The 112,605-nt window shown below is 70.4% G+C and carries 109 protein-coding genes, 3 tRNA genes and 3 pseudogenes (1 of these 115 only partly in view); 69 read left to right on the top strand and 46 right to left on the bottom strand.

The window, feature by feature from the left end:
• The first annotated feature begins 556 nt into the window (after positions 1–556).
• The 5 genes from BJY18_RS20760 to BJY18_RS20740 all read left to right on the top strand — a co-directional run bounded on the left by BJY18_RS20760 (position 557) and on the right by BJY18_RS20740 (position 5,898).
• Entirely contained in the window at positions 557–760 is a 204-nt protein-coding gene (locus BJY18_RS20760) for a cold-shock protein (RefSeq protein WP_116046830.1), read from the top strand.
• A 101-nt stretch (positions 761–861) separates the two neighbouring features.
• On the top strand, positions 862–1,155 hold the full coding sequence (locus BJY18_RS20755) for a heavy-metal-associated domain-containing protein (RefSeq protein WP_184781538.1): 294 nt from the start codon (positions 862–864) through the stop codon (positions 1,153–1,155).
• Positions 1,156–2,388: 1,233 nt separating this feature from the next.
• Positions 2,389–3,414 (top strand): ATP-NAD kinase family protein, encoded by a 1,026-nt coding sequence (locus BJY18_RS20750; RefSeq protein ID WP_184781537.1) that lies wholly within the window; start codon positions 2,389–2,391, stop codon positions 3,412–3,414.
• Positions 3,415–3,541: 127 nt separating this feature from the next.
• Complete coding sequence (locus BJY18_RS20745; RefSeq protein ID WP_184781536.1) at positions 3,542–4,927, top strand: GlnX family signal transduction membrane protein; 1,386 nt, start codon at positions 3,542–3,544, stop codon at positions 4,925–4,927.
• A complete protein-coding gene (locus tag BJY18_RS20740) occupies positions 4,927–5,898 on the top strand; it encodes a glutamate ABC transporter substrate-binding protein (protein ID WP_184781535.1) in 972 nt (323 codons plus the stop codon). Before BJY18_RS20745 ends, BJY18_RS20740 begins: the two co-directional genes overlap by 1 nt.
• Positions 5,899–6,844: 946 nt before the next feature.
• Here the strand turns inward: BJY18_RS20740 and BJY18_RS20735 are convergent.
• Both BJY18_RS20735 and BJY18_RS20730 read right to left on the bottom strand, forming a co-directional pair.
• Entirely contained in the window at positions 6,845–7,006 is a 162-nt protein-coding gene (locus BJY18_RS20735) for a hypothetical protein (RefSeq protein WP_184781534.1), read from the bottom strand.
• A 27-nt stretch (positions 7,007–7,033) separates the two neighbouring features.
• A complete protein-coding gene (locus BJY18_RS20730; RefSeq protein ID WP_184781533.1) occupies positions 7,034–7,192 on the bottom strand; it encodes a hypothetical protein in 159 nt (52 codons plus the stop codon).
• A gap of 375 nt (positions 7,193–7,567) precedes the next feature.
• Here BJY18_RS20730 and BJY18_RS20725 point away from each other — a divergent pair, with 375 nt between their 5' ends.
• Entirely contained in the window at positions 7,568–9,901 is a 2,334-nt protein-coding gene (locus tag BJY18_RS20725) for a serine/threonine-protein kinase (protein ID WP_246460176.1), read from the top strand.
• An 81-nt stretch (positions 9,902–9,982) separates the two neighbouring features.
• Here BJY18_RS20725 and BJY18_RS20720 read toward each other — a convergent pair whose 3' ends face one another.
• Entirely contained in the window at positions 9,983–10,573 is a 591-nt protein-coding gene (locus BJY18_RS20720; protein WP_184781531.1) for a PaaI family thioesterase, read from the bottom strand.
• A 202-nt stretch (positions 10,574–10,775) separates the two neighbouring features.
• Between BJY18_RS20720 and BJY18_RS20715 the strand changes: the two genes are divergently transcribed.
• A complete protein-coding gene (locus BJY18_RS20715) occupies positions 10,776–12,131 on the top strand; it encodes an MFS transporter (protein ID WP_184781530.1) in 1,356 nt (451 codons plus the stop codon).
• A 429-nt stretch (positions 12,132–12,560) separates the two neighbouring features.
• Here BJY18_RS20715 and BJY18_RS20710 read toward each other — a convergent pair whose 3' ends face one another.
• From BJY18_RS20710 to BJY18_RS20695, 4 genes are all read right to left on the bottom strand, one after another.
• Entirely contained in the window at positions 12,561–13,025 is a 465-nt protein-coding gene (locus tag BJY18_RS20710) for a hypothetical protein (protein WP_184781529.1), read from the bottom strand.
• 4 nt (positions 13,026–13,029) lie between these two features.
• Positions 13,030–13,575 carry a SigE family RNA polymerase sigma factor gene (locus BJY18_RS20705; protein ID WP_184781528.1) on the bottom strand — a complete coding sequence of 182 codons (546 nt, stop codon included), beginning with the start codon at positions 13,573–13,575 and terminating at the stop codon, positions 13,030–13,032.
• 7 nt (positions 13,576–13,582) lie between these two features.
• A complete protein-coding gene (locus BJY18_RS20700; RefSeq protein WP_184781527.1) occupies positions 13,583–13,888 on the bottom strand; it encodes a hypothetical protein in 306 nt (101 codons plus the stop codon).
• 173 nt (positions 13,889–14,061) lie between these two features.
• A complete protein-coding gene (locus BJY18_RS20695) occupies positions 14,062–15,264 on the bottom strand; it encodes a L,D-transpeptidase (protein ID WP_312873906.1) in 1,203 nt (400 codons plus the stop codon).
• Between the two features lie 458 nt (positions 15,265–15,722).
• On the opposite strand from BJY18_RS20695, the gene BJY18_RS20690 reads away from it, so the two are divergent.
• Positions 15,723–15,926: a cold-shock protein gene (locus BJY18_RS20690; RefSeq protein ID WP_003097368.1), complete on the top strand. Its 204-nt coding sequence runs from the start codon at positions 15,723–15,725 to the stop codon at positions 15,924–15,926.
• A gap of 797 nt (positions 15,927–16,723) precedes the next feature.
• Here BJY18_RS20690 and BJY18_RS20685 read toward each other — a convergent pair.
• Positions 16,724–17,140 (bottom strand): hypothetical protein, encoded by a 417-nt coding sequence (locus BJY18_RS20685; RefSeq protein WP_184781525.1) that lies wholly within the window; start codon positions 17,138–17,140, stop codon positions 16,724–16,726.
• Between the two features lie 449 nt (positions 17,141–17,589).
• On the opposite strand from BJY18_RS20685, the gene BJY18_RS20680 reads away from it, so the two are divergent.
• The 9 genes from BJY18_RS20680 (at position 17,590) to BJY18_RS20640 (ending at position 23,664) form a co-directional block, all read left to right on the top strand.
• Complete coding sequence (locus tag BJY18_RS20680) at positions 17,590–17,838, top strand: hypothetical protein (protein ID WP_184781524.1); 249 nt, start codon at positions 17,590–17,592, stop codon at positions 17,836–17,838.
• Positions 17,839–18,178: 340 nt separating this feature from the next.
• Positions 18,179–18,251 (top strand) — tRNA-Glu (locus tag BJY18_RS20675).
• A gap of 15 nt (positions 18,252–18,266) precedes the next feature.
• A tRNA-Asp gene (locus BJY18_RS20670) sits at positions 18,267–18,340 on the top strand.
• Positions 18,341–18,371: 31 nt separating this feature from the next.
• A tRNA-Phe gene (locus BJY18_RS20665) sits at positions 18,372–18,445 on the top strand.
• A 120-nt stretch (positions 18,446–18,565) separates the two neighbouring features.
• A complete protein-coding gene (locus BJY18_RS20660; protein WP_184784745.1) occupies positions 18,566–19,117 on the top strand; it encodes a uridine kinase family protein in 552 nt (183 codons plus the stop codon).
• A 385-nt stretch (positions 19,118–19,502) separates the two neighbouring features.
• Complete coding sequence (locus tag BJY18_RS20655; RefSeq protein WP_184781523.1) at positions 19,503–20,843, top strand: NAD(P)/FAD-dependent oxidoreductase; 1,341 nt, start codon at positions 19,503–19,505, stop codon at positions 20,841–20,843.
• A 126-nt stretch (positions 20,844–20,969) separates the two neighbouring features.
• On the top strand, positions 20,970–21,854 hold the full coding sequence (locus tag BJY18_RS20650) for a CPBP family intramembrane glutamic endopeptidase (RefSeq protein ID WP_221457860.1): 885 nt from the start codon (positions 20,970–20,972) through the stop codon (positions 21,852–21,854).
• Positions 21,851–23,008, top strand: coding sequence for a sensor histidine kinase (locus tag BJY18_RS20645; protein WP_184781522.1), 1,158 nt, complete (start codon positions 21,851–21,853; stop codon positions 23,006–23,008). The genes BJY18_RS20650 and BJY18_RS20645 overlap by 4 nt, the downstream gene beginning before the upstream one ends.
• On the top strand, positions 23,005–23,664 hold the full coding sequence (locus tag BJY18_RS20640) for a response regulator (RefSeq protein ID WP_184781521.1): 660 nt from the start codon (positions 23,005–23,007) through the stop codon (positions 23,662–23,664). The genes BJY18_RS20645 and BJY18_RS20640 overlap by 4 nt, the downstream gene beginning before the upstream one ends.
• A gap of 9 nt (positions 23,665–23,673) precedes the next feature.
• Here BJY18_RS20640 and BJY18_RS20635 read toward each other — a convergent pair whose 3' ends face one another.
• From BJY18_RS20635 to BJY18_RS20615, 5 genes are all read right to left on the bottom strand, one after another.
• A complete protein-coding gene (locus tag BJY18_RS20635) occupies positions 23,674–24,888 on the bottom strand; it encodes a hypothetical protein (RefSeq protein WP_221457857.1) in 1,215 nt (404 codons plus the stop codon).
• A gap of 83 nt (positions 24,889–24,971) precedes the next feature.
• A complete protein-coding gene (locus tag BJY18_RS20630; RefSeq protein WP_184781520.1) occupies positions 24,972–26,453 on the bottom strand; it encodes an arabinofuranosidase catalytic domain-containing protein in 1,482 nt (493 codons plus the stop codon).
• Positions 26,454–26,478: 25 nt separating this feature from the next.
• Positions 26,479–28,047, bottom strand: coding sequence for a glycoside hydrolase family 76 protein (locus BJY18_RS20625; RefSeq protein ID WP_246458931.1), 1,569 nt, complete (start codon positions 28,045–28,047; stop codon positions 26,479–26,481).
• A gap of 379 nt (positions 28,048–28,426) precedes the next feature.
• A complete protein-coding gene (locus tag BJY18_RS20620; RefSeq protein WP_184781519.1) occupies positions 28,427–31,147 on the bottom strand; it encodes a sensor domain-containing protein in 2,721 nt (906 codons plus the stop codon).
• A gap of 148 nt (positions 31,148–31,295) precedes the next feature.
• On the bottom strand, positions 31,296–32,111 hold the full coding sequence (locus BJY18_RS20615; protein WP_246458930.1) for a rhomboid-like protein: 816 nt from the start codon (positions 32,109–32,111) through the stop codon (positions 31,296–31,298).
• Positions 32,112–32,282: 171 nt separating this feature from the next.
• On the opposite strand from BJY18_RS20615, the gene BJY18_RS20610 reads away from it, so the two are divergent.
• Positions 32,283–32,819 carry a hypothetical protein gene (locus tag BJY18_RS20610; protein WP_184781518.1) on the top strand — a complete coding sequence of 179 codons (537 nt, stop codon included), beginning with the start codon at positions 32,283–32,285 and terminating at the stop codon, positions 32,817–32,819.
• Between the two features lie 29 nt (positions 32,820–32,848).
• On the opposite strand, the gene BJY18_RS20605 is transcribed toward BJY18_RS20610, so the two are convergent.
• A complete protein-coding gene (locus BJY18_RS20605; protein ID WP_184781517.1) occupies positions 32,849–33,298 on the bottom strand; it encodes a pyridoxamine 5'-phosphate oxidase family protein in 450 nt (149 codons plus the stop codon).
• Between the two features lie 87 nt (positions 33,299–33,385).
• Here BJY18_RS20605 and BJY18_RS20600 point away from each other — a divergent pair, with 87 nt between their 5' ends.
• Positions 33,386–33,976, top strand: coding sequence for a TetR/AcrR family transcriptional regulator (locus BJY18_RS20600; protein ID WP_184781516.1), 591 nt, complete (start codon positions 33,386–33,388; stop codon positions 33,974–33,976).
• Here the strand turns inward: BJY18_RS20600 and BJY18_RS20595 are convergent.
• Positions 33,927–35,273 carry a nucleobase:cation symporter-2 family protein gene (locus tag BJY18_RS20595; RefSeq protein ID WP_184781515.1) on the bottom strand — a complete coding sequence of 449 codons (1,347 nt, stop codon included), beginning with the start codon at positions 35,271–35,273 and terminating at the stop codon, positions 33,927–33,929. The two genes, BJY18_RS20600 and BJY18_RS20595, sit on opposite strands and share 50 nt — an antisense overlap.
• A 53-nt stretch (positions 35,274–35,326) precedes the next feature.
• Here BJY18_RS20595 and BJY18_RS20590 point away from each other — a divergent pair, with 53 nt between their 5' ends.
• Positions 35,327–36,442, top strand: coding sequence for a 5-methyltetrahydropteroyltriglutamate--homocysteine S-methyltransferase (locus tag BJY18_RS20590; RefSeq protein ID WP_184781514.1), 1,116 nt, complete (start codon positions 35,327–35,329; stop codon positions 36,440–36,442).
• 71 nt (positions 36,443–36,513) lie between these two features.
• Here the strand turns inward: BJY18_RS20590 and BJY18_RS20585 are convergent, their stop codons facing one another.
• Positions 36,514–37,194 carry a TioE family transcriptional regulator gene (locus BJY18_RS20585; RefSeq protein ID WP_184781513.1) on the bottom strand — a complete coding sequence of 227 codons (681 nt, stop codon included), beginning with the start codon at positions 37,192–37,194 and terminating at the stop codon, positions 36,514–36,516.
• Positions 37,195–37,283: 89 nt separating this feature from the next.
• On the opposite strand from BJY18_RS20585, the gene BJY18_RS20580 reads away from it, so the two are divergent.
• The 4 genes and pseudogenes from BJY18_RS20580 to BJY18_RS20570 all read left to right on the top strand — a co-directional run bounded on the left by BJY18_RS20580 (position 37,284) and on the right by BJY18_RS20570 (position 39,946).
• Entirely contained in the window at positions 37,284–38,363 is a 1,080-nt protein-coding gene (locus BJY18_RS20580) for an erythromycin esterase family protein (RefSeq protein WP_184781512.1), read from the top strand.
• A 67-nt stretch (positions 38,364–38,430) separates the two neighbouring features.
• The gene (locus BJY18_RS20575) at positions 38,431–39,651 is read left to right on the top strand and encodes an NAD(P)/FAD-dependent oxidoreductase (protein ID WP_184781511.1); all 1,221 of its coding nucleotides are present in this window, start codon (positions 38,431–38,433) and stop codon (positions 39,649–39,651) included.
• Between the two features lie 15 nt (positions 39,652–39,666).
• Positions 39,667–39,792: pseudogene (locus tag BJY18_RS38075) on the top strand (Clp protease N-terminal domain-containing protein); the annotation flags it as partial.
• On the top strand, positions 39,737–39,946 hold the full coding sequence (locus tag BJY18_RS20570; RefSeq protein WP_376774700.1) for a Clp protease N-terminal domain-containing protein: 210 nt from the start codon (positions 39,737–39,739) through the stop codon (positions 39,944–39,946). The pseudogene BJY18_RS38075 and the gene BJY18_RS20570, both read left to right, overlap by 56 nt.
• A gap of 76 nt (positions 39,947–40,022) precedes the next feature.
• On the opposite strand, the gene gnd is transcribed toward BJY18_RS20570, so the two are convergent.
• Both gnd and BJY18_RS20560 read right to left on the bottom strand, forming a co-directional pair.
• Positions 40,023–41,459 (bottom strand): NADP-dependent phosphogluconate dehydrogenase, encoded by a 1,437-nt coding sequence (gene gnd, locus BJY18_RS20565; RefSeq protein WP_184781510.1) that lies wholly within the window; start codon positions 41,457–41,459, stop codon positions 40,023–40,025.
• A 90-nt stretch (positions 41,460–41,549) separates the two neighbouring features.
• The gene (locus BJY18_RS20560) at positions 41,550–42,467 is read right to left on the bottom strand and encodes an MBL fold metallo-hydrolase (RefSeq protein WP_184781509.1); all 918 of its coding nucleotides are present in this window, start codon (positions 42,465–42,467) and stop codon (positions 41,550–41,552) included.
• 321 nt (positions 42,468–42,788) lie between these two features.
• Between BJY18_RS20560 and BJY18_RS20555 the strand changes: the two genes are divergently transcribed.
• On the top strand, positions 42,789–43,643 hold the full coding sequence (locus BJY18_RS20555; RefSeq protein WP_184781508.1) for a helix-turn-helix domain-containing protein: 855 nt from the start codon (positions 42,789–42,791) through the stop codon (positions 43,641–43,643).
• Here BJY18_RS20555 and BJY18_RS20550 read toward each other — a convergent pair.
• Positions 43,603–44,727: a glycosyltransferase gene (locus tag BJY18_RS20550; protein WP_184781507.1), complete on the bottom strand. Its 1,125-nt coding sequence runs from the start codon at positions 44,725–44,727 to the stop codon at positions 43,603–43,605. The two genes, BJY18_RS20555 and BJY18_RS20550, sit on opposite strands and share 41 nt — an antisense overlap.
• Positions 44,728–44,866: 139 nt before the next feature.
• On the opposite strand from BJY18_RS20550, the gene BJY18_RS20545 reads away from it, so the two are divergent.
• A complete protein-coding gene (locus BJY18_RS20545) occupies positions 44,867–45,715 on the top strand; it encodes an SAM-dependent methyltransferase (protein ID WP_184781506.1) in 849 nt (282 codons plus the stop codon).
• Between the two features lie 99 nt (positions 45,716–45,814).
• Here the strand turns inward: BJY18_RS20545 and BJY18_RS20540 are convergent, their stop codons facing one another.
• The gene (locus BJY18_RS20540) at positions 45,815–46,048 is read right to left on the bottom strand and encodes a hypothetical protein (RefSeq protein ID WP_184781505.1); all 234 of its coding nucleotides are present in this window, start codon (positions 46,046–46,048) and stop codon (positions 45,815–45,817) included.
• Positions 46,049–46,550: 502 nt separating this feature from the next.
• On the opposite strand from BJY18_RS20540, the gene BJY18_RS20535 reads away from it, so the two are divergent.
• On the top strand, positions 46,551–46,820 hold the full coding sequence (locus tag BJY18_RS20535) for a DUF397 domain-containing protein (protein ID WP_184781504.1): 270 nt from the start codon (positions 46,551–46,553) through the stop codon (positions 46,818–46,820).
• Between the two features lie 114 nt (positions 46,821–46,934).
• Here BJY18_RS20535 and BJY18_RS20530 read toward each other — a convergent pair whose 3' ends face one another.
• The 3 genes from BJY18_RS20530 to BJY18_RS20520 are packed head-to-tail and all read right to left on the bottom strand — an operon-like array spanning position 46,935 to position 49,697.
• Complete coding sequence (locus BJY18_RS20530) at positions 46,935–47,780, bottom strand: oxygenase MpaB family protein (RefSeq protein WP_184781503.1); 846 nt, start codon at positions 47,778–47,780, stop codon at positions 46,935–46,937.
• A gap of 1 nt (position 47,781) precedes the next feature.
• A complete protein-coding gene (locus BJY18_RS20525) occupies positions 47,782–48,354 on the bottom strand; it encodes a TetR/AcrR family transcriptional regulator (protein WP_184781502.1) in 573 nt (190 codons plus the stop codon).
• A complete protein-coding gene (locus BJY18_RS20520) occupies positions 48,321–49,697 on the bottom strand; it encodes an amidase (RefSeq protein WP_184781501.1) in 1,377 nt (458 codons plus the stop codon). Before BJY18_RS20520 ends, BJY18_RS20525 begins: the two co-directional genes overlap by 34 nt.
• Before the next feature lie 99 nt (positions 49,698–49,796).
• Between BJY18_RS20520 and BJY18_RS20515 the strand changes: the two genes are divergently transcribed.
• Entirely contained in the window at positions 49,797–50,825 is a 1,029-nt protein-coding gene (locus BJY18_RS20515; RefSeq protein ID WP_184781500.1) for a D-cysteine desulfhydrase family protein, read from the top strand.
• On the opposite strand, the gene BJY18_RS20510 is transcribed toward BJY18_RS20515, so the two are convergent.
• Positions 50,803–51,486 (bottom strand): DUF998 domain-containing protein, encoded by a 684-nt coding sequence (locus BJY18_RS20510; RefSeq protein ID WP_184781499.1) that lies wholly within the window; start codon positions 51,484–51,486, stop codon positions 50,803–50,805. The two genes, BJY18_RS20515 and BJY18_RS20510, sit on opposite strands and share 23 nt — an antisense overlap.
• A 59-nt stretch (positions 51,487–51,545) precedes the next feature.
• Positions 51,546–52,307, bottom strand: a complete 762-nt coding sequence (locus tag BJY18_RS20505) for a protein phosphatase 2C domain-containing protein (protein ID WP_184781498.1) — start codon at positions 52,305–52,307, stop codon at positions 51,546–51,548.
• Between the two features lie 92 nt (positions 52,308–52,399).
• Between BJY18_RS20505 and BJY18_RS20500 the strand changes: the two genes are divergently transcribed.
• Both BJY18_RS20500 and BJY18_RS20495 read left to right on the top strand, forming a co-directional pair.
• Entirely contained in the window at positions 52,400–52,609 is a 210-nt protein-coding gene (locus BJY18_RS20500; RefSeq protein WP_184781497.1) for an RNA polymerase sigma factor sigma-70 region 4 domain-containing protein, read from the top strand.
• Positions 52,609–53,145, top strand: a complete 537-nt coding sequence (locus BJY18_RS20495; protein WP_184781496.1) for a Clp protease N-terminal domain-containing protein — start codon at positions 52,609–52,611, stop codon at positions 53,143–53,145. The genes BJY18_RS20500 and BJY18_RS20495 overlap by 1 nt, the downstream gene beginning before the upstream one ends.
• Here the strand turns inward: BJY18_RS20495 and yczE are convergent.
• On the bottom strand, positions 53,142–53,783 hold the full coding sequence (gene yczE / locus BJY18_RS20490; RefSeq protein WP_312873905.1) for a membrane protein YczE: 642 nt from the start codon (positions 53,781–53,783) through the stop codon (positions 53,142–53,144). The two genes, BJY18_RS20495 and yczE, sit on opposite strands and share 4 nt — an antisense overlap.
• Before the next feature lie 61 nt (positions 53,784–53,844).
• Here yczE and yczR point away from each other — a divergent pair, with 61 nt between their 5' ends.
• Positions 53,845–55,293 (top strand): MocR-like transcription factor YczR, encoded by a 1,449-nt coding sequence (gene yczR, locus BJY18_RS20485; protein ID WP_184781494.1) that lies wholly within the window; start codon positions 53,845–53,847, stop codon positions 55,291–55,293.
• 423 nt (positions 55,294–55,716) lie between these two features.
• Here yczR and BJY18_RS20480 read toward each other — a convergent pair whose 3' ends face one another.
• Together BJY18_RS20480 and BJY18_RS20475 are read right to left on the bottom strand one after the other, a co-directional pair.
• On the bottom strand, positions 55,717–57,285 hold the full coding sequence (locus tag BJY18_RS20480; protein WP_446680363.1) for a hypothetical protein: 1,569 nt from the start codon (positions 57,283–57,285) through the stop codon (positions 55,717–55,719).
• 364 nt (positions 57,286–57,649) lie between these two features.
• Positions 57,650–58,816 carry a pyridoxal phosphate-dependent aminotransferase gene (locus BJY18_RS20475; protein WP_184781492.1) on the bottom strand — a complete coding sequence of 389 codons (1,167 nt, stop codon included), beginning with the start codon at positions 58,814–58,816 and terminating at the stop codon, positions 57,650–57,652.
• 29 nt (positions 58,817–58,845) lie between these two features.
• Here BJY18_RS20475 and BJY18_RS20470 point away from each other — a divergent pair, with 29 nt between their 5' ends.
• Entirely contained in the window at positions 58,846–60,144 is a 1,299-nt protein-coding gene (locus BJY18_RS20470) for a DUF445 domain-containing protein (RefSeq protein WP_184781491.1), read from the top strand.
• A 779-nt stretch (positions 60,145–60,923) separates the two neighbouring features.
• Here the strand turns inward: BJY18_RS20470 and BJY18_RS20465 are convergent.
• A complete protein-coding gene (locus BJY18_RS20465; protein WP_184781490.1) occupies positions 60,924–61,391 on the bottom strand; it encodes a CGNR zinc finger domain-containing protein in 468 nt (155 codons plus the stop codon).
• Between the two features lie 89 nt (positions 61,392–61,480).
• On the opposite strand from BJY18_RS20465, the gene BJY18_RS20460 reads away from it, so the two are divergent.
• From BJY18_RS20460 to BJY18_RS20450, 3 genes are read left to right on the top strand one after another with little or no spacing between them, the layout of a single operon-like run.
• On the top strand, positions 61,481–61,849 hold the full coding sequence (locus BJY18_RS20460) for a VOC family protein (protein WP_184781489.1): 369 nt from the start codon (positions 61,481–61,483) through the stop codon (positions 61,847–61,849).
• A 33-nt stretch (positions 61,850–61,882) separates the two neighbouring features.
• Positions 61,883–62,356, top strand: coding sequence for a TFIIB-type zinc ribbon-containing protein (locus BJY18_RS20455; protein ID WP_184781488.1), 474 nt, complete (start codon positions 61,883–61,885; stop codon positions 62,354–62,356).
• Position 62,357: 1 nt separating this feature from the next.
• Positions 62,358–62,987 (top strand): AAA family ATPase, encoded by a 630-nt coding sequence (locus BJY18_RS20450; protein WP_184781487.1) that lies wholly within the window; start codon positions 62,358–62,360, stop codon positions 62,985–62,987.
• Between the two features lie 935 nt (positions 62,988–63,922).
• Here BJY18_RS20450 and BJY18_RS20445 read toward each other — a convergent pair.
• Positions 63,923–64,348: a MarR family winged helix-turn-helix transcriptional regulator gene (locus BJY18_RS20445; RefSeq protein ID WP_184781486.1), complete on the bottom strand. Its 426-nt coding sequence runs from the start codon at positions 64,346–64,348 to the stop codon at positions 63,923–63,925.
• 148 nt (positions 64,349–64,496) lie between these two features.
• On the bottom strand, positions 64,497–65,633 hold the full coding sequence (locus tag BJY18_RS20440) for a methyltransferase domain-containing protein (protein WP_184781485.1): 1,137 nt from the start codon (positions 65,631–65,633) through the stop codon (positions 64,497–64,499).
• Between the two features lie 142 nt (positions 65,634–65,775).
• Here BJY18_RS20440 and BJY18_RS20435 point away from each other — a divergent pair, with 142 nt between their 5' ends.
• The 6 genes from BJY18_RS20435 to BJY18_RS20410 all read left to right on the top strand — a co-directional run bounded on the left by BJY18_RS20435 (position 65,776) and on the right by BJY18_RS20410 (position 71,043).
• On the top strand, positions 65,776–66,183 hold the full coding sequence (locus BJY18_RS20435; RefSeq protein ID WP_184784740.1) for a helix-turn-helix domain-containing protein: 408 nt from the start codon (positions 65,776–65,778) through the stop codon (positions 66,181–66,183).
• Complete coding sequence (locus BJY18_RS20430) at positions 66,180–66,860, top strand: hypothetical protein (protein ID WP_184781484.1); 681 nt, start codon at positions 66,180–66,182, stop codon at positions 66,858–66,860. The genes BJY18_RS20435 and BJY18_RS20430 overlap by 4 nt, the downstream gene beginning before the upstream one ends.
• An 849-nt stretch (positions 66,861–67,709) precedes the next feature.
• Positions 67,710–68,003 (top strand): DUF2516 family protein, encoded by a 294-nt coding sequence (locus BJY18_RS20425; RefSeq protein ID WP_184781483.1) that lies wholly within the window; start codon positions 67,710–67,712, stop codon positions 68,001–68,003.
• 42 nt (positions 68,004–68,045) lie between these two features.
• The gene (locus tag BJY18_RS20420) at positions 68,046–68,591 is read left to right on the top strand and encodes a YbaK/EbsC family protein (protein ID WP_184781482.1); all 546 of its coding nucleotides are present in this window, start codon (positions 68,046–68,048) and stop codon (positions 68,589–68,591) included.
• On the top strand, positions 68,588–69,595 hold the full coding sequence (locus BJY18_RS20415; protein ID WP_184781481.1) for an ornithine cyclodeaminase family protein: 1,008 nt from the start codon (positions 68,588–68,590) through the stop codon (positions 69,593–69,595). The genes BJY18_RS20420 and BJY18_RS20415 overlap by 4 nt, the downstream gene beginning before the upstream one ends.
• Positions 69,592–71,043 (top strand): aromatic amino acid lyase, encoded by a 1,452-nt coding sequence (locus BJY18_RS20410; protein ID WP_184781480.1) that lies wholly within the window; start codon positions 69,592–69,594, stop codon positions 71,041–71,043. Before BJY18_RS20415 ends, BJY18_RS20410 begins: the two co-directional genes overlap by 4 nt.
• A 600-nt stretch (positions 71,044–71,643) precedes the next feature.
• On the opposite strand, the gene BJY18_RS20405 is transcribed toward BJY18_RS20410, so the two are convergent.
• A complete protein-coding gene (locus BJY18_RS20405; RefSeq protein WP_184781479.1) occupies positions 71,644–72,375 on the bottom strand; it encodes an ABC transporter permease in 732 nt (243 codons plus the stop codon).
• Positions 72,354–73,046, bottom strand: coding sequence for an ABC transporter permease (locus tag BJY18_RS20400; protein WP_184781478.1), 693 nt, complete (start codon positions 73,044–73,046; stop codon positions 72,354–72,356). Before BJY18_RS20400 ends, BJY18_RS20405 begins: the two co-directional genes overlap by 22 nt.
• Before the next feature lie 138 nt (positions 73,047–73,184).
• Here BJY18_RS20400 and BJY18_RS20395 point away from each other — a divergent pair, with 138 nt between their 5' ends.
• From BJY18_RS20395 to BJY18_RS20385, 3 genes are all read left to right on the top strand, one after another.
• On the top strand, positions 73,185–74,108 hold the full coding sequence (locus tag BJY18_RS20395; protein WP_184781477.1) for an ABC transporter substrate-binding protein: 924 nt from the start codon (positions 73,185–73,187) through the stop codon (positions 74,106–74,108).
• A gap of 104 nt (positions 74,109–74,212) precedes the next feature.
• Complete coding sequence (locus BJY18_RS20390) at positions 74,213–74,647, top strand: SRPBCC family protein (RefSeq protein WP_184781476.1); 435 nt, start codon at positions 74,213–74,215, stop codon at positions 74,645–74,647.
• A gap of 114 nt (positions 74,648–74,761) precedes the next feature.
• A complete protein-coding gene (locus tag BJY18_RS20385) occupies positions 74,762–75,772 on the top strand; it encodes an NADP-dependent oxidoreductase (protein WP_184781475.1) in 1,011 nt (336 codons plus the stop codon).
• Positions 75,773–75,779: 7 nt separating this feature from the next.
• Here the strand turns inward: BJY18_RS20385 and BJY18_RS20380 are convergent, their stop codons facing one another.
• Both BJY18_RS20380 and BJY18_RS20375 read right to left on the bottom strand, forming a co-directional pair.
• The gene (locus BJY18_RS20380) at positions 75,780–76,457 is read right to left on the bottom strand and encodes a haloacid dehalogenase type II (protein WP_184781474.1); all 678 of its coding nucleotides are present in this window, start codon (positions 76,455–76,457) and stop codon (positions 75,780–75,782) included.
• A 31-nt stretch (positions 76,458–76,488) separates the two neighbouring features.
• Positions 76,489–77,109, bottom strand: a complete 621-nt coding sequence (locus BJY18_RS20375; protein ID WP_184781473.1) for a TetR/AcrR family transcriptional regulator — start codon at positions 77,107–77,109, stop codon at positions 76,489–76,491.
• A 121-nt stretch (positions 77,110–77,230) separates the two neighbouring features.
• Here BJY18_RS20375 and BJY18_RS20370 point away from each other — a divergent pair, with 121 nt between their 5' ends.
• Positions 77,231–78,280, top strand: coding sequence for an NAD(P)-dependent alcohol dehydrogenase (locus tag BJY18_RS20370; RefSeq protein ID WP_184781472.1), 1,050 nt, complete (start codon positions 77,231–77,233; stop codon positions 78,278–78,280).
• 45 nt (positions 78,281–78,325) lie between these two features.
• Here BJY18_RS20370 and purU read toward each other — a convergent pair whose 3' ends face one another.
• The 5 genes and pseudogenes from purU to BJY18_RS20345 form a co-directional block, all read right to left on the bottom strand.
• On the bottom strand, positions 78,326–79,177 hold the full coding sequence (gene purU / locus BJY18_RS20365) for a formyltetrahydrofolate deformylase (protein ID WP_312874113.1): 852 nt from the start codon (positions 79,175–79,177) through the stop codon (positions 78,326–78,328).
• Positions 79,178–79,223: 46 nt separating this feature from the next.
• Positions 79,224–79,922 carry a maleylpyruvate isomerase N-terminal domain-containing protein gene (locus BJY18_RS20360; RefSeq protein ID WP_446680348.1) on the bottom strand — a complete coding sequence of 233 codons (699 nt, stop codon included), beginning with the start codon at positions 79,920–79,922 and terminating at the stop codon, positions 79,224–79,226.
• 142 nt (positions 79,923–80,064) lie between these two features.
• A pseudogene (locus BJY18_RS38245) lies at positions 80,065–80,427 on the bottom strand (DedA family protein); the annotation flags it as partial.
• A gap of 178 nt (positions 80,428–80,605) precedes the next feature.
• Positions 80,606–81,340, bottom strand: a complete 735-nt coding sequence (locus BJY18_RS20350; RefSeq protein WP_221459640.1) for a class I SAM-dependent methyltransferase — start codon at positions 81,338–81,340, stop codon at positions 80,606–80,608.
• 529 nt (positions 81,341–81,869) lie between these two features.
• Positions 81,870–82,451, bottom strand: a complete 582-nt coding sequence (locus BJY18_RS20345; protein ID WP_184781467.1) for a DUF2505 domain-containing protein — start codon at positions 82,449–82,451, stop codon at positions 81,870–81,872.
• Between the two features lie 127 nt (positions 82,452–82,578).
• On the opposite strand from BJY18_RS20345, the gene BJY18_RS20340 reads away from it, so the two are divergent.
• The 7 genes from BJY18_RS20340 to BJY18_RS20310 all read left to right on the top strand — a co-directional run bounded on the left by BJY18_RS20340 (position 82,579) and on the right by BJY18_RS20310 (position 89,909).
• Complete coding sequence (locus BJY18_RS20340) at positions 82,579–83,661, top strand: UDP-N-acetylmuramate dehydrogenase (RefSeq protein ID WP_246460161.1); 1,083 nt, start codon at positions 82,579–82,581, stop codon at positions 83,659–83,661.
• Between the two features lie 151 nt (positions 83,662–83,812).
• Complete coding sequence (locus tag BJY18_RS20335; RefSeq protein WP_184781465.1) at positions 83,813–84,991, top strand: L,D-transpeptidase; 1,179 nt, start codon at positions 83,813–83,815, stop codon at positions 84,989–84,991.
• 22 nt (positions 84,992–85,013) lie between these two features.
• Entirely contained in the window at positions 85,014–85,844 is an 831-nt protein-coding gene (locus tag BJY18_RS20330) for an alpha/beta fold hydrolase (RefSeq protein ID WP_184781464.1), read from the top strand.
• 5 nt (positions 85,845–85,849) lie between these two features.
• A complete protein-coding gene (mshA, locus tag BJY18_RS20325; protein ID WP_184781463.1) occupies positions 85,850–87,154 on the top strand; it encodes a D-inositol-3-phosphate glycosyltransferase in 1,305 nt (434 codons plus the stop codon).
• Positions 87,151–87,663, top strand: a complete 513-nt coding sequence (locus tag BJY18_RS20320) for a type III secretion system chaperone family protein (RefSeq protein ID WP_184781462.1) — start codon at positions 87,151–87,153, stop codon at positions 87,661–87,663. Before mshA ends, BJY18_RS20320 begins: the two co-directional genes overlap by 4 nt.
• A 66-nt stretch (positions 87,664–87,729) precedes the next feature.
• Entirely contained in the window at positions 87,730–88,701 is a 972-nt protein-coding gene (locus BJY18_RS20315) for a DUF4349 domain-containing protein (protein WP_184781461.1), read from the top strand.
• A 458-nt stretch (positions 88,702–89,159) separates the two neighbouring features.
• A complete protein-coding gene (locus BJY18_RS20310; protein ID WP_184781460.1) occupies positions 89,160–89,909 on the top strand; it encodes a phosphoglyceromutase in 750 nt (249 codons plus the stop codon).
• A gap of 80 nt (positions 89,910–89,989) precedes the next feature.
• On the opposite strand, the gene BJY18_RS20305 is transcribed toward BJY18_RS20310, so the two are convergent.
• Positions 89,990–90,901 carry a hypothetical protein gene (locus BJY18_RS20305; protein ID WP_312873902.1) on the bottom strand — a complete coding sequence of 304 codons (912 nt, stop codon included), beginning with the start codon at positions 90,899–90,901 and terminating at the stop codon, positions 89,990–89,992.
• Complete coding sequence (locus BJY18_RS20300) at positions 90,898–91,527, bottom strand: response regulator transcription factor (protein WP_184781459.1); 630 nt, start codon at positions 91,525–91,527, stop codon at positions 90,898–90,900. The genes BJY18_RS20305 and BJY18_RS20300 overlap by 4 nt, the downstream gene beginning before the upstream one ends.
• 100 nt (positions 91,528–91,627) lie before the next feature.
• Here BJY18_RS20300 and BJY18_RS20295 point away from each other — a divergent pair, with 100 nt between their 5' ends.
• The 13 genes from BJY18_RS20295 to BJY18_RS20235 all read left to right on the top strand — a co-directional run bounded on the left by BJY18_RS20295 (position 91,628) and on the right by BJY18_RS20235 (position 105,058).
• Entirely contained in the window at positions 91,628–92,494 is an 867-nt protein-coding gene (locus tag BJY18_RS20295; RefSeq protein ID WP_184781458.1) for an aldo/keto reductase, read from the top strand.
• A gap of 136 nt (positions 92,495–92,630) precedes the next feature.
• Positions 92,631–93,887: a sensor histidine kinase gene (locus BJY18_RS20290; protein ID WP_184781457.1), complete on the top strand. Its 1,257-nt coding sequence runs from the start codon at positions 92,631–92,633 to the stop codon at positions 93,885–93,887.
• A complete protein-coding gene (locus tag BJY18_RS20285) occupies positions 93,884–94,573 on the top strand; it encodes a response regulator (RefSeq protein WP_098511814.1) in 690 nt (229 codons plus the stop codon). Before BJY18_RS20290 ends, BJY18_RS20285 begins: the two co-directional genes overlap by 4 nt.
• A 141-nt stretch (positions 94,574–94,714) precedes the next feature.
• Positions 94,715–95,980 carry a heparan-alpha-glucosaminide N-acetyltransferase domain-containing protein gene (locus BJY18_RS20280; RefSeq protein WP_184781456.1) on the top strand — a complete coding sequence of 422 codons (1,266 nt, stop codon included), beginning with the start codon at positions 94,715–94,717 and terminating at the stop codon, positions 95,978–95,980.
• Between the two features lie 78 nt (positions 95,981–96,058).
• Positions 96,059–97,042: a Ppx/GppA family phosphatase gene (locus BJY18_RS20275; protein ID WP_184781455.1), complete on the top strand. Its 984-nt coding sequence runs from the start codon at positions 96,059–96,061 to the stop codon at positions 97,040–97,042.
• Between the two features lie 148 nt (positions 97,043–97,190).
• Entirely contained in the window at positions 97,191–99,149 is a 1,959-nt protein-coding gene (locus BJY18_RS36380) for a phage holin family protein (protein ID WP_221457849.1), read from the top strand.
• Between the two features lie 111 nt (positions 99,150–99,260).
• Entirely contained in the window at positions 99,261–100,067 is an 807-nt protein-coding gene (locus BJY18_RS20265; protein ID WP_184781454.1) for a sugar phosphate isomerase/epimerase family protein, read from the top strand.
• Between the two features lie 162 nt (positions 100,068–100,229).
• A complete protein-coding gene (locus BJY18_RS20260) occupies positions 100,230–101,063 on the top strand; it encodes a thioesterase family protein (protein ID WP_184784737.1) in 834 nt (277 codons plus the stop codon).
• A gap of 23 nt (positions 101,064–101,086) precedes the next feature.
• Positions 101,087–101,899, top strand: coding sequence for a pyrroline-5-carboxylate reductase (proC, locus tag BJY18_RS20255; RefSeq protein ID WP_184781453.1), 813 nt, complete (start codon positions 101,087–101,089; stop codon positions 101,897–101,899).
• A gap of 221 nt (positions 101,900–102,120) precedes the next feature.
• Positions 102,121–102,336 carry a helix-turn-helix domain-containing protein gene (locus tag BJY18_RS20250; RefSeq protein WP_184784736.1) on the top strand — a complete coding sequence of 72 codons (216 nt, stop codon included), beginning with the start codon at positions 102,121–102,123 and terminating at the stop codon, positions 102,334–102,336.
• A 176-nt stretch (positions 102,337–102,512) separates the two neighbouring features.
• Positions 102,513–102,614 carry a 30S ribosomal protein bS22 gene (locus tag BJY18_RS20245; RefSeq protein WP_007030867.1) on the top strand — a complete coding sequence of 34 codons (102 nt, stop codon included), beginning with the start codon at positions 102,513–102,515 and terminating at the stop codon, positions 102,612–102,614.
• Between the two features lie 288 nt (positions 102,615–102,902).
• On the top strand, positions 102,903–103,949 hold the full coding sequence (locus BJY18_RS20240) for an NAD-dependent epimerase/dehydratase family protein (protein WP_184781452.1): 1,047 nt from the start codon (positions 102,903–102,905) through the stop codon (positions 103,947–103,949).
• The gene (locus BJY18_RS20235; RefSeq protein ID WP_184781451.1) at positions 103,946–105,058 is read left to right on the top strand and encodes a lysophospholipid acyltransferase family protein; all 1,113 of its coding nucleotides are present in this window, start codon (positions 103,946–103,948) and stop codon (positions 105,056–105,058) included. Before BJY18_RS20240 ends, BJY18_RS20235 begins: the two co-directional genes overlap by 4 nt.
• Positions 105,059–105,063: 5 nt before the next feature.
• Here the strand turns inward: BJY18_RS20235 and BJY18_RS20230 are convergent, their stop codons facing one another.
• The gene (locus tag BJY18_RS20230; RefSeq protein ID WP_246458929.1) at positions 105,064–105,507 is read right to left on the bottom strand and encodes a TetR-like C-terminal domain-containing protein; all 444 of its coding nucleotides are present in this window, start codon (positions 105,505–105,507) and stop codon (positions 105,064–105,066) included.
• A 62-nt stretch (positions 105,508–105,569) separates the two neighbouring features.
• Between BJY18_RS20230 and BJY18_RS38240 the strand changes: the two are divergent.
• A pseudogene (locus BJY18_RS38240) lies at positions 105,570–105,740 on the top strand (RidA family protein); the annotation flags it as partial.
• A gap of 232 nt (positions 105,741–105,972) precedes the next feature.
• Here BJY18_RS38240 and BJY18_RS20220 read toward each other — a convergent pair.
• The 3 genes from BJY18_RS20220 to BJY18_RS20210 all read right to left on the bottom strand — a co-directional run bounded on the left by BJY18_RS20220 (position 105,973) and on the right by BJY18_RS20210 (position 108,948).
• The gene (locus BJY18_RS20220) at positions 105,973–106,875 is read right to left on the bottom strand and encodes an HAD family hydrolase (protein WP_184784734.1); all 903 of its coding nucleotides are present in this window, start codon (positions 106,873–106,875) and stop codon (positions 105,973–105,975) included.
• A gap of 112 nt (positions 106,876–106,987) precedes the next feature.
• Complete coding sequence (locus BJY18_RS20215) at positions 106,988–108,070, bottom strand: DUF5667 domain-containing protein (RefSeq protein WP_184781450.1); 1,083 nt, start codon at positions 108,068–108,070, stop codon at positions 106,988–106,990.
• Positions 108,071–108,246: 176 nt separating this feature from the next.
• Positions 108,247–108,948, bottom strand: coding sequence for a sigma-70 family RNA polymerase sigma factor (locus tag BJY18_RS20210; RefSeq protein WP_184781449.1), 702 nt, complete (start codon positions 108,946–108,948; stop codon positions 108,247–108,249).
• A 303-nt stretch (positions 108,949–109,251) separates the two neighbouring features.
• On the opposite strand from BJY18_RS20210, the gene BJY18_RS20205 reads away from it, so the two are divergent.
• From BJY18_RS20205 to BJY18_RS20195, 3 genes are all read left to right on the top strand, one after another.
• Entirely contained in the window at positions 109,252–110,754 is a 1,503-nt protein-coding gene (locus BJY18_RS20205; RefSeq protein ID WP_312873901.1) for an AMP-binding protein, read from the top strand.
• Positions 110,755–110,778: 24 nt separating this feature from the next.
• Positions 110,779–111,030: a glutaredoxin family protein gene (locus tag BJY18_RS20200; RefSeq protein WP_184781448.1), complete on the top strand. Its 252-nt coding sequence runs from the start codon at positions 110,779–110,781 to the stop codon at positions 111,028–111,030.
• Between the two features lie 159 nt (positions 111,031–111,189).
• Positions 111,190–112,605 carry the 5' portion of a molybdopterin-dependent oxidoreductase gene (locus BJY18_RS20195; protein WP_221459630.1) on the top strand. It continues 87 nt past the right edge of the window, so 1,416 of the gene's 1,503 nt are visible here — the first part of the coding sequence; its start codon is at positions 111,190–111,192; its stop codon lies off the right edge, out of view.

Below are 112,605 nucleotides of genomic sequence, written 5' to 3'. Positions count from 1 at the left end.
GGATTACTCGGCCGAGCTGACCGGGGCTGGGAGTGAGCTGATCGCGGCCTTGGCTGGGGCGGCCTGGTTGCTTGGTCGTCTCGGTGGTGTTCGGCGAGCATGGCGTCGCGGACGTGGGCCATCGCGGCATTCGGTCGCCGTGGTCGGGCCGGGACGGATTCGCGTCGAGCTGTCGCGTAGGGGTGAAGGGCGGGCGCTCGGTCACTGCTGTTGCAGGGGGTTCGGCGGGGCGTTTTCCGTGCCGTTGACACGATCGAGCGTTTCGAGGAGGCGGCGACTGGCCGTGCGCGCCGTGCGGCGTCAGGGGCCCCGGTGTTAAGGGTCACAGGGATGCGCGTGCCGGACCTGGACCCGAGCGGGTGAGTCGGGGTTGTCCGCTCGTCGCTGGTTGTGCTTTACTTTCGTTGGTCTTGATTTTTGTGTTCGTGTTGAGTCACGCTCGCAGAATCCAGCGGGCGTTGGGTCTCCTTCAGCATCGTAAGGTGCGCGTCGCCCGGGGATGGACCCGGGACGTCGATGTGGCTTCCCGCTTGGTGTTATGTATGGAGATTGTTAGATGACTCAGGGCACCGTGAAGTGGTTCAACTCCGAGAAGGGGTTCGGCTTCATCACTCCCGACAACGGTGGCGGCGACGTCTTCGTTCACTACAGCGAGATCCAGGGTAACGGTTTCCGTACCCTCGAGGAGAACGCTCGCGTGGAGTTCGAGATCGGCCAGGGTCAGAAGGGCCCGCAGGCCACGTCGGTCAGCGTTATCTGACCCACGTCCTTCGAACGAGGGCCGTCACCCGCATGCCGGGTGGCGGCCCTTTTCGTGCACGCCCCAGATCGAGTCCGAACCGGACTCGTAGGCTGCGCTTCATGATCGACAACGAGTACCTCGTCAGCGGAATGTCCTGCGGCCACTGCGCACAGTCGGTGACCGAGGAACTCACCGCGCTACCGGGTGTGGAAGCCGTCACTGTCGACGTGGAAACCGGAAAGGTGACCGTCCGCAGCACCGAGCCCGTGGCCGAATCATCGATCCGGGCCGCGGTGGACGAGGCCGGCTACACCTACGAGGGATTCACCGCCACGGTCCGCTCCCACACCATGGGACCGTCCACGACGGACAGTCCCGCAGCCGACTCACCGCGCCGCCCGAGTCACGCATAATCGCGACGATTCGCACCTGGCCGTGGCGAGTTGCACGCCGTCGCGACGCTCTGCGCATGATCGTGGCGAGTTGCACGTGATTGCGGCGAGTCGCACCTACCGTGGCGGGGCGTACGTGAACGTGACGATCTGCACGTGATCGCGGCGATCCGCACACGACCGTGGCGAGTCGCACGGCATTGCGGCGAGTCGTACAAATCCGCACCGCCCGAGTCACGCGTGATCGCGGCGATTCACATCTGACCGTGGTGGGTCGCGCATGATGGTGGTGGGTTGCACGTGGTGGCGGCGAGTCGCACCTGACCGTGACGAGTCACCAGTTGATTGCGACGGGCGCGCATGATCGCGGGTCGCGTCACGGTGGCGGTCGGGTGAGGTGGCGAGGGCATGCGCCGAAGCTGCGCAAGCGTCGCCGCAGACCAAGTCATGCGGCTTGCTCTCGCCGGTGACTTCGCCTCACATCCGGCGGCCGGGGGCTCCCGGGGGCCGGTATGCGGGCGGACTCGTACTCCCGGAGAGGCCGTGCAAAGTGCTCCGGCAGGCAGCGAGAGATCGAGGGCCCCTGCAGCAACGTCTCGGCCGTCCCCTTACCGGCCCTGGAAAGTCTCGGCCGTCCCGTCCTGGCTCTGGGGTCTCGGCGGTTTCCTTCTGGCTTGGGGAAGTCTCAGCTGTCCCGTCCGGAGTTTGCGGAGTCTCGGCGGTTTCCACTCCAGACACCGGGGGAGTCTCGGCCCTCCCGTCCTGAATTGGTCTCTCGTCGGTTCCCTTCCGACTCGGGGGAGCCTCGGCTGTCCCGTGCGGAGTCCCGGCCGTCCCCTCTCCAGACACTGGGGATTCTCAGCCCTCCCGTCCTGACTGTGAGGAGTCTGGGCCGTTCCCTCCGCCCCTGGAAGTCTCGCTGTTCCCTCCCGGCTCAGCGACGTCTCGACCGCCCACTTCCCGGCTCCGGGAAGCCGCAGCCCTCCCGCTCCGGCCGTGCGTGGCAACAGCCGTCACGAGCGGTTCCCAGCCGGACGGCGGGTCACGAGCCGGCGACGTCCGGCCGGTCGCCGCTTGGCGAGCCTCAGCCCGCGCTCGTCCGCTCTGCGGCTTCCAATCACGCGCGGACGCTCGCTGTGCTGGGCCATCCGGGCGAATCTTGCCGACTGCAACTCGCTGCAACCCTATCGCGCGGTGCCTGTTCGGGGTCTCCTGGAGCCGCAACAATCCCGGCGGGGCGAGGGAGACGTGGTCGTGGGCGAAGCCGTGGCGGGGATTGTCGCCAATCCGGCGTCGGGACAGGACATCCGGCGGCTGGTCGCGCGGGCCTCGGTATTCCCCACCGCGGAGAAGGCCAACATGGTGCAGCGGCTGCTGTCCGCGTTCGCCGTCGCGGGGGTGGGGCGGGTGCTCGTGTCCACCGACCGCGGTGGTGTCTCGGCGGCCGTCCGGCGGGCGCTCGGACAGGGGACCGGCCCGGTGCCGGGGGTGGAGTTCTGCGACCAGGACCCGCTGACCGGTTCGGCGCAGGACACGGTCAACGCAGTGCGCCGGATGGTCGACGCCGGCGCCTCGGTCATCGTCTGCCTCGGCGGGGACGGCACGGCGCGGGTCGCCGCCACCGCGTGTGGTGACGTGCCGTTGCTCGCCTTGTCGACCGGTACCGACAACGCGTTCCCGCACATGCGGGAGGCGACCGTCGCGGGACTCGCGGCAGGCTTCGTCGCGACCGGCGACGTTGACGTCGATCTGGTCACCCAGCGGGTCAGCGTGCTCGAAGTGGTCACGAAAAACCGGCGGGAGAACGCACTGGTCGACGTCGCCGTCACGGTGAGCAGGCACATCGGGGCGAAGGCGTTGTGGGAACCGGCCGCGCTGACGGAGCTGTACTGCACGTTCGCCGAACCGGACGGCATCGGCCTCTCCAGCATCGCCGGCCAGCTCTGCCCCAGCCCCCGTTCCAGCGCGGACGGTGTGGCGCTGCAGCTCGGCCCGGTCGCCGAATGTGCGCATGTCGTGCACGCGCCGATCGCGCCCGGCCTGGTGAGCCGGGTGGGGGTCCGCGGCTGGAGCGTGCTGCGGCCGGGCGTGCGCGTGGACCTCGCGGCAGCGGGCGGAGTGATCGCAGTCGACGGTGAGCGGGAGCTGGAGCTCAAGAACGGTGAAGGTGCGTACGTCGAGTTGAGGTCCGACGGGCCGTGGTGCGTCGACGTCCGCGCGGTGATGGCGGAAGCCGCCACCCAGGGACTGCTGCGCACTGCCGGCCGGAAGAGGGGATGACGGCAGCTGTCACCGCACGTGGATCGGCGGAGGAGAGATCACGTGCTGGTGACACCTTCCGGGTGTCGTTCGCCGCCCGATCCGCGACCGGATACCTTCTGCGGGTGGCGTACGGGGAGGAACGGGGATGACCAGCACTGCGACGCGGCCGGAAACGTCTGCGCCCGCACCGGAGGAACCGGAGGGACGCAGCGGTATCGCCGGGCTGCTGGAGCTGCCCGGCCAGGCGGTGCGCGCGGTGGTCAGATCCGCGGCGACCACGCCCGGACGGCTGTCGGTGATCGCCGTCGCGCTGGTGGTGCTTTCGCTCGTCGCGGGACTCGTCGGCGTGTTGTCCGTACAAGGCAAGGACAACACCGTCGAGGGCCTGGTGGACCACCGGGAGCCGATCGCCTCGTCGGCACAGCAGGTGTACCGCTCGCTCTCCGACGCGGACGCGACGGCGGCCAGCGCGTTCCTGTCCGTGGGCGCCGAGCCGCCCGCGCTGCGGAAGAAATACGAGCAGGACATCGCGGACGCCGGTTCCGCACTCGCGAAGGCCGGTTCGGACGTCGCCGACGTCGGCAACGCCGCCCAGCAGGTGGACATCCTGAACCAGAAGGTCCCGGTCTACACCGGGATCGTCGAGACGGCGCGGCAGAACAACCGGCAGGGTTTCCCGTCCGGTGCCTCCTACCTGCGCGAGGCGTCGCAGCTGATGCGCACGACGATCCTGCCCGCGGCGAGGTCCCTCTACGAGGCGCACACCACCAAGCTCTTCGACGAACAGGAAAGCAGCTCCGACGTGCCGTGGGCGGCGGTCGCGTTGATCGTGGTCCTGATCGGGGCGCTGGTGGCCGCGCAGCTGTACCTGACCCGGCGGACGAACCGGGTGCTGAACATCGGGCTGCTGGTGGCCACCGGATGCATCGTGCTGTCCCTGCTCTGGGGCACCGTGGCGCTGATCGTGCAGGGCAGCTTCGTGGCGAGCGGCCGCAGCGACGGCACCTCGCAGGTCGACGTGCTGGTGCGGGCCAGGATCGCCGCCCTGCAGGCCCGCGCCGACGAGACCCTCACCCTCGTCGCCCGCGGAGACGGCGCCACCTACGAACAGCAGTTCATCGGACTGGCCGAAAAGCTCGTCGGCGCGGACGGCAAGGGCGGTCTGCTCGGCGAGGCCGAGGACCTCGCCGTCGACACCCCCGGCCAGCAGAAGATCGAGGCGGCCGAAGTGGCTGCGCGCGAGTGGTCGCTGGCCCACCTTCAGGTGCGCAGGCTCGACGACGGCGGGCAGTACAAGGAGGCGGTGGACTTCGCCACGAGCGTGAGCCCGGACAGCGCCGCCGCGGCGTTCACCCGGCTGGACACGAACCTCCAAGCCGCGATCGACGTCTGCCGGCAGGAATTCCTCGATGACACGGAGTCGGGCGACCGGGCGCTCACCGCGCTCGCCCCCGGCGTCGGAGTGCTGGCCGTGCTCGCCGCGGGCGGCGTGACGGTCGGAGTGCGGGAGAGGCTGAGGGAGTACCGGTGATGCGGTCTCGGCACTTCGTCCGGGCAGCCGTACTGGCAGTCGTCGCGGTCTTCACCACGGCGTGCGGGGCGGCGGAGTGGCCCGTCGGCCCGAGCCCGGTGAGTGACGCGGCCTGGCCGAAGCCCGCGGGGGTCGGCGGACCCGACACCAGCGCCGGCGTGGACACCGACACCAGCTGCAACCCGTTGGCCAGCATTCGGCCCACGGCCGGGACGGCAGTGCCGGACGGTTCCACGATGGCGAAGATCAAGGCCCGCGGGAAGCTGATCGCCGGCGTGGACCAGACCACGTACCTGTTCGGGTTCCGCAATCCGAAGACCGGCAACATCGAGGGCTTCGACATCGACGTGGTCAACCACATCGCCGCGGCGTTGTTCGGCACCGCCGAGGGGCACGTGCAGTTCCGCGCGATCCCTTCGTCGCAGCGGGAGAAGGTGCTGGAGGACCACCAGGTGGACGTGGTGGTCCGCACCTACAGCATCACCTGCGCGCGGCGGGAGAACGTGCAGTTCTCCGCGGTGTACTACGTCGCGGGGCAGAAGATCCTGGTGCCGAAGACGTCGGACGCGCAGTCGCTGTCCGACCTGGCGGGCAAGCGGGTGTGCGCGGCGAAGAAGTCCACGTCGCTGACGAAGATCGCCACCGATCCGGCCAAGCCGGTCGCGGTGTCGGTGCCCAACTGGTCGGACTGCCTGGTGATGCTCCAGCAGAACCAGGTCGACGCGGTGTCCACCGACGACACCATCCTGGCGGGCATGGCCGCGCAGGACCCGCGCGTCAAGGTCGTCGGGGAGCAGCTGACCAAGGAGAACTACGGCGTCGGCGTCCCGAAGGACCAGGAAGACCTGGTGCAGTTCGTGAACGCGGTCATCGAGCAGATCCGCGGTGACGGCTCCTGGGCGGCGAGCTACGCCAAGTGGGTGGGGCAGCGGCTGGGGCCCGCGTCCCCGCCGGAACCGCAGTACCGGTGACGTCGGTGGCGGTGACGTCGGTACTGGTGAAGTTGGTACTGGTGAAGTTGGTAGCGGTGATGTCGGTAGCGGTGACAACAGCCGAGTGGCGACGGACAGGCCCCACTACGATCGACCGCGGACAGTGCCGCGGGGAGCTCGGGAGGTAGTTGTGTCGGAGGAGGCGCGCCGTCCTCGGCACGCAGCACCGGACCAGGGCGCGGACGGGTCGTCCGGCCCGGGGGAGCCCACACCGGGAGCGCGAGAGACCCCGGGGCCGGGTGCGTCGGCGGCCGGGCTGCCGGGCACGGGGGTTTCGGGCGGAAGTGCCGGTGCCGTAGCGGGCTCGGGTAGCGCGCCGGGCTCGGGGGGTGCTCCGGGCGCGGACTTGGGCTCCGGACGTGCACCGGACGCGGGCTCGGGCTCGGAGGGTGTGCCTGGCGGAGGTTCGGGACCTGTGTCGGGTTCGAGCGGTGCGTCGGGCTCGGACTCGGGTCCGGGAGGTGCGTCCGGCTCGGACTCGGGTTCGGGCGGTGCCCCGGACTCGGGTTTGCGAGGCGCGCCGGGCTCGGCTGGTGCTGCTGGTTCGTCGGGTGCGGGGCCGAACGCAGCGGGCTCGGGAGCGGGTTCGGCCGGATTCGGTTCGGGTGTGGGTTCTGATCCGGACTCGTCGTGGACGCCGCCTCCGCCGGTGCGGTGGGACACGCCGGAACCGTCGGTGTCCGGTCGTCTCGAGTCACGGTCCGCGGAGGGTTCGGCGGAAGGTTCGGACAATCCGGATGCCGAGACGCTGGTCAACGCACCCGTTCAGCGTCCGCAGCAGTCCGGACCGCCGCCGCAGGGGAGGCAGCCCGGGCGTTCCGCCGGGTGGACCCCCGGCCAGGGCACTCCTGCGGCCGGGACGCAACCGTCCCGTCCGGGTTCGCAGCCGGGCCGGCCGATGCCAGGGCAGCAGGTACCGGACGCATCACAGCACACCCGCGCGCCGGGTCAGCCCGTTTCGGGTGCCCAGGGACAGCAGGTCTCGAACGCGCCGGGCCAGACGCCCGCCGGAATCCAGCGGCCGGGTACCCAGGGACAGCCACACCCCGGTGCGCAGCCGCCGGGCCAGCAACGTCCCGGTACCCAAGGCCAGCAGTATCCGGGCCGACCGACGTCAGCCGCGCCCGGCCAGTACGGCCAGCGGGGCCAGCCCGGTCAGCAAAGTCAGCGGGGGCCGGGTCAGGCAGGTCAGCCCCAGCCCGGCCAGCAAGGCTCGGCCGGCCGAGCTCAGCAAGGTCAGCCCGGCCACCCCGGCACCCAAGGCCGGCAGCACCCGGGCGCCCCGGGGCAGCCAGTTCTGCCGGGACAGCCGCCGTCCCAGGGGCAGCCGCCGTCCCAGGGACAGCCGTCCCAGGGGCAGCCGTCCCAGGGGCAGCCGCCGTCCCAGGGGCAGCCGTATCCGCGTGGGGGGCAGGCGGCGTCGCAGGGGCAGTCGTACCCGCGGACGCCGAGCCGGCCGCAGCAGGGCGGGAGGGCCGAGGCGGCGGAGACGAGCGCGTCGCCCAGTCGTCCGGTTTCCGGGGCTGCCGGGCAGGGCGAGCCGGCCGTGCGGGGGGCGGAGGATCCCACCCGGCCGTCCGGTGATCTGGCTCCGGTGGTGCTGCCGCAGTCGCAGCAGCCGGTCGCGCCGGTGAACCCGGCGGCGCCGATGCCTACGAGTGTGCTCGCCAACCCCGCGCCCCCGACGCAGAGCATCATGCCGCCGGCGCCGCGGGCGGAGCCGTCGGAAGGAGCCGCGCTGCCCGATCCGGGTACCGACAGCGTCGTGTCCTCCGGTGGCAGCGAAGGGCACGGCACCGGCTCGAGCAGCACCGGCACCGGCAGCAGCAGCACCGGAACCGGTTCCGGGAGCACCGGCACCGGCAGCGGCTACCCCGGGACGTCGCGGCGCACCGGCTCGCGGCGTTCCCGTCGCGGACGGCTCGGCGCGGGGCTCATCGAGGTGCCGCCGGTGCCCTACCGCGACCCTTCGACCGCGGTCCTCGCCAACCCGGTGGTCTCCGAGGAGAAGCGGTTCTGCGGCAACTGCGGGGCGAAGGTCGGCCGTGGCAAGGACGGCACTCGCGGCGAACCCGAGGGCACCTGCGAGAAGTGCGGCACCCACTACTCGTTCGTTGCGAAGCTCAAGCCGAACGAGCTCGTCGGCGGCCAGTACGAGGTGCTCGGCGCGCTGGCCTACGGCGGGCTCGGCTGGATCTACCTCGCACAGGACCACAACGTCTCCGACCGCTGGGTCGTGCTCAAGGGCCTGATCGACACCGGGGACGCCACCGCGATGGCCGCCGCCGCCAACGAGCAGCGGTTCCTCGCCGAGGTCGAACACCCGAACATCGTCAAGATCCACAACTTCGTGCAGCATCCGGACGCGCACACCGGCAACTCCGTGGGCTACATCGTGATGGAGTACGTCGGCGGCCAGTCGCTGCGGCAGCTCGCGCTCGCCCACCACCGCGAGAGCAAGCGTCCGGAACCGTTGCCGATCGGTCAGGTCATCGCCTACGGCCTGGAGATCCTGCCCGCGCTCGGCTACCTGCACAGCCAGGGGCTGCTGTACTGCGACCTCAAGCCGGACAACGTGATCCAGACCCGTGAGCAACTCAAGCTGATCGATCTGGGTGCGGTACGGCGGATCGACGACTACGAGAGCCCGCTCTTCTTCACCAGCGGTTACAGCGCACCCGAACTGGCCAAGCAGGGTGCGTCGATCTCCTCGGATCTCTACACCGTCGGGCGCACGCTCGCCGTGCTGAGCTTCGAGTTCGCCGGCTACACCACGAAGTTCAAGAACTCGCTGCCCGGGCCGGACGCGGTGCCGCTGTTCGCGTTGTTCGGCTCGTACTACCGGTTCCTCAAACGCGCCACGCACGCCGACCCGGACCGGCGGTTCATCGCCGCCGACGAGATGTCCGACCAGCTCACCGGGGTGCTGCGCGAGATCATGGCGCTCGGCACCAACACCCCGCGCCCGGCCGCCTCGACGGTGTTCGGGCCGGAGAGTCGCACCTTCGGCGTGCACCTGGTGGTGCCCGAGCACGGTGAGAGCGTGCCGCTGCCGGACGCGGCCGAGGTGGTCTCCGGACTGCCGATTCCGCAGGTGGACACGGACGACCCCGCGGCGGGCGTGCTGGCCACCACCACCGCACTCGACCCGCGGGAGGCGATCGAGGCGCTGGCCGGCGCGCCCCGCGAATCGATCGAGGTGCGGTTGCGCATCGTGCGTGCCCGCATCGAGCTGGGTGAGTTCGTGGAGGCGCAACGGCAGCTGCAGGCCGCGCAGTACCTCGCGATCCGGCACGGCTTCCCGCACGACTGGCGCATCGACTGGTACCGCGGCCTGATCGAGCTGGCCGGCGGGCGGCCGCGGGTCGCGCACGTGGCGTTCGACGCGGTCTACGACGACCTCCCCGGCGAGATCGCGCCGAAGCTCGCGCTCGCGGTGAGCGCCGAGGGCGTCGGCGACTATTTCGGCGCCGCGCGGTTCTACGAGCTGGTGTGGCGCACCGACCGCACGTACGTGAGCGCGGCCTTCGGCCTGGCCCGGGTCTACCTGGCCCAAGGCGCGCGGGCGAGCGCCGTCGAAGTGCTGGAGGCCGTGCCCGCGACCTCCACGCACTACGTCGACGCACAGGTCGCCGCGATCAAGATCAAGACCCGCGTACAGGGCAGTGGCAGCGACCAGAGCCAGGTCACCGAAGGAGACCTGGCCGACGCCTCCGGCAGGCTCGAACGGCTCAACCTCGATGCCGAGCGGCACACCCGCCTGACGGCCGAGGTGCTCGAAGCGGCCTACGACTGGCTGCAGGCTCCCGGGCAGGCGAAGGCGTCGTCCACGAAGGTGCTCGGTTACGCGCTGGAGGAGCGCGACGTGCGGTTCGGACTGGAGCACTGCTACCGCACCCTGGCCCGGCTCGCGGGCACCGCGGCCGACCGGGTGGCGCTGGTCGACCGGGCGAACGCGATCCGCCCGCGCACGCTCACCTGACCTGCCGTCAGATCCGTCAAGGTCTCGTTCAGGGGGTTTGGTTGCCGGAATGAGACCTTGACGGTTTTCGTGCGTCGCGGGTCAGGGGTTGATCTCCCATTCGTCGCCGCGGGTGCGCTCGTTCTTGCGGTTGGCTTCGGCGAGCTTGTCCAGCGCCTGCGGATCGCCGTGCGTGCTGAAGTGCTCGAACCCGACCTGGACGAACAGGCCGCGAGCGGACACCGCGATCGGGCCGTCGGCGGCGTCGAGCCTGCCGTCGGCGCTCACGTAGATCTTGCGCCCGGCCGTGCCGTCGAGCCGGGCCTCGATGTAGAGCGTCGAGCCGACCGGTACCGGACGGCGGAAGTCGGTCTCGAGCTTGCCGGTCACCGCGGGCCGGCGCAGCAGGTTGCCCACCGCCGACCCGAGTGCCTCGTCGAACGCGCAGGCCAGCAGGCCGCCGTGGGCCAGCCCCGGGGCGCCCTGGTGGGCCGGGGTGACGGTGAACTTCGAGTGCACCGTGTTGCCTTCGCCGACCGTCGAGCGCAGGTGCAGGCCCGCCTCGACGTCGTCGCCGCAACCAAAGCACTCGTCGTAGTGCACGCCGAGGTCGGTGCCGGGCGCGGGTGCCTTCGGATGGGCGGCCGGCGGCTCGACGTCGACCGGCGGCCAGGGACCTGAAACACGACTCATGGCAGCGACGTTAACTCGGCCGAAGGATCCCAGGGCACCCGCCCTGACCTGCACGGGCCATTTTCTTCAGCGGACAGTAACCGGTGAATTCCGGACGGTAGAAGTTTTCCCGTTCGCTATGCCGATTAATCCCGGGAGGACAAGACTGGTCGAATGAGTCCGACCCGATCCATTGTCCGTGCACGAGGAGGTCGCCGAGGGGATGAGTGACGCAACGACGGGGAAACCCGAGGTCGATCCGAGAACCGTCAAGCGAGCCGTGATCGCGTCCGCGATGGGTAACGCCACCGAGTGGTACGACTACGGTGTTTTCACCTCCGGGGCGATCGCCGCGACCATCGGCAGCGTGTTCTTCCCCGGTGAGGGCAACGCGGTGCTGAAATCGCTGGCGTTGCTGGCCGTGGGCTTCATCGTGCGGCCGTTCGGCGGTGCGTTCTTCGGCCCGCTGGGGGACAAACTGGGCCGGCAGAAGGTCCTCGCGATCACCATTCTGCTGATGTCCGGCTGCACCTTCCTGGTCGGGGTGCTGCCGACCTACTCCGGCGGGTACAGCATGGGCATCGCGGCGCCGATCGCGGTTCTGCTGCTGCGCCTGATTCAGGGCTTCTCCACCGGTGGCGAGTACGGCGGCGCGGCGACCTTCATCGCCGAGTACGCCCCGACCAAGCGCCGGGGTTTCTTCGGCTCCTTCCTGGAGATGGGCACGCTGGCCGGCTACGTGCTGGGCAACGCGGTCGTGTTGATCGTGTCGCTGTCGCTTTCGACCGAGCAGTTCGACACATGGGGTTGGCGCATCCCGTTCTTCATCGCGCTGCCGATCGGTGCGATCGGGCTCTACCTGCGGTCGAAGCTCGAGGACACGCCGGAGTTCCGGCGGCTCGAGGCGGCGGGCGAGAAGGCACAGAAGGCGCCGTTGCGGGAGACCCTGCAGCGCAACTGGCGGATGATCCTGAACCTGATCGGGATCGTGCTGCTGGTCAACATCGCCGACTACATGCTGTTGACCACGATGCCGTCGTACTTCACCGACACACTGAAGATCGGCGACACCGAGTCCAGCCTGATCGTCATCGGGGTCGAGCTGGTGCAGTTCGCGCTGCTGATCCCGCTGGGTGCGCTGTCCGACCGGATCGGCCGGAAACCGCTGCTGCTCACCGCGGCCATCGGGTTCGTCGTGCTGAGCTGGCCGTCGATCAAGCTGATGCAGGCCGGCAGCCTGGTGTGGCTGATCGTCGGCTTCCTGCTGGTGGCGGTGCTGCTGGCGCTGATGCTGGCGGTGATCGGCTCGACGTTCCCGGCGATGTTCCCGACGCGCGTGCGCTACGGCTCGTTCGCCATCGGGTACAACGTGTCCACCTCGCTGTTCGGCGGTACCTGCGGGGTGATCGTCACGGCACTGGTGGACAGCACCGGCAACGCGGACTGGCCGGCGTACTACCTGATCGTGGCCGGGCTCATCGCGATCGTCCCGATCCTGCGGATCCCGGAGACGTCGAAGGTGCCGATCGAGCAGATCGACACCGCCGACACCGGCGGGAAGTTCGTCGCTGCCAAATGAGTACGACCTGAACGAGCACCGCCCCCGTCCACAGTGGACGGGGGCGGTGCTGTTTTCCGTGTTGCCTACCGGCAGGTCAGCGGGCTTCGGCTGCCTCGACCGGGCGAGGAGTGAAGCGCTTACGGGCCCAGGCAGCCAGGCCACCGGCAACCACGACGGCAACAACGGTTTCGATCATCAGTGCGACGAGCACCATGGTGCTTCCTCCTCAAGTTCTCGGGCCGGCCAGTACTGTGCCGGCTGAGCGACTGGTTTCGGCGACCCCATCGGCCACCACAGAGAACATCGCACCGAGAGCCCGGGATATTTCGTCGAAACCCCACATCGGACCGGTGACCTCGGCCACTCTTGGACGGTCGTGGGTTTCATCAGTCGTGCACCCTGGGTAAGGGAACGTTTTCGCAGGTCAGCGCCTTGGATGGCGGTTGGTCAGCCGGGTTCGGCCGTCGGCCGCGGACCGTCCGGCGTCGAGGACGGGCGTTGCCTGGTCAACGGCGGCTCGTAGGGCGGCGCCGGAGCCATGGTTCGCGAGGCCCGGGGTGGCGAGGACGAGCCGGAACGGCGGTCCCGAGACGGTGAGGTGGCGGGCCGGTCCGACGGCTCCGCCGTACCCGGCCGCTGGCTCGCCGGGCTCCGCGGCGGGCTGGAGGGAACGGTGGCGAGACCGGGTTTCGCGGGTTCGACCGGGGCCGGCGTGCCACCGTGGTTGCCGACCGCGAGACCGGCCACCACGAGCACCGCCGCCGTCGCCGCGGAGCTGGCCGCGACGGCCCAGCGCTTCCGCCGCCGCCGGACTGCCGCGCCGCGGGCGATCACGCCGGCCGCGTCGAGCCGCAGCGGGGGTCCGTCCGGTACCTGCGAGAGCAGGGCGCGGACGTCGTCGTCGGGATCCATCTCGTCACCTCCCTCCGTGGACTGGCAGGGTCGCGAAGTGCGGGCCCAGCCGGGTGCGCAAGGTCGCCAGGCCACGCGCGGCCTGGCTTTTCACGGTGCCGGTGCTGCAGCCGAGTGCCTCCGCCGTCTCCTCGACGGACAGGTCCTCGAAGTACCGCAGCACCAGCACGGCGCGTTGCCGCGGACCCAGCACGGCCAGTGCCTGCCGGATCAGCGGATCGGTCTCGTCCGCCGCGGGCGGGGCCGCGACGTCCGGCGGCAGGTCGGTGAGCCGCTCCCGCTTCCACCGGCTGCGCCGATTCTCCGCGAGAAAGGTGCGCAGCACCACCTTGCGGGCGTACGCGTCGAGCGCGTCGTGGCGCTCCAGCCGTGGCCACGCGAGATACAGCTTGAGCAGCGCAGCCTGCGTGAGGTCCTCGGCGCGGTGCCAGTCCCCGCACAGCAGGTAGGCAGTGGCCCGCAGACTGTGCGCGCGCTCGCCGAAGTACCGGGCGAACTCGCCGTCCCACGGCGAGCCCGGCCCGGACTTCGGACGGGAGCGGGAAACCACCTGGTGATCAGCCTCGGATGGCCGGGAGGTGCAGGTCGCCGGTCGGGCCCGCGGGCACCGCGGTCGGCACGCGGACCTTTCCGTTCGAGCGGGGCGCCTGCGGGCTTGCCGACGGGCGGGACCGGTCAGGCTCGGGCGCGCGGGTGGCCGACGGGCGCGGTGCGTCGGTCGGCGCCTGCGACGGTGCCTGCGGGGCCGACGGCGCCGGCCGCGGCTCCGACGGGGTGTCCGACGCGAAAGCGACCGCCCCACCGGTCGCGATTCCTCCGGCCAGCAGCAGGGCACCGAAGCCCACAGCGAAGCGAATGCGCACGACTTCCTCCTCGTTCACGAGCGCCGGCCCGGATCGGCGGCGCTTCCTCGTACTGGTCATGCGGCCGGCCGCGCGCCGGGTTGCATCGGATTTCCCGGAAACCGCGAACGGCCGGGAGCCACTGGGGTCTCCCGGCCGCCCGGTCCTGCCGATGCGCTCAGCTGCTCAGCTGCTCAGCTGCTCAGCGCGGAGAGCTTGCTCCACGCCGTCCAGTCGTAGGTCCAGTCGCTGTAGTCGCCGTCCTTGGAGCCCAGCTGCTGGGTGCTGCCGGAGATCTCCACCGGATCGCCGGGCAGCACGCTGTCGTAGTACTTCTTCGCGTTGGCGGGCGAGAGGTTCAGGCAGCCGTGCGAGATGTTTTTCTTGCCCTGCGCCCAGACCGAGCCGGCCAGGCCGTGGATGAACTCGCCGTTGTTCGAGATCCGCACTGCCCACGGCACGTTGACGTCGGTGTAGTTGTAGCGCGGGTTGCTCATCGAGTACGTGGAGTGCTTGGACATCACCACGTGCACCCCGCTGTGGGTGACCCGGCCGGGGTCGGAGTCGAGCCCGTAGCTGACCGGGAAGTCCATCACCTGCTTGCCGTCGCGGACGACCTGCATGGTGTGTTCCTTGGTGTTGCCCTTCACGATCTGCGACCGGCCGATGGTGAACTTCGCCGACACGTCGTGGCGGCCGTAGGTGCCGCCACCCATCGCGACGCCGTAGAGCTGCGCGTCCACCGTGACCTTGGTGCCCGGTTCGAAGTACTCCTTCGGCCGCCAGTGCACCGAGGTGTCGCCGTTGAGCCAGGCCCAGGAGCCCTCGGTCTCCGGTTCGGTCTTCACCGACAGCGCTCGCTCGACCGCGGCCTTGTCCTTGACCGCGCGCGGGAAGGTGAGCGAGATCGGCATCGCGATGCCGTAGGTCTGCCCGTCTCCGACGTTGAGGCTGCCGGCCATCTGCCGTTTCGGGTCGACGGTGGTGAAGGCCCCGTTGACCGGCACCTGCTTGCCGTCCTCGCCGGTCGCCTGGCCGGACCAGGTGTAGGTCTTGCCGTAGCCGAGGTCCTCGCTGGTGCTCCAGCTCTTCTTGTCCGCCGACGGCTGCCCCTGCACCTGCTTGCCGTCCGGATTGGTGAGCGTGACCGACGTCAGCGTGCCGTTCGTGACGGCCACCTTCGCCGGTTTGCCCGGCGCCACGTCCTCGGTGCCCGCGGCCGGGGTCAGCGTGAGACTGGCCGGTTTGGCGGCGGGCGCCTCGGACGTGGGCCCACCCCCTTCGGTTCCGCTGGCGCTGACGGTCGGCTCACTGCTGCACGCGCCGAGCGTGAGCGCCGCGACCACGCCCAGCACCGCAATCGCGCCCCGCCGGCGCGCGAAGTGTCGGAATGTCACCCTGATCCCCAATCTCCCCTGGAGTCCCCGACCATCCAGACGTCCGAAACCGCCGGCACGTTGACCGATCGGGTGGTGACCAGCATCACATTTGCTGGTACGCGCCTCACTGTTTCCGCCCATCCGGTCGCTCTCCGTGCGCAACGGGTTCACGCTGGACGCACGAGACCAGGCTAACCGGCAGGTCTGACAGCACAGCGTAGGCAGCGATACGACGTTCCGGTGACGTCCGCCCGATGGAACCGATCGCGTCGATCAACGGGGTTCAGATTTGGCGAGATCCCGGTAGGCTGCCCCCAGGCCGTCGTTTTGCGTGTTAGTGGCTTCACACTCGCGGAACTTCTGACGCGAGCCGTGGGGCCGTACAGCTCTTCGCTCGACTTCGTTGGAACCGCCCGGGACGGCCGGGGTGCCGCTTCGGGGGCATTCGAAGCGGATCTGTAACGAGGAGTACAGCGGTGGCGCAAGGCACTGTGAAGTGGTTCAACGCGGAGAAGGGCTTCGGCTTCATCGCGCAGGACGGCGGAGAAGGCGACGTTTTCGTGCACTACTCGGAGATCGAGGGTCGTGGTTTCCGCACCCTTGAAGAAAATCAGCGAGTGGAGTTCGAGGTCGGCCAGGGACAGAAGGGCCCGCAGGCCCAGAAGGTCCGCGCGATCTGAGACAGGCCCTGCGCGTTTTCTCAGGCCTGAGTGAAGGGCCCCGGCGATTCGTTCGCCGGGGCCTTTTCCTTGTCCGGGCGCGGTCCGGGCGCGAGCGCGGTGGGGGTGCACTGTCGCTGTCGGGTCGTGTCTTGGGCTGCGGTCGCATCGTGGCTGGCGGCCAGGGGGTGTGGCTTTGAGTCGTGGAGACGGTGTGGTTGCAGCGTCGCTGGTGGCGATGGGCGTGGCTTAGGGCGCGAGGTTGGCGTGGTGGCAGTGCTGCTGACGGCCGTGGAGTCGTGGGGGCGGCGTGGTGCGGTGTACTGGTGGCCTTGGGGTGTGACCGTGGAGTCGCGGGGCGATGTGGTTGCGGTGTCGCCGTGGGCGATGGGCGTGGTGTGGGTCGCGGGGTTGGCGTGGTCACGGTGTCGCTGGTGGCCTTGGGATGTGACCGTGGAGTCGCGGGGCGATGTGGTTGCGGTGTCGCCGTAGGCGAGGACGTGTCTTGGGGCGCGCGGACGACGCGGTCGCGCTTCTGTCGCTGGTTTCCGCGGCCGTGTCGGGACGCGAATCGGCGGCCGTGGTGCATGGCCGACCGTCGGAAGTCTCCGCCGGCTGCTGTCAGGTATCACTCCCGGTCACCTTTCGGTGAGGGCAGCCAGTGCCTCGTCACTCACATGAACCAGCCGCGGGGCCGCGCTACCGGCCGGCGGGCGAAGCCTGACCGCGGTGCGGCTCGGAAGAAGAGGTCCCGACCGCCCGGCACAAGAAAACCCCCGGCCGTCGGGGGAAGCCGGGGGTTTTCGTCTGGGGGTGGGTCAGCGGCCGACCGGCTGGTCGAACGCGTCCCGCGGGAAACGGTATTCGTCGGTGAGCGCGTCGGACTCGCGGCGGTCCTGCGCCGAGGCGGCCTGGCCCTCCCACGAGAGGCGCTCCAGCAGCCACTCCTGCGCGAGCGCCTGCGGCGACAGGTCACGCTCGTTCGCGAGGTCCTTGAGCTGCTGGCTGGCGATCAGGTTCAGGCGCAGCTGGTAGACCTGCGCGTCACCGAAGCGGCTGCCGGTGCCGGTGCTCTCCGGGTCGGAGTCCGGCGCGAGGGCGGCGAGGTAGCTGGTGAGCTCGTTGTCCTCGACGATCTCGTCTTCCACGGTCTTGGCGACGGTGCGGTGCCGTCCGGTCGAGACGGCCTTGAGGTTGGTACGGGTGCTCAGGCGGCTGAGGGAGGGAAGAGGCACGCAGACACGATAACGGTTCGGTCTCGGCAAACAAACCACTGTGAGCCACAACACACGATTTATCCGGCTCGTTGAGCCTATTCGATCACCTGAACAGCCCAGTTGATCATCGCATTCCACCACTGTGCGTCAAAGTTTCGCGGAAGCAACGATTGCGCGGGGCTGTGACACCACTCCGAAATGGAGAGACCCCCGCGCCAGGGGGAGGAACGCGGGGGTCGGAGGGGATCTCCACAGGCGCTGACCGGGGGTGTGTCAGCAACTCCGATTGTTGCACGAGTCGCGGGGTTCGGCGAGAGGAAGCGCGGACAAATCCGTTGTCCGGGGCGGCGGAGAAAGACGATCGAGGATGCGGAGAGTGTCCTCAGGTTCACTCTCCGGGGGGCTGCCGGTGCGGCTCGCCGCTGGTTAACCTCGCGCCCAGTTGTCGCAAATCCGGTGGAGGAGCCATGAGCGGATCGGTCGAAGTTCGTCAGTTCCTCCTGCGGTACGAAGGTGCCGACGGGGGAAGTACGGCGTTGTCCGGCGGAGTGCCGGCGCAACGAGGGTCATCGGACGGCCGCGTCTCCGACGACCAGGTCCGCCGCGCCCGCCTGGCGGTCGCGCACGGGGCGCTGGACGCCGAGGACTGCGCGCACCTGCTGGACATGCTGGGCCTGGCGCCGGACGACGACGGGCAGTCGCCGGTCCAGCGCTGACCGATGGCGCGGCGAGCGGCTGACTCCGGCTGGCTGCGGTGTGGCGGTACGCAGGGTGTCGCGTGGGCGCCACGTGCGGCGGTTTGCCGGGTGTCGCGTGGGCGTGACGCCTCGACGGTTCGTCGGGTGCTGCATGGGCGTGACGCCTCGACGGTCTCGCCTGGCGCCGCATCGGCGCGGTGCCTCGAAGGTCTCGCCTACGAGCGTCGTCGCAGGTCCGAGGCCTGTCGGTCGGTTAGCGAACCCCCAGTGCGCGAGGTGGAGGACGTGCCCTATGCTGGTAATCGCTCCCGGGGGAACCCTGAGAGCGCGGTCGGTCGGTTAGCCGAAATCCGGCCGAGCTCCCATCGTTCAGTGGCCTAGGACTCCGCCCTTTCAAGGCGGCAACGCGGGTTCGAATCCCGTTGGGAGTACGCAGTACCAAGTTTGGCCCTGTGGCGCAGTTGGTTAGCGCGTCGCCCTGTCACGGCGAAGGTCGCGGGTTCGAGTCCCGTCAGGGTCGCAAGATCGTTCGGCTGCAGGCCGGCGTTCCCGGCCAGGTAGCTCAGTTGGTACGAGCGTCCGCCTGAAAAGCGGAAGGTCGCCGGTTCGACCCCGGCCCTGGCCACCCACGAAGAAGCCGTCTTGACCCAGGTCAGGGCGGCTTTCTTGCGTCTGCTGGTGCTGATGGATCCGGCTGAGCTGGTCCGGGCGCCGTCGCTCGTCGCAGACTGGGCTCGTGGTGGTCATGGAAGAGGTGCTGGCGGAGGTCCGCCGCCGGCCCGCGGTGGGCGGGATCCGGCTGGTCGGGGTCGACGGGCCGTCGGGCTCGGGGAAGAGCACCTTCGCCAGGAGACTCGCCGCGGTGGCCGGTGCACCGGTGATCGAGGCGGACGACTTCCTGTCCTGGGGCGACTTCTCGGGATGGTGGACCCGGTTCGACCAGGAGGTCCTCGGCCCGCTGCTGAGTGGCCGGGACGCCCGCTACCGGGTGCGGGACTGGCAGCGCGACGAGTTCGGCTCATCGCTGCGACCCGAATGCAAGGTGGTGCGGTGGGCGCCGCTGACGATCCTGGACGGCGTCACGACGACCCGTCGGGCGATCAGTGACCGGCTGGCCTACCGGGTGTGGGTCGACGCTCCCCGCCGGCAACGGTTGATGCGCGGGCTGGCCAGGGACGGCGAGGACCACCGTGACCGATGGCTGCGCTGGCAGGACGAAGAGGACCGCTTCTTCGGCGACGACGCGACTCGCAGCCGGGCGGACCTCGTCATCGACACCACTGACCCGGCCGGTTGAGCCGTGCCTGGCCAGTCCGGTCGGTTGGGCCGCGTCCCGTCGGCCGCGCCAGTTGGCCTGCGCCTCGCCCGGTTGACCTGCGTCTCGCCAGGGTGAGCCGCGCTCCGCGGGTTGGGCCGCGTCCGGCCGGCCCCGGCGGTCGAGCCGAGCCACAACCGACCCGTCCGGCTGAGGCGCGTTCGTCGTCCCGCGGTGGTCCGGGAGCCCGACAGCGTCAGATGCCCGTACGGCTCCGGGCGTTCAGGCCAAAGGGGCAGGTCATCGACGGGTGTGGTGCGGAAGCGGGATTCCGGCGGGAGCCGTGGAGATGATGGGGGCACGGGGCCGGCTCGGCGAGGTCGGACGCTACGAGGCCGGCCGGGCGGTGACCATGCGTGGAGGCGGAATGACTGACGGGACGGCCGTCGTGATCGGGGCCAGTCTTGCCGGGCTGGTGGCGGCGCGGGCGTTGTCGGACACTTTCGCCGAGGTCGTCCTCGTGGACCGCGACGCGTTGCCGGCTCGGGTGGAGAACCGGCGTGGGGTTCCGCAGGGCAAGCACCTCCACGGGTTGCTCGCGCGCGGGTTGCAGTCGCTCGAAGAACTGTTCCCCGGCTTCGCCGACGAGATGGTGGCCGCCGGGGCGCTTCGCGGCGACCTCCAGTCCGATCTGCACTGGTACGTCGACGGATACCAGCTGAAGCCGGTTTCGTCCGGACTGATCGGGATCGCGTCGAGCCGGCCGTTGCTGGAGTCCACGGTGCGGGCACGAGTCGAGCGGCTGCCCGGCGTCAAGGTCCTCGACAACCACGACGTGCTCAGTCTTCTCACCGGTCAGCGGAAGGTGACCGGGGTCGTAATGCGTTCCCGAGTGGACGGTGCGGAGCCGGTCGAGGTGGAAGCCGACCTCGTGGTGGACGCGAGCGGCCGCGGCTCGCGCACGCCGATCTGGCTGGCGGAGATGGGATACGCGCCTCCCGAGGAAACCAAGATGGCCGTGGACACGACGTACGTCACGCGCGCCTACGAACCGAAACCCGGCCGCCCGTACGGAGTTCTGGGCGTCACCGTCGCGGCGTTCCCCGGCTCACCGCGCAGCGGTTTCCTGCTGAAGCAGGAGAACAACCGTTACGTGCTCACCACCGGCGGGGTGTACGGGCTCCGGCCGCCGACCGACGACGCAGGACTGCTCGAGTTCGCGAAAGCCTTGCCCACCCGCGCTTTCACCGAGTTCCTGAGCACCGCCACCCGGGTCGGTGAACCGGTGACCATGCGTTATCCGGCCAGTTCCCGCCGGTACTACGAGAAGCTCACCGAGTTCCCGGACGGTTACCTGGTGGTCGGCGACGCGGTGTGCAGCTTCAATCCTGTTTACGGGCAGGGAATGACGGTCGCCATGGCAGAAGGCGAGATCCTGCGGGACCTGCTGAAGGACGGGCGGCACGAGCTGGCCCGGCGATTCTTCGCCGAGGCCGCGAAGCTGGTCGAAACGGCCTGGTCGGTGTCCAGCGGCGGCGACCTGCGGTTCCCGGAATCGGGCACGAAACTGCCGCCGCAGGCACGGTTGCTCAACCACTACCTGCACCGGGTTTACCGCGTGGCGGCGGGCGATACCACGGTCGCCACCGCGTTCCTGCGGGTCATCAACCTGATCGACTCCCCGGACAAGATGCTGGCCCCGGCCGTGTTCCGACGCGTGTTCCGGCGCCTGCCCCGGGCTTCGCCGGCCGCCGATCGCCGGGCCTGACCCGCTGTTGTCCCCCGTGCGAGCTACGCGCAAGTGTCCGCTGCTTGGTGACGATTTCCGCCCGCCGGATCCGTAATTTCCAGTGCGGCAGCGGCGAACGGCCGCGGATCCGGCGAAGGAGGCCTGATGAAGTGGGGCAAGTGGGTCGTGCGGCTGGTCCTCCAGTTCGCGGCCGTCGCGGCGGTTTCGTTCCTGGGCAGCCAGGCAGCTGCCGCCACGCAGGACGGACCGGCGCTGATGCTCGTCGTGGGGTTGTTGACCGCGACGCTCGCAATTTTCGTCCACCGGCTGGTGGCGGCCCGGATGGAACGGCGCCCGGTCGACGAGCTGTCCGGCAGAGGAGCCGCACCGGGCCTGGCCTGGGGGACGCTGGGTGGTCTCGCGATCTTCGGACTGGTCATCCTCACCATCGCCGTTTTCGGCGGTTACCAGGTGCACGGATTCGGCACGATTCCTTCCGCGGTGGGGTTGCTCGGTGTCATGGCGGCCGCCGCGGCGACGGAAGAGCTGATGTTCCGCGGGGTGCTGTTCCGGATCGTCGAAGAACGCGCCGGTACCTGGTTCGCGCTGGTGGCGACCGGTCTGCTGTTCGGCATGGCGCACCTGTTCAACCCGGACGCGAGCCTGTGGGGTGCGATCGCCATCGCGATCGAGGCGGGCGGCATGCTCACCGCGGCCTACGTGGCCACCCGCACGCTGTGGGTGCCGATCGGCCTGCACTTCGGCTGGAATTTCGCGGCCGGCGGGATCTTCGGCACGGCTGTCTCCGGCAACGGCACCTCGCAGGGTTTGCTGAGCGCCACGATGTCCGGCCCGGACGTGCTCACCGGCGGCGCCTTCGGCCCGGAAGGCAGTGTGTACTCGGTGGTCTTCTGCGTGCTGGCGACGATCGCCTTTCTCCGGATGGCACATCGGCGCGGCAACCTGAAGCCCTTCCCACGCCGGGGCCCGGCCGTCCCCGACCAACGCGGCGCGGACGAAACCGCTGCCCTGACTAGACTTTCCCGATGATCGACCATCGGGAGGTGCTGCGAAGGTGGCGCGGGCTGGACGTCGTGGTCCGGGACCTCCCGCTCGGGCTGGCCATGCTGATCGCGACGTTCCTGCCGTTCTTCGACAGTCACGGCACACAGGTCGGCAGCCTTCCGCAGCGTCCGTACGACGTACTGGCCGGAATCGTGGTCGTGCTCGAATGCCTGCCGCTCGCGGTGCGCCGCCGGTGGCCGCAGATCGCCCTCCCGCTGGTCTGCGCCGGTTTTGCGATCGACCAGCTGCGCGGTTACCACACCCTGGCCGGTACCGCGCTGGCCATCATGCTGCTGAGTGCGGGGGCGCATCTGGAGTGGCGCCGCCGGCTCACCGGGATCCTGCTGACCGTGGTGTACGTGCCGTTCGCGATCGTGCTCTACCGGCTCGGAGCCGGTGGCGAGCCGGTGATCGAGTTCGTGACGTTCTACCTGGTGACGATCTTCGCGTGGGCACTCGGTTCGTGGCTGCGCTCCACCCGGGCGCTGGAGGCCGAACGGCGTCGCCGGGTCGCCGAGGACACCCGCACCGCCGAACGCAGCCGGATCGCCCGCGAACTGCACGACGTGGTGACCCACCACGTGACGGCGATGGTCGTGCAGACCGAGGCGGCACGGTATCTGACCGCCGCACCGGAACGGCTGGACCAGACGCTGGCCGCGGTCACCGACACCGGGCGGCGGGCCATCACGGATCTGCGGCATCTGCTCGAGCTGCTCAACCCCGACCACGGCACCGAGGTCCCCACCTCCTCGCCCGGTAAGCTCCGCACGCTCGTGGAGCAGACCCGTCAGGCCGGTCAGCCGGTGGAGTTCACTGAGGAGGGCACGCCGGCGGAATCGAGTGGCAGCGCCGATCTCGTGGCCTATCGGGTCGTGCAGGAAGCTTTGACGAACGCCCTCAAGTACGCGCACGGCAGCCGTACCGCGGTCGCGGTACGGCACTGCGAAAGGGAGATCACCGTGCAGATCAGCACGGACAGTTCCGGAACGCATGCCGCGTCCCCCGGCGGTAGCGGACGCGGTCTCACCGGACTGCGGGAACGGGTCACCGTGCTGGGCGGCGATTTCAGCGCGGGCCGGGCCGGTGGCGGCGGGTTCGTGGTGCGGGCGCGGATTCCGACCGGGAGCCGCGGGTGAACGCGCCGATCCGGGTGCTCGTCTGCGACGACCAGATGCTGATCCGCACCGGACTGGTCACGATCATCGACGCGCAGCCCGACCTCGAAGTGGTCGGCGAATGCGGGGACGGCCAGGCTGCCGTCGACCTGGCCGGACGGCTGCGGCCGGACGTCGTGGTGATGGACGTGCGCATGCCGGTCCTCGACGGCATCGGCGCCACCCGGCTGCTGGCCGGAGCGGACGTGGCGGAACCGGTCAAAGTCCTCGTGCTGACCACGTTCAACCTCGACGAGTACGTCTACGAGGCACTGCGCGCCGGCGCGAGCGCGTTTCTGCTCAAGGACGCGCCGCCTGCCCAGCTGCTGCACGGAATCCGCACCGTGGCGACCGGCGCGGCGCTGCTGGACCCGGAGGTCACGCGGCAGCTCGTGGGCCGGTACGCCGCGCGGATCCGTCCGGCCGAGGAAAACTCCGGCGAGCTCCCGATCACGCCGCGGGAACTGGAGGTGCTGCGGCTGATCGCCGACGGGCTGTCCAACAGCGAGATCGCCGGCACGCTCTCGATCAGCCAGGAGACGGTGAAGACGTTCGTCTCACGGATCCTGACCAAACTCGGCCTGCGCGACCGCGTGCAGGCCGTGGTCTACGCCTACCGCCACGGCCTGGTGACCTGAGCGCGAACCTCAGCCGCTGTAGCCGGCCTGGCCGACGGTGAACACGTTGCGGCTGCCGGTGCCCTCCTGCAGTGACCACAGCAGATCGGCCTTGGTCTCGTCCTCCCAGTACGAGATGCTTTCCCCGCTGCCGACCCACGGATAGGTCTTCGACCCGGTGGCCGGTGCCCAGTAGTAGAGCTGTTTCTGGCCGGAGGAGTTGAACCACCAGCGGCCGTTGTGCGAGGCGACGCCGTTGAGCTTGTACCAGGGAAGCCGCAGTGCCTGGCTGGCCGTGGTGTTCGCGGCGAAGGTGGTGGCGGACGGTGCGAACGGATAGCGGACCGCACGCGGCGCCCGGTTGGGGTATTTGTCGCAGCCGGACTGACAGGTGTACTCGTTCATCACGATCGACTTGGTCGCCCGGTCCAGCGAAATCGACGACCACACCAGGTCGGTGCCCGAGGTGGTCTTCGAGGCGATCGAGCCGACCTGCGGGAGCACGTAGGCGTAGTTGTGCGCGTAGTACGTGGTCGACGACTGCCGGCCGATCTGGCCCGCGTCCCCGCCGGTGTCGGTCTTGAGGATCTTGCGCAGGTCGAAGACCCGCATCCCGCGGCCGGTGTCGGCGACGTAGAGGTAGTCGCCGTACCAGGAGACACCCCCGGCGTGGATCGGGATGTCCTTGAAGTCGGGTTCGGAGGTGCTGCCGGTCGGCTCCACGAGCAGGATCTTGCGGTACTTGTTCGGGTAGGTGGCGTCCCAGTCGACCAGGGTGATCCGGCTGCGCTGCTGTTTGCCGGTGCAGGAACCCTTGGTGTACCAGCTGATGAGCACCAGCTGGTGGCCGTCGTAGTTGCCGCTGTTGGCCGTGCCCACGGCGTCGCGGCTCGTGGTGATGCCCTGCGGATAGCTCTTGCAGTCCCGGTTGTCCGCGTCGTCGAACTGGAAACCGCCGGTCAGGCCGGCCACGGAGAACGACGAGGGCAGCGCTCGCCGGGCGTGGTTCGCGGTGTCCATCACGGCGTGCACGGCCGCGGTGCCGAGCGTCGAGACGAGTGCCGAGTTCAGCGCGTCGAACTGGTGGTAGTCCGCGCTAAGGGTGTATTCGCCGGAGGGCAGGGTGGTGGGCCCGGCCGCCGCGGCGGCCGGCACTGCGGCGGCCGCCGGCACCGAGCCGGCGAACAGCAGGCCGGCGGCGAGAACCGACCCGGCGACGGTGATGGCACGACGATGCGACCGCATGAGAGCCCCCTAGCGTCCGGTCAACCTCCTCACGCTAGAGCCACCACGGGCCGCACCGCAACGTCGCCGGGCGGAACCAGGGGTCAGGAACCGGTGTGCAACTGGAATTTCTGGGCCGCCGCGCCGTTACAGTCCCAGATCCGCAGCACGGTGCCGTCGGCTGTTTCGCCGTTCGGGGAATCCAGGCACCGGCCGGAACGCGGGTTCAGCAGCGAGCCGTCGGCCTGCTGCTGCCACTCCTGGTTGCCGCCGCCGGTGCAGTCCCACAGCAGGACCTGCTTGCCGGCCTCGGTGCCGTTGTCGCTGATGTCGAGGCAGCGGCCGATCGTGGTCAGCGAACCGTTCGGCTGGTGCGTCCAGTACTGGTCCTCGGCGTAGGTCTGGCAGCCCCACAGCTGGACCGCGGACAGGTTCGCGCCGGTGTCGTCCCCGGCGACGTCGACGCATTTCCCACCCGGTCCCGTGATGGTCCCTTGTGGACCGTTGGGCACGTCGGTCTCGCCGTCGTACCCGATCGAGACGACGTTGTCCTGCACCGCATTCTCCGTGTCGTCGCTGGGGAAACCGGCGACCATCGCACCCTCGAAGAAGGTGCCGCGGTTCCAGTTGCTGTTGTCGCCGCCGATGCCGAGGATGATGCCGCCCTCCTGCTTCATCGGCCGGTAACCGTCGCGGCTCGGCAGCGCGCCGTCCCACCACGTGGTGAGGTCACCGGACTGCGCGTCACCGCCCTTGAGCGAGTACTTCGTCTGGCCGTCGTTGCGCAGCACCGCGGTGACGTAGGGGCTCTTGTTGCCGAGGTTCGCGGTGTTGGAACCGTTGTCGCCCTGGAACATCCCGTTCTCCAGATCGGCCTCGACCCACGGACCGGTGCCGGTGCACGGTTCGAAGTAGCAGGTCGTCGCGATGCTGACGGCGTCCATGTGCCCGTTGCCGTTGTCCGCGGAGTTGGTTTCGGCGTTGCCGTAGTCGAAGCAGCAGGCGCTGCCGACGTGGGTGCCGCTGGCCACCATGTAGGCACCTTCCGGCTGCCCGTTCACCGCGACGCCCTTCGCCGCGCCCACGTAGCGGTAGCCGACGCCGGGGGAGATCCAGATGCCGTACACCTTGTGACCGCCCGCGGTGACCGAGAGTTCGGAAGCGTCGGCGCCGCGGTCGGGGGTGTTGTTGGCGCTGCCGCCGGGGGCCGGCGTCAGATCGCTGTGGTTGGCGGTCTGGTCGTAGATTTTCGTGATCCGGCAGGTGGTCGCGGCGCAGAACGCGTCGTGGTCGGCCGCGTCGGCGTAACCGTCGGAGAGCTGCCCGACGTCGTGCGTGGTGCCGTCCGAGGCACGCGTGAGCTGGTACAGCGGCCCGTGATAGCCGGACGACAGGGCTCTCGTCGTGCTGTGTGCGGCCACGCACGGGGTGCCGCCGGAGCCGTAGATGTCACACGGCAGATTCGTCGCCGCCGAGGCGGTCGCTCCGCCACCGCCTACGAGCTGAACAGTGCTCAGCAGGACCACCGGGAGCACGGCTGCCAGCCGTTTTCCCGCGCGCGAGAGCCGTCTCCACCGGACCGTCATGTCGGTTTCCCTTCTCGTGGCCGGGTCAGTTCGTCGCGTTCATGAGGTCGAGCGCGGACTGCTGGCGGGCGGCATCGGACTGGTCGAACGGGCCCGCCCACAGCAGGCCGTACTGGTCGGCGGTGTTGCGGTCGTTCGCGTAGGCGGAATCAGCTTGCCGCTGCAGATACTCGGTGTAGGGATGATCCGACAGCGCGGCGTTGAGCGCGCCGAGGTCGCGGGCGTAGACGCCCTTGAACGACGGGCCGTCGTTGCCACCGCCGCCGGGGCTGTCGCCGGGGTCGTGCAGGATTCCGTCGCTGTTGAGGGACGTGCTCGTGGTGGACGCGTCGGCCAGCGTGCGGGCTGTGGTGAGCAGCGCGTCGTCCCCGGTCGCGCGATGGAGTTCGGCCAGCGCGGCCAGCGGCACGCCCTGGTTGTAGGTGTAGACCTGCCCACCGTTGTTGGTGCAGGTGTCGAGGTCGATACCGTCGTTGACGAGGTTCGAGTCGTTGATCATGCCGCTGTCGGTGAACCAGGACCAGCCGTCCCGAGCCCGCTCCAGATAGCCGGTGTCGCCGTCGATCCGGTTGTGCAGTGCGGCGTTGAGCTCGATGTAGAGCGAGTTCGCGATGGCGTTCTTGTAGGTCTTCTCGACGCTCCACCAGATCCCGCCGCCGCAGGTGGAATCCCAGTAGGAATGCAGGTAGTCGGCATCGATCCTGGCGGTGTCGAGGTACTTGCTGTCACCGGTGAGGTCGTAGGCGTCGATCCAGGCCAGGCCCCACCAGCCGGTGTCGTCGAGGTAGTCGTTGGTGAAGTCTCCGCGCTGTGCCTGGAGATTCAGCCGGTAGGTCTGGTCGATGGCGTAGCGGTAGCTGTCCATTCCGCTGACTCGCACGTTGTCGATGAGCGCGGTGAGCGCGTTCGCGGAATTCCACCAGCCGGTGGTGTCGAACAGGCCGGTCCCGCCGTTGTAGTACTCCATCAGCGCGGTCGCCGCGGCCGTGCTGCGGGTACCGGCGTTCCACGTGCTGCGGGCCCAGCCGGTGCAGCTGACCGAGGACGCGCCCTGGGGCAGGCCGCAGGCGCGCAACAGTCCGTAGCCGGCGTTGTTCCAGTCGTCGACGTTGTACATCAGCGTTCGCCAGTCCTGCTGACCGGACGGGGCGACGGTGTCACCGAGCTTGCTGCCCGAGGACCAGGTCCGGCCACCGTCGAAGGACCGGTCCAGCCAGACCTCGTCGCCGGCTCCGCCGTGGGTGATCGTGGCCCACCCCATGTCGTCGCCGTCAGCCATCCGCAGCTCCAGCTGCCGTCCGTCCGCCGCGTCGGCGGTGGCCACGAGCCGCGCGTCCGAGGCCTCGCCGGGATCTCGTGCGTCGCAGTACTTGTTGCAGATGTCCGCGGCTTTCTCCTTGCCTGCGGACGGCGTGGCGGTGGGCGCCGGGGTGGCCGTCGCGGGGATGTCCACGCCGGTGGCACCGGTGCCCGGATCGCCAAGCGGCCCGGCCGAGGTGGAGGCGGTGGCCGGACCCGCCGCCGCAAGTGTGGCGACCGCCAGCGCGACGGTCAGCATCACCGATGTGGATACCGTTCGGGGGAATGCTCGCATGCCGAGTCCTTGGAAGCGTTTTCCGGGCGCAGCGGAGCCGACGTCGACGGTTTCCGCCACGGGCAAGGGAGGAACGTGATAATGGTGCACAACCGAGCGATCCGATGTTAATTACCCTTGGTGGCGACGTCAACGCGTTCTGGCGTACTGCCAGGTTTCTGTCCTGTGGACAGGGCTTCTCGGGCAGGTTTCCCAGCCTGGCAGGGCAAGGTGAGCTCAGGTCATCCATGTGGCGGAATCGCGGGCTCGCGGTGCCTGAAAAATGCCGGAATCGAGCAGCGAACCGCGGAACGGAGTCGTTCCGGGAATCAGTTCCAGGAAGTCGAGCCCGCCGTACGCCTTCGTGCGGGTACTGAGCCCGCCGGGCCGTTCACCGCGTCTACCGGAACAGTTCCGCGGCCGCCGAAGGTCGTCCGAGGTGGTAGCCCTGGGCTTGGTCGCATTCGAGCTCCCGGAGGAGGATCAGTTCCTTCTCCGTTTCCACGCCCTCGGCCACCACCGTCAGGCCCACCGCGTGGGCCATGGCGATGATGCTCGCCACGATCGCGGCCGCGTCGTGGGAATCGGCTATTCCGGTGATGAACGAGCGGTCGATCTTCAGGGTATCCAGGGTCAGGGTGCGGAGCTGGGCCAGTGACGAGTATCCGGTGCCGAAATCGTCGATCGCCAGCAGGACGCCGAGGGACCGCAGGGCGGTCAGCACTTCCGCGGCGGCCGACGTGTCGCGCATCAGGGCGCTTTCGGTCACCTCCAGCGTCAGGGCGTTCGCCGGCAGACCGGTGGTCGCCAGCGCGTCCCGTACCGCCGGAACGAGGTGCGGGTCGTCCAGCTGCCGCACCGAAAGGTTCACCTTCAGGCTCAGGTCCAGTCCTCGTGCACTGCGCAGGGCGGCCAGTTCCCTGGTCGTGTCATTCAGGACGAACTTGCCCAGTACGTTGATCAGTTCGCTTTCCTCGGCGAGCGGGATGAACTCCGCCGGCGAGATCGGGCCGTGTTTCGGGTGCGTCCAGCGCAGCAAAGCCTCCACCGCGACCATGTCACCGGTGTGCAGGTCCACCACCGGCTGGTACGCCGGCCACAACTGTCCACTGTGGACGGCGTCGCGCAGGTCCTGTTCCATCCGCAGCCGGCGTTGCATCCGGGTGCGCAGTGCGACGTCGAAGAACTCGAACCGGCCCCGGCCGCGGGACTTCGCTTGGTACATCGCGACATCCGCGTCGCGCAGCACGTCCTCGGCGCTGCGTGGGTCGGCGTCGGCGACCAGCACGATGCCCATGCTCGCGTCCAGGTGCAGCGCCCTGCCGTGCACGTTCACCGGTTCGGCCAGGGCCGAACGCAGGTGCGCGGCGAACACGCGCGCCTGCTCGGCTTCGGTGGCCCCGGTGGTGACCACCACGAACTCGTCCCCGCCGAGGCGGCCGACCACGTCGCCGGGGCCGGTGACCCGGCGCAGCCGTTCTCCCGCGATACGCAGCACCTGGTCGCCGACCGGGTGGCCCAGCGAGTCGTTGATCAGCTTGAACTTGTCCAGGTCCAGGAACACCACGGTCACAGCGCCGCCGCGGGTGCGCCGTTCGAGCCGGTCCAGCACCAGCGTCCGGTTCGCCAGGCGGGTCAACGGATCGTGGGTCGCGTCGTGGGCGAGACGGGCGCTGATCGCGCGCCGCTCGGTGATGTCGGTGAAGGAGGTGACCACGGAGACGTTCCGCGGATCGTCGGGATCCAGCAGCCGCGACGTGAGCGTCACCCACACGTCGCGGCCGTCCGGGCGGCGCAGCCGGACCACCAGGCCGTTCTGGGGCACGCCGGTCCGCCGGGTGCGCACGGACGGCAGTTCGTCCGGCGGGATCCGCCTGCCGGATTCCTCGAACAGCACCAGCGTCGAGCACGCCGCGCCGATCAGGTCCGCCGCCGGTACGCCGAGGATGCGGCTGGCGGCCGGGTTCGCCGACTCGATCGAGCCGGTCGGTCCCATCACCAGCACGCCCTCGTCGAGCGCCGCGACCACCGTGCGGTAGTGCAGCTCGGCCCGCCGCCGCGCGGTGTCGTCGGTGCAGACGAGCACGTATCCGTCGCCGGTCCCGGTCGTGGAGACCCGTACGGACAGCAGCGCTCCGTCCCGCCGGTGGTGGGTCTGCGCGACGACGCCCCCGGCCCGCTGGATCGCCTCCGGGTCCAGGTCCACCCCCAGCACCTCGCGGATCCGCCGGCCGAGCGCCTCGGATTCCGGCCAGCCGTACACGCTTTCCGCGGCGGGATTCCAGCTCGTCACGATGTGCTCGGCGGTGACCGTGACGATGGCGTCGCTGACGTGCGTCACCAGCGCCGCCTGAGTGCGCACAGCGGCCGCCGCGGCCAGTTTCGTGGTGACGTCACGGATCACCACCTGGAACGACGGCGTGTCCTTGCCGGTGGTGCGCACGGACACCGTCTCGGCGGTGAACTTGCTGCCGTCGGCCCGCTTGAGCACGGCCTCGACCGGCGCCGGACCGATGTCGTCCACCAGCAGGCCCGCCGATTCCGCCGCCACGAACTCGGCGAACGGGTGGCTGACGACGTCCGCTGGTGACCGCGCGGCGAACAGGTCGAGCGCGGCGCGGTTGGCGTAGGTGATCACCCCGCCCTCGTGCACGCAGATCGCGTCCGGGCTCAGTTCCACCAGGACGCGGTAGCGGTCGGCCAGTTCGGTGAGTTCGGAGTGCCCCGGCAGGTCCTCGGACACCGCGGAGACGACGCCCAGCAAGCCGGTCGCACGGCCGTGGTCGCCGACCGTGCGGGCACGCAGCCGGATCCGCCTGCGTGCGCCGTCACCGGCGTCGTAGGGCTGTTCCAGCGCGAAGTCCCGGCCCGGCCGGGTGCGCGGGAGGTGCACGGTGAGTGGTCCGAGCAGTTCGGTGAGCCGTCCGCACAGTTCGTTGCCGCTCGCGCCGGGACGGCCGAGCACGGCATCCAGACCGGGCAGCCAGGTGAGCGTGGCCGGGCCGGCGCCGGTATGCAGGGCGAAGACGACGCCCTCGCCGTCGGCCGGATGCAGGCCGGCGAGCCATGCGGCGGAGCCGGCGTCCTCCGCCGGTTCGCCGGCTAGGGCGTCAGCCTCCATGTGCTTCCGGACCCCCTGTGTCGGCAGATGGCCCGTCGATTACACCACCGAGTGAAGCCCGTGTATACGTGTGCGCGCAGCTTCCTGGGGCCACTCGTCCGGACCAGGGCGTTCATCCAGCCGCGTCGGGCGTGCACACGCTCGGGCATCAGCTGTCGACCGGCACCCCGGGCCGGGCCGGTATCCGCAGCCGTGGTCCCCAGAACAGCAGGCCGAAGTGCACGGCGAAGGCGTGCCCGAGAGCGGTGACCACCGAATCGAGGCTGCCCGGAGTGTCCGCGACGTACACCCCGACCACGAACAACTCCAGCGTGACCAGGACGAGGACCCGTGCCCGTCCGCGCGCCAGGTACGCGAGCGCGCCCGCGGTGGTGAGGAAGCCGTAGCTGACGCCGATGTCCAGCCAGCGGCCCGCGGACGTGGGCAGGATCTCCGAATGGATCAGCGCCATCACCGGCAGTTCGGTGGCGAGGGTGGCGAGGACGTGGCCACTGAAGAAGACGAGCGCCGTACGCGTAGGACCGAACCGCCGTTCGAGCGGCGCGATGGCCAGGGCGAAGATCGCCGCGTAGACGATCCAGCCGCCGTCCTCGATCCAGATCGCACTGCTGACCAGCGAAGTGAGCGGACGGTGCGACAGATTGTGCGCGTCGGTGCTGGACAGCTGCAGCAGCTTCGCGGTGAGCACCGGATCGGCGAACCTCAGCACGAGCGTGGTGCCCAGCAGCAGGAGGAGGTAGCTGAAGGTGAAGGGCGTGGTCCGGGCGGAGGGCAGGTAACGCAGCCACGCGCGGCCGGTCCGCCCGAGCGAGGCGCCGTCCGGGCACACCAGCGAGCCGGACGCGCGGACCGTGCCCAGCAGGCCCTGCAGGACGTACCGAAACTGGACCCAGCCGGCGGCCCACTTTCGGGGGACGACGCGCTGCACCCAGGAGACGGCAGGGGCCGGTGGATGCAACGACATGGCTCCAGGATGACCGGGCATGCTGGGATTCTGACTAGGCCAAGCTGTGAAAACGCTGTGACAGCCGCCCGGTAGGGTGATGCACACTCAGTAGGCTTTGGTGGTTTTTCTCACCCATTCGGTGGTCAGATCCGGTAAGAAGGGACCACTCCTCGTGAAAGGTCCCCGCTGGTGAACGATGAGGTCCCGGTCGCCGACCTGCTGGTACGTGAGGGATGGGGCGAGCGGGTGCCACCACCGTCCCGGTCGCGCTGGCGGATGGTCGCCGTGATGCTCGCTGTGGTCGTCGGCTGCGGCGCCGCTGCCGTGCTCGTCTCGTTCGGGACCACCGCACACGACGAGGCGGTGCGCGTCACCGAGATGCGGGTGATCGAGATGCCCAATCGCACCGGCGGTGCGGGTGGGGTGGACGAAACCAACCCGGCCACCATCGAGAACAGCGAGAGCACCGTGCCGGCCGGCGGCCAGGAGACCACCGAGGACACCACCCCGCCGGCCCGCATCGCGATCGATCCGCTGAATCCCTCCGACGAGCAGAGCTCGACCGAGTCCCACCCGGCGACGTCGTCCGCGGAGAATCCGGACACCTCGTCGCCGCCGGGCACGACCTCCTCCGGGCCGTCCGGCACTGCTTCGCCGGACGACCCACCGTCCTCGAGTGCTCCCCAGCTCCCGCCGCCGTGCCTGCTCGGCATTCTCTTCTGCTGAGCTGCCCCGGCGGCTGAGGCGCTGCACCGTCACGACGGGCTGAGCGCCTCGGTGAGATCGCTGAAGTCGCCGGTGTTCCAGCGTTCCGGACGCATGGTGATCGCGACGTTGCCGGACTGCTGGTCGTAGGTCAGGCGGAGGTAGCCCTCCGCGATTTCGTCCGGAAGGTAGCGCTGCGCCATGGCCAGCCGATCGGCCTCGGTGACCGGGCGAGTGCCGGTCACCGAGCCCTCCACGGTCACGTACTGCATACCGCCGGGTGCCAGCACACACAGTGCGAACCGGCCGGCCTCCGCGATCAGCTTCGTCTTGCGCAGCTGCGGGGAAGTGAGCACGGTGACTTCGCCGCCGGGGGTGTAGCTGTGCCAGATCGGCGTGGTCAGCGGGGCGCGGCCAGGTTCGGCGGCCACGGTGAGCACGCTCACGTGCGCGGCAGCGAGCAGCGCTTCCCGTTCCGGTACGGGCATCCTGCGAACCATCGTCGACTCCTTAAGGCCATGGGATTTGCCTTAAGCCTACGCAGACTCCGAGCTTTAAGGCAACCAAAACTGCTTTAGGATGCGAAGATGGCCGAAGTGAGCGGCACCAGACCAGGCGGACGCAGCGCACGGGTGCGCGAAGCGGTGTACGACGCCGCGATCGACCTGTACGCCTCCGGGGAAACCGAAGCAGCGATCCCGCGCATCGCGGAGCGGGCGGGCGTGAACCCGACCAGTCTCTACCGCCGGTGGGGCACGTGCGCGAACCTCCTTCTCGAGGCCGCCGTCTCCCGGCTGCGGGCCACCACGCCGATGCCCGACACGGGATCGCTGCGCGGTGACGTCGAAGCGTGGGCAACCGGGGTCGAGCGTTCGCTGACCATGCCCGACTCGCAGGTGCTGCTGCCCGCGCTCGTCGCCGCGCGAAGCACCGATGCCAGTCCCGCCGAGCACCTCCTGGCCCGCCGCGCGGATCTCGAGCGGATGCTCGCCGTGGCCGCCGAACGCGGCGAGCCCACCCCCGTCGTCGAGGATCTGCTGGACTACGTCCTCGCGCCGCTGTACCTGCGGGCGCTGTTCCGGATGCCGATCGAGACGGGCCTCGGTGCCCGGCTGGCCGAGCGGCTGCTCACCGAGCGCGCAGCGGATCCTGGCCGCGGCGCCGGCCGAGATGGTTGAAGAGCAGGTTCAGCACGAAGGCCAGTACTGCCGCCACCGTGATCGGGCTGCCGCAGACCGTGCGCAACCACGCCGGGAAGTGCTGGAAGAAGATGGAGTTACCGGACGGGTCGAGCCCGAACGCGGGCAACAGCCCGACGCCGAGCGCGACCGCGACCACGAAGCCGTTGTGGTTGCCGGAAAAGTCCACCTTCGTCAGGTTCTGCACCCCGACCACGGCGACCATCGCGAACATCACCACGGCCACGCCACCCACCACCGGTTCCGGGATCGCGGCCAGGAAGGCGCCGATCTTCGGCACCAGCCCCATCACCACGAGCAGCCCGCCGGTCACCGCGACCACCCACCGGCTGCGCACGCCGGTCATCTGGACCAGCCCCACGTTCTGCGCGAACGCCGTGTCCGGGAAGGAGTTCATGAACCCGCCGGCGATCGCGGACAACCCGTCGGTGGCCAGTCCGCGGGCGAGGTCGGGACCGGTGGCCGGGCGGCCGGTGATCTCGCCGACCGCGATCAGGTCGGCGGTGGTCTCGGTGAACGAAACCAGCATCACCACGCACATCGACACCACCGCCGCGACCGGGAACGTCGGCGCGCCGAAGTGCAGTGGCGAGGCCAGCCCGAACCAGCTCGCGTCGCCGACCCCGGAGAACTGCGCCCGGCCCAGCGGAATGGCCACCAGCAAGCCCGCCACAAGGGCGAGCAGCGGCCCGATCTGGCCGAGGAACCCGTGCAGCAGCCGGGTGAACAGCACCATCAGCGCGACCACGCCGAAGGCCAGCCCGAGGTTCGCCGGATCGCCGTAGGACGCGTCGCCGGTGTCGTGCCCTGCGATCATCGCCGCACCCGGCCCGAGCAGGGAAACGCCGATGACCAGCAGCAGGGTGCCGGACACCAGCGGCGGGAAGAACCGGATCAGTGCCGCGAACGGTTTCGCGATGAGCAGCCCGAACACGCCGGAGGCGATCATCGCGCCGTAGACCGCGGTGATGCCGTACTGCGCTGCGATCAGGATCATCGGGTTGACCACGGTGAACGTGGCGCCGGCCACCACCGGAAGGCGGATCCCGAAGATCCGCCCGATGCCCACCGACTGCACCAGGGTGGCCAGCCCTGCCACGAACAGGTCCGCGTTGACCAGCAGGGCGACCGACGCGTCGTCCAGATGCAGTGCGCTGCCCACGATCAGGGGCACGGCGATGCAGCCGGTGTACATGATCGCCATGTGCTGCAGTCCGAGCAGCAGCAGGCGGCCCGCGGGCAGGCCACGGTCGACCGGATGCGGCGAGTTCGTCATGAGCGGCCCTTTCGATCCTGCCGAGACGCTGGTTGGGTGTGACGATGCCAGGTATGAATCCGCCGTTTCGAGCCGATCACGTCGGAAGCCTGCTGCGGCCACCGGTGCTGCGCGAGGCCCGGCGACGGTACGCCGCCGGGGAAGTCAGCGCCGAGCAGCTGCGGGCAGTCGAGGACGACGCGATCCGCGACGTCGTGAAGATGCAGGCGAAGGCGGGCCTGTCCTCGGCCACCGACGGTGAGTTCCGACGGTCGTCGTGGCACATGGACTTCATCTACGCACTCGGTGGCGTCTCCCGCGGGGACGAGCGGCTGCACGTCACGTTCCACAACGCGGACGGCGACGTCGAATTCAGCCCGTCGACGCTGCGGGTGGACGGCAAGGTCCGGCTCGAGCAGCCGATCTTCGCCGAGCACTTCGAGTTCCTGAAGGCGCACACCGGGCCCGGGATCACGCCGAAGCTCACCATCCCGTCGCCGAGCATGGTCTACTACCGCGGCGGCCGGGCGGCGGTGAGCGAGACCGTGTACCCGGACCTGGAGGAGTTCTTCGCCGATCTCGCCACGGCGTACGCGGCCCAGCTGCGGGCGATGGGCGAGCACGGCTGCACCTACCTCCAGCTGGACGACACCAGCCTCGCCTACCTCAACGACCCGAAGCAGCGCGAGATGGTCGCGAAGATGGGCAGCGACCCGGACACCATGCACCTGCGCAACATCGCGCAGATCAACGCCGCGCTGGCCGGAAAACCCGAGGGCATGGCGGTGACCACGCACCTGTGCCGCGGCAACTTCCGTTCGTCGTGGGTGGCCGAAGGCGGCTACGATTTCGTCGCCGAAGCGCTGTTCACCGAGCTCGGCGTGGACGGGTTCTTCCTGGAGTTCGACGACGAGCGCTCGGGTGGGTTCGCCCCGCTTCGGTTCGTGCCGAAGGGCAAACGGGTGGTGCTGGGCCTGGTCACCACGAAGCGGCCCGAGCTGGAGGATCCGGACGCGCTGGTGCGCCGGATCGAGGAAGCCGCCCAGTACGTCGACATCGACCAGCTGTGCCTTTCGCCGCAGTGCGGATTCTCCTCGACCGAGGAGGGCAACGACCTGAGCACCGACGACCAGCTCCGGAAGCTGGAGCTGATCGTGTCGACGGCCGAGCGGGTGTGGGGCCGCCCGTAACCACCTGCGGCGTCACGGGTCGGTGAAGCCCCGGTGAGGGGCACCAGTGGCGGTACTGTCAGCAGGCCCGCTCAGGGCGGGTCGGCGAGGTAACACGCCAGCTGAGCGGCTCCGTCCAGCATCGCGTGGGCCCGTGCGGTGAGCCGGGATCGCCAGCCGCGCAAGGCTTCTTCCAGGGGTGCGACGCCGCCGGCGTGGCGGACCTGATCGAGCACTGCCGCGATCCGGCTGAGCGGGTAGCCACCGCGGCGCAGTTGGTGGGCGAGACGGGCGTCGCGCACCGCGATCGGTGGGTAGCGACGGTGCCCGGCGCGATCCCGTTCCGGACGCAGGATTCCGGCGGCCTCCCATTTGCGCAGCGTGGCCGGATGCACCGACAGCTGGTGCGCGAGCGCGCCGATCGAGGGCACGCTCTGGCGTACGGCTGGTTCTTGCGTGAGGTTCCGCAGCGCGTGTTCGACGTCGGTCAGAGTGCCGCGGTCGCGTAGCAGCTCGGCGTGGCCCTCGTCGATCAGCTGGAATGCGGTGTCTGCCGAGCGCTCGTTGACCGCGCGCAGCATCGCTGCCGCGCGGGCATGGCCGAAGCCGGGGCGCAGCGTGAGGAAGGCGCGCAACGCTTGCGCGTGGCGTTCGGTGTAGGTCCGGTAGCCCTGCGGTCCACGCTCGGCGGGCGGGAGGATGCCGTCCTCCTCGTAGTTGCGGACAGCTTGGGTCGACAGGCCGTGCTCGCGAGCGAGGTCCTTCGGACGCATGTCACCTCCGGTTTGAGGGTTCTCGCGCTATTCAACCAGGTGAGTATCGGGAAAGCGCCAACCGAAAGTTCAACGATACGGTCAAAGCAATGAAGACCTTCGAGACCTTCCTCGCCCGCCGCTGCCCGACACTGCTCGGGCTGGGGGAACCCACTCACTGGACCGAAGCTTTTCCGTTGTTCCGCAACGAGGTTTTCCGGTATCTCGTCCGCGAGCACGGCTATCGATCGATCGCGCTGGAAACCGACTGCCTGGCTGGGCGGCTGGTCGACCGCTACGTGACCACCGGTGCGGGGGACCTCGACCAGGTGCTGGCCACCGGGTTCAGCCACGGCTTCGGCGCTTTCCCGTCGAACCGCGCGCTGGTCGAGTGGCTGCGCGACCACAACACCGGACGCGCGCCCGAAGACCAGGTGCGTTTCCACGGGTTCGACGCCCCGCTGGAGATGGCGAGCGCACCCAGCCCACGCGCCGTGCTCACCGAACTGCACGGCTTCCTGTCCGCACACCTCGACGACGTGCCCTACGACGTCGCGACCATCGAGCGCTTGGCCGGCGAGGACGCGGGCTGGGCCGACGAGGCGGCGATGTGGGACGGCAGGAAGTCGCAAGGCGACCGCCCGGCAGCTCGTGAGCTGCGGTTGATCGCCGACGACCTGGCCGGCCAGTGCGAACGGGCCCGGCCGGGCTTGCCCGAGGGTGGTGAGCTGCTCGCCCGTACCGCGGTCGGCCTCTGCCGTTACCACGCGCTGATGACCGACACGTCGCCGGAACGCATGGGCCGGCTCGGCGCGCAGCGCGACGTGATGATGGCGGAAAACCTCCTCGCGCTGCCGCACACGTTCGTCTCCGCCCACAACCAGCACCTGCAGCGGCGTGCGATCTCGATGATGGGCGGGCAGTGGTGCAGCGCGGGCGCGCAGGTCGCGCATCGGCTTGGCGACCGCTATGTGTTCATTGCCACCGACTTCGGCTCGTCCGATGCGGTAGGCGAGCCGGCTTCGGGGACGCTGCAGGCGCACCTCGCCGCGACGGTGCAGGACCGTGAACTGGTCGAAACCGCCGGAATCGATCCGGATCTGCCCGCCCGGACCGGCGACGGACGCGCGTACCTTCCGTTCGACGCAGTCGGTGCGGCGGACGCGATCGCGTTTCTGCAGCGGGTGTGACGGCTGCGCCTCGACGATCTTGGCCGAGGTGTGCTCAGATGGTCCGGAGATGTCAGGAGGAGCAGGTATGAGCACCGAAACCGTTCTCGTCGTCGGCGCCGGGCAGAGCGGTTTCCAGACCGCGGCGTCGTTGCGGGACAAGGGATTCACCGGTCAGGTGGTCCTGATCGGCGACGAGCCGGGGGTGCCGTACCAGCGGCCGCCGCTGTCCAAGGCCTACCTCGAGGGCACGGCCGGGGACGAGCAGTTGCGCCTGCGGCCGGAGGACTTCTTCGCGGAGAAGGACATCCGGCTCGTGCCCGGCCGGGTCGCCGCGGTCGACCGTGCCGCCGCCCGGGTGCGGCTGGAGGACGGCACCGAGCTGGCCTACGACCACCTGGTGCTCGCCACCGGCGCCCGCAACCGCACGCTTCCGGTGCCCGGCGCCGACCTCGAGGGTGTGCTGATGCTGCGTACCCGCGACGACGCCGACCGGCTGCGGGAGTCGCTGGAAGCCGCGAAGGACGTCGTGGTGATCGGCGGCGGGTTCATCGGGCTCGAGTTCGCCGCGCACGCCGGGCGCCCGGTCACCGTGGTGGAGGCGCAGGATCGGTTGCTCGCGCGGGTCGCGTCGCCGGAGATTTCGGAGTTCTTCGCCGGGCACCACCGGGAGGCCGGGCACACGGTGCTGCTCGGCACCGGTGTGACCGCGCTGCACGGCGAGGGACGCGTGGAGTCGGTCGAGCTGTCCGACGGCCGTCGCCTGCCCGCGGATCTCGTCGTGGTCGCGGTCGGCGTCCTGCCGGAGACGACGCTGGCCGAGCAGGCCGGCCTCGACGTGGCCAACGGTGTGGTGGTGGACGAGCACCTGCGCACCGGGGATCCGCGGATCTTCGCGATCGGCGACTGCGCCAGCTTCCCGTGCGTGCAGGCCGGCTCGGTGACGCGGCTGGAATCGGTGCAGAACGCGGTGGACCAGGCCCGTTCGGTGGCCGCGGCGATCACCGGCGCACCGGCGCCGTACGACAGCCTGCCCTGGTTCTGGACCGACCAGACCGGCGCGAAGCTGCAGATCGCGGGCATCCTCGCGGCGGCGGACCGGACCGTGGTGACCGGCGACCGTGAAGCGGGCAAGTTCTCCGTGCTGTCGTTCCGCGACGACGTGCTGATCGCGGTGGAGTCGGTCAACCGCCCGCCCGACCACATCGCCGCGCGTCGCCTGTTCACCGCGGAACCGCACCCGGCCTACGCCGACCTGGCAGCCGATTCCTTCGATCTCAAGGCACACCTCAAGTCCCGCGCTGCCTGACCGACGCGGGCGTACCTCGGCCGGCATCTCGGGGAGTTCGCCGACCACCTGGTCGGCCATTTCGTGGACCAGGCGCGGCGGTCCGGTGCCTCGTGGACCGACATCGGCGCCGACATGGGTGTTTCTGCGCCTCGGGCACAACTACATCGGGACTGAACACCTCCTGCTGGCCCTGCTGGAGCAGGGCGAGGGTGGTGGTTACGAGGTACTGAGCGAGCTGGGCATCACGAAGGAACCGGCCGAAGCCAAGATCAACGAAGCTCTCGCGGAAATCCTCGCCACCCGCGCGCCGTGACCGGCGAAGCCGTGAACGCCCCCTTCAGGAAGTCAGATTCCTGAGGGAGGCCTTCACGGCAACGGTCGTGGGACGGTCAGGCGTCGACCTCGGAGCGGTCCTCAGCAGCCCACAGCGTGTGGAACGAGCCTTCCCGGTCGACGCGGCGGTAGGTGTGCGCGCCGAAGAAGTCGCGCTGGCCCTGGACCAGCGCGGCCGGCAGGCGGTCGGCACGCAGGCCGTCGTAGTAGGCCAGCGCGGTGGAGAAGCCGGGCGTCGGAATGCCGAGCCGCACCGCGGTCGAGATGACCGAGCGCCACGAGTCCTGCGCGTCCTCCACCGCCTTGCGGAACCCGCCGGACGTGAGCAGCGTCGGCAGGGCCGGTTCCTCGGCGTAGGCGGAGGTGATGTCGTTGAGGAACTTCGCGCGGATGATGCAGCCGCCGCGCCAGATCGCGGCGACCCGGCCCAGGTCGATGTCCCAGCCGTACTCCGCGGCACCGGCCTGGATCTGGTTGAAGCCCTGCGCGTAGGCGACCACCTTCGACGCGTACAGCGCCTGCTCCACGTCGTCGGCGAACGTCTCCAGCGCCGCCCCGCTCAACGGCGCCCGCGACGGACCGCCAAGCCCGCGCGCGGCCTCCCGCAGCGGCTTCGAACCGGACAGCGAACGCGCGAACACCGCCTCCGCGATCCCGCTGATCGGCACGCCGAGGTCCAGCCCGATCTGCACGGTCCAGCGGCCGGTGCCCTTCTGCTCCGCGGCGTCCTCCACCACGTCGACGAACGGGCTGCCGGACGCGTCCACGTGCTTGAGCACCTCGGAGGTGATCTCGATCAGGTAGGAGTCGAGCCGCCCGGTGTTCCACGTCCGGAACACGTCGGCGATCTCGGCGGGCGCGTACCCCGCGGCGCCGCGCAACAGGTCGAACGACTCGGCGATCAGCTGCATGTCCGCGTACTCGATGCCGTTGTGGACCATCTTCACGAAGTGGCCCGCGCCGTCCGCGCCGATGTGCGTGCAGCACGGCTCGCCGTCGACCTTCGCCGAGATGTCCTCGAACAGCGGCCCGAGCGACTGGTAGGACTCCTTCGACCCGCCCGGCATGATGCTCGGGCCGTGCAGCGCGCCTTCCTCGCCACCGGAAACGCCGCTGCCGACGAAGTGCAGACCGCGCTCCCGCAGCGCCTTCTCGCGCCGGCGCGTGTCCGCGAAGTGCGCGTTGCCCGCGTCGATGATGACGTCGCCCTGCTCGAGCAGCGGTGCGAACTCCTCGATGACCGCGTCGGTGGGCCCGCCCGCCTTGACCATGATCACGATCTGCCGCGGCCGCTCGAGCGCGTCGACGAACTCCCGCGCGGAGTACGCCGGGATGAACTCGCCCTCGTCGCCGAACTCCTCGACGAGCTTGCGGGTCCGCTCCTCGGAGCGGTTGTGCAGGGCCACCGTGTGCCCGTGCCGGGCCAGGTTGCGCGCCAGGTTGCGGCCCATGACCGCGAGGCCGGTGACCCCGATGCTCGCCTTCTTGCTCATCCGAACCCTTTCCGAAGTCTCTGCCGGAGTCCGAGCGTAGTCCGGTTCGCCCGCGCGGGAGAGTCCCGCGTGAGGGTCCTCTGTGGTGGGTCAGGAGAAGCAGCGGATCGGGCCGCCGTTGTAGGCGAGCATGTCCGTCAGCGCGTCGACCAGGTCGATTTCCGCGCCCCAGCCCGCTCCGTCGAGTTCGGCGTAGGCACGGTGCAGGTTGCCGGCGAGCCGTTCCTGTTCGCTCAGCTCGGCGAACCGGCCGAGGTCGGTGTCCTTCGCCTGCTCCAGCGGGGACCGGCCGGCCGCCTTTCCGCTTTCCGCGGCCCGCTGGACGAACTCCAGGTAGGCGTCCACGGTGTCCACCACCGAAAGGTCGCAGGCCGGACCGTGGCCGGGCAGGATCAGGACCGGGTCGAGTTCCCTGATCACGTCGAGCGCGGCACGCCAGCCGGCCACCGAGCCCATCAGCGCGAACGGGCTGCCGCCGTTGAACAGCAGGTCGCCGGCGTAGAGCACGCGCTGCTCGGGCAGCCAGGCGAGCACGTCGTTCGTGGTGTGCGCGGCGTGGCCGGGGTGGATCAGGTCGATCCGCGTCCGCCCGGCGTAGACGGTGAGCCATTCGTCGAAGACGACCTCGGGCACACGCAGCTCGAGGTCGCCCCAGTCGTTGCCGACGAGCACGCCGTCGTACCGCTGGATTCCGTCGGCCAGCATCGCCGCGCGCGTCTTGCGGTGGCCGACCACCGTGGCGCCGGTGACGAGGTAGTTGCCGTTGGTGTGGTCGGAGTGGTGGTGCGTGTTGACCAGCGTGCTGACCGGCCCGCTGGTGTCCTCGACGGCGGTGAGCAGCGCCCGGGTGCGCCGTTCGGTGGCGCAGGTGTCGATCAGGACGGAGTGCCCGCCCGCGTCGACGAACCCGCAGTTGTTGATGAACCAGGAGCCGTCCGGCTGCACGTAGCCGAAGACGTCCTCGGCCAGCCGCTCGACGCGGGCCGCGCCGGGGGAGCGATCGATCACGGGGCCACTATGCCCGACCCGGCGGCCTCCGGCCGGATCGACGACCTACCGGGCCACCGGCATTGCCCGGAAGTACCGGACCACCCGTCCGTGGTGGTCCGCCCGGTGCCCCGTCCGGCGCAGCGGCCGTGTCCGGTAAGCCGGAAGTTGGCTGCTCCGGGCGGGTGAAGAACCGGGTGACTGGCGTTCTCGGGCATTTCCTGGGACGCTGCGCGATGTCATCATCGAACCCCGTTGGGTGAAGTACTAACCTGGGTGATTCGAACGTTCGCGTGCCGGTGGACGACCACCGGCAGTAGTGGTCCGGGAGAGCTAGGGGAGATGGCGAGCACCGTCACCTCACGCCGCAAGCAGCTCGGGAACGAGCTGCGGCACGCCCGTACCGCCGCGAGGATGACACAGCAGCAGGTCGCCGAGGTCCTCGGCTGCACCCAGGGCAAGGTCAACAAGATCGAGTCCGGTGCGGTGGGAGTCAAGCTCGGAGATGTGCGGACCATGCTGAACGCGTTCGGGATCAACGGGGAAGAAGCCGACACGCTGATGAACCTCGCCCGGGCCGCGGCCGGGCAGCGGGGGCACTGGTCGGGGTACCGGTCGGTGGTGCCGCACTGGTTCCGCACGTTCACCGACCTCGAACCGGCGGCCGCGGAGATCATGACGTGGCACGGCGAGCGCATCCCGGGACCACTGCAGTCCGAGCACTACATGCTCAAGCAGTTCACCGAGGCGGGCGCCACCGACGTCACGTCGCTGGTGCGCAACCGGCTCGACCGCAAGGCCGTGTTCGACCAGCAGCAGCCGCCGTACTACCGGTTCATCATCAGCGAGGGCGCGCTGCGCCGGGCGCCGGGCGGGTACGCGCCGGCGGTGATGCTGGACCAGGTCGAGCACCTGCTGGCGCTGGACCGGCATCCCCGGGTGTACGTGCACGTGCTGCCGTTCGGCGCGAAGCTGGCCGCGGTGCCCAACGACTTCACCATCATGCGGTTCCCCGACCGCACCCGCGACTTCGTCTACATCGAGCATTCCGCGGGCGGGCTGTACCTCGACGACGTCAAGGACTTCAACATCTTCGTCGACTCATGGGACCGGCTGCGCGGCGCGGCGCTGGAGCGCGGCGAGACGCGGCAGTTCCTCAAGGAGCTGGCCGAAAGCTACCGCGCCCAGATGCAGTGACGAGCGCTTCCAGCAGTGGCGCGGTCTCCTCGGCGCCGGGCTGCGCGTTGATCTCCTCGCGGACGCGCTGAGCGGCTTCGCGCCAGACCGGATCGGTCAGCAGGTCCTCGGCGGCCTCGTGGATTTCCTCCGGTGTCGCGGTTTCCGGGTCGAGCACGCGGGCAGTGCCGAGTTCGACGCCCCGGCTCGCGTTGCCCGGCTGGTCGGCGCCCATCGGGAGCAGCAGTGACGGCAGCCCGTGCGTGAGCGTGCCGAGCACACCGCCGGAACCGCCGTGGGAAACCACGAGATCCGTGTGCGGCAGGAGATCGGCCTGCCGCACGAACCGTTCCACGCGGACGTTCGCCGGCTGCGGCCCGAACTGGGCGGGATCCAGCTGGGTGCCGACGGTCGCGGTCACGTCGGCGGCCAGCCGGCCAAGCCCGGCTAGCGCACGCTCGATGAGGTCGCCGGATTCCAGGTTGAAGTTCGTGCCGAGGGTGAAGTAGACGCCGGGCCGCTGCGCCCGCGGCCGGGGCGGAATCGGTTCCGCGGCCCGGAAGGTGAAGGCGGTGCCCGGCGCGCGATAGGTGGGCGGGAAAGGCGAAAGCACGAGGCCCGGATCCGGTTCAGGGTCGTCCGGCAAACCGTGCCCGGCTCGTGCCTCGCGCAGTGGTTCGGTGATGCTTTCCTTGCGTAGCAGCGTTTCCGACGCAAGCACGAGCACCGTCGCACACGGCAGGCCCAGCTTTTCAGCGACGAGCGCGGCGGCGAAGTCGACCTCGTCACGGACCACGACGTCGGGGCGCCACTTTCGGCACAGGTCCAGCAGAACGGGAACGCGTTCCGGGACGGCCCGGCGGATGAACAGTTCCCGGATCTCCCAGTCGTCGCGTGCGGGATCGACCGGTGGCATCGGCAGGCGGACCGCGGCCGGCTCGGCGGCCGCACCGGTCGGGAACACCCGGAAGCCCGCCTGCTCGACGGCTTGGACAGCACGTCCCGCGACTGCCACCTGGTGTCCGCGAGCGGCGAGAGCACGCGCGACGGGCACCATCGGGTCGAAGTGCCCACGGCCGCCGACGAAGGAGAAGAGGAAGCGCATTCGGAGCAACGTAGTACGTCCTCCGCGGTGCGGCGCCGTGGTTTTCCGGTCGCTCGGAGTCGTCCGGAGGGGGCGGGCGCGACGCGACGGCGGTGATGGGCACACTGGTAGCCGCACGAGCGGCCGGAAGGGACAGCTGATGACGCACGCACCGGACCCGGATGCCCCCGAGGGCGTCGACCTCGAACGCCCGAACGCGGCGCGGATCTACGACTGGTTCCTCGGCGGCACCGCCAACTGGGCCATCGACCGCCAGTTCGGTGAGCAGGCGGTCCAGACCTTTCCGATGATCAAGACCATCGCGAAGGCCGGCCGCGAGTTCCTCGGCCGGGGCGTGCGGTATATGACCGAACAAGGCATCGACCAGTTCCTCGACATCGGTTCCGGTGTGCCGACAGTGGGCAACGTGCACCAGATCGCCACCACGGTGAACCCGAATGCCCGTTGTGTCTATGTCGACAACGAACCGGTCGCGGTCGCGCACTCGCAGATCCTGCTGGAACGCGAGGGCGTCGCCGACCGGCACGCGGTGCTGCAGGGCGATCTGCGCAATCCGAGCGACATCTGGAACCGGGCGCTGGAAACCGGCGCACTGGACCCGAAGCGCCCGATCGGGCTGATCATGGTCGGGGTGCTGTACTTCATCGGCCGGGACGAGCCGGCCGCGGAGATCGTGCAGAAGTACCTGTCGCTGCTGCCGTCCGGCTCGTACTTCCTGTCCTCCCACCTCACCATCGACGGCGTGGAAACCCCCGACGGCGAGCTGCGCGAGCGGATCCACGAGCAGTACAAGCGATCGAGCACCCCGTTCCACTACCGCACGCGCGCCGAGTTCGGCGAGTTCTTCACCGGCCTGGAGCTGGTGGACCCCGGCATCGTCTGGGTCCCGGACTGGCACCCGGAGGCGGGCGACTCCCGCAACGGCGACCGGATGGCGGGCAACCCGTCGTTCAGCGGCGGAATCTGCGGCCTCGGCCGGAAACCCTGACCCGAGCCGCCGGCCACCCCTCGTCTCGGACCGACCCTCGCGGAACCCGAAAAGCGCCCCCGGTGCATCCGGGGGCGCTGGTGGTCCTCAGGTGCCGGACTAGCCCAGGCCGTGCAGCAGCTGGACGCTGGTCTCCAGCGGCCGGGCTGCCCGCACCAGGTCGGGCTGGCGTGGTGCCGGGACGTCGAAATCGGTGTCCAGTGGCTGCGTGGTGCGCAACGGGGCTTGGATCAGGCTGAAACCGAAGCGGTCGCGCAATTGGTGATTGATCCCACGCCGGCCACGGGTGTGTTCGTCCTCACGCCGGAAGAACGTGGTGAGCCGGACAGCCATGGGAGCACACCCCCAGTTCGGAGAGCGGGGATCGGGGCCGGTCGGCTCCGATCGGATCGGGAGTACGCGCCCGGCCTGTTCCGCCGAGCGGTACGGCACCTCCCGCGGGACTTCCTTCCCGCGGTGACGGTGTCCGCGGCACCCGGATCCACGACCTGGGCAAAGCCGCGCCTCCGCCGCGGCCCGCCGGCCGCACCCGAAGGTGCCCGGTGCGGGTTTCGCGTCTTCGCACTGCCCTGCCCGAGGTCGCCCGTGATCCACTCACCCGGACCGGCTGCCCGGGTCGGTACCGTCCGAGGATGGTCTGAATGTCGTAAGCCATTCACCCACCGTCGGCGCCCCGATCGCTGCGATTAATCCTACTACTGGAATAATCTTCGTGTCGAGATCGGGTCGAGTTGATCACCCGCTTGGCCCTGCGGTGTGGTCCGTAGTGACGCAAAGAAGCCGGGAACGTGCGCCTCGCCGCACGTCCTGCTGAAGGCTCGGAGGTGTGCGACCCATGGCGGATTATCCGTCCTCCCCGGATTACGACCCGAACACGGCGGAGTCGCTGTTCGAGGGCGCAGCCTGGGAGAAGTCGTTCGCCAGCGAGCCCAACGGCGGCAACTGCGTCGAGGTCAACCTGGCCCGTGCCGGCCTGGTGGGCGTGCGCGACACGAAGCTCGGCGCGAGCCCGGTCCTGGTGTTCGACCGCGGCGAGTGGACGGCGTTCCTGGCCGCGGTGAAAGCCGGCCAGTTCGACCTGCCCCCGAGTTCCGGAGGCGACTGATCCACCCGTCCATCGTCCCCTTGGTGAGGGATTGACGAAGTAACGCCTGATCGGGTGGTGCGTACCGCAGGCGGTCGCACTGGGTGAACAGCCGCCGGATGCGTTGCCACGGCCTCAGGGCAGGAAGCGGTACGCCCGGGGATGGGCGCGCAGCCACACGTTCAGTTTCCCGACCCAGCGCATGTGCGCGGTACGCAACGGCGGCGGGACGAGCGTGCCGAGCAGCCGGACCATCCGGCGCGTCCGGGCGAACCGCCGTTCGTCCGCGGCAGTCCACTCCAAGCCCAGCCGGGTACGGAGCTCGGCAGGCACTGTCGCCCGGATCAGGAACATCTGCGCACGGGCGTGCGCCTTCCGGATCGGCCGCCACCACGCGTCCGGTAGCCGTGGGGAAGGTTTTCCCACGGTGGCGATGGTGTCGAACAAGGTGCGGATGGTCTCGTTGGGTCCGAACGACGAGATCGTCTCCCGGTAGTACTGCTCGAATTCCGGCCAGCTCGCCGGTAGGTCACGCTCGCGGACGCCGAGCAGGCGGCCGACGTCGCACATCTGCGCGTAGTACTCGTCCAGCTCCGACGGGGACAGCGGACGGCCGAAGAACCGTTGTGCATCAACCGGAGCCATGACGAGCGTGGCGTGCACCCAGGCGTAAGCGCCGGGGTTCAGCGCGCTGTAACGACGGCCGTCGGCGAAGCCGGTGAACGTGCGGTGCAGCTCTCGCAAGCGGTCCGCCTCGAACCGCGCGCCCTCCGCCCCGCCGTACACGTAGATCGACAGCGACGCGCCGGTCCGCATCAGCCGGGTCCACGGGTCTTCGGTGTAGCCCGAGTGATCGCGCACCCCGGCCGCGACGACGGGGTGCGCGACCTGCAGCACCAGCACCTGCCCGGCGAGCAGCAGATCGCGGAAGTCGCCGAAGTAACGCCAGGCCGCGGTGCCGCGGACGACCGGGGGTGCCACGTCAGTCCCGGTGCAGCAGCATCATCAGCGGTTCGGCGGCCGGCACGTCCGCGCCGGTGGCCAGCCGGCGCAGCTGCAGCCCGGCGATCAACGCGACCACCGGAGCGGCCAGCCGCGCGGGATCCGGCAGGCCGAGCGCACCCAGGATCGTCGTCGCCAGCTCGTCGTAGGCGGCGAAACACCTTCGCGACGCCTCGCGCAGCCCCGGATCCCGTGCGGCCTGCAGGTACAGCTCGTGCGGCGCCAGCTCGTCGGTGCCGAACGGCAGCTGCTCGATCACCTGCTCCACCACGGTCGCGGCCTGCTCCAGGCTGAGGTCGTCGGCCCGGTACCCGTCGACGATCGTGGCCAGCTTGGCCGTTTCCTCCTCGGCGAACAGAAGCATGGCTTCCCGCAGCAACTCGGTCTGGCTGGGGAAGTGGTAGGTGAGCGTGCCGAGCGAGACACCGGCGGCGGCCACGATCCGCCGGTTGGTGAGTCCGCCGACGCCCTGCTCGCCGACCACCCGCAGGGTCGCGCGCAGGATCGCGTCGCGCGTGTTCACCACGCCCGCGCGGGCTGGCGTTCCGGCCACCGCTGTACCTCTTCCAGTTGCGCGGCAACGGAAATCAGCCGCTCCTCGGCGTGTGACGGGCCGAGCAGCTGGACCCCGAGCGGCAACCCGTCCGCGGTCTGCCCGGCCGGCACGTTCACGCCCGGCCAGCCCAGCACGTTCCAGGGCCAAGCGTAGGGGCAGGCCGCGATCATCGTCTGGTCGGTCTGCCAGCCGGAAAGCCCGTCGAAGCTGCCCACCGCGGGTGGTGGAGTCGCGGTGGTCGGCGTCAGCAGCACGTCGACGTCGCCGAACACCGCGCCGATACGGCGGCGCAGCACCGGTTCCAGCGCCCGCGCGAGTTTCAGTGCCGGCCCGGCGAGCAGGCCGCCGTGGTGGGCGTTGGCCCGGGTGCGCGGGTCGAGCGCGGCCCGCTCGGGCACCCGCCGCGTCCAGTCGCGCACGCCGGTGAGCGAGCGGGGGAGAAAGGTCAGGCCGATCAGTCCGTAGCCCGGCTCGACCGGCACGATCTCGTGACCCAGCCCGGCGAGGTGTTCGGCAGTGCTGCGCAACGCCGACTCGACCACCGGATCGAGCTGGGTTTTCGTTGCGGTGAAGGGAATTCGTGTGGACAGGCCGATGCGCAACCGGCCGGGTTCCCTCCTGGCGGCGGACCGGAACGCGGTGCCGGTGCCCGCGGTGACGTCCAGCAGCGTGGCCGCGTCGGCCACCGTGCGGGCCAGCGGGCCGAGCACGGTGAGGCCGTGGAACAGTTCGCCGCCGGTCGGGATCCGCCCACGTTGCGTCTTGATGCCGACCAGCCCGGTCCACGCCGCGGGAATGCGCACCGAACCGGCGCCGTCCGAGCCGAGCGCGGCGGCCACGATCCCGGCCGCGACCGCGGCGGCCGAACCGCCCGACGAACCACCCGGCGTGTACGCCGGCTGCCACGGATTCCGCGTCGCGCCGAACGCCGGACCCTCGGTGTAGGGCCACTGGCCCAGCTCCGGCGTGTTGGTCTTGCCGATCAGCACGGCGCCGGCCTGCTTCAGCCGTGCGACCGCCGGCGCGTCGGTCGTCGCGGCCGGGAACTCTCCCGGGCAGCCGAACGCGGTGGGCAGGCCGGCGAGGTCGATGTCGTCCTTGATCGCGACCGGGATGCCCAGCAACGGCGCCCGGTCGCCACGGTCGCGGCGCCGGTCGGCCTCGGCCGCCTCGGCGAGTGCCTCCTCGTCGCGCAACCGGCGGAACGCGTTCAGCACCGGCTGGCTGGCGTGTGCCCGGGCGAGCGCGGTCTCGGTGAGCCGTACGGCCGTGACCGCGCCCGCGTCGAGCGCGGCGGCCTGCTCGGCGAAGGTGGCGAAGTCCGTCGTTGCGGAAGTCATCGGCAGCTCCCGTTCTCCCGTTCGTTCGAACGAACGTATCACGGTGCCGCTCCGCCGGTTACCGTGTGCTCACCACGCCAGCCGTTGCCCGGAGGATCGATGACGTTCGAGTTCGACCGCTTTCCCGCTCTCGACTCCTTCCCCCGGGCCGGGCTCGGGCACGGGCCGACCCCGCTCGTCCCGGCGCCACGGCTGGGCGAAGCGCTCGGCCTGCCGCACCTGATGCTCAAGCGCGACGACGTGCACCCGCTCGGTGCCGGCGGCAACAAACTGCGCAAACTCGACTTCCACCTGGGAGCCGCGCTCGCCTCCGGAGCCGACACGGTGATCACCTTCGGCGCCCTCCAGACCAATCACGGCCGGCAGACGGCCGCGGCCTGTGCCCGGCTGGGGTTGCGGTGCGAACTGGTGCTCACCGCGAGGGTGCCGCGTTCCGGCGCGGCCTACGAGGAGTCCGGCAACATCCCGCTCGACCTGCTCTTCGGCGCCCGCGTCCACACCTGCGCCGACGAGAGCGAGACCGCATCGACGTACGAAGCGCTTGTCGAGGAGGCAGCCGCGGAAGGGCGCAAAGTCGTCACGATCCCGGTCGGTGGGTCCGACCCACTCGGCGTTCTCGGCTACGTCTCGGCCACCCACGAACTCGCTGTGCAGCTGTCCCACCTGGGTGTGGAGCGCGCGCGGATCGTCGGCCCGCACGCCAGCGGCGCGACCGCGGCGGGTCTCGCGCTCGGCTCGGCCGTGCTCGGCTCGCTCGACGTGGACATCGCCTGCGTGAGCCATCCGCTCGACGAGGCCGAGGAGAACCTTGCCGAACTGGTCACCGGGGCGGCGCAGCTGCTGGGCATCGACCCACCCACGCTGGAGCACGTGTGGATGAACGACAGCACGATCGGCGAGGGCTACGGGATTCCGGCGGCCGAGACGTGGGGTGCGCTGCGGTTGTTCGGCCGGACCGAAGGTGTGGTGCTGGATCCGGTCTACACCGGCAAGGTCGCCGCGGCACTCGTGGAATGGGCCGCGGAGGGCCGGTTCTCGCCCGAGGAGACCGTGGTGTTCGTGCACACCGGCGGTCTCCCCGGGCTGTACGGCTACGCGCCCGAGTTCACAGCCGCGATGCGGGAGTGACGGCGAGCTCGGCCCGTGCCGATTCGGTACGCACCGCGACCCGGACCAGCACCAGCAGCAGCGCGACGTCGGTGAGGAGCGTGAGCCGCTGGGTGAGCCCGACCGGCAGCACCTGGGTGAGCAGGTGGAACGGGGCGATCCCCGCCTCGTCCAGCCGGACGAACAGGAAGCTCAGGCCGAACGACGCCACGGCCGTGAGCCCGTACCGCAGCCAGCGCACCACGAACGCGCGTTCCGCCGTGCCACGCAACGGATCCAGCATGGCGATCGCAGCTCCCGGCAGGCTCATGAATGCGATCAGGCACGAGTACAGGTGGATCTCGCCGCTCACCGGGTCGGGACTTTCCGGGTAGCTGGCCGGAAACACCGCGGCGGTGGCCAGGCCGAGTGCCCACAGCGTGAGCAGCAGTTTCGTCGTGCGGGTCGTCGGCACGCCGGCCGCGGCCAGCGCGCCGAGCACCGCGATCGAGCCGACCGAGAGGGAGAGCACGCTGGCGCCGAGCATCCCCTCGCCGTGGTCGGTGATCGTGTAACTGGACAGCGTGTCGTAGAGCGGATCGTGTGAGCTGACGACGTGCAGCACGGTGATCGTGAACAGGGACCAGGCGATCGCCGCGAACGCGGCCAGCCGCCAGGCCCGTACCCCCAGCAAGTTCCCCATGGGTCCATCGTTGCCGGTCCGCGCTCCGGCGTGATCAGGGAAAACCCTGAACTGGACCCCTATTCGAACTCGGCGAGCACGAGCACCTGGTCGTCGTGCCGTTTCGCGCGGGGCCAGCGCACGCAACCGGCGTCCTGGACCTCTGCCTCGCGCACCGCGTCCAGCACGGCGTCGGGACCGGCGTTCCGGGCGCGGCGCAGCACTTCCGGCCAGTCGAAGAGCCGGTACTCGTCCACGCCGATCGAGACGCCGTCGGTGGCGATCAGCACCGCGTCGACGTCCGCGCGCGGCCACACCCGGCGCACCGCCTTGTACGCGGCCGCGGGTTCGGCTTCGGCGACCCAGAACCCGCCCTCGGCATTGCGGCGGCGACGGACGTCGGCACCGGTCTGCAGCAGGCCGTCGTCGCGGAGCGACAGCAACCGGTCGTCGGAAACGGCATCGGTACCGAACCGGCCGAACCCGACGACCGGGCTGTCGGCCAGTACCAGAGCCTCCACTTCGGACTCGTCCCAGCGCAGCATCGACACCGTGCTCGACGGGGAACGACCGGGCACCAGCCGGTGCTCCCGCGCGACCGAGCTGATCGCGTCCGCCAGCGCGACGCCGAGATCCTCCCGCGGCCGGGCACGCAGCTCGTCGGCGAGCTGCCGTACGAGCAGCCCCGCGTACCAGCCACCGGAGGGCAACTCGGGACTCGGCGAGGTCGCGCCGTCCAGCACGAGCACGGCGCGCTCGAGCACCACGACGTAGTCCTCGCTCGGCCGCGGCCGGCCATCCGCACCGACCCCGGCCCGCTCGGCGATCGAGATCTCGGCCATTCGCCGACTCTAACCCGCTGTGGCGCGCGAAAGCGGACCATCGATGTCAATTGAGGTTGACACGGCGAGTGTGTCAACCTAGATTGACACTCATGACAGAAGCGACGGACCTGGCCGCCCGCGCCGGTGACCGTGATCCGCGAGTCGGGTTGCGGGCGGTGGCGGCGCTGCGGCGGCTGCTGGAGCAGTTGGAGGACGTGCAGGTGCGCAGTGCGCGGATGCACGGCTGGTCTTGGCAGGAGATCGCGGCCGAGCTGGGAGTCAGCCGGCAGGCCGTGCACAAGAAGCACGGGAGGCACTGATGTTCGAACGATTCACCCGGGACGCGCGGATGGCCGTGGTGGAGGCGCAGGAGGCAGCTCAGGAGGCCGGTGCCCGCGAGATCTCCGCGCAGGCGGTGTTCGCCGGTCTCGTCCGGGTGCGCGACGGCAGCGCACTGCGGTTGCTGGTGGAACTGGGCGTGTCCAAGGAGGACGTCGACGCCGAGCTCCACCGGGTCGCCCGCCGCGGCGGGATCAGCGACTCGGACGCCGAAGCGCTCACCGAGCTGGGGATCGACGTGGACCAGATCGTCCAGTGCGTCGAGCAGGCCCACGGCCCGGGCGCGCTCGCCGGCCCCCGGCGGCGCTCACGGCGCAGTCACCTGCGCTTCACCGACGACGCGAAGCGGGCGTTGGAATCGAGTGTGCTCGAGGCCGTGGAGCTCGGCGGCAAGGATCTGGGACAGGAACACCTGCTGCTCGCGTTGGTCCGGCAGCGTGGACCGGTCGCGGATTTCCTGGCCACCCGTGGGGTCGACTACGCCGCGCTGCGCCGCGCCATCACGCAGGCGGGCTAATGCTGTTGCTGTTCCTGCGCCCCGGCCCGCCAAGTGACCAGCGGCAGCAGCACCTGGGTGAGCGGGCCGATGGTGAGCGCGTAGAGCACGGTGCCGAGGCCGGCGGTGCCGCCGAGCAGCCAGCCCACGGCGAGCACGGTGACCTCGATCCCGGTGCGCACCAGCCGGACCGACCAGCCGGTGCGCGCCGTGAGCCCGGTCATCAGGCCGTCACGGGGACCCGGGCCGAGCCGGGTGCCGACGTAGACCGCGGTCGCCACCGCGTTCAGCACGACGCCGCCGACCAGCAGCACGATCTGCCACGCGAGCACGTGCTGGTCCGGCAGGACGGCGCGGATCGCGTCGACGGTCACCGCGATCACCACGACGTTCGCGACGGTGCCGATGCCGGGCCGTTGCCGTAGCGGAATCCACAGCAGCAGCACGAACACCGACGCGATCGCGGTGACCGTGCCGAAGCTCAGGCCGGTGATCTTGGTCAGGCCCTCGTGCAGTACGTCCCACGGGTCCAGTCCCAGGTGTGCGCGGGTGAGCATGGCCATGCTGGCGCCGTAGAGCGCGAGGCCGCCGAACAGTTGCGCGCCTCGGCGCACCGGGGCCCGGCGAAGGGGAAGCGGACTCAGATCGATGACTGCCACTTCTCCACTATTGGTCATCATTGGCCTGGTAAACCATGGCCAATACTGGATAATTGGCCTGATGGACTCGCAGATGCCTCTCGGCGGCCGGATTTCAGGCGCGAGATTGGCCACCTTGCTGGGGGAGTGGCGGCGTCGCGGTTCCCGCCACGGTGCCGCCGACCTCGCCGCCGCGGTCGAGCTGCACGTGCTCGACGGTCAGCTTCCGATCGGCACGAGGCTGCCCGCGGAGCGGGAGCTGGGCGACGCGCTCGGCGTCAGCCGCACGCTGATCGGCGCCGCGCTGGATCGGTTGCGCGACAGCGGTCTCGTCGCCAGCCGTCGCGGTGCCGGGTCCTGGGTGGCCGGAGCCGGACACCGGGAAGCGGAGCCGCCCGCTCGCACCGACCTGCTCGATCTGGCCCGGGCGGCGCCACCCGCGCTGCCCGAGCTGATGGCCGCCGTCGACGCCGCACGGCGCGCGCTGGTCGAGTACGCCGGCGGCAACGGCTACTTCACCGGCGGCCTGCCGCGGCTGCGGGAACGGATCGCCGAGCGCTACGCGGCGCGGGGCCTGCCGACCACGCCGGACCAGATCATGGTGACGTCCGGGGCGTACTCCGCGTTCGTGCTGTGCCTGCGCATGTTGACCGGGCCGGGGGACCGGGTGCTGCTCGAGCAGCCGACGTATCCGAACGCGATCGACGCCGTGCGGGCCTCGCACGCGCTGCCCGTGCCGGTGGCCCTCGACCCGCTCCGCGGCTGGGATCCGGCCGGGATCGAGGCCGCGCTCCGCCAGGCCGCGCCGCGGTTCGGCTACCTCGTCGTGGATTTCCAGAACCCGACCGGACTGCGCCTGGACGCGGCGGGCCGGGAGCGGCTCGGCGGGCTGCTGGCCCGGTCGCGCACCCCGGTGGTGGTCGACGAGTCGCTGGTGGAACTCGACTACGAGGGCGATCCGGTGGAGGGGCCACCACCGTTGGCCGCGTTCGGCGGGGACACGGTGCTCAGCGTCGGATCCGCGGCCAAATCGCAGTGGGGTGGCCTGCGGCTGGGCTGGATCCGCGCGTCGAGTGATCTGCTGGACCGATTGCTGTCCCCGCGGTTCGCCGTCGACCTCGGGGCGCCGGTGTTCGACCAGCTGGTGCTGGCCGAGCTGCTGGAACCGGACGGGTACGCCGCGCTCGCCCGGCGGCGGGTCCAGCTGCGCGAACAGCGGGACACACTCATGACAGCCCTGCGCACCCACTGTCCTGAGTGGACGTTCGAGGTGCCGGCCGGCGGACTGTCGCTGTGGTGCCGGCTGCCCGAGCCGATGAGTACCCGGCTGGCGGTGTCGGCGGCGAACCACGGCGTTCAGCTGGCGCCCGGTTCACGCTTCGGTGTGCACGGCGGCCTGGAGCGGTGGCTCCGGCTGCCGTTCGGACTGCCGCGGGAGCAGCTGCCGGAGGCAGTGCGGCGGGTCGCCGCGGCCGCGGCTTCGGTGCGGGGCTGCGCCGACGTGCCCGCGGTGCACGTGCCGGTGACGTAGAACAGCCGGTGCACCGGAGGAGCCCTGCCACTCCAGGGAGGGTGGCGGTCTCGCGTCCGGCGCACCGGCTGTTCGTCCGCTCTCGGTGGAGCGGACGCCGCGGCGGGTTCCCGGCACAGCCCCTCGAAGTGCCGGGAATCGCCGACGGCTCAGGCGAGCTTCGGTTGGCGCAGGTTCCCGCTCGGCGCGGTGAGCGGAAACCTCCGGAGCACGCCTGCGTGGGGTCCCGGCACCGCGGGGGCAGCGCGGTGCCGGGACCGGGACCCGAACCGGCCGGGCGCGGTCGGCCGGTCGGGAAGCACAGTGGTCACAGACATGGATCAGCCCCTGGGAGGTTCGTGCTGGGGGCGAGCCGGACGCGTCGAGGCCGCGAAGTTGATCTTGGTTTGGGCGTGGCTCTCCCCGGAGGACCGGTCTGTGCGGTCAGTCCGGGGAGGTGGTGGGCAGGGCGGCGTCCCTGCCGGCGCCCGCGACCTCGTGGTCGCGGCTGACGCCGATGAGCTTCAGCTGGGTGACGGTGTCGCCGTCCGCCGCGACGGCGAACGGAAGCCGGGCCCCACCGGACCCGTCGTGGCCCGGGCTGGAAGCCGCGGCCGGCGCACTGGGCGCGCTCGGCGTCGCGGGCAACCCGCCGCCGCTGCCACTGCCCCCACCGGCGACATGGGCGCGATCGGTCCCGGAATGCTTCTCCGGGACGGCCTGGTCCGTGCCGCCGGCCTCGGCGGTCTTCGAGGTTTTCCGGATCGGCACCACTGTGACCGTCTTGACGGCTTTGGCCGCCTGCTTCTGCGCAGGAGCCGAGCCGGTGTGCGGCACGCTCGCGGGCTGGGTGACCGGCAGCGGCGCGGTCACCACGACGCTCCCGCTGCCCGACCCACCGTCGAGCACCGGCCCGACGACGTCCCCGATGGGCAGCAACGGCGCCGTCACCCCGTCCGCACCGGTTCTGATCCCGGTCACGCCGTCGACGGTGGTGAACGTGCTGGTGAACAGGTCGTCGAGGGTCGCGTCGAGGTTGGCGCTGAGGGTTCCGCCGAGCACGCTGTCCAGCAAGCCCTGCCGCCGCTCGGCCGCGGTTTCACCGCCCGCCGCCGTGAGCCCGGCGATGGAGTGGTCAGCGATCGCGGCACCAGCAGTGGACTGCCCCGCGGACGGCGAGGTGCCGGCACCGGATCCGTCGTTCACGGGGGAAGTGGAGGGTGGCCCACCTGTCGTCGTGGGCGCGATGCCGGACGGGTTGCCGATTGCGGTCGGGTCGGTTGTCGTTTCGCTGCTGGAGCTGCTGGACGGATTGCCGGAGGCGCCGGACGGGTTGCCGATTGCGGTCGAATAGGTTGGCGTTTCGCTGCCGGTGCTGCCGGTGCTGCCGGTGCTGCCGGTGCTGCCGGTGCTGCCGGTGCTGCCGGTGCTGCCGTGCCCGCTCGCCGTCGCCGCGCTGGTCGGCTTGCTGCCTGCTGTGGTGTGCACCGTGGTCGTGCCGGATGACGTGGTGTGCCCACGTATCGCGTTCGGCCCGGCTTTCCCCGCGTCAGCGCTGTGGGCGCTGTGGGCAGAGCTGTCCCCCGAAGCTCTGTGCCCGGCACCTCGATGCCCGGCCGCGGAACGGTGTGCGGGGGAGTGCTCCGCCTTGTCGCCATCGGACGGAGAAGACCAGGTCAGCGTCCCCGACGTATCGGGTATCGCGTGTTTGTTCCCCTGTTCGCCGGCCTGGTGCGCGGCGGCCGCGGGGTGGTCGTCCGATCCGGACGGGCGCTCGTCCGCCGAGGCGTTCGGCTGGGACAGCGCCGCGCCGAGCAGCCAGCCGGCCACCGCGAGCCCGCCGGCCAGCGCGATCCGCGCGGCCGGGCGAGCGATCGGCGCGGCCCATGGCCGGGGCCGGCGTCCGTGCATCGGGGCGGGTTCGGTGTCGGTGCCTCGGGGCCGGGAGCCGGCGATCGTCCCGAGTGGACCGCCGGGCAGGGCGAGAGGTGCGACGTCGTGCATGGCTGCCATGCCGCTCACGCCACCACCACCGTCCGCGCCTGAAGCTCATGCGCCCCACCGCACGAGTCTGATCTTGCTGGGGTTCTCTTCCGGCCAGGTCGCAGGTCCCCCGGGGCTGCCCTCTTTCTAGCACCGGTGGCGAGTGTTTCATCTCTCCCGCGCACGATCCACCCCGTTAGGCGGAACGTCGCCACCGCACCCTCGCTCCGGACGGCCGATGTTGATCACTGAGCGTGGTCCCGACGGCTCGGTCTACGGCCATCCGGGGCCCGATTCGCGGCCGTCATCCGGTCGTTGACCTGATGTTTGCGGGCTGAACCACTCTGGGTACGACGCCGCCGCGGGTCCGTCGCCGGGTATCGGGCGGTAATGATCAGACCAGTTTCCGCAGTCGCTCGACGGCCTCGTCAATGACTTCATTCCGTTTGCAGAACGCGAACCGCAAGAGGTGTTTCCACTCATCCGGGTGATCTGTGAAGACGTTCACCGGAACGGCGACGACGCCGACGCGTTCCGGCAGTGCCCAGGCCAGTTCCGCGGCGTCGGAGAAACCGAGCGGGCGTACGTCGGCGGTCACGAAATAAGTACCGAAGCTCGGACGTACGGCGAATCCCGCATCGGCGAGCCCAGCGGACAGTCGATCCCGCTTCTCCTGCAAGCTCGTACGGAGGTCCTCGACCCAATCCAGCTCGTTCTCCAGCGCGTAAGCGACGGCTGGTTGCAACGGCCCGCCGGAAACGAACGTGATGAATTGTTTCGCCGCCTTCACGGCTGCGACCAGTTCCGCGCTCGAGCAGACCCAGCCGATTTTCCAGCCGGTGCAGTTGAACGTCTTGCCCGCGCTGGAAATGGCCACGGTCCGTTCCCGCATCCCGGGCAGCGAGGCGAGCGGCACGTGCTCGCCGCCGTCGAAGACGAGGTGCTCGTAGACCTCGTCGGTGACCGCGACCAGATCGTGTTCGACGCACAGGCGCGCGACCTCGGAGAGTTGCGCGCGGGAGAACACCGTGCCGGTGGGATTGTGGGGTGAGTTCAGCAACACTGCCCGCGTGCGTGGCGTGATCGCGGCGCGGAACGCGTCGAGGTCGAGTTCGAGCCGGCCGTCGCCGGCCTCGGTCAGGCCGATGACGCGTCGCTGCGCGCCGGCCATCGCGACGGCCGCGGCGTACGAGTCGTAGTACGGCTCGACCACGATGACCTCGTCGCCGGCCTCGGTGAGCGCGAGCAGGGTGGCCGTGATGGCCTCGGTCGCCCCGGCTGTGACCAGGACCTCGGTGTCCGGATCGTAGTCGGTGCCGTATCGCTGCCGGTGCCGCGCGATCGCGGCGCGCAGCTCCGGGCGGCCTGGACCCGGCGGATACTGGTTGTCGCCGCCGAACAGGGAGTTCTTCGCCGTTTCGAGCATGCCGGCCGGGCCGTCGGTGTCCGGGAAGCCCTGGCCGAGGTTCACCGCGTCGTGCCGTACGGCGAGCGCCGTCATCTCGGCGAAGACGGTCGCGGTGAACGGGCGGAGGCGGGGGACGAGAGCTGGTTCACGCACGAAGATGCATCCTCACGGACAATGGTGCGGTGGAGCAACTCACCCCGCAGAAGGTCACGCCCGCCGATCCGCCCGGCGGAGCGGAGGCAGAGGCAGGCAAACGGCGTGCGCTGCGCAAGATGAAGCTGGTCGCGCTGGGCTTCCTCGCCGGCGCAACGGTGCTCTTCCTGCTCGCGAGCTGGGCGGAGTCGGCGGGCTGGCCGAGCTGGGTCGGCTACGTGCGCGCGGCCGCCGAAGCGGGCATGGTCGGCGCGCTCGCGGACTGGTTCGCGGTCACTGCGCTGTTCCGGCATCCGCTCGGCCTGCGCATCCCGCACACCGCGATCATCCCGAACAAGAAGGATCAGCTCGGCAGCAGTCTCGGCGACTTCGTCGGCTCGAACTTCCTCTCCGAGGACGTCATCCGCGACAAACTGCGCCGGATCGGCATCGCGCGCCGGCTCGGCGGCTGGCTGGCGCAGCCGGACAACGCCGAACGGGTCACCTCGGAACTGGCCACGGTGGTGCGCGGCGCGGTCACCGTGCTGCGGGACGAGGACGTGCAGGCGATCATGGAACAGGCCGTGGTCAAGCGCGTGATCGACCGGCCGTGGGGGCCGCCGCTGGGCAAGATCCTCGCGGGGGTCTTCGAGGACGGGGCGCACCACAAGCTCGTCGACCTGATGTGCGATCGCGCCTACGAATGGGTCCGGGACAACCACCAGACGATGCTGCGCGTGGTCTCCGACCGCGCCCCGAGCTGGTCGCCGAAGTTCGTCGACGAGATGCTCGCGGACCGGGTGTACGGCGAGGTGCTGACGTTCGCGTGGGCGGTGAAGACCGACGTCAACCACCCGATGCGGCTGGCGCTGGACAAGTTCCTCGGCGAGTTCGCCCAGGACCTGCAGACCGATCCGCAGACCATGGAGCGGGCCGAGCAGGTCAAGGGCCAGATCGTGCACCACGCGGAGGTGCAGAAGCTGATCGGTTCCGCGTGGGCCACGGCCAAGGAAATGCTGCTGAACGCCGCCGAGGACCCGTCGAGCGAACTGCGCGTCCGCGTCCGGACGAGCCTGCGCTCCCTCGGCGAACGCCTGACGTCGGACGAGACGCTCACCGCGAAGGTCGACGGCTGGGTGGAAGGCGCGGCGGCCTACCTGGTGGCCAACTACTCCAGCGAGATCACCACGATCATCTCCGACACCGTCGAACGCTGGGACGCCGAGGAAACCTCCCGCAAGATCGAACTCCAGGTAGGCAGGGACCTGCAGTTCATCCGCATCAACGGCACGGTGGTCGGCGCACTGGCCGGCCTGGTCATCTACGCGGTGGCGCAGCTGCTGTTCTGAGCCGGTGAGTCGGTGAGTCGGTGGCTAGTGGGCTGGTGAGCCGGTGGCTAGTGGGCTGGTGAGCTGGCGGGAGGCGACGCAGGCACTGGGTCGGTGAGCCGATGAGGGCGACGCAGGCCCTGGGCTCGGTGGGCAACAAGCTCCGCTGACCCTTTGTCCCGCAACGGCTCCTCCCCGGATTCACCCGGGGAGGAGCCGTTGCGTCTCTGGTGGGGTTGCGTTTCTGGTGGGCATGCGTCGGTTGCAGTGAGCCAGTGAGTCGCTTGTCAGGAGCCAGGAGCCAGGAGCCAGGAGCCAGGAGCCAGGAGCCGGTTGCCGCAGGCCGCACGCCGCAAGTCATGAGTCGGTTGCCGCACGCCGCACGCCGCACCGCACCCCCGCACACCGCACCGCACCCCCGCACACCGCACCGCACCCCGCAAGTCATGAGTCGGTTGCCGCGAGCCGCAAGTCATGAGTCGGTTGCCGTGGCGCGGGGCCGGACGGTGGGCGGACGGACACGTCGCCGTACACGGGGCTCCGTCGGCGCTCACCACCCATACGCTTCCGGTGCTTCCAGCGAAGCCGTAGCGAGTACGCAGGGCGGCCGATCGTGTGCGATCCGCTTCAATACCACACTTGCCGGCCAGCTAGACCAGTTGTCCACAGGAAGCTGAGTTATCCCCGGGGTTATCCACAGGAATTCACGGTGATGGCCTAATCGGTATCCACAAGTTGTGGGCATCCAGTGCCGGTGCACATGCATATGTAGGGCCTGTGGGCAGGTTGTCCACAGGGACTCAGTTGTGCACAGAGGCCGTGCGGGCGCGCCAGGAGCGTGCTTTTTCGCGGTTGCCGCACACGCGCATCGAGCACCAGGTGCGGGAGCGGTTGCGGGATTCGTCGTAGAAGGCCCAGAGGCAGTCGTCGGCGGGGCAGATCTTGAGACGAACCCAGTCGCCGCGGACGGTGAGCCGGGTGGCCGCGGCCAGGACCGCCGTGACCGCGTCAGGGGTGATCAGGGCCGGGCCGCTGTCGGTCAGCGAAAAACGAAGCGGCACGTCGAGGGGGCGGACGGTCAGCCGCGGATCTCCGAGCGCCGCGCGGAGGCTGTCTCGCGCGGCGCGGGCCTCCGCGACATCGTTCGGCGCCACTTCGCGGTCCTCGGACCAGCGGCGCCAGCCTTCGGGATCGTCCAGCAGATCGGCGCCCCGCTCGAGGTCGACGGTGTTGAGGAAGGCGACCACCAGGCAAGCATCGGTGTGCACCGGACCAGTGTACGGGCGAAAAACCTCGCGACCTGGACCGCTAACCTCTATTGCCCGTTCACAGGTTACTAGTCGAAAGGTGAGCGGGCATGAGTGTGATCCCGACGTTCGGCGGCGTGGCGGTCGACTGTCCCGACCCGGTGGCCCTCGCGGGCTTCTACCGGACGGTCCTTGATTGGGACGAACCCAAGGTCGCCGAGGACGGTCAGTGGGTCACTCTGGTGAATCCCCGCGGCGGAGCCCGCTTGGAATTCCAGCGTGTGCCGGACTATCGAGCGCCGAAGTGGCCGTCGCCGGACGAGCCGCAGCAGGCCCACCTGGACTTGGACGTCACCGACCTGGAGGCGGCTCACCAGCGTGTTCTCGAACTGGGCGCGACTTTGCTGGACGACTCGCCGAGGTCGTTCCGCGTCTATGCCGATCCGGTGGGCCACCCGTTCTGTCTGTGTGCCTGCTGACGGGAAGCGGCACGTCCGCGTAGCCTGTGTTGCGTGATTTGTCCGAAGTGTCAGAACATGATGCGTACGGTCGACAAGACCGGTATCCACATCGAGCAGTGCGAGGGCTGCCGCGGGATTTTCCTGGACCGTGGCGAGCTGGAGCAGATCGTCGGCGCCGAGAACTCGTTCTACGGGCACCAGCCGCAGCCCTACGCTCCGCCGGCCGCGCACTCCGGCCGCCCCGATTCGCCGCGTCCGTACCGAGACGGTGGCGGCCATGGTGATTCGCCGCGGCCCTACCCCGGTGGCGGCCACGGTGACCTGCCGCGCCCGTACCCGGGCGGTGGCTATAGCGACTCGCCACGCCCGTACCGCGGGGGCCATCCGGACTCGCCGCGGCCGTATCGCGGTGGCGGATTCGCGGATTCCCCGCGTCCTTACGGCGGCCACCGTGGCTATTCGGATTCCCCGCGCGCTTACGGCGGGCGCCGTAAGCGCAGTTTCCTCGAGAACCTCTTCGACTGAGTTGTCCACAGGTGGATTACCGGCCGCGCTCGATCTTCGGGTGTGCCCGGCTTGTGGAGACCGAGCCCGTTGTCCACAGGTCGACGGGGCGACACTGCGCTGTGGATTGTGCGGCCACCGATGGCCGTTTCGCCGGCTGCCACTGTTCGCGCTGACCGGACCGAGCGCGGCGGGAAAGTCCACGGTCGGCCCGCGGCTGGCGGAGCGGCTGGCCGGGGACGCCCTGGTGCTGGAGCAGGACGTCCTGTGGACAGGTGCGTTGCAGGAGGATGTGCCGGGCCATCCGGCGTTCCGCGCCACGTGGTTGCGAATGGCGGCGATGCTGCATCAGAACGGCAGTCCGGTCGTGTTGTGCGGGACGGTGGCGCCGCAGGAGCTGGAACCCCTGCCGGAACGGGTCTTCTTCGCGGATGTGCACTACCTCGCGCTGGTGGCCGACAACGAAACCCTCCGCGCGCGCCTGCGTGCCCGCCCGGCTTGGCGCGAATGGGACGAACCCCGCATCGACGAAATGCTGGAGTTCAACCTGTGGATACGCGGTCAGGTCGACTCCATCGACACGACCGAGGCGCCAGTGAGTGACGTCGTGACGGCTGTGGAGAAGTGGGTCAGGTCGAACCTACCGACCTGACCGGCTGCTCCTCCCGTCATTCCGCCGCCTGCTGCAGGGGTGCCCGCCGCCTGCTGCAGGGGTGCCCGGTGGCTACTGCCGGGATGTCCGGCGCCTGCTGCTGGGATGCCCGGCGGATGCTGCTGGGATGACCGGCGCCTGTTGTCGGGATGACCGGCGACCAGGGAACTCTGCAATTCACGCTGCCCGGGACCTAGCTTGGCTGAGGGTTTTCCGGCCGGAGTCTGCAGAACCGCGCCATTGCAGACCGCGCGATTGCCGAACGCGTCGTCTACCGGCGTGCTGCCGTCCGCCTCAGTCGGGGAAGGGATAGCCACGGAAGGGCCGGCCTGTGGGGCCCGATCGCCCGCTCTGCCGTCGCCCGCGTTCCGCCGTCGCCGCGTTTTCGGCCTTGCAAGCCAGCACCAGCGCCTCGGTAGACCTACGGAGCGGTAAACAGCGGCGTCTCGGTGGGCCGCACCTACAAAGCGCAGCAGCGGCTCGGTTCGCCGCACCTACGAAGATGGATCGGCCCACGAGGTGCGATAACGCCCCGCCTGACGTCGGTACGCGCCTGGTGAGGGGTGGGAGGCCTGACACTGCCGGTCAAGTCGCCGGAACGTCCGCGCTTGGAACGTCCGCGCTTCGAACGTCCGCGTCGCGTCTCCGTCCTTGTTCCGGTCCTCGATGCGGCACTTCCAGTCCGGCACGTCGGCGTCAGCCGGCTCGTCGGGCACACGACGCTGCGACCGTCCTCGCGTTGCGACGGCTTGCCACGCGCGCAACCGTTGCCGCCGGTATGTCCGGACCGGCGCAGGGTCGCGACGTGGAAGCTTAGGCCGCAGACGTTCCTGATCGTCCCGCTGTGACCGCTGCGGCCGTTGAGGCTGCAAACGATTCCCGGGTGTTTCGCACGAGCATTCGCCGTGCAAGCCGTGTATTTCGGGTGTGGGCGGCTACAAGCCTGAGCCCAATCGCTCCAGCAAGGGGGCTGCCGCGGTCAGTGCCTTGAGTTCCGCGGAGGTGAACTGTTCGTCCAAGACCTGAGCCAATTGCGCGGTCCGGGCGTTTCGCTTGTGGCGCAGCATTTCCTGGCCGGCGGCGGAAACGGTCAGTACTGCTCGGCGGCCGTCGTTCGGGTCGGGGTGGCGTTCGACCAGACCGCGGTCTTCCAGGCTGTTCACGGTGGTGCCCATGGCCTGTGCGGTGATCTGTTCGGCCCGGGCGAGTTCGGCTGCGGTCGTCGGGCCCGTGCGGTTCAGCCGGGACAGTGCGGCGCGTTCCGGCAGCGAGAGCTCGCCGGGGGCGGGCAGCAGACGCAGCCGGCGTGAGAGCAGCGAGAGGCCGTCGTACAGCGAGGCGGCCAGGTCGTCCAGATCCATGGTTGAAGCCTAGAGCGCCGACGCCGGCAACTCGACCTTGCCAGCGCGACTGGCCGGCGACAGCGGTGAGCCCTTCTCGACAGCCCGTGCGGTCCGGGATCGATTCCGGACCGGCTGCGATCGCCGGCGTCGCTGCGCGCGGGACCGTCTACAGTGGCCAGTTCTCCGCGCTGTCCGGGGAGTCGAGCCAGAAGGTCTGTTCGGCACTGTTCACGGTGAGGCCGAAGCGGGAGCGTTCCGGCTTGCCCAGTGCTTCCCAGCGCAGGTAGGCACGTTCGGCCAGGCCCCAGAGCGCGCGTGGGCCGCCTTGCGCTACCTCCAGGCCGGAGTCGACGCGGCGAGTGCGTGCCCAGGAACCGTCCGGGTGGACGAGCGCGAAGGCGTGCTCCGCGACGTCGGGGACCCGCATCGGCTGAACGCCGGGTAGTTCCAGGGACGCGAAGAACTCGAAGTGCAGCGGCGGTTTCACGAACAACGACACCGGCAGCCGGGTCGGGCGCCATTCCGTGGGCTCCGGCAGTTCCGCGGGGACGGGCAGACGGTGCGCGCGTAACGGCATGAAACGGCCGTCGCGAGCCAGGACGCGCCCTTCCGCGGTTGTGCCGGGGCCGACGGTGAGCCGGACCAGGCCGCCACCCAGTGGCCGGTTGAGCGTGGTCACGATGTATCCCCCGGGGACCGTCTGTTCCAGCCACGCCAACGGAACAGTGGATACGGCCGCGGTGCACAGGATGCGGTCGAAAACGATTCCGGCGGGAAATCCGAGCGCGCCGTCGCCCACCGCGCAGGACGGCGCGTACCCGCACGTGGCGAGACGTTCTTGTGCAGCGGCGAGCAGGTCCGCGTCGATGTCCACTGTGGATACTTGGCCCGAACCGCACCGATGGCTGAGCAGTCCGGCGTTGTAACCGGTCCCGGTGCCGACCTCCAGTACGCGATCGCCGTCGTGCACGAGTAGTTCCTCGAGCATGATCGCCATGATCGCGGGCATGCTCGACGAACTGGTGGGCGTCCCGGAAACGGTTCCGGACGCGCGGGCGTGCTCCCAGCGCGACGGAGTGTCGTCGAGCTGGGTGACGAGGACGTCGCCGGAGTAGACCCGCTCCAGCCAGCCCGGATCGGCGCGATCGACCGCGGCCCAGGAGCCGTCGGCGGGTACGAAGAACCGGGGCAGGAAGACGTGCCGGGGCACGGTGCGGAAGGCGTCGATCCAGCGTTCGTCGTGCAGCACGTCCTCCTCGACGAGCTGCCGGGCGAGGCGTCGGCGAAGCCGTTGCACAGCCATGACGTCCACCGTAACCCGGGTGAGCGGTAACACACCCGATGGTTGCAAGCAGACTGCTTGCAACAGCTAGCACTCCCGCGTACCGTCGGAATGGTCGTGAGGAGGTGACCGGATGACAGAACCCAGTGGAGCGCACCGTCCGATGGAGAAGGTCGCGGACATCGCCTCCGACATCGGCGAGTACATCCGCCAGCAGCGCAGTTCGGCGAAGATCTCGTTGCGCCAGCTGTCGAAGCTCGCCGGAGTGTCCAATCCGTACCTGAGCCAGATCGAGCGCGGGGTCCGCAAGCCGAGCGCGGAGATCCTGCAGCAGATCGCGAAGGGCCTGCGGATTTCGGCCGAGGCGCTCTACGTGCAGGCAGGCATTCTCGACCTGCCGACGGGCGGCCCGGTCGGCGACGCCATCCGCGCCGACACCGAGCTGACCGAACGGCAGAAGCAGGTCCTGCTCGACGTCTACGAGTCCTTCCGGCGCGAGAACGCCGCCGCCGGGGAAACCCCTGCCAGCGCACCGAAAACCACCCGAGACACCACCGAGGAGTCGGTATGACCACCCCCAAGACCACCGAGGACGTCCGCAAGGTCGTCAACACCGCGCTCGACCAGGTCCGCACGCCGCTGCTGGCCGCGCTCGGCGCCGGCAACCTGGCCAGCCAGGCCGTGACGGACGCGGTTTCGAAGGCACGCGCCAACGTCACCACCGCCCGCAAGGGCATCGAGGAGCTGCCTACCGAGGTCGAGAGCCTCCGCGGGAAGCTCGACCCGGCCGAGCTGCGCAAGGCCATCGACGAGTACACCGAGGCGGCGCTGAAGCTGTACAACAAGCTGGCCGAGTCCGGTGAGCAGGCCTGGGACAAGATCGCCGCGCAGCCGCAGGTGAAGAAGGCCCTTGACCAGCTGGAAGATGCCCTCACCACCGCGCAGGATCGCGTGGACGGCTTGGCAGGCGACACCCGCGAGCGCGTCGACGGCGTCCTGGCGAAGGTCACCAAGCGCACCCGCTCGGTCGGCGAGAAGACCGCCCGCAAGGTGACCGAGGTCGCCGGCGAGACCGCGGACGCGGTGGAGGAACTGGGCGACGACCTCGCCCACGAGACCCGCTCGGTGACCCGCAAGACCGCCAACCGCACCGCGCCGAAGACCACGTCGACGACCCGTCGCGCCACCGGCGCCACGGGCACCACCGCGAACGCGAAGAAGCCGGCCGCGCCGAAGACCGAGAAGTAGAACCGCGGGAAGAGTCCGACGGGACTCTGCCGGCCGGGTGGCTCGCCCCTGTACCAGGGGAGAGCTGCCCGGCCGGTTTTCGTGCTCTGTGGGGCCTGGTTCGTTGCCGGGTCCGGAGGATGCTCGTGTTCCGGCGACGTTGCCTGGGCGGCTTGGGTCTGTTCTGGCGTGGCTCGGGTCTTGTCTCTGGGGACGGTCCTCGGCCGGCTTCGTGCGTTCGAGGGTGCTCGTGTTCCGGCGACGCTGTCTGGGCGGCTTGGGTCTGTTCGGGGTAGCTCGGTTCTGTTTCAGGCGACGGCTCCTCGACCGGCTTTTGTGCGTTCGGGGGTTGGCGTCGTTGTTGTGCTCGGGCCTTGCTCGCGGTCCAGCGGAGTTGCTTGGCCGGTTCGTCTGTTCAGCGGCTGGCTCGGTCGTGTTCCGAGGGGATTCGTCCGGGGGCTTTCGTGCTTCGAAGCCGCGCTTGTTTCTCAGCTCGGGCATCACTCGGCGGCCTGGCCGGTTTCCGTCTGTACGGGGACGGGCTCGGTTCTGTCCGGAGGAAATGCCTGCTCGGCCGGCTTTCGGGCGGTCTGGAATCGGTTCCGCGACCCAGCTCCGGTCGCGGGACTGGGACCGGAGCTGGGGACGGCTGGAGCCAAGGTCGGACAGTGGCGGTCTCCGACGAAGTCGACTGGCGGTGTGGCGGACTCGTAGCCGAGCGGGTGTCCGTTTGCGATGGCGGGGTCGTCGCCGTCGCGAGGCACGGTGGGTGGCTCGGTGACGAGCGTCACGTGATGGCCAGGTCGGGTGGGATCGATTCCGGGAAGGCGGCCGTCCGGAGGTGTGGGCGGTTTGCCGTAAGCTGGAATCGTGCAGGTTGCCGACTGGATCCTCAGGGTCATCCACTGGGGCAGCGCCTTGGTCGGGCTCTTCGCCTTCGTTCACGCGCTGCTGCAGCGGTCCGACGCGTATTCGGCGGCCGACCGGAAGACCAAGCCGATCTGGATGTTGATCACCGGTGGCGCGACCCTCGCGATGGTGCTGTTCGACATCCGTGACCTGGGGCTGATCTTCTGGGTTCCGGCGATGGCGGCGACGCTGGTGTACCTCGTCGACGTGCGGCCGCGGCTGATCGAAGTGCAGCGCGGGCGTCGTAACTGGTGACCGCGCGGCCGTCGTGCCGGCGCGCGGTTTAGATTCGCTGGGGTGACCACCTGGACCATCGCCGGGAGCCTCACGGTCGTTCCCGCGCCCACACGTACTGACCTGCTCGCCGAACCCGTCGCGAAGGCGCTTGCCGCGCTGGCTGCGCCGGACGAGGTCGGCGTCGCCGAAATCGATCCCGATCTGGCGGACACGGCCGAGTTCTGCGAGACCTACGGCTCGCCGCTGTCCGCTTCCGCCAACTGCGTCATCGTCGCCGGCAAGCGGGCCGGCGAGGTTCGCTTTGCCGCGGCGCTCGTGCTCGCCACGACCAGGGCGGACGTCAACGGCGTGATCAAACGCCGTCTCGACGTGCGCAAAGCCTCGTTCGCGCCGATGGACGAGGCGGTGTCGCTCACCGGTATGGAGTACGGCGGCATCACCCCGGTCGGGCTGCCGGGAGAGTGGCCGATCCTGGTCGACCAGGCCGTGGCCGAGCAGCCAGAACTCGTCATCGGCAGCGGAATCCGGGGCAGCAAACTGCTGATCTCCGGCACCGCGCTCGCCGGGCTGCCGAACGCCGAGGTGATCGAGGGTCTCGCCCGGTGACGGGCGTCTGGCTTCGGTACCTCACCGGCGCCGATATCGATTCCATCGGCATCACCCGCGCGGACATCGTCGGCGCGGTCGAGGACGTGCTCGCCGATCACGGCAACGGCGCGGTCGTCTTCGAGCCGCGCACCCACCTCGTGCCGGACAACGGCGGCAAGGGCCACTTCAACATCCTTCGCGGGCACCTGTCGGCCAAACGCGTCAGCGGCGTGAAGGTGGTGGGCGACTTCGTCGCCAACTTCGAGCGTGGCCTGCCCAGCGAGATGGCGTTGATCCTGCTGCTCGACCCCGACACCGGCATGCCACGGGCGATCGTGGACGGCACGATGATCACCGAGGCACGCACCGGTGCGGTCACCGCCGTCGGGGCGAAGTACCTCGCCCGGCCGGATGCCAAGGTGCTCGGCCACGTCGGTGCCCGCGGCACCGCCTGGTGGAACGTCGTACTGCTGGACTCGCTCTTCGACTTCGACGAGATCCGGGTGACGAGCAAACGGCCCGAATCGCGGGAGGAGTTCGGCCGCCGGCTGTCCGAGGAGCTCGGCAAGCCGGTGCGAGTCCGCCCGGACGTGGCTTCGACCCTCGACGGCGCGGACATCCTGGTGGAGGCGTCTCGGCTGACCGATCCGGAACCGTTGGTGCGTAAGGATCTTCTTCGCCCAGGGAGCCTTCTTGTGCCGTACGGCACGATCAGCGCGCTCGAACTGGACCTGCTCGATGCGGTGGACAAGGTCGTGGTGGACAACTGGCGGGAATCGCAGTCGGGCAATCCGCGCTTCGGTGCCTTGCGTCCGCAGCTGAACGCCGGACTGCTCACCGAGGAGCGAGTGCACGCCGAAATCGGTTCCGTGGTCGCCGGCCACCAGCCGGGACGGGAGAACGACGACGAACGGATCCTGTTCTGGCACCGCGGACTGTCCACAACGGACGTCGCGGTCGCGGACATGATCCTGCGCCGTGCCGAAGAGGCCGACGTCGGCACGATGCTGCCGTACCGATGATCATCCGGGAACCGGCGGACGTCCTCGTGGCCGGCTCCGCGGAACCTCTGGAGCTGGGTCCGGAACTGCTGGCCGAGCTGCGTGCGACACGAGCGGCGATGTTGGCTGGAATCGATTCCGGCGACGCGGCCGTCTACGGCGTGAACACCGGGATGGGGCGGCTCGCCGGGGTGCGGCTGACTGCCCTACAGCAGGAAGCCCACCAGCGAAATCTCCTGGTCGGCCGCGCGGTCGGAGGGCCGCCGTGGCTTTCGCCGGAGCTGGCGCGGGCATTGCTGCTGATGCGGTTGCGCGGGTTCGTGCGTGGTGACGCGGCGGTCAGCGCTGAGCTGACCGGCTTCCTCGTCGACCGGCTCAACGACCGGTTCCTGCCCGCCGTCCCACGGGACGGTCTCGGTAGTGCCGGGGAGATCATCCCGTTGGCGCATGCGTTCCAGACGTTCCTCGGAATCGGTTTCGTCCTGGAGAACGGCGAGCGGGTGTCGGCAGCAGACGCGCTGGAGCGGCGCGGGGTCGAGCCGTTCGTGCTCGGTCCGAAGGAGGGCGCGAGCCTCATCCAGGGGTCGCCGCTGGCGGAGGCTTACGCGTGGTTGTGTGCCCGGCAGGTCCGGCGGCTGGTCGAGGCGCAGACCGTGTGCGCGGCGCTGGTGATCGACCTCCTTGGTGCACCGCAGGAGATTTATCGCTATCCGGTGGCCGGCGAGTACGCCCGCCGGGTACTCGCGGAGGTCGGCCGGCTGGTCGAAGGCGCGGCGGTGCGGGCGGATGTCGTCCAGGCACCGATTTCCGTGCGGGTCGCGCCGCGGGTGGTCGGGTTCCTCGATCAGGTGCGTGCGGATCTGGAGGCGACGCTGCGGGAGTCGTGGGAAACCCCGGCGGACTCGCCGTCGTTCCTGGACGGCCGCTTCGTGCCGACGACCGGGTACCACGCGGCGGAACTCGGCCTGCGGATGGACGCGGTGAAGGCGGCGTTGGTACACGTCGCGGAGGTTGCCGTGCAGCGCATGCACCGGTTGCTCGACCCGCAGTTCAGCGGGTTGCCACCGCAGCTGTCGGCGGATCCGGGGCCGCAGGCGGGGTTGACGCCGCTGCACAAACGCGCGGTCGGCGAACTGCATGCGATGCGCCGGTCGGCCGCGCCGGCGACGCTGGGTTCGCTGGACACTTCGGCAGGGCAGGAGGATGTGCAAGCGTTTGCGTGGGCGGCCGGCGCGGAGCTGGAGGACGCGGTGAGGCATCTGTTCGCGATCACGGCTTGTGAACTGATCGCCATCCGGCAGGCGCGGTATCTGGTGCCGGAACCTCACCGGGCGGCGCCGGGTTTGCGCGCAGCGCACGCCTGGCTCGCGGAGACGGTGGAACCGATTCCGGTGGACCGGCCGCTCGGGGTGGACGTGGAACGGGTGGCCGAGGCTTGCCGAGACGGGTCGTTGCCGCGGCCGGGCTGACTGCCGGTACGGGCTCGGGTCCGGTTGGCAGCGGTGGGACGGATCGCGCGCGACCGGGTGGGCTGCGGTGGACGGTTGCGCGGTGGAGGTGGGGGTTGGGCCGTGTGGGGACGCCGAGCACGGCGGAGGCTGGCGTGGGTGCGGTGAGGCGATGCCGGGCGCGGTGAGGGCGTGCGCGGTGAGGGAGGTGCCGTGTGTGGGCGCAGGGCGCGGCGGGGGCGTGCGCTGTGGATGTGGGAGTGGGCGTCGTGTGGCGCCGCCGGGCGCGGTGGAGGCGCCGTGTTGAGACGGGCCAGGTGGTCATTCGGACGTGCTGTGGTGGCGGGCCTCAGTGGGGCAAGCGGCGGTGTTGAGGGGCTGCGCTGGGGCTCCAAACCGCTGTGGCACAGCCCCGGCGACGCGTCGCGGTGGGCGTAGACATGGCTGATGGGTCAGCATGAGCGCGATTGCGGCGGTGACGGGCGGCGGTAGGCGGTATCGGTGGCCGGAAGCGCAACAAAGAGTGGCGAAGCGAAGCAGCCGCCGTGACAACGAGCCGGAAGGCGAGACACCCGCAACCAAGAGCCGCGACAAAAGCGCGTCAAAGCAACAGCCAACGGCTCACGAAGCGCGTCGTAGCTGTTGGAGGGCCAGTCCTCGTGGGGTGGCCAGCTTTGTCAGCAGCGAGAACAGTCCTTCGCACACCAGCGCGAGGACCACGACTGCGATGCCGCCGCCGAAGATTTCGCCGTAGCCTCTTGCTCCTTCGGCGAAGCCGTCGACTATGTAGCGGCCCAGGCCGCCTCCGTCGTTGACTATCGCGCCGATCGCGACTGTGGCCACCAGTTGCAGGAACGCCACCCTCGCGCCTGCCACGATCACCGGGGACGACAGGGGCAGCTCCAAGCGGAACATGATCTGCCGTTCACGGTAGCCCGTCCCCCGTGCCGCGTCGACGACTTCCTGGTCGAGCTGGACCACGCCGGCGTAGGTGTTGGTGAACAGCGGCGGCAGGGCCAGCCCGACCAGCGCCAGCAGCAGCGGCCAGAAATCCGTGTCCACTTCCCAGCGGCTGGCCAGGAACCAGAACAGGATGATCAACCCGAAACTCGGGATCGCGCGGCCGATGTTCACCGCGCTGCTCGCCAGGAACGCGCCGCGGCGGTAGTGCGCGAGCCACAGGGCGGGCGGAATCGTCAGCAACGCCGCGATCACCAGCGCCAGCGCGGAAAACCACAGGTGCTGCACGGTCCGGTACGGAATGCCCGCCGGATCCGTCCAGCTCCACCGGTCCGGATCGGCCAGCCACTGGCCCAGTTGCGTGAAGACGTTCACCGCACCCTCCGCGCCCACGGGGCCAGCGCCCGTTCACTCAGCCACAGCAGCAGGTCGACGACCACCGCCAGCACCACCGACAGCACGATGCCGACGATGATCGGGCTCGGGTTCGGCGTCGTGGTCTGGATTCCGGCCCGGATGAAGTACCCGAGACCACCCATGCCGAGCAACGACGTGACGGTCACCAGGCCGATGGTGGTCACCGCGGCCACCCGGAGGCCGGCGATCACCACCGGCAACGCGAGCGGGAGCTCCACCTGCCACAACAGCCGCCGCCGGGTGAAGCCCATGCCGACCGCGGCTTCGCGCACCTCGATCGGCACCTGCTGCACGCCGGTGACGATGTTGCGGATCAGGATCAGCAGGGTGTAGGTGCCCAACGGAATCACCGCCGTGGTGAAGGACAGCCCGAAGAACGGCACCAGCAGCGCGAACGCTCCCAGGCTCGGAATCACGTACAGCGCACCGGCGGTACCCAGTACGAGCGGGTAGAACCAGCGGAACCGCAGGCAGAGCGTGGCCAGCGCGAGTGACACCACCAGTCCGGCACCGAGTGCGGTGGCGGTGAGCGCAATGTGTTCACCGAGCCGCTCGACGATGGCGTCGGCGTTGCGTTCGACCCATCGCCATTCGAAGATCGGCCGGCTGCTCTGCGTGAGCAGCGGGGTCACCGAGGACGCGTGCACTGGGTGAGGCTACCCCGTTCGGGCGCCGAAGTTCCGTGGATTGAGATCAAGTGACGTTGATTCCCGGTATGTGGTTTCTGTCGTGGCGCACAGTTAGGGTCAGTCCCTCTACTGGGTGAAATGAGGAGTGTGGGGCCCGTGCGGTGGACCCAAAGCATCCGAGTGGCCGCGCTCGCGGCGGTGGCCGTCGTCGGCCTGACCGCCTGCGGCGGTGGTGGGAGCGGTGACCAGCCGGCCGCGCCGAGCAAGGGCGGTGCACCGATCGTCGTGGCCTCGTTCAACTTCACCGACAGCCAGATCCTCGCCGAGATCTACGCGGGCGCGCTGGAGGCGAAGGGCTATCCGGTCGCCCGCAAGCTCAACCTCGGCTCGCGGGAGCTGATCTACCCGTCGCTCAAGTCCGGTGAGCTGCAGTTCCTTCCTGAGTACCAGGGCGCGGCGATCACCACCGGCTTCGGCAAGGACACCGTCAAGGACGCCAAGGGCGAACACGAGCAGCTGGCCAAGCTGTTCGAAGCCGACGGCATCGGGCTGCTCGACTACGCCGCGGCGGAGAACAAGAACACCTACGTGGTGAAGGCCGATCTCGCCAAGGAGAAGGGCATCAGCACGATCAGCGACCTGAAGAAGCTCGACAAGGTCGTCATGGCCGGTCCGCCGGAGTGCGAGAAGCGGCTGCCGTGCTTCCAGGGCTTCAAGGACGTGTACCACCTGGCCAACGCCACGTTTCAGACCGTGCAGGAGGCCGGCCCGCGCGTGCAGCAGCTCGACTCCGGATCGGTCACCGTGATCCCCGTCGATTCGGTCAGCCCGCTGGTCGGCGACCCGAAGTACGTGGCGCTCAAGGACGATCTCGCCATCGTGCCGACCGAGAACGTGGTGCCCGCGGTGACTCGGAAGGTGCTCGACCAGCGTGGTGCGGACTTCGCGAAGGTGGTCAACGCCGTCAGCGCGAAGCTCACCACGGACGCCATGCGCGAGCTGAACGCCCGCGTGGATTCCGATGGCGAGCAGGCCGGCGACGTGGCCGGGGACTGGCTGTCGCAGCAGGGTCTCGGCTGAGCACACCGCAGGGTGAAAACGGGCCGTCCGGGGTTCTCCCGGGCGGCCCTCGTCCGCTCGTGTGTGCAAGGGTGGTCGTGGCGGAAACCGAAGAGAGGGACGAGATGGCAAAGGTCACGGCCACCGTGGAGCGCACGATCGACGCGCCGGTGGAGAGGGTGCGTGAGCTGGTCGCGGACTACTCCGAGACCCGGCCGAAGCTGCTCACCGAGCACTACCGCGACTACGAGGTCACCGAGGGCGGTGTCGGGGCCGGCACGAAGGCGAGCTGGAAACTGCAGGCCACCTCGAAGCGGGTGCGTGACGTGGCGGCCACGGTCACCGAGCCGGCGCCGGGCACCTTCGTGGAGACCGACGCGAACTCCAGCATGGTCACCACCTGGACGGTCGCCGAGTCCGGTGCCGGTTCCCGCGTGCGCATCCAGACCAGCTGGGACGGCGCCGGCGGCATCGGCGGCTTCTTCGAGAAGACCTTCGCCCCTGGCGGCCTGAAGCGAATTCACGACGGCGTGCTCGGCAAGCTCGCGGAGATCGTGTAGCGCCTGCCACACCGTCCGGGGCGGGGGAATGTGCACCCCGGCATCGCCGTTGCGCCGAGTGATACGGGGCGTACGCCCCGGTTCGAGTTCAGTCTCAGGAAACGGAGTCCGCCGGTGAACGCACCGACCCAGGCGACCGAGATCCGGCTCGCCGCCCGCCCGCACGGCGCCCCGACGCAGGAGAACTTCGACATCGTCGACATCGAGGTGCCCTCGCCCGGTCCGGGGCAGCTGCTGGTGCGCAACGTCGTGATGAGCGTGGACCCGGCGATGCGCGGCCGGATGAACGACGTGAAGTCCTACACGCCGCCGTTCGTGGTGGGCGAGGCGATGCTCGGCGGCGCGGTCGGCGAAGTACTGGAATCCACTGTGGACGGATTCGAGCCGGGCGACCACGTGCTGCACCAGCTCGGCTGGCGTACGCACGCGATTGTCGACGCGGAGCGCGTGGCCAAAGTGGACGGTTCGGCAGCGCCGCTTTCGACCTACCTCGGCGTGCTCGGGATGCCGGGGCTCACCGCGTATTCCGGTCTCCTGGAGAGCGCGGAGTTCAAGCCGGGCGACACGGTGTTCGTTTCCGGCGCGGCCGGTGCGGTCGGTTCGCTGGTGGGACAGTTGGCGCGGCTCAAGGGTGCCAAGCGAGTGATCGGCAGCGCCGGTTCGGCGGAGAAGGTGCGCTACCTGACCGAAACCCTCGGCTTCGACGCGGCCTTCAACTACAAGGACGGTCCGGTCGCCGAGCAGCTGGCCGCCGCCGCGCCCGAGGGCATCGACGTGTACTTCGACAACGTCGGCGGGGAGCACCTGGAGGCCGCCATCGCATCGATCAACCTGCACGGCCGGATCGCGGTGTGCGGGATGATCTCGCAGTACAACGCCACCGAGCCGAATCCGGCGCCGCGCAACCTGATGCAGCTCGTCGCGAAGCGGATCACCATGCGCGGCATGCTCGTGCTCGACCACTGGCACCTGCGCGAGCAGTTCCTGTCGGAGGTGGCCCCGCTCGTGGCCTCCGGCGAGATCAAGTACTCGGAAACGTTCGTGGACGGCATCCGCAACGCTCCGCAGGCGTTCCTGGGCCTGCTCAACGGCGCCAACACCGGCAAGATGCTGGTGCGGCTCTGAGTGGTTCCTACTTCGGGCCGGAGCGGTGACTGACGTCGATCGCCCGCGCCAGTTCGGGCACGCTCGCCGCGGTGTAGGTGGCTGCGGGCGCGCCCGGCAGCGGCCGCACGCCGGGCCGGACGAGCAGCGCCGTGCGTAATCCGGCGGCCTGCGCGCCCGCGATGTCCCAGCCGTGCGCGGCGACCATCACGGCTTGGCCGGGTTCGACCCCGTAGGCGCGCAGTACCTGCCGGTACGGTTCGGGCGCGGGCTTGAGCCGGCTCACCTGCTGTGCGGAGAAGATCCGCTCCAGTTTCGTGGCAAGGCCGGCGTTCTGCAGATGCGTTTCGCCGGTGGCCAGCGGCGAATTGGTCAGCGCGACGAGCTGGTGGCCGTCCTGGCGCAGCAGGTCGAGGCCTTCGGCCGCGTCCGGGTGCGCGGGCGTGGCGGCGAGCCCCTCGCGGAGACGGGAGAGGTCGCGATCGGTCAGTTCGTGGCCGTACTGTGCGCAGACGTCGGCCGCGGCCTGTGCGGTGATCTCGCCGAAGTCGCGGTAGCCGCCGGTCGCGGTGACCGCGAGCACGGTGTGGATGGAGAGCGCGAACCATTCCCGGCGAGCGGTGGGCGAACCGGTCAGCTCGGTGAACAGCGGATCGAGGGTGGTCAGGTCGAGCAGGGTCTCGTTGACGTCGAACACGCAGAGCACGGTGCCTCCTTGCGCTGGGCTCCCGGTGATCTCACCACGGATCGGCCGGTGCGGTCGACGGGTTCCCCGCCTGATAGGCCTCGATCACGATGCGCGCGGCCCGGCGTGACTTCGCGGCGACCTGTTCCGGCGGGTACCCGAGCCGCCGGTTGACGCCGTTGAGGTAGAGCTCGCCGTACCCGAAAGCCTGGGTGTTGAGCTGTTCCATCAGCTCGAGCGCGGTCGCCGGATCGTGGGTGATGTCGATGCAGCGCATCAGGAACGCGTCGACCAGGTCTCGGCGGGCCTCGTGCAATTCGGTGTACTTCGGGTCGCCGAGGCCCTCGGCGTAGATCACCTGCAGGCCGATGCGGGTGTCGATCAGGAACCGGGTGTGCACCGCGGCGATCGTGGCGCCTCGCGCCACCGGATCCGTTTCCGCGGCCACCGCTTCCTCGATGTCGTCTCGCAACCGGCAGGCGGCCGTGGTGGCCACCGCGGCGAGCAGTGCCGTGCGGTCGGGAAAGTGCCGGTACGGCGCGGCGGAGGACACCTTCGCCCGGCGGGCGGCCTCCGCGACCGAGAACGCGGCGATGCCGCACTCGGCGATCAGGTCCAGCGAGACGCGCACCAGTTCGGCTCGCAGGTCGCGATGGTGGTACTTGCCCGGCATGTCGCAGCTCACACCCGATCTCGGTCGCGCAAATGTAAGACCCCTCTTACGATAGACGATGTAAGAGGGTTCTTACATCCATTCGGTCCCCGGGCTTCCCGGGACTCTCGAGGAGGGTTTCATGACCACGACCACGTCCGCCATCGCCGCCGCGGCTCCGGGCGCCCAACTTGCCCCGACGACCATCGAGCGCCGTGACCTGCGGCCGGACGACGTGCTCATCGACATCGCCTACGCCGGCATCTGCCACAGCGACCTCCACCAGGTCAAGGAGGACTGGGGGTCGTCGATCTTCCCGATGGTGCCAGGGCACGAGATCGCCGGGGTCGTCGCCGCGGTCGGCTCGTCGGTCACGAAGTACCAGGTCGGCGACCGGGTCGGCGTCGGCTGCATGGTCGATTCCTGCGGTGAGTGCGAGTACTGCCGGGCCGGCACGGAGCAGTTCTGCGTCAAGGGCAACGTGCAGACGTACAACGGGGTCGGCTTCGACGGCGAGAACACCTACGGCGGATACAGCCGCCAGGTGGTGGTGAAGGACGCCTTCGTGTGCAGGATTCCGGAGGGCATCGGGCTCGATGTCGCCGCTCCGCTGCTGTGCGCGGGCATCACCACCTACTCGCCGCTGCGCCAGTGGGGTGCCGGGCCGGGTAAGAAGGTCGCGGTGGTCGGTCTCGGCGGGCTCGGGCACATGGCGGTCAAGCTGGCGGTCGCGATGGGCGCCGAGGTCACCGTGCTCAGCCAGAGCCTGAAGAAGCAGGAGGACGGCTTCAAGCTCGGCGCGAAGGACTACTACGCGACCGGCGACGAGTCGACCTTCGAGGTGCTGGCCGGCCGGTTCGACGTCATCCTCAACACCGTGTCGGCGAAGCTGCCGATCGACGCTTACCTCGGCATGCTGCGTGTCGGCGGTGCGATGGTGAACGTCGGCGCGCCCGCGGAATCGTTGGAGTACAACGCCTTCTCGCTGCTGGGCGGCAACAAGATGCTGGCCGGTTCGATGATCGGCGGCATCGCGCAGACGCAGGAGATGCTCGACTTCTGCGCGGAACACGGCGTGGGCGCGGAGATCGAGACGATCACCGCGGACCAGGTCAACACCGCGTACGAGCGGGTGGAAAACAGCGACGTGCGCTACCGCTTCGTGATCGACGCTTCGACGATCGGCGCCTGATCCACCCTCGTGAGTGGCGAGTCCAGGCTCGCCACTCACGAGGTGTCAGAAGACCACGGTTCGGTTGCCGTGCACCAGAACCCGGCCTTCGAGGTGCCAGCGCAGGCCACGCGCGAGGGTGACCTTCTCGATGTCGCGGCCCTTGCGGACCAGGTCGTCGACCGAATCGCCGTGCCCCACGCGGATCACGTCCTGCTCCACGATCGGGCCTGCGTCGAGGTCCGCGGTCACGTAGTGGCAGGTGGCGCCGATCAGTTTGACGCCGCGCGTGTGCGCCTGGTGGTACGGCTTCGCGCCGGCGAACGAGGGCAGGAAGCTGTGGTGGATGTTCAGCGCGCGCCCGGCCCATGCCTCGCACAGCCCGGGCGGCAGCACCTGCATGAAGCGCGCCAGCACGATCGCCTGCGGATCGTGCGCGTCGACCAGCTTGCGGACCTCGGCGAACGCGTCCGCCTTGCCGGCCGGATCGCCGGCGGGGAACGGTACGTGGTGGAACGGGATGCCGTGGGCGCGGGTGATGTCCGCGAGCGAGGTGTGGTTGCCGACCACCGCCGCGATGTCCACGTCCAGCTCCCCCGAGGCGACCCGGCCCAGCAGGTCGTAGAGGCAGTGGCCGGCCTTCGAGACGAGTACGACCGCCCGCGGGCGCTGCCCGGTGTCGAACACCTGCCAGTTCGACTCCGCCGAGAGCGTGCGGGCCACCACGCCGAACCGCTCGCGCAGCTCGGCGACGTCGAACGGCAGTGAATCGGCCAGTACGACCTGGCGGGTGAAGAACCAGCCGGAATCCGGGTCGGTGTGGTAGGCGGCCTCGACGATCATCCCGCCGTGCTCGGCGAGGAAACCCGAGATGCGCGCGATGATCCCGGTGCGGTCGGGGCAGCCGAAGGTGAGCACGTAACGCTGGGGGTCTGGCACGCGTCCATTCTCCGTTACCGGCTGGTCAGGGCGCCGCGAGGGGGTCGAGGAGGGTGTCATCGCCGACGATGCCGGCGGCGTGCGGGCGTCCCCAGAGGGCGCGGTAGACGTCGTCGGCAGGGCCGGTCAGGGTGACGTCCGGGGTGCCTGGGGTGCTCTCGTCCAGCTGCGGCCCCTGCCCACGGCGCAGGACGACGGTCCAGCCGCGGTCGCCGGCGCGGACCTCGACGACTCCGTCGCGTTCGGGGGACGGGGCCCGGCGGGGCGTCAGGAAGGCCAGATACTCGTCGATGCCGTCCTCGGCGAAACCCGTCGGGAAGCGGGTTCGCCGAGGCGTGGGTAGGGCACTTTCCGCATCGAGCCGGTGGATGGCGAATTCGTGCGCCAGCCGTCGGGTCCAGTCGCCGACGGTGATGGTGCCGCCGTGCGGGAACGGCGAGGCGACCGGGTGGTCCGCGGGCAGGCGCAGGATGTCCCGCACGACGAGCCGGGCGCCGTCCCAGTGGCCGAGCAGGTCCGGCCATTCGGTCGGCCGGCGCTCAGTGTGGTGGCCGGTGATCGCGTCGATGGTGTAGGAGAGCACCTCGGTCAGGTGTGTCACCAGGTCGGCCATTGTCCACTTCGGACAGTTGGGGATCGGCGCGTGCGGGCCGGCCGTCAACGCCGCCGTCTTCAGCCGGTCCGCGTGGACGTCGATTGCCTCCAGCAGATGCGGAGTGTCCATGCACCGACCGTAGCCGCCTGGCGCGAAGCCGTCTGCCGAATTCGATGAGCGTGACCAACGCCAGCGCGAGGGCGAACGAGAGCAGCAAGCCGTGCACCGGCCGGTCGGCGAAGGCGGCGCCGCCGGCGAGGCCGATCAGCGCGCTGTAGACCGCCCACAGCGTCGCGCCCAGTGCGTCTAACGGCACGAAGCGGCGAAGCGGGTAGCCGAGACTGCCGTTGGCCAAGGCGCTCGCTACGCGGCCGCCAGGGAGGTACCGCGCGGCGATGATCAGCAACGGTGCCTGTCTGCGCACCTGCGTACTGGCCCACTCGTAGCGCTGTCGTCCGGAAGGTCCCCGCTGTAGGCGCGCGAGTGCCCGCGGGCCGGCAGCGCGACCCACGGCGTACCCGAGGCAGTCTCCGGCCCACGCGCCGGTGGCCGCGGCGACTGTCAGCAGCGCGAGGCGTCCCGGATCGGGACCGAGCAGGACCGCGACCGTCACTACAGTCGTCTCGCTCGGCATGAACGGCAACAGTGCGTCCAGACCGGCCACGGCGAACACGAGTGCCCACAGCCACGGCGAACCCAGCGCGCCGCGCAGCAATCCGGTGACCTGTTCCAGCAGCTCCACCCGTCCATCGTGATCACCGAAGGTCACCACCGGATGACCCGACGGGGTGGGACTGGTGAACAGGTGGGGGTCAGCGGGGCGCGACGCTCTCCCAGGGCACGGTCAACTCCCCGGCCCGACGGCGGTCGGGACGGCCCAGCACCGGCCAGCCACGGCCGGGCAGCATCGCCACCGCGGTGGCCCAGCGGGCGCGGGCGCCGAACGCGCGCTGCGGTGCGGCAGTGGCCCAGCATGCGTCCAAAGTGGTCAGGAGAGCGTGGATGCGCTCGCCGGGAACGTTGCGGTGGATGAGGATCTTCGGCAGGCGTTCGGCCACTGTGGACGGACGGTCCAGTTCAGCAAGGCGCAGCGAGAGGGTGAGTGACACCGGTCCGCCCGCGGCCACGGTGACCCAGGTGACGAGCCGGCCGATCTCGTCGCAGGTGCCCTCGACGAGCAGCCCGCCGGCGGGCATCGCGTCGAGCATCAGCCGCCAGGCGCCTTCGACCTCGTGCTCGGCGTACTGGCGCAGGACGTTGAACGCGCGCACCAGCACCGGTCGCGTCCCGGCGAGTTCGAAACCTCCGCGGCGGAAGTCCAGCCGCGGCGGATCCGCGGCCGTCCGCGCGAGCGCGACGCGTTCGGGATCGAGCTCGAGCCCGAGCACCCGCACGTCACCCCGGACCCGAGCCAGCCACCGCGCCAGCTCCACAGTCGTCACCGGCGACGCCCCGTAACCGAGATCGACGACAAGGGGACTTTCGCTCCGCCGCAGCAACCGCGTGACAGCGGGATCGGCGGCAAGCCACCGATCCACCCGCCGCAACCGGTTGGGGTTGGTGGTGCCCCGAGTCGGAGCCCCGACCGGAACCACCCGCGCAGCTCGCGGGGAGGACGCGGCTTTGGCACGGGCTTTCGCGCGGGTGCCGTTGGCGCGAGTCGGTTTTGGCGACGGGGAGGGCGTGGGGGTGGGTGGAGGCGCCGGGGCTGTGGGTGGGGGCGCGGCTGTGGGTGGGGACGAGGGTGTGGGTGGAGGCGAGGGTGTGGGTGGAGGCGAGGGTGTGGGTGTGGCGCTTGCGGCGAATTCGGCCGGACTCACCGGTGTCTCCGGAGCCGAACGCGGACCCGGATCCCCGGGGAGTTTTGGCGAGGGCGTGACGTTCATGGGCAGGTGCTCGGCTGGGTCGCCGGAGTCGTTGGGACCGTGGGAATCAGTGGGACCGCTGGGATCGCAGAGGTTGCTGGGTGTTCCGGAGTCGCCGGGCCCGATGGTGCTGACGGGGCGTCCGGAGGCGGTGTGGTTGCCGGGGCCGTTGGAGTTGCCGGGCTTGCGGAGGCCGTCGGAGTGGCCGGGGTCAGGAGTGGTCGGTCAGCCATTGGGTGGTGAACTCGTCCTCGCGCTGCAGGAGGGTGGTCACCTGCTGTGCGACGAACTCCTCGACCCGGCCGCCGACCAAGGGGATGCGGACCACGACTTCACCGGTGGTGCGGAAAATCATGGTCTCGCTGCCGGGGCTGCCGGGGCTGCCGGGGCTGCCGGGGCTGCCGGGGCTGCCGGGGGCGCCGGAATGGTCGGGACCGCCGGAACCGCTGGAGGTGAGAGACGTCTGTGCGCTGATTTCGCCTGGTACGCCGCTGACGGTGACGTCGGTGCGGCCCTTGTAGCTGTCGCCTGACGGTTGCCAGGTTTGCTTTCTCCGGACGATGATGTCGCCCTTGTGCAGGGCGCGTACGGCGGACGGCAGGCGCGCGGCGGGGATGCCGTGTTGCAGTTCGTAGCGCACTGCGTCGCCTTCGGACGTGTACGACAGGAGCTTGCCGTCGTCGCCGCCGAGGGCGGCCAGGCGGGCTCGCACTGCCTCCTCGCCGGCCACTGCGGCGAACACGTCCGCGAGTGTGCCGGAGAACTCGCCACGGTGCTCGATCCGGGAACCCATGGTCGGTGACAGTACCGGCCGGGTCCCGCGCCGGGGGCCAGTACCGTTGGGCAGCGTGAACACCGTTGACAACGGTGGTGGCGACGCCGTTTCCACCACCGGCGAAAAGGCCACCGCCGTACCGCGGCTGGCGGACGGCACCGCCGCACCGCGGCTCGCCGACTGCACCACCCTGCGGCTCGGTGGGCCGGCGCGCCGGTTCGTGCACGCCGCTACCAGCGAAGACCTCGTCGCCGCCGTGCGGGACGCGGACGACGCCGGCGAACCGGTGCTGCTGCTGGGCGGCGGATCGAACCTAGTGGTGGCGGACGACGGGTTCGCGGGCACGCTCGTGCGGATCGCGTCCAGCGGCTGGACCCGCGACGGCGACGGCGACGGCGACGCCGACGGCGACAGCGACGGCGACGTGGTCGAGGTCGCCGCCGGGCAGGAGTGGGACGCGTTCGTCGCCGAGCTGGCCGACGCGGGTCTCGGCGGGCTCGAATGCCTCTCCGGCATCCCCGGGTCGGTCGGTGCCACGCCGATCCAGAACGTCGGCGCGTACGGCTGCGAGGTGGCCGAGTCGATCGTCTCCGTGCGGCTCTACGACCGCGCCGCCCGGGAAATCCGCACGGTCCCTGCCGGGGAACTGGGCTTCGGCTACCGCACCAGCGTGCTCAAGGGCACCGACCGCGGGGTGGTGCTCAGTGTGCGGTTCCGGATCGACCCGTCCGGCGAGTCCGCGCCGGTGCGGTACGCGGAGCTGGCGCGCACGCTGGGTGTCGAAATCGGTGCGAAAGTCCCCACCGCGCGGGCTCGTGAGGCGGTGCTCGGCCTGCGCCGCGGCAAGGGCATGGTGCTGGATCCGGCGGACCACGACACCTGGAGCGCCGGTTCGTTTTTCACCAACCCGATCGTCCCGGCGGACGAAAGTGCCGCGACGGTGGCGCGAATCACCGCTGCCGCGGGCGAGCCACCGCAGTACCCGGCCGAAGGCGGGGTGAAGCTGTCCGCCGCGTGGCTCATCGACCGCGCCGGTTTCGGCAAGGGACACCCGGGTCCGGGTGGCCGCGTTTCCTTGTCCACCAAACACACCCTCGCGCTCACCAACCGTGGCGGGGCGAGCACCGCCGACCTGCTCGCGCTCGCCAGGCAGGTGCGCGACGGCGTCGAAGCCCGGTTCGGCGTGCGGCTGCACCCGGAACCCTTGCTGATCGGCTGCGCGTTGTGAACCGATGGCAACCGGGCCCGCGGGTGAAACGTCTCCCGCACAGGAGTGGAATTTCCCCGCTGCGGGTAACGTCGTGGCGCTCGCCGGCGCTGATCGCGGTGGGCCCTCGGACAGCCGAGGCGCCGGTGCGGGGGACAACGGGAGGTAGACGGTGATCGAGCGCCGTACGGTGTTCAAGGCAGCGCTCGCCGCGGGCGCGGCCGCGCTCACGGCCGCGTGTGCGACCAGCAACAACGGCACCGCGTTGCCGCAGGGCGGCAGTGAAAACGGCGGCAAGCCGGTCGAGCCGGTGGCGAAAATCACCGCCACCCCGGCCGTCGACGCCAAGGACGCGGGAGTGCGCGATCCGATCGTGGTGAAGGTCGCCGAGGGCAAGCTGACCGAGGTCAAGGTGACCAGCTCCAGCGGCGCCCAGGTCAAGGGTGAGCTGGCCGAGGACGGCTCGTCGTGGACCAGCTCCGAATCCCTCGGCTACGGCAAGACCTACACCTACTCGGCCAAGGCGCTGGGCAGTGACCAGCGACCCGCCGAGCTCACCGGCTCGTTCGCCACGATCAGCCCGGCCAAGCAGGTGCGCGCCACGCTGAACCCGGCCGACGACGCGAAGGTCGGCGTCGCGATGCCGATCAGCGTCAAGTTCAACGCCGCGCCCAAGGACCGGGCCGCGGTGGAGAAGGCGCTGAAGGTCAAGACCGAGTCCGACGTCGAGGGTGCCTGGGGCTGGCTGTCCGCGACGCAGGTCGACTGGCGGCCGAAGGAGTACTGGCCGGAGAACACCACCGTGGAGGTCGAGGCGAACCTCTACGGCGTCGAGCTGGGCGGCGGCGCCTACGGCAAGGCCGACGTGACCACGAAGTTCACCATCGGCCGCAACCAGGTGGTCAAGGTGCACACGCCGGACCACACGATGAGGGTCTACCGCGGCGGCGCCGAGGCCAAGAGCTACCCCTGCTCCAACGGCCTCGACGCGGAGGTGGACCGCAACACCCCCAACGGCACCTACATCGTGATGTCGAAGCAGCCGCACGCGGTGTTCGACAACGCCCGTTACGGCTACACCAACGTGAACAAGAAGTGGGCCTGCCGGATCTCCAACCACGGCGAGTTCATCCACGAGAACCAGGACAACGCGGCCGCGATCGGCAAGACGAACAACTCGCACGGCTGCGTCAACCTGCTCGAGGCGGACGCGAAGGACTTCTTCGACTCGGCGATGATCGGCGACCCGGTGGAGGTCACCGGCGCGCAGCAGAAGAGCCCGATGGGCTCCGACGTCAAGGACTGGTTCTACGACTGGCCCACCTGGCAGACCCTCTCCGCGGCGAAGTGACCTTCTGCTACGAAGTGACCTTGTGAAAACCGAAGTCGCCGGCCTCGGCGGAGTACGCATCGCGCTGCGGGTCGAAGGTGCGGAGAACACGCGCCCGATCGTTTTCGTGCACGGATGGGCGCAGTCCGGCGCCGCCTGGTCCGCGCAGCTGGCCGATCCGGCGCTGTCCACACGGTTCCGGCTGGTCGCGATGGATCTGCGCGGCCACGGCGCGTCCGACGTGCCCGCGGTGGGCTACGACGATCCACGGCAGTGGGCCGAGGATCTCGCCGCGGTGCTCGACTTCGCCGGTCCGGACGCGATTCTGGTCGGCTGGTCCTACGGCGGCCTGGTGATCGCGGACTACCTGCGGGTGCACGGCAGCGCACGGCTGTCCGGGATCGTGCTCGCCGGCGCGATCACCGAGATCGGCCGGGGCCGCGAGGGTGGCCGGACCGGTCCGATCATGCGGGCCGCACTGCCCGCGGCGCTGTCCGAGGACGCCGAGGTCGCGGTTCCGGCGCTGGTCGAGTTCGCGCGGGCGCAGGCGAACCCCCGCGTGCCCGGAACGTACGCGCAGGCGATGCTCGGGCAGTCGCTCGCGGTACCGCCGTCGGTGCGTGGCGCGCTGTTCCGGCGGGACATCGGCAGCGCCGAGGTGCTGGCCGCGGTGGACAAGCCGGTGCTGGTCGTGCACGGCACGGCCGACGGTGTGGTGTCGCCCGCTGCGGCCGAGTACTCGGCCGGGAAGATTCCGGGGGCCGTTCTGCGTTGGTTCGTTGACGCGGGGCATCTGCCGTTCGTCGAGGAGCCGGGTGAGTTCAACTCGCTGCTGCGGCAGTTCTCCGGGGAAACGGCCGAAGAGCAGGAGTAGACCAGGTGACCAGCTCCCTCAACGGGTTCCGGGCCGAACCACGCCGGATCGCCGTGCTGTCCGTGCACACCTCACCGCTGGAACAGCCGGGTACCGGCGACGCGGGCGGGATGAACGTGTACATCAGCCAGACCGCGCAGGAGATGGCCCGGCGTGGCGTCGAGGTGGAGGTGTTCACCCGCGCGACGTCCTCGGACCAGCCGCCGCAGGCCGAGCTGTCGCCCGGCGTCACAGTGCGCCACGTCCAGGCCGGGCCGTTCGAGCCGCTCTCCCGCGACGAGCTGCCCGCTCAGCTGTGCGCGTTCACCTCCGGGGTACTGCGGGCCGAGGCGTTCCACGAACCCGGCTACTACGACCTGATCCATTCGCACTACTGGCTTTCCGGGCAGGTCGGCTGGCTCGCCCGGGACCGCTGGGGCGTACCGCTGGTACACACCGCGCACACCCTGGCCAAGGTCAAGAACTCGCTGCTGGCCGAAGGCGACAAGCCGGAGCCGCGGACCCGGGTGATGGGGGAGGAACAGGTCGTCGGGGAGGCCGACTGCCTGGTCGCGAACACCCAGGTCGAGGCCAGGCAACTGGTCGATCTGTACGGGGCCGCGCCGGACGCGGTGCACGCCGTTCCGCCGGGGGTCGACCTCGACCGGTTCACGCCGGGGTCGAAGCCGGAGGCCCGGCGTGCGCTGGACCTGCCGTCGGACGCGGTGGTGCTCGCCTTCGCCGGGCGTATCCAGCCGCTCAAGGCGCCGGACGTGCTGCTGCACGCCGCGGCGGAGCTGCTGCGCCGGCATCCGGAGCTGGCGCGACGGCTCGTGGTACTGATCGTCGGCGGGCCGTCCGGCACCGGGTTGGCGCAGCCGCAGGCGTTGCGGGAGATGGCCGCCACGCTCGGTATCTCCGAGCAGGTTCGGTTCCTTCCCCCGCAGCCGGGGCCGAAGCTGCGCACGGTGTTCCGTGCGGCCGACGTGGTCGCGGTGCCGAGCTACAACGAGTCGTTCGGCCTGGTCGCGCTGGAGGCCCAGGCGTGCGGTACGCCGGTGGTGGCCGCGGAAGTGGGCGGGCTGCCGGTCGCGGTGCCGCACGGGGTATCCGGGCTGCTGGTGCCTTCGCACCGTGCCACGGACTGGGCGGACGCGCTCGCCGCGGTCGCGCTGCGCCCGGACTGGCGGGCGGAGCTGGTCGCCAACGCGGTGCCGCACGCGCGGCGGTTCTCCTGGCGGCGGACCACGGATTCGCTGCTGGACATCTACGCTCAGGCGAGTACGGCGTTCCGGCAGGCTCTCGAACGACGAGCGGAGGTGGCGGTGTGAGCCTCGACGCGACCATCAAGTCCACTTTGGACGAATCAGGGCTGTCCTACGACCGGCGTGGTGCGGGCCGGTACTTCGTCACCCTGCCCGGCACCAAGAAACTGCAGACCAACTGCTGGCTCGTGGACGGCGACCACGCGTTCTCCGTGGAGGCGTTCGTCTGCCGCCGTCCCGACGAGCGGCACGAGCAGGTCTACCGGTACCTGTTGCAGCGCAACGCCCGGCTCTACGGCGTGCACTACACAGTGGACAGTGTGGGGGACATCTACCTGGTCGGGCGGTTCGGCAAGGAAACGGTGACGGCCGCCGAACTGGACAAGATCCTCGGTCAGGTGCTGGAGGCCGCGGACGGCGATTTCAACACCCTGCTGGAGATCGGCTTCGCCACGTCGATCAAGCGTGAATGGGACTGGCGGGTCTCCCGCGGTGAGTCGCTGGCGAACCTCCAGGCGTTCAAGCACCTGGTGGAGCCGGCGAAACCGCACGAACCCGGGTTGACCGACTCGTGACCGTGCGCGTGCAACGACGCTGACCGGTGCGTCCGTCTCCCCGCCGCCTACTGGAGGGAGACACGGATGCGGACCCGATGGAGATGCCTGCTCGCCGGGTGCGGGCTGATGGTGCTGCTCGCCGGGTGCAGCGGCACGCAGCCGGCCACGTCGTCGGCCGGGGCGCCGGCGGATTCCGGAGTCGCGGTGAAGCCGGAGCAGCGGGCAGCTGTACAAGGGGCGCCGGAACAGTCCGGACCGGCGTCGGAACAGTCGGGAAAGGCGTCGGGACAGCTGGGAAGGGCGCCGAAGCAGTCGGGAGCGGAACAGTCGGCACCGGCACCGGCACTGCCGGGAACGGCGCCGAAGCAGCCGGCCGCCGGACCGATCACCGCCGATCGCAAGCTGGCCCGCAGCGCCCGGCTGGACGTCACCACGCCGAAGCCCGGGGACGTGGTGTCCGGCGCGCGGACCATCGCGTCCGCCGCCGGCGGGTACCCCGGGCAGGAGACCAGCAGCGCCGATTCCGCCACGCTGAGCCTGTCCGTGCCCGCGGAAAAGCTCGATCCGGTACTCGACCAGCTCGCCGCGCTCGGCAAGGTCACCAAGCGCGAGCTGAGCACGCGCGACGTGACCGGGCAGGTGGTCGACGTGGACGCCCGGTTGGCCACGCAGCGCACGAGTGTCGAGCGGGTCCGGGCTCTGCTGGCGAAGGCCGCGTCGGTGTCCGAGATCGCCTCCGTGGAGAGCGAGCTGACGAGCCGGGAGGCGGAGCTGGAGTCGCTCGAACGCCAGCAGGCCGCGCTCGCCGGGACGGTCGCGATGGCGACGGTCACGGTGTCGGTCACCCGATCGGCTGTCGCACAGACCTCCGGCGAATCGAGTGGTTTCCTCGATGACCTCGCCGACGGCTGGGACGGGTTCCTGGTCTTCGGCGGCGGGCTGCTGCAGGTGCTCGGCGCGCTCGTGCCCTTCGCCGTGGTGCTGGGAATCCCGGCCGGGGCGCTCGGGTGGTGGCTGCGCCGCCGGCGGCGGCGCTCGGGACCGGCCGGTCCGTGACCGGGGCCGTCATCACGACCTTCGCGGACTGACGGAAAGGCGGGACGGCTCGAGGGAGGGGGGAGTCGCGATCTCGAGCCGCCCCGCTGAAGTTCCCGCCGAAGTGGACCCGGTGACGAGGGGGATGCCAACGGGGCCGGCGGGCCGCGGCTCGGCAGGGGGAGACGAGCCGCGATCTCGGCCCGCACGCCGGGGAGTGCGTGGATCCGGCTGTGCGGTACCTGCCAAACCTGTCAGATGTCCACCTGTAATCACAAGACTACTCGTTACTCCGTTCGTGTGAACTTTCATGATCGCGATAACGGTACGCATCGCATTGCACCCGTCGACTACCCCGTTGACCGGCGGTCTTCTGTTCGGGTGAAGGTGTTACTACTTGGTAACACACTCTGGGTAGATAGTCGCGGAACGCGGGACTCACCGGTCGCCGCGCTGGTCCGCTCTGGCAGGCTGGGGCCATGGCCGAACTCGGGACGTTGGTGCTGCTGCGGCACGGGCAGAGCACGTGGAACGCGGAAAACCTGTTCACCGGCTGGGTGGACGTGCCTCTTTCGGACACCGGGGAGCGGGAGGCCCGCCAGGGTGGCCAGTTGCTGGCCGAGTCCGGGCTGCTGCCGGACGTCGTGCACACCTCGCTGCTGCGGCGGGCGATCGGCACGGCGAACCTCGCCCTCGACGCCGCCGACCGGCACTGGATCCCGGTGAAGCGCGACTGGCGGCTCAACGAGCGGCACTACGGCGCGCTGCAGGGCAAGAACAAGAAGCAGACCCTGGACGAGTTCGGCGAGGAGCAGTTCATGCTCTGGCGCCGGTCGTACGACACCCCGCCGCCGGCGATCGACCCGCAGGACGAGTACAGCCAGTCCGGTGACCCGCGCTACGCCGACCTCGGCGACGACGCGCCGCTCACCGAATGCCTCAAGGACGTCGTCGCGCGGCTGCTGCCGTACTGGGAGTCGGCGATCGTGCCGGATCTGCGGGCCGGGCACACGGTGCTGATCGCCGCGCACGGCAACTCCCTGCGCGCGCTGGTCAAGCACCTGGACGGGATTTCCGACGAGGACATCGCCGGGCTCAACATTCCGACCGGCATTCCGCTGCGCTACGACCTGACCGCGGACCTCAAGCCGGTCAAGGCGGGCGGGGAGTACCTCGACCCGGAGGCCGCGAAGGAAGCCGCCGCCGCCGTCGCCAACCAGGGCCGCTGAGCCCGTCCTGCCGTTGTTCGTGCGGGCCTCCTGCGGGGAATCCAGTTCCCTGCAGGAGACCCGCACGGCATTCGAGCCGATCAGCCCTGGTCGGCGTTGACGACCTGCATGGCGGAGACCTTCCAGTCCGTGCCCTGGCGGACCAGGTCCAGTTTCACCGGCAGGCGACGTTCCTGGCCGCCCGAACCCGACCCTTCGCTGGACACCAGAGCGCCGAGCAGCGCGCTCGCCTTGGTGCCGTCTGGGCTCACCTCGGTCGCGGCTGCCACCGACAGCGGATTGACCGTGGTCTTCGACCCGCTCGCGCGGATGTGCGACAGGGTTTCGTCGCGGCTCGTGCGGAACTGGGTCAGCAGCGGCTCGGCGGCCACCGTCTCGTAGCGGTCGTACACGGCGTCGGCGTTCTTCGCGTCCACGGTCAGCAGGATTTGGGCGTCCCGCTGTGCCGCGGCGACCACCTGGTCGCGCGTGGTGGCCTTGCCCAGGCCCGGACCCTCCGGCTGCACCAGCGGGCCGCGCGGGTCCAAGTCCAGGTCCTCCAGCACCCAGTGGCCCTTCCCGGGTACCGCGGTGAGCAGCATCAGTGCGGTTGCCGAGTTCTGCTTCCCGTCCGGCGTGGTGCTGTTCTGGGCCACGACGGCGAGCACCTTTGCCTGTCCCGGATGCAGCTCGGCCAGCCCGGTGTCCAGCACCTGTGTCTTCGTGGTCACCGGGCTGCTGCGCACCTGCGCGAAGGTCTCGTCGAACTGGCTGCGGGCACCGCCGGTGAGGTACTCCTGCTCCGTCTTGGCGACCTCGTCCGGCTTCGCCGAGTCGTAGCTGAACGCCTTCTCCACCGCCTGTTTGACGCCGTTCACCGCGGTGGTGGTCGCACCGGCGTCCACGAAAGCCAGGTTCGTCGCCTTGGGCGCGGCGTTCTGCTCGCCGATGTCCCCGCTGCCGCAGCCGGCCGTCACCAGGACGGCGGCCGCGGCGGCCACCGCACGCCTCACAGCAGCCCCGCCTCCCTCGCGCGGGTGCCGGCCTGGAACCGGGAAGTCGCGCCGAGGACCGACATCAGCTCCGCGACGCGCCTGCGGTACGTGCGGAGCCCGACGCCCATCGCACGGGCCGCCGCCTCGTCCGTGCAGCCGGAGGAGAGCAGGTCGAGCAGCTGCGGGGTGTGCCGGCGCAGATCGGCGAACCGGGTCTCGTAGGCGGCCAGCGCGGTCGACGTCCGCCAGGTCGCCTCCACCAGCGACTTGATGCCCTGTACGAGCTCCGGCCGCAGCAGCACGGTGTACCCGCGGCCGGCGGCCAGGATGGCGATCCGATCGTCGAGGATGATCGTCTCGTTGATCTCGCGGTCGCAGATCCGGATGTCGACCCGGTTCTCCCGCAGTTCGCGTAGGTGGTCGCTGCTGGCCGGATCGAGCAGCACCTGCGGCAGGTAGATCTTGCGCCCCCGCACGCCGGTGTGCTCACCCGGCGGCCAGTGCGGGGACTCGCGCATGGCCCGCCAGGTGCGCATGTCGTTCGCCGCGCAGATCAGCTCGTCGGCGTGCGTGAACAGGTGCGCGGTGCGTTCGAACAGCTCGCGTTCGTCGCGCACCGAGACCACGTCTTCGACTCGGGTCACGACCTCCAGTGTCCAGCGTCCCCTGGCAGCCTGCCACCACCGGGTTGGCAGCTTCCTGCCAAAAGGTGCCGGGCGCGTCCCGTCCGGACACGCTGGAGACATGACCGAAACGACACTTCCCGCGGCCGCCGCCGGTACCTGGCAGCTCGGCTCGCTCACCGTCAACCGGCTCGGCTTCGGAGCCATGCGCCTGGTGCCGCTGGACCGGCAGCTGCCCGGCGAACGCGAGCGCGCGATCGCCGTCCTGCGCCGGGCGGTCGAGCTGGGTGTGAACCACATCGACACGGCGGCGTTCTACTTCACCCCGCGCTGGTCGTCGAACGAGCTGATCAACACCGCGCTCGCGCCCTACGGCGACGACCTCGTCATCGCGACGAAGGTCGGGCCAGGGCGGACCCCGTCCGGCGAATTCCTGTTCGCCCGTCCCGACGAGCTGCGGGGGCAGGTCGAGGAAAACCTGCGCCAGCTCGGACGGGAGCACCTGGACCTGGTCAACCTGCGGATGGGCCACGACCTCGAACGCGCTACCGGCTCGATCGCCGAGCACTTCGGCGCGCTCGCCGAACTGCGCACCGCCGGTCTGATCCGCGAGCTGGGCATCTCCAACATCGGCCCCGAGCAGCTGGCCGAGGCACAAGCGATCGCGCCGGTGGTGGCCGTGCAGAACCAGTACGGCCTCGCCGCCCGTCGCGAGGACGACGAACTGGTGCGCTCGTGCGGAGCCCAGGGCGTGGCCTTCGTGCCGTTCTTCGCGGTCGCCAGCGGCCAGGTGGACGAGCGGGTCGCCGAGGTGGCCCGCCGCCACGACGCGACGTCCGCGCAGATCCGGCTGGCCTGGTCCCTCGCGCAGGGGCCGCACGTGCTCGCCATCCCGGGCACCGGCGACCCGGCGCACCTCGAGCAGAACGTGGCGGCCGCCGCGCTGCGGCTCAGCGACGAGGATCTGGCGACGCTGGACGGGAGGTGAAGATCGCCCGGAAGGTCTCGATCGGGTGAACGGGGGCTGACCTGGGGGCGAATATGTCCTCCGTAGATGTCACGCGCCTCACGACCAGGCTTCCGACGCTAGGCCAAACGGCGACCGGGATGCTTACGATCCCCACGTGACCACGCCTGTTGCCTTGCTGACGGCCATCGGCGCACTCGTCGTCGGTGCGGTCGCCGGTTATCTGGTGGCCCGGGCGCGTGCCCGGCGCGCGGCGGCCCGGCCGGCCGGCCCCACCGTCGCCGAACTCCTGATGAGGCTGATCCGTTCGTCGAACAACGCTGTCGTGGTGCTCAACCGGTTCGGCGACCTGGTGCTGCACAACCCGCGGGCCGCCGAACTGGGACTGGTGCGCGTCAGCCAGGCCGATCCGCGGGCCCGCAAGGCGGCCGAGCAGGTCGTGGAGACCGACGAGCCGGTGGAGGTCGACCTCTCGCCGCTGGAGAACCGCGGCCGCCGCCAGCCGGAGGCGGTGCTCGGCGAGGTCCGCCCGCTCGGCGACGGGTTCACCGTGGTCGAGGCGGTCGACCACTCCGAGGCCATCCGGCTGGAGGCGGTGCGGCGCGATTTCGTCGCGAACGTCAGCCACGAGCTCAAGACCCCGGTCGGGGCGATCGCCCTGCTCACCGAGGCCGTGCTGGACGCCGCCGACGACGTCGAGGAGGTCCGCCGGTTCGGCGGCAAGATCCTGCGCGAGTCCACCCGGCTGGGCACGCTCGTCACCGAACTCATCGCGTTGTCCCGCTTGCAGGGCGCGGAGCGGCTGCCCGATCTCAACGTGGTCGAGGTCGACGCGGTGGTGCGGGAAGCACTCGGCCGCGCCACGTTGTCCGCCGAATCCGCCGAGATCACCATCACCACCGACGCTCCCGGCGGACTGCTCGTCGAGGGCGACCGGACCCTGCTGGTCACCGCGCTGTCGAACCTGCTGGAGAACGCCGTGGCGTACTCGCCGGCCGGCAGCCCGGTGTCGATCTCGCGGCGGCTGGCCGACGGAATGGTCGAGATCGCGGTGACCGACCGCGGCATCGGCATCGCCGAGGACGAACAGCAACGCGTGTTCGAGCGGTTCTACCGCGCGGACAAGGCGCGTTCGCGGGCCACCGGCGGAACCGGGCTGGGCCTGGCGATCGTGAAGCACGTCGCGGCCAACCACGGCGGTTCGGTCGGCCTGTGGAGCCGTCCGGGCACCGGTTCGACGTTCACCCTGCGGATCCCGGCGCACGTGCGCCCGGAGCCCGGCGAGTCCGGCCGCGGTGGCGCACCGCTGCCCGCGGCGAAGCCGCAGACGCAGGACAAGACCCCCGAGCGGACACCCCGGCTCGTGGCAACCGGGCAGGAGATCTCCGGCCCAGACCGTGGAGGAAACCTGTGACGAGGGTTCTCATAGTCGAGGACGAAGAGTCCTTCGCCGACCCGCTCGCCTTCCTGCTGCGCAAGGAGGGCTTCACCGCGGCGGTGGCCGGGACCGGCCAGCAGGCGCTCGAGGAGTTCGACCGCAACGGCGCGGACATCGTGCTGCTCGACCTGATGCTGCCCGGGATGAGCGGCACCGACGTGTGCAAGCAGCTGCGCCAGCGGTCCGCGGTCCCGGTGATCATGGTGACCGCGCGGGACAGCGAGATCGACAAGGTCGTGGGACTGGAGCTGGGTGCCGACGACTACGTGACCAAGCCGTACTCGGCACGCGAGCTGATCGCCAGGGTACGGGCGGTGCTGCGCCGCGGCGGCGAACCCGGCACGGACGGTGAGCTGGCCCCGCTGGTGCTGTCCGCGGGCCCGGTGCGGATGGACGTGGAACGGCACGTGGTGACCGTCGACGGCGCCGAGGTCTCCTTGCCGCTCAAGGAGTTCGACCTGCTGGAGTACCTGCTGCGCAACGTCGGCCGGGTGCTCACCCGCGGCCAGCTGATCGACCGGGTGTGGGGCGCGGACTACGTCGGCGACACCAAGACCCTGGACGTGCACGTCAAACGGCTGCGCTCGAAGATCGAACCGGACCCGGGTTCGCCGCGGCACCTGGTGACGGTGCGCGGGCTCGGGTACAAGTTCGAGACCTGACCGGCCTTCGGCGGGGCCGTGCGGATCCGGCGGCCCGGGGCGCGGTGCGACGGACGGGTAACGGACGGTAAGACGAATTGCCTATCCGGCCGGAGCCTTGCGAGCGATTTGCGCGCAGCCGGATCCGCATAGCTTTCGGGTATGGAAACTGCCCAGCTCGTCGCCGCCGAGCCGGTCGCCGCGCGCACCTCCCGTATCGCGGGTGTCGACGTGGCCCGTGCGCTGGCGGTGTTCGGTATGTTCGCCGCCCACATCGGACCCGCCGTGCTGGCCGTGCACGCCGGTGGGCCCGCCGAAGTGCTCGGCCGGATCGGCGACGGCCACGCCTCGATCCTGTTCGCGCTGCTGGCCGGCGTTTCGCTGGCGTTGCTGACCGGCGGCCGGACCCCGCACCAGGGCGCGGCATTGCGCCGGGACCGCGTCCGGATCGCGGTGCGCGCGGTGCTGCTCTTCGTGCTCGGACTGGCGCTGACCCAGTGGGGCGCGCCGATCTTCGTCATCCTCGCCTTCTACGGCGCCTACTTCCTGATCGCGCTCCCGTTCCTGCGGCTTTCGCCGCGAACGCTGGCCCTGATCGCGGCGGGATGGGCGGTGGCCGGGCCGCTGGTGTCCTTCCTGATCCGCCGTCAGCTGCCGACTCCGGACACGCTGGGGGAGACGCCGTCGTTCACCACCCTGTTCGGCCCCGGATTCGGCAACCTCCTGCTGGACGGGGTCTACCCGGTGGTGACCTGGATGCCGTTCGTCTTCGCCGGACTGGCGGTGGGACGGCTCGATCTGCGGTCGGCGGCCGTCCGCCTGCGGGTGCTCGGCACCGGCCTCGGACTGGCTGCGCTCGGCATCGGCGGCTCGTGGCTGGCGCTGCACGCCTTCGGCGGCATCCGGCTGCTCGCGCCGGTGGTCGACGCGATGCGCCCGCTCGCGCAGCGCGCCGGTCAGGATCCGCTCGACATGCTGCTGCACCTGGGCGGGATGGGCTACGTGCCGGCGAACAACGCGGGATTCCTGCTCGTCGACAGCCCGCATTCGGGGACCCCGTTCGAAATCGTCGGTTCGACCGGGATCGCGCTCGCCGTGCTCGCGCTCTGCCTGTTCGCCGCGGACGCGCTCGGCCGGCTGCTCGCCCCGATCGCCGCGGTCGGCGCACTGTCCCTGACGGTGTACACCGGGCAGGCCATCGCCCTGAAGTACGTGATGAAAACGCTCTCTGCCGGGCACGTGGCGCACCCCTGGCTGCCGTGGCTGACGTTCGTCGCGGTGTCGGTGCTCGTCTGCGCACTGTGGCGGCCGTTACTGGGCCGCGGACCACTGGAAGCCCTGCTGCACTGGGTGTCCACCCGGATCGCGAACGTGACCGTCCGGCGTGAACCCGCCGGTGGGAAGGCTGCGGCCGGCACGTCCGGCTGACCTGTCGCCGGCTGCCGACACGAGTGGTGTTGGTTACACTTTCGAGACCTGGCAGCGGGACCGGTACGCTGGTTCCTCGTGCGCCTAGGGGTCCTCGACGTCGGCTCGAACACCGTCCATTTGCTGGTGGTCGATGCCCATCGTGGTGCCCACCCCACGCCCATGCATTCGGAGAAGACCGTGCTGCGGCTGGCCGAGCAGATCACACGGTCGGGAGACCTCAGCCGGACCGGTGCGGACGGCCTGGTCCGCGCGGTCGACTCGGCGCGGGCGGCGGCGGTGCGGATGGGCTGCGAGGACGTGCTCGCGTTCGCGACCTCGGCCGTGCGTGAGGCCGGGAACTCCGCGAAAGTGCTCGCCCGAGTGGCCGACGAGACGGGCGTGCACCTGCGGGTGCTGACCGGGGCCGACGAGGCGCGGCTGACCTTCCTCGCGGTGCGCCGCTGGTTCGGCTGGTCGGCCGGGCAGCTGCTGGTGCTCGACATCGGCGGCGGGTCGCTCGAGGTGGCGATGGGCCGCGACGAGGAACCCGAGCTCGCCGAATCGCTGCCGCTCGGAGCGGGCCGCACCACGCGAACGCGGTTCCGGCACGATCCCCCCACCCGCTCGGAGGTCGTGGCGACCTCGGCGTGGCTGGAGGACCAGCTCGCCGTCCTCGCGAAGAAGACCGCGAGCTGGGGCCGGCCGGACCGGGTCGTGGCCACCTCGAAGACGTTCCGGTCGCTGGCCCGGCTCACCGGCGCGGCCCCCTCGGCGGCCGGGCCCCGGGTGCGCCGTACGCTCACCGATACCGCACTGCGCCAGCTCATCGCCTTCGTCTCGCGGATGCCCGCGGCGGATCTGGCACAGCTGGAAGGCGTCAGCGCGAGCCGATCGCACCAGCTGGTGGCCGGCGCACTCGTGGCGCAGGCCGCGATGCGGGCCCTCTCGCTCACCGAGCTGGAGATCTGCCCCTGGGCACTGCGAGAGGGCGTGATCCTGCGGCAGCTGGACCTCGCCAACGGGACGGACGAAACCGGGGCGGCCCGCACCGGCGTTTCGGCGAACGGGGAGGACCGGTGACAGCAGCGGACTGGACTTCGCGAACGAAGACCAGGCACGGTGAAGAGGTGACGGACATGTACTGCACGGTGTTCAGCGCGCGCGGCGCCGTATGCGTGCGTGCCCGAGTGGACACAACCAACCCCGAGCGCGCTTTGGACAGCACGGTATGACGGACGAGACCGGCGGCGACCAGCCCCAGAAGACCGTGGCCGAACTGCTCGCCCAGCACGGGCAGCAGGTCGACGGCGGACGGCGACGCAGGCGCAGGGCTGCCGAGGACGACGAAGCACCGGAAGAGACCGGCCCGCGCCGCTCGCGGATGAGCGACACCGCACCGCAGGCGATCATCGACCGGGTGACCTCAGACGGCCCCGCGCAGCCCCCGGCGCGCGGCGGTGCCCGGCGTCGTCCGGACACCCCGCCCACGCCGCGTCCCGCGCCCCAGGATTCCGGGGCGTACCAGCGTCCGGTGAACGGTCAGCCCGAGCCGGGTCCGCGGCCTCCGGCTGGTGGCCCGCAGGAGTCGGGTGCGTATCCGCGTCCGGTGAACGGTCAGCCGGAGCCGGGTCCGCGGCCTCCGGCTGGTGGTCCGCAGGAGTCGGGTGCGTATCCGCGTCCGTCGGGGCCTGGTCAGCCCGAGCCGGGTCCGCGGGCTCGTCCGGCGGGCCAGCCGGAGTCGGCGCGTCCGCGTCCGGAGCCTGCCCGTCCGGCGATGGAGCCGGGGCAGGCCCCGCGTCCGCCCGCCGGTCCGCAGGAGTCGGGTGCGTACCCGCGTCCGCCCGCCGGCCCGCAGGAATCCGGTGCGTACCCGCGACCCACGCCACCGCAGGAATCCGGTGCTCATCCCCGTCCGGCGGCACCGCAGGAGTCCGGTGCGTACCCGCGGCCCGGCGTGAACGGGCAGCAGGAATCCGGGTACGTGCGTCCGCCGGAATCCGGCCAGTTCCCGCGGCCGCCGCAGGAATCGGGCCAGATGCCGGTGCCGCCGCGACGTCCGCGCCCGCCTGCCGCGCCTGCGTCCTCGCCGTCCGCGTCCGTGTCCGCGGAGGAGACGCGCGAGCAGGTGCCACCGGTCCGCCGTCGTCCGGCGCCGCCGCCCGCGGCTCCCGCGAACGGAGCACTGGCGGCCCGGTTGGAGGGTGCTTCGGACGCCGACGCTCCCGAGCAACCGCCGATGGCGAGCGGTGCGTTCCCGGCCCCGGCTCCGCAGCGCCCCCGGCGTGCCCCCGCACGCCGTCCCGCGCCGAAGGCCGAACCGCACACCGAGCAGTTCGACGCGGTCGCCGGCGCCCCGGGCGCCGAAGCCGCCGCGGAGGAGGCACCACCCGCCGGCCTGGCAGGCTGGCGCAAGCGCCGTGCGCAAGAACAGCTGGAGGACACCGAGGTCGGCGTGATGCCGGTCGTGCCGAACGCGGAACCGGAGGACGACTACGTCGACGAGGACTACGTCGACGAAGACGGCTACCCCGCCGCCGAGGACGGTTACGCCGCTGAGGATGGCTATGCCGAAGACGGCTATGCCGCCGAGGACGGTTACGCCGAGGACGGCGGCTACCCGCCTGCCGGCGACGACTACGAGGGCGGCCCGCCGACCGCGGGGTACCCGGCGCCGATGCCGTTCGCCCCTGGCGGCAAGGACGCGCCGATCGAGGACGACCTGTCGGAGTACGAGCGGGAGTTCGCCGATTCCGGCTATCCGGACGGCGAGCCCGACTTCGAGGGCGACGACTACGGTTTCGAAGAACGTGGCTACGACGAGCACGGCTACGACGAACAGGACTACGAGGACTACGAGGACGAGGACGTCCCCGGGGAAGCCGTCGCGGAGGGAGCTCCGGCCGAGGAGGAGGCCTCCACGGCGTCCGCGGGCAAGCAGTGGCTGACCCTGGCCGGGCAGCTGGCGCTCGGCGTGGTCGGCGGTGCCGCGGTGTGGCTCGGCTTCAACTGGCTGTGGGTCAACCTCGCCCCGGCCGCGCTCGTGGGTGCCTTGCTGGTGATCGTCGCGCTGGTGTGGATCGTGCGGAAGATCCGGCGTGCGGAGGACCTGCAGACCACCCTGCTGGCGATCCTCGTCGGACTGGTGGTCACGGTGTCCCCGGCAGCGTTGCTGCTGGTGGCCAAGTAGCGACGTTCCGCGGTGGGCAGGGCAGAATGTGCTTGGTGAGCACCGCCGACGCACTCACTCCCGCGGAGGCGGCGTGAGCACCGCCGACGCACTTCCTCCCGCGGAGGCGGGATGAGCACTCCGGAAAAGCCCGTCCCGGTAGGACTGAGCACCGCCTCGGTGTGGCCGTTGCGGGCGGGGGCCGCGTTCGAGCTCGCCGCCGAGCTGGGCTACGACGGGGTCGAGGTCATGGTGTGGGCGGATCCGGTCAGCCAGGACGTCGCCGCGGTCCGGCGGTGGTCGCGGCGTACCGGGATGCCGGTGCTGTCGGTGCATTCCCCGTCGCTGCTGATCACCCAGCGGGTCTGGTCGCCGGATCCCGTCGTGCGGCTGCGGATGTCCGTGGACGCGGCGCTGGAACTGGGCGCGCGCACCGTGGTGGTGCACCCGCCGTTTCGCTGGCAGCGGCGCTACGGCGACGCGTTCGGCGATCTGGTGGACGAGCTGGAGGACGCCAGCGGCGTGGAGATCGCCGTGGAGAACATGTTCAAGGTGCGTCCGCCCGGCGGGTCCCGCGGGGCGCGGGTGTCGGCGTTCCGGCCGTCGATCGATCCGACCGACGTCGGGTTCCGGCACTACACGCTGGACCTGTCGCACACCGCGGCGGCGCGGATGGACGCGCTCGCGCTGGCCGGGCGGATGGGCGCCGGGCTCAGCCACGTGCACCTCGCCGACGGCACCGGGATTCCCAAGGACGAGCACCTGGTTCCCGGCCACGGCGGGCAGCCGTGCGCGCAACTGCTGGAAAAGCTGGCCGGCGACGGGTTCGCCGGCCAGGTCGTGCTCGAGGTCAGCACCCGGGGTACCGCGGGTGCGGCCGGGCGGGCCCGGGCACTGGCCGAGGCGCTGTTGTTCGCCCGGTTGCACCTCGGGCAGTGACCGCATCGTGATCTTGCTCGGCTGTCCGGGCGGTAAGCGGTCTTTCCGGGCCGCACCGGCGCGCCGGACACGTAGAGTGCCGATCGTGAAATCGTTGCGTGCTTCGGCCTCCGCTGTCCCCGGAACCGGTTCCACGGGCCGTCCCGCCGTGGCCGGGTGTCCGTGAACGGGTCCGACGACACGGCGACAGCGTTCGGCGCGGCCACCACAGTCCGGTCGTTGGGGGATGGCACGTTCACCGCGACCCTGCGCGCCGAGTGGGCGATCGGGACCCACCCGCACGGGGGGTTTCTGGTGGCCGTGCTCGCGAAGGCCGCGGCGGCCGTGCTGCGGGAGCGGGGTGAGGCGACCGTCGAACCGCTCGCGGTGAGCGCGGAGTTCCTGCACGCGCCCGCGCTGGGGCCGGTGCTGCTGCGTACCGACGTGCGCAAGGTGGGCCGCCGCGCGACCGTCGTGGCGGTGTCCATGGAGCAGCGTGGCCGCAGCTGTGTGGAAGCCAGGGTGACGACGGGGCGGTTGCCGATGCGCCGTCCGGAGTGGACCGACGTGCCGCAGCTGCCCGCGGAGCCGCCGTCGGGTGCGCTGCAGCTCGGCGGCGGCGACCTGTCCGAAGGCCCGTTCCACCTCGCCAAGAGCTGCGACGTGCGACTCGACCCGGGCACCGCCGGGTTCCTCGCCGGGCGTACCGGCGACCCGCCGCGGCTGCGGTTGTGGGCCCGGCCGCGTACGGGCGAGGTCGACGTGCTCTTCGCGATGCTCGCCGGGGACCTCAACCCGCCGGTGGTGGTCGGCCTCGGACATCGCGGCTGGGCGCCGACCGTGCAGCTGACTGCGCTGCTGCGGACCCGGCCCGCTCCGGGCTGGCTGCGGGTCTTCGTCGAATCGCGTTCGGTGCACGAGCCGTGGTTCGACTCGGACGCCACGGTGGTCGACGCGCAGGGCCGGCTGGTCGCGCAGGTCCGCCAGCTCGCGCTCGCCCCGGCCCCGGGGGCCTGAGCCCGGTTTGGCACGCTGGCGCCATGACTGTGATCGCGGTGCTGGGAGCCGGGAAGATCGGGGAGGCCCTGCTGTCGGGCCTGTTGCAGGGTGGTCACGCGCCGGGTGACCTGCTCTTCACCGAACGGTACGAGGACCGCGCGCGCGAACTGGAAACCCGCTATCCGGGGATGCAGGCGGTCACCGTCGAGGACGCCGCGAGGCGTGCCGACGTGCTCGTGGTCGCGGTGAAACCGCAGGACATCGAGCCGGTGCTGGCCGAGCTGGCGCCGCTGCTCGGATCGTCGTCACTGGTCGTGTCGTTGTGCGCGGGCCTGCCGACCGTGTTGTACGAGCGCCGGCTCGCCGAGGGCGTTCCGGTGGTGCGGGTCATGCCGAACACGCCGATGCTCGTCGGCGAGGCGATGAGCGCGGTGTCCCCTGGCCGGTACGCCACCGCGGACCACATCGCCGTGGTGAAGGAGCTGCTGTCGCACGTCGGGCAGGTCGTGGAGGTGCCGGAGAAGCAGCAGGACGCGGTGACCGCCCTGTCCGGTTCCGGTCCGGCCTACTTCTTCTACCTGGTCGAGGCCATGATCGACGCCGGGATCCTGCTCGGCCTGCCGCGGGCGCTGGCCGGTCAGCTGATCATCCAGTCCGCGGTGGGCGCGGCGAAGATGCTGGCCGAGGGCGAGGACCACCCGGTGCTGCTGCGCGAGGCCGTCACCTCGCCCGCGGGCACCACCATCAACGGCATCCGGGAGCTGGAGAAGCACGGCGTCCGCGCGGCGCTGCTGGACGCCATCGAAGCCGCGCGTGACCGCTCCGTGGAGCTCGGTCACGAGCACCAGCGCTGACCGGGCACCTCGGCGCCCCGGGGCCGCCAAACGGGCGAAACCGGCGTTCCGGACCGAGACTGCTCCGTTCGGGCGCCGGGAATGTGCTGGTGGGGGCCCATCCTGGTGACAGGCGTCGCATGAGTCCCACCTGTCCCGCTACCCTCGACAGAGCACGTGCGTGTCGATACCACAGGTGGGGAAGCCTCGTGGCGCGACACGTGTCGAAGGACGCGGTGATCATGTCGCCTGGCAAGAAGGAGGAACTGCCCTCGGTGGGGCAGGTCCAGTTTTTGACGGTCGCCGAGGTGGCCACGCTGATGCGGGTCTCGAAGATGACCGTGTACCGCCTGGTGCATTCCGGGGAGCTGCCCGCCGTACGGGTGGGCAAATCGTTCCGGGTGCCGGAGAAGGCGGTGCACGAGTACCTGCAGGGCGCCTACTTCGACGTCGGTTGAGCAGTGTCGCTCCGCTTGGACGCGGTGGTGGGACGGTCGCCGGGCGCGGGTCAAACCATGCCCGCCGACCGGCCCGCGCCGGGGCGCGGGTAACCTGGTAGACCGCTCGTGCCTGTGCGCTCCACCCGTTGGACGCTGCGCCGGGCAGCGTGACCGACGACAACTGAGGAGCGCCCATGGGTTCCGTGATCAAGAAGCGCCGCAAGCGCATGTCCAAGAAGAAGCACCGCAAGCTGCTGCGCCGCACGCGAGTGCAGCGGCGTAAGGCCGGTAAGTGAGCCGGTCGACCGGCTGAGGTCCGTGGCCCGTCCAGTCTCTGGACGGGCCACGTCCGTGTTCTGGGCACTTACGCCCGTTCGAGTGAGGTGCGCACCGCATTCTGGGTCGGTGCCGTTAAAACCAGGTAAGACCTGGTCAGAGGGCCGCGGCCGGTCGGTAACATGGCCAGTGCTTCCGCGCGATGCTTCCCACGAGCGCAGGCTCGCGCGTCCCGGGTGAGCACGGTGTCCCACCGTGCGCGGCCCCGCCGTCCAGCTCCATCGCACCGTTGCCGATCAGGGAGTCCCATGGCCTCGAACATCGTGCTCGTCACCGGGGTCGCCGGCGACCTTGGCGGAAAGCTGCTCGCCCGCCTCGGGACCAATCCGGAGTTCGAGCGCGTGCTCGGTGTCGACACCGCGCCGCCGGCCAAGGACGTGCTGCGGCGGATGGGCCGCGCCGAGTTCGTGCGCGCCGACATCCGCAATCCGCTGATCGCGAAGGTGATCAGCAGTGCCGAGGTGGACACCGTCGTGCACACCTCGTGCACCGCGCACCCGGCCGGGCCGAGCCGTCGGTCGGCGGTCAAGGAAGTGAACGTGATCGGCACCATGCGGCTGCTGGCGGCGTGCCAGCGGGCGCCGAAGGTGCGCAAGCTGGTGGTGAAGTCCACTGCCGCGGTGTACGGCGCGGGCGCGCGTTCGCAGGCGGTCTTCACCGAGGACTCGGAGTTGATCCCGGCGTCGGCCAGCGGGTACGCGAAGGACGCGGTGGAGATGGAGGGCTACGTACGCGGTCTCATGCGGCGCCGGCCGGACATCACCGTCACGCTCGCGCGCTTCGCGAACATCATCGGCCCGGAGGTCGACACTGTGCTTGCGCGCTATTTCGCGCTGCCGGTCGTGCCCACGGTCTTCGGCTACGACGCGCGGTTGCAGCTGCTGCACGGCTCCGACGCGTTGTCCGTGCTGGAGCTGGCGACGCTGCAGGACAAGCCCGGCGTGTTCAACGTGGCGTCCGAGGGCGTGCTCACGGTGTCGCAGGCAATCCGCCGCGCCGGTCGTCTCGGGCTGCCGATGCCGGGCGCGGTGGTGCCGTCGGTGGGCCGCCTGCTGCGCGGTGCCCACGTGGTCGACTTCTCCGCCGACCAGCTGCGCCTGCTGAACTTCGGCCGCGCGGTGGACATCACGAAGCTCAAGAAGGAGTTCGGCTACACGCCTCGCTGGACCACCCGCGAGGCGTTCGACGACTACGTGGCCGGCCGCGGCCTGCGTCCGGTGCTCGACGGCGGCCGGCTCGCCGGGCTGGCCGGCAAAGTGCTCGAGGCCGCCGCCACCGGGCAGGCCGGCCGATGAACCGCGCGACGAACGCCGGAAGTGAGGCGCACCCCGTGAACGGTGCCGAGGCACAGGTCATCCCGCTGCACGGACCCGGCCGCGAGAAGCCGGTGCCGGAACCACGTCCGGAGCACGGGTCGGAAATCCAGCCGGACCCGCGCCCGGGTAAGCGAGCGGAGTACCGGCCGGAACCACGCCCCGAGCCCCGTCCGGGCGCGCGCCCGGAGCCTTCGGCCGAGGCGCCGGTCGTGGCGTTCCCGTCGGCCACCGCATCCGAGCCGGAGTCCGATCCACTGCCGGAAGGGCTGCGTGAGGCGCTCACCTTCCTGCGGCGCCGGCTCACCGGCGACTATCCGGTGGACGAGTTCGGTTTCGACGCCGAGCTCACCGAGACGCTGGTGCTGCCGCCGTTGCGGGCGCTGTACGAGAAGTGGTTCCGGGTGGACACCTTCGGCGTCGAACACCTGCCCGCGGCGGGTGGGGCGCTGCTCGTGTCCAACCACTCCGGCACGTTGCCGCTCGACGCGCTGATGACCGCGGTCGCGGTGCACGACGAGACCGGTGGCCGGCACCTGCGCGGGCTCGGCGCCGACCTGGTGTTCAAGCTCCCTCTGGTCGGGTCGTTCGCGCGCAAGTCAGGGCAGACGCTGGCCTGCAACGCCGACGCCGAGCGGTTGCTGTCCGCAGGCGAGCTGGTGGGGGTGTGGCCGGAGGGCTTCAAGGGCATCGGCAAGCCGTTCTCCGCGCGGTACAAGCTGCAGCGCTTCGGGCGTGGTGGATTCGTGTCCGCGGCGATGCGCGCGGGCGTGCCGATCATCCCGGTGTCGGTGGTGGGGGCCGAGGAGACCTATCCGAAGATCGGTGACCTGCGGCTGCTGGCGCGGGTGCTCGGCCTGCCCTACTTCCCGGTCACGCCGTTCTTCCCGTTGCTCGGCCCGCTGGGTGCGTTGCCGCTGCCGACCAAGTGGACCATCGAGTTCGGCGAGCCGATCCGCACCGACGAGTACAGCCCGGACGCGGTGGACGACCCGATGCTCGTGTTCACCCTGACCGACCAGGTCCGGGAGTCGGTCCAGCAGACGCTGTACCGGCGGCTTTCCCAGCGCCGCAGCGTGTTCCGGGGCTGAGCGGTTCAGGCCGGCAGTCGCCAGCCCCTGCGCACCGAGCGGTGGCAGCGCCGCGGTTGGTCTCCGACGCTGACGAACAGCGCGGTCAGCAACGCCGCGCCGTGGTCCAGTGTGCCGCGCGGCAGCGGTCCGTTCGCGACCAGGGACACCACGCCGTGCGCGATGGCCCAGCTCTGCGTGGCCAGCTCCAGCGCGACCACGTCCTCGCGGTAGCGGCCGTCACGCCTGCCGCGTTCGGCCGCCTGCACCAGGTACTCCAGGGTGTCGTCGGCGGCCTTGGCGTCCTCGGGTTCGAAGTTCGCGTCGAACATCACCCGGTACAGGTCGGGGTGCTCGAGTGCGTTGCCGAGGTAGGCGGAGACCAGCGCGGTCAGATCGCGGACCGGGTCGGCGGACGGGCGAACCTCGGCGAGCCGGTGCGCCAACCGCGTGAAACCCTCCTGGCGCAAGGCTTTCCACAAGCTGCGCGGCCCGCCCGGACCGGCTGCCGAAGGTCGACCTCTACCAGCAGGTGTCCGTGGGTACCGGTTCGCGATTCGTGTTCGTGGCCGGGCAGGTGGCTCGCGACGCGGAGGGCAACCGGATCGGCGAAGGGGATTTCGCCGCGCAGGTCGAGCAGTTCTATCTGAACGTGGCCACCGCGCTGTCCGAAGCCGGCGGAACGTTCGCCGACGTAGTCCGGCTGACCTGTTACCTCGTCGACTGGTCGGAGGACAAGATGGGGCAATCCAGGAAGGTCTGGAGCGCGCCGCGGCGAAGCTGGGGCACACCCCGCAGGCCCCGTTCACCGGGATCGGCGTCGCCGCCCTCGCCGAGCCTGACCTGCTGGTCGAACTCGAGGCCACCGCGGTCCTGGACTGAGTCGGGAGTGGTGCGGCCGGTTCCCACCGGGTTCGGCACTCACGGGGGCGGGGTCAGCGGCGGCGGTAGGCCATGCCGGCCGCCACCGCGCCGGCCACCGCGCCCGCGCCGAGTACCGACGGGACGCCGATGCGGGCGGCCTTGCGGCCGGTGCGGAAGTCGCGGATCTCCCAGCCTCGGGCGCGGGCCACGTCACGCAGGCCGCTGTCCGGGTTCACCGCCACCGCGGTGCCGGCCACCGACAGCATCGGCACGTCGTTCTGCGAATCGGAATAAGCCGTGCAGCGCTTGAGGTTCAGGCCTTCGCGCGAGGCGAGCGCGCGGACCGCGTGTGCCTTCGCCCTGCCGTGCAGCAGGTCACCGACCAGCCGGCCGGTGTACACGCCGTCCCGGGATTCCGCGACCGTGCCCAGTGCGCCGGTCAGGCCAAGGCGGCGGGAGATGATCGCGGCCAGCTCGATGGGGGTCGCGGTGACCAGCCACACGCGCTGCCCGGCGTCGAGGTGCATCTGCGCGAGCGCGCGGGTGCCGGACCAGATCTTGTCCGCCATCAGCTCGTCGTAGATCTCCTCGCTGATGGCGGTGAGTTCCTCCACCGTACGACCGGCCACAAAGGACAGCGCCCGTTCCCGGTGCGTCTTGATGTCCTCTTTGTTCTCCCGTCCGCCGATGCGGAACTTCACCTGCTGCCACACGAAACCGGCGAGATCGGCGGAGGTGAAGAACTTGCGCGCGGCCAGGCCGCGGGCGAAGTAGAAGATGGACGCGCCCATCATCATGGTGTTGTCCACGTCGAAGAACGCGGCCGCGGTGAGGTCCGGCGGCGCGGGCGGGGCGGGCGGCTCGGCGACCGTGGTCGCGGCCTGCGCCGACGCCTCGCCCGCGAGCGTGGCGAGCCGTTCCAGCTCTTGACTCTTGTCCTTGCCACGCCAAGCTGACACGCACACCGCCTCCACGTTCGGCAGGTCCCGGCGTGCCGGGAACGGCCGGGCCCTGCTGCACAGGGTAGCGACCGCGAGACTCACCCGTTGGAGATGTGGCGCGGACCTCGATCAGGCCGGCCGGGAGTCAGCCGATCACGATCCGGGGCAGCCCCGGCAGCAGCGGCGGGACCGAGACGACCGGTGGCCGGGGCCTGGTCGACGTCGGCAGCCGAGGCGAGGTCGGTGCCGTGATGGGAGGCGGTACGACGGGTGCGGCCGGGCTGCTCGCAACGCTGCTGCCGGTCGGTGTCGGGCTGCTCGTCAACGCCAGCTCCGGCCTGCCGTCCGGGGTGGACGACGTGGCCGGCGGAGCGGTCTCGTCCGGCGACGGCGGGGCCGAAGGCGGGGGAGCGGGGGCGGAGCCGGGCGCTTCCGGTGCCCGGGTGCAGGCGCCGGAAGCGGGGAGCAGGCCCAGTTCGTCGGTGCTGCCGGTGGTGATCCGGTAACAGCCGAGCCGGAAGCCGAGTGCCGTGGTGCGCTGGCGAACCCGGTCGAGCAGACCGCGTGCGCTCGTGACGTCGTCGCGTGCCGCGGCCGGGGCCTGCGTCTGAGCGAACGCCAGCAGCCGGGACTCCTCCTTCGCCCACGACGCGAGCTCGGCCAGCCGCGTACGGTCGCCGTCCTGTGTGGCGAGATCGGCCATTCCGCGGGCGCCCGCCCGGACGTCGTCGCCGAAGTCGGTGAGCGCGGTCCGGTAGGCGGCCGGGGACGCGTCGGTCAGGTGCCCCAGCTCGTCGACCCGGCCGGCGGCGAACTCGAGATGCTTCTCTGCCCTGCCCGCCGAATCGAAGGTCAGCCCCAGCGCGGTCGCTTCGCCTGCTCGTTTCACCTGGTACAGCGCGTCGCCGGGCAGCGCGTCGCGGGACAGCAGCAAGGTGAGCCCGGCCAGGCCGAGGATCAGTGCGATCCCGGCCGCCACCAGGTCCGCCGGTCCCAGCCGGCGACGGCGACGGGGCAGCGGCTCCCCGAGCCTGCCCTCGATCTCCGCGCGGATCCGGGCGCGGGTGGCCGGATCGGGTGCCCCCGTGGCGCCCAGTTCCCGGAGCGCGCCGACCGTCGCGAGCTCCTCGGCGAACTCGTCGCCGGTTCGGTTCGGCGCGGCGCCGAGTGCGCGGTCGAACCGCTCGTTCTCGGCCCGCTCCCGTGAAAACCGCCCGGGCACGCCCACGGTGCTGCTCCGTCTCCAGCTGCGCCGGCCCTGACCGCCGGTCTGCGTGGAGAAACGATTAAGAAGCCCGGGAAGTTACGGCCTGCCCGGGAATCGCCGTTCGCGGCCGGCCGTGCCTGGCCACAGTCCGAAGCAGTGCGGACTCCGCGCAAGCCGCCGTCGACGCAGTGCGGGACTCAGCGCAACCCGGTGGGCAGCAGCTGGGCCAGCCGGCGCACCGCGCGGTGCTGGAGTGCCTTGATCGCGCCCTCGTTGCGGTCCATCACCCGGGCCGTCTCGGCGACCGAGAGACCCTGCAGGAACCGCAGCACAATGCATTCGCGCTGGTCCTCGCCGAGTTCGGCCACGCAGCGCAGCAGCTCGACACGGGTGGCGCCGGCGATGGCCTGCTGTTCCGGGCCCGCCTGCGCGGCCGGGCCGACCGCGGCGGCCGGGCGGCCCGGTTCGGTCACCTCGTCGGTCACCACTTCCAGCCGGAAGCGGCTCGACTTCACGTGGTCGAGGATCAGGTTGCGGGCGATCGTGACGAACCAGGCGCCGACGTCGCGGCCCTGATAGCTCACCGAGGTGATCCGGCGCAGCGCACGCAGGAACGTCTCACTCGTGACGTCTTCGGCCAGGTCGCGGTCGCCGAGCCGAAACAGCGTGTAGCGGTACACGACGTCCACGTACCGGTCGTAGAGCTGCCCGAACGCCGAGGAGTCACCTTCCTGCGCGGACCGCACCAGCGCCCAGGCCTCGGCCTTGGCCACTTCGGCGGGGTCCGGTTCCTCGGCCGGGCGGGCCAGTGGGAGGGCGGGGGCCGGCTGGCCGAACACGCGTTCGGAGAACGCGGTGACCGGGCCGCGGCGAACGGGGAGCGTGGTGGGATGGGTCATCGGGCGGCACCTCCGGCGGTCCCGGGCGCGGCGGCCGGACGGGGGTCCCCGCCGGGCCGCGGGCGCGCGGGAGCCGACCGCACCGCGTGTTCCACGACCGCGTGGACCGGCTGCTTCGGCACGACGACTCCCTTGTTCGGGTCACCCGGCAGTGATCAACGCCACCTGGCGACGCAGTGCAGCATACGTGTTGTTACCGCGAAGTAGGTAGTGTCCGGGGGTAGCGGAGGTGCGACGATCGCGCGGCGTCCCCATGACGGGTGACGAGAGGAAGACTTCGCAGGCGGTAGGAGAGGGGGCGGAGTGGACCGGACCAGCACCGCGCAGGGCGTCGCCGGACTGCTCGGCAGCGCGGCCGTCCGGTGGCCGGACCGCACGGCGATCACCGAGACCGGCACCGGCACGACGCTGACCTGGCAGGAGCTCGACGCGGCGGCATACGCGCAGGCCCGCCGGCTCGTCGAGGCCGGGCTGGAGCCGGGTGACCGGGTCGTGCTGCGGTTGCCGACGTCGGCCGACTTCGCGGTGGCCCTGTTCGGAGTGCTGCGGGCCGGCGGCGTCGTCGTCCCGTTGTCGCCGCAGGCGCCGGACCCGGAGCTGCATCCGTTGCTCGCACACAGCGGCGCGACGTTCGTGGTGCAGCGGGAGACCGACGCGGAGCTGCCGGAAGGCGTCACCGGCCTGCCGCCCCGCGGCGAGGCGGACGGCGATCCGGTGGATCTCGGCCGCTCCGGCGAGGACGTCGCGGTCATCTCCTACACCTCCGGCACGACCGGGCCGCCGCGTGGCGTGCAGCTTTCCCACCGCGCGTTACTGGCCAACCTCGATCAGCTGGCCCAGGTCGACGGGCTGCTCGACGCCGAGGACCGGTTGCTGATCTCGATCCCGCTGTTCCACGTCTACGGTCTCGGCCCCGGCCTGCTGCTGGCGACCGCGCAGGGTGCGTCGCTGGTGCTGTCCGAACGGTTCGAGCCGCGGCGCACGCTGGACGACTGCGCCGAGCACGGCGTCACCGCGATCGCCGGCGTGCCCACCATGTACAACGAATTCGCCGCGCTCGGGCCGGACGAGCTGCGCCGTGGTCTCGCCACCGTGCGGCGGATGACGTCGGGTGCCGCGCCGCTGCACCCGAAGGTGCTCGCCGCGATCCGCGAGGCCACCGGTTTCGACGTGTACGAGGGGTACGGGCTCACCGAATGCGCGCCGGTGGTCACCTCGACCCTGGTCACCGGGTACCCGAAGCCGGGTTCGGTCGGCCGTGCGCTGCCGGGGGTGGAACTGCGGCTGGTGGACAGCGACGGCACCAGCGACGAGGTCGGCCTGGACCCGGACGAGGTGGACGACGTGTTCGAGAGCGGCGGAGGCACCGGGCTGGTGTCGATCCGCGGCGCGAACCTGTTCTCCGGCTACTGGCCGGACGGCGCGCACGGCCCGGACGGCGAGGGCTGGTTCCGCACCGGGGACGTCGGCTACCTCGATTCGGACGGCGATCTGCACCTGGTCGACCGCGCGAACGACCTGATCATCGTGAACGGCTTCAACGTCTTCCCGCACGAGGTCGAGGAGGTGATCTCGCAGCTGCCGGAGGTGGCCGAGGTCGCCGTGGTCGGGGTCGTCGACGAACGCAGCGGCGAGGCGGTTAAGGCGGTCGTCGTGCCCGCGGCCGGGGCGGCGCTGTCGCACCAGCAGGTGGTGGACCAGTGCGCGGGCCGGCTGGCCGGGTACAAGGTGCCGCACACCGTGGAATTCGCCGAGACGCTGCCGCATTCGGCCACCGGCAAGCTCCGTCGGCTCAAGCTGCGCTAGGACTCGCGAGTTTAGGGTGGTGGCATGCACAAGGTGACGGTGATGAGCCGCGCCGGATGCCACCTGTGCGAGGTGGCGGAGGCGGACGTCGCGCGGATCTGCGGTGAGCTCGGCGTGCCGTGGGAGACCGCGGACGTGGACAGCGATCCGGAGTGGCGGGCCGAGTACGGCGACCAGGTGCCGGTGATCCTCGTCGACGGCGCGGAACACGGCTACTGGCGGGTGGAGGAGGACCGGCTGCGCGGCGCGCTGGCGGCACCGGTGGGCAAGGCGTAGGTACTCGCGGCACTTTCCGGGCAAGGCGCGTGTTGGCGGCACTGGTAAGCAAGCCGTAATCGTCCACAGTGCACCTGGGGGGTCCGGTCCGCCGAAGATGGTGGGGTGAGCGCGTTGAAGCAAGCCCCGCCCGCCGTACCGACCCGGTTGTCCTTGGCCATGGCCACGTTCCTCGGGCTGGTCGCGTTGATCACCGCGCTCGGGGTCGGGCACCTGCTGGCCGCGTTCGTCGGGTACCAGGCTTCGCCGTTCGTGGCGGTCGCCGACTTCGTGATCGCGCACAGCCCGCATCCGGTCGTGGTGTGGGCGGAGCGGACGCTCGGGACGGCGGACAAGACCGTGCTGAGGATCGGGCTGGCCGTGGTGCTGGTCGGGTTCGCGGTGCTGGCCGGGCAGCTGTCGCGCCGCCGGCCGTTGCCGGGGCAGGTGCTCGTCGCGGTACTCGGGATCGCCGGGATTGTGGCGGTGTACCAGCGCACCGACGTCGGGCAGCTGGCGTTGCTGGCCCCGGTGCTCGCGATGGCCGCCGCGCTGCTGGTGTTCGGCTGGCTGCACGGGCGCGCGCTGCCGGTGACCGGTGCGGAGGCGACCGGGCTGACGCGCCGGCAGGTGTTGCAGCGTGGGGCGGGAGTCGCGGTGGGTACGGGAGTCGCCGCCGTGGTCGGCGAGGTCGTCGCCGGATCCGGCAACGCCGCCGGCTCGCGAGCCGCGATCGGGCCGCTGGTGCCCGCGCGCAAGGCTCCGCCGCTGCCGCCGGACGCGGATTTCGTGAAGCTGGGGTCCCCGCCGTTCATCACCCCGAACAAGGACTTCTACCGGATCGACACCGCTTTCGTGGTCCCGCAGGTGCGAGCCGAGGAGTGGCAGCTGAAGATCCACGGGATGGTGGACAAGGAGGTCACGCTGTCCTACGCGGACATCCGGAACCGGCCGCTGGTCGAGCGGACGGTCACGCTCACCTGCGTGTCCAACGAGATCGGCGGCGACCTGATCTCCACCGCGAACTTCATCGGCGTCGACCTGTCGGAGCTGCTCGACGAGGCCGGTGTGCGCCACGGTGCCCAGCAGATGTACGCGACCAGCGTCGACGGTTTCACCTGCGGCACCCCGGCGAACGTCGCCCTCGACCCCGAGCGCGGCGCGATGCTGGCGATCGGCATGAACGGTGAGCCGCTGCCGGTCGAGCACGGGTTCCCGGCGCGGATCGTGATCCCCGGCCTGTACGGCTTCGTCTCGGCGACGAAGTGGGTCACCGACCTGGAATTCACCACCTGGGACGAGCGCCAGTCGTACTGGCTGCAGCGTGGCTGGGCGGAACAGGCGCCGATCAAGACCGAGTCCCGGATCGACACGCCGGCCGCCGGTGCCTCGGTAGCCGCGGGCACGGTCCGGATCGCGGGCACGGCGTGGGCACAGCACGTCGGGATCCAGCGGGTGGAGGTCCGGCTGGACCAGGGACCGTGGCAGCAGGCCACCCTGTCGGCCGAGGTCAACAAGGACACCTGGCGGATGTGGTGGGCGGAAGTACCGGCCCCGTCCGGCGGGCACACGGTCACCGTCCGTGCCACCGACCAG

Source organism: Amycolatopsis jiangsuensis (genome assembly GCF_014204865.1).
GTDB classification, from domain to species: Bacteria; Actinomycetota; Actinomycetes; order Mycobacteriales; family Pseudonocardiaceae; genus Amycolatopsis; species Amycolatopsis jiangsuensis.
The sequence above is the reverse complement of the archived record's forward strand: the minus strand, read 5'-3'. Positions and strand labels throughout refer to the sequence as shown.

Bases quoted from the DNA above. Each gene is read 5' to 3' on its own strand.
- BJY18_RS20650 (WP_221457860.1), top strand. From the start codon at position 20,970: ATGAAGTGGGGCAAGTGGGTCGTGCGGCTGGTCCTCCAGTTCGCGGCC.
- BJY18_RS20585 (WP_184781513.1), bottom strand. From the start codon at position 37,194: ATGCGTCCGAAGGACCTCGCTCGCGAGCACGGCCTGTCGACCCAAGCT.
- BJY18_RS20630 (WP_184781520.1), bottom strand. From the start codon at position 26,453: ATGACGGTCCGGTGGAGACGGCTCTCGCGCGCGGGAAAACGGCTGGCA.
- gnd (WP_184781510.1), bottom strand. From the start codon at position 41,459: ATGAGCAAGAAGGCGAGCATCGGGGTCACCGGCCTCGCGGTCATGGGC.
- BJY18_RS20755 (WP_184781538.1), top strand. From the start codon at position 862: ATGATCGACAACGAGTACCTCGTCAGCGGAATGTCCTGCGGCCACTGC.
- BJY18_RS20710 (WP_184781529.1), bottom strand. From the start codon at position 13,025: ATGGATCCCGACGACGACGTCCGCGCCCTGCTCTCGCAGGTACCGGAC.
- BJY18_RS20645 (WP_184781522.1), top strand. From the start codon at position 21,851: ATGATCGACCATCGGGAGGTGCTGCGAAGGTGGCGCGGGCTGGACGTC.
- BJY18_RS20390 (WP_184781476.1), top strand. From the start codon at position 74,213: ATGGCAAAGGTCACGGCCACCGTGGAGCGCACGATCGACGCGCCGGTG.
- BJY18_RS20600 (WP_184781516.1), top strand. From the start codon at position 33,386: ATGGCCGAAGTGAGCGGCACCAGACCAGGCGGACGCAGCGCACGGGTG.
- BJY18_RS20235 (WP_184781451.1), top strand. From the start codon at position 103,946: ATGAACCGCGCGACGAACGCCGGAAGTGAGGCGCACCCCGTGAACGGT.
- BJY18_RS20370 (WP_184781472.1), top strand. From the start codon at position 77,231: ATGACCACGACCACGTCCGCCATCGCCGCCGCGGCTCCGGGCGCCCAA.
- BJY18_RS20620 (WP_184781519.1), bottom strand. From the start codon at position 31,147: ATGGAGGCTGACGCCCTAGCCGGCGAACCGGCGGAGGACGCCGGCTCC.
- BJY18_RS20445 (WP_184781486.1), bottom strand. From the start codon at position 64,348: ATGGATCTGGACGACCTGGCCGCCTCGCTGTACGACGGCCTCTCGCTG.
- BJY18_RS20210 (WP_184781449.1), bottom strand. From the start codon at position 108,948: ATGACCCATCCCACCACGCTCCCCGTTCGCCGCGGCCCGGTCACCGCG.
- BJY18_RS20740 (WP_184781535.1), top strand. From the start codon at position 4,927: ATGCGGTCTCGGCACTTCGTCCGGGCAGCCGTACTGGCAGTCGTCGCG.
- BJY18_RS20505 (WP_184781498.1), bottom strand. From the start codon at position 52,307: ATGGCCGAGATCTCGATCGCCGAGCGGGCCGGGGTCGGTGCGGATGGC.
- BJY18_RS36380 (WP_221457849.1), top strand. From the start codon at position 97,191: ATGACGGACGAGACCGGCGGCGACCAGCCCCAGAAGACCGTGGCCGAA.
- BJY18_RS20520 (WP_184781501.1), bottom strand. From the start codon at position 49,697: ATGACTTCCGCAACGACGGACTTCGCCACCTTCGCCGAGCAGGCCGCC.
- BJY18_RS20545 (WP_184781506.1), top strand. From the start codon at position 44,867: ATGACGCACGCACCGGACCCGGATGCCCCCGAGGGCGTCGACCTCGAA.
- proC (WP_184781453.1), top strand. From the start codon at position 101,087: ATGACTGTGATCGCGGTGCTGGGAGCCGGGAAGATCGGGGAGGCCCTG.
- BJY18_RS20580 (WP_184781512.1), top strand. From the start codon at position 37,284: ATGAAGACCTTCGAGACCTTCCTCGCCCGCCGCTGCCCGACACTGCTC.
- BJY18_RS20720 (WP_184781531.1), bottom strand. From the start codon at position 10,573: ATGAGTCGTGTTTCAGGTCCCTGGCCGCCGGTCGACGTCGAGCCGCCG.
- BJY18_RS20495 (WP_184781496.1), top strand. From the start codon at position 52,609: ATGTTCGAACGATTCACCCGGGACGCGCGGATGGCCGTGGTGGAGGCG.
- BJY18_RS20510 (WP_184781499.1), bottom strand. From the start codon at position 51,486: ATGGGGAACTTGCTGGGGGTACGGGCCTGGCGGCTGGCCGCGTTCGCG.
- BJY18_RS20605 (WP_184781517.1), bottom strand. From the start codon at position 33,298: ATGGTTCGCAGGATGCCCGTACCGGAACGGGAAGCGCTGCTCGCTGCC.
- BJY18_RS20725 (WP_246460176.1), top strand. From the start codon at position 7,568: ATGCCTACGAGTGTGCTCGCCAACCCCGCGCCCCCGACGCAGAGCATC.
- BJY18_RS20315 (WP_184781461.1), top strand. From the start codon at position 87,730: ATGCGGACCCGATGGAGATGCCTGCTCGCCGGGTGCGGGCTGATGGTG.
- BJY18_RS20435 (WP_184784740.1), top strand. From the start codon at position 65,776: ATGGAGAAGGTCGCGGACATCGCCTCCGACATCGGCGAGTACATCCGC.
- BJY18_RS20555 (WP_184781508.1), top strand. From the start codon at position 42,789: ATGGCGAGCACCGTCACCTCACGCCGCAAGCAGCTCGGGAACGAGCTG.
- BJY18_RS20550 (WP_184781507.1), bottom strand. From the start codon at position 44,727: ATGCGCTTCCTCTTCTCCTTCGTCGGCGGCCGTGGGCACTTCGACCCG.
- BJY18_RS20575 (WP_184781511.1), top strand. From the start codon at position 38,431: ATGAGCACCGAAACCGTTCTCGTCGTCGGCGCCGGGCAGAGCGGTTTC.
- BJY18_RS20615 (WP_246458930.1), bottom strand. From the start codon at position 32,111: ATGTCGTTGCATCCACCGGCCCCTGCCGTCTCCTGGGTGCAGCGCGTC.
- BJY18_RS20625 (WP_246458931.1), bottom strand. From the start codon at position 28,047: ATGCGAGCATTCCCCCGAACGGTATCCACATCGGTGATGCTGACCGTC.
- BJY18_RS20535 (WP_184781504.1), top strand. From the start codon at position 46,551: ATGGCGGATTATCCGTCCTCCCCGGATTACGACCCGAACACGGCGGAG.
- BJY18_RS20375 (WP_184781473.1), bottom strand. From the start codon at position 77,109: ATGCCGGGCAAGTACCACCATCGCGACCTGCGAGCCGAACTGGTGCGC.
- BJY18_RS20745 (WP_184781536.1), top strand. From the start codon at position 3,542: ATGACCAGCACTGCGACGCGGCCGGAAACGTCTGCGCCCGCACCGGAG.
- BJY18_RS20250 (WP_184784736.1), top strand. From the start codon at position 102,121: ATGTCGCCTGGCAAGAAGGAGGAACTGCCCTCGGTGGGGCAGGTCCAG.
- BJY18_RS20635 (WP_221457857.1), bottom strand. From the start codon at position 24,888: ATGCGGTCGCATCGTCGTGCCATCACCGTCGCCGGGTCGGTTCTCGCC.
- BJY18_RS20345 (WP_184781467.1), bottom strand. From the start codon at position 82,451: ATGGGTTCCCGGATCGAGCACCGTGGCGAGTTCTCCGGCACACTCGCG.
- BJY18_RS20410 (WP_184781480.1), top strand. From the start codon at position 69,592: ATGATCATCCGGGAACCGGCGGACGTCCTCGTGGCCGGCTCCGCGGAA.
- BJY18_RS20440 (WP_184781485.1), bottom strand. From the start codon at position 65,633: ATGGCTGTGCAACGGCTTCGCCGACGCCTCGCCCGGCAGCTCGTCGAG.
- BJY18_RS20480 (WP_446680363.1), bottom strand. From the start codon at position 57,285: ATGGCAGCCATGCACGACGTCGCACCTCTCGCCCTGCCCGGCGGTCCA.
- BJY18_RS20590 (WP_184781514.1), top strand. From the start codon at position 35,327: ATGAATCCGCCGTTTCGAGCCGATCACGTCGGAAGCCTGCTGCGGCCA.
- BJY18_RS20295 (WP_184781458.1), top strand. From the start codon at position 91,628: ATGACCGAAACGACACTTCCCGCGGCCGCCGCCGGTACCTGGCAGCTC.
- BJY18_RS20460 (WP_184781489.1), top strand. From the start codon at position 61,481: ATGAGTGTGATCCCGACGTTCGGCGGCGTGGCGGTCGACTGTCCCGAC.
- BJY18_RS20200 (WP_184781448.1), top strand. From the start codon at position 110,779: ATGCACAAGGTGACGGTGATGAGCCGCGCCGGATGCCACCTGTGCGAG.
- BJY18_RS20500 (WP_184781497.1), top strand. From the start codon at position 52,400: ATGACAGAAGCGACGGACCTGGCCGCCCGCGCCGGTGACCGTGATCCG.
- BJY18_RS20280 (WP_184781456.1), top strand. From the start codon at position 94,715: ATGGAAACTGCCCAGCTCGTCGCCGCCGAGCCGGTCGCCGCGCGCACC.
- BJY18_RS20760 (WP_116046830.1), top strand. From the start codon at position 557: ATGACTCAGGGCACCGTGAAGTGGTTCAACTCCGAGAAGGGGTTCGGC.
- BJY18_RS20240 (WP_184781452.1), top strand. From the start codon at position 102,903: ATGGCCTCGAACATCGTGCTCGTCACCGGGGTCGCCGGCGACCTTGGC.
- BJY18_RS20660 (WP_184784745.1), top strand. From the start codon at position 18,566: ATGGAAGAGGTGCTGGCGGAGGTCCGCCGCCGGCCCGCGGTGGGCGGG.
- BJY18_RS20595 (WP_184781515.1), bottom strand. From the start codon at position 35,273: ATGACGAACTCGCCGCATCCGGTCGACCGTGGCCTGCCCGCGGGCCGC.
- BJY18_RS20360 (WP_446680348.1), bottom strand. From the start codon at position 79,922: ATGGACACTCCGCATCTGCTGGAGGCAATCGACGTCCACGCGGACCGG.
- BJY18_RS20515 (WP_184781500.1), top strand. From the start codon at position 49,797: ATGACGTTCGAGTTCGACCGCTTTCCCGCTCTCGACTCCTTCCCCCGG.
- BJY18_RS20715 (WP_184781530.1), top strand. From the start codon at position 10,776: ATGAGTGACGCAACGACGGGGAAACCCGAGGTCGATCCGAGAACCGTC.
- BJY18_RS20245 (WP_007030867.1), top strand. From the start codon at position 102,513: ATGGGTTCCGTGATCAAGAAGCGCCGCAAGCGCATGTCCAAGAAGAAG.
- yczR (WP_184781494.1), top strand. From the start codon at position 53,845: ATGGACTCGCAGATGCCTCTCGGCGGCCGGATTTCAGGCGCGAGATTG.
- BJY18_RS20265 (WP_184781454.1), top strand. From the start codon at position 99,261: ATGAGCACTCCGGAAAAGCCCGTCCCGGTAGGACTGAGCACCGCCTCG.
- BJY18_RS20540 (WP_184781505.1), bottom strand. From the start codon at position 46,048: ATGGCTGTCCGGCTCACCACGTTCTTCCGGCGTGAGGACGAACACACC.
- BJY18_RS20430 (WP_184781484.1), top strand. From the start codon at position 66,180: ATGACCACCCCCAAGACCACCGAGGACGTCCGCAAGGTCGTCAACACC.
- BJY18_RS20310 (WP_184781460.1), top strand. From the start codon at position 89,160: ATGGCCGAACTCGGGACGTTGGTGCTGCTGCGGCACGGGCAGAGCACG.
- BJY18_RS20655 (WP_184781523.1), top strand. From the start codon at position 19,503: ATGACTGACGGGACGGCCGTCGTGATCGGGGCCAGTCTTGCCGGGCTG.
- BJY18_RS20680 (WP_184781524.1), top strand. From the start codon at position 17,590: ATGAGCGGATCGGTCGAAGTTCGTCAGTTCCTCCTGCGGTACGAAGGT.